Genomic DNA, 103,245 nt, shown 5'->3' on the forward strand with positions numbered 1-103,245 from the left:
CCCGTCGCCCCGCCGGGGCCGCCCGCCCCGCCCGCGCCGCCGGCCGCCGCCCCGGTGGACCCGCGGATCGCGGCCTCGGCGCCGCCGGCCCAGGCCCCCGTCTCCACGGGCAAGATCAACCTCGACAAGGGCCGGGTCAGCCTCCAGAAGAACCAGACGGTGTCCCTGGTCAAGGGCGGCCGGCCGCTGCTCTCCCAGGTCAAGATGGGCCTCGGCTGGGAGCCCGCCTACCGGGGCAAGGACATCGACCTGGACGCCTCGGTCATCGCGTACGGCCCCCAGCGCAACCACCTGGACAGCTGCTACTTCGGCAAGCTGACCATCCTGGGCGGCTCGGTCCAGCACTCCGGCGACAACCTCACCGGCGAGGGCGCCGGCGACGACGAGGTGATCACGGTCGACCTCGGCCGTCTCCCCGCCGACGCCACCGGCCTGGTCTTCACGGTCAACTCCTTCTCCGGCCAGAAGTTCACCGAGGTCGCCAAGGCCTACTGCCGGCTGATCGACGGCGCGACCGGCGAGGAGCTGGTCCGCTTCGACCTGACCTCCGCCGAGCCGCAGACCGGCGTGATGATGGCCAAGCTGATCAAGCAGTTCTCCGGCGAGTGGGAGATGACGGCCATGGGCGAGTTCGTGAAGTCGCGGACCGTCCGGGGCATGGTGAAGCCGGCCGCCCAGGCGCTGTAGTCCTCAGAACAGCGCGCTGTACGCGTTGAGGGCGGGCTGGCCGCCGAGGTGGGCGTAGAGCACGGTCGAGTCCCGGCCGATCTCTCCCCGGCCCACCAGGTCGACCAGACCCGCCATCGACTTCCCCTCGTAGACGGGGTCGGTGACCATGCCCTCGGTGCGGGCGGCGAGCCGCATCGCGTCGAGGGTGGTCTCGTCCGGGATGCCGTACACCCCGGCGTGGTAGCGCTCGTCCAGCTCGACGTCGGCCGCCGTCACCTCGCGCTCCACGCCGATGAGGGCGGCGGTGTCCCGGGCGATCCGGGTGATCTGCTCGTGCGTCGGTACGGGCTTCGCCGAGGCGTCGATCCCGATGATCCGGCGGGCCGGACCGCCCTCCTCGGCGAGCGCGGCGAAGCCGGCGACCATGCCGGCCTGGGTGGAGCCGGTCACCGAGCAGACGACGACGGTGTCGAAGAAGACGCCGAGCTCCCGCTCCTGCTCGGCCACCTCGTACGCCCAGTTCGCGAAGCCGAGACCGCCGAGCCGGTGGTCGGAGGCGCCCGCCGGGATCGCGTACGGCTTCCCGCCGCCCTCCTCGACCTCCCGCAGGGCCTGCTCCCAGCTCTCCTTGAAGCCGATGCCGAACCCGGCCTTCACCAGGCGCACATCGGCGCCCGCGAGGCGGCTGACGAGGATGTTGCCGACCTTGTCGTAGACGGAGTCGGGCCAGTCGACCCAGCTCTCCTGGACGAGGACGCAACCAAGGCCGGCGCGGGCGGCGACGGCGGCGACCTGACGGGTGTGGTTGGACTGCACGCCGCCGATCGAGACGAGGGTGTCGCAGCCCTGGGCGAGGGCGTCGGCGACCAGGTACTCCAGCTTGCGGGTCTTGTTCCCGCCGTACGCGACACCGGAGTTGCAGTCCTCGCGCTTGGCCCAGAGGGCGGCGCCGCCGAGGTGATGGGTGAGCCGTTCGAGCGGGTGGACCGGGGAGGGCCCGAAGAGGAGCGGGTAGCGGTCGAAGTCGTTGATCGGCAAAGCGGCTCCCGGTGGGTGACGGCGACGGTCGACTGTCCTGAACGTCCTACGGCCTAGGGCCTGTCTGACAATTCGCGCCGGATCAGGCCGGGTCGTCCGGTGCGTGCGATCGGCGTGCGGCCGGGACGCCCTCGTAGCGGAGCTACTTGGGCGTTTCGGCCGTGCGGCGAGCGTGCGTGCCGGGCGGGCCGGACCCGGCGGGAATTGTCAGACAGGCCCTAAGGAGCCGGGGGCTCCGCGGCCTCCCGGCCCGGCGTCGCCGGGATGCCGGTGACCTCGGCCACCTCGATCGCGTCGTCCGCGAGTTGCTCCAGGGCGGCCCAGATCTCCGTGGTGACCCGGACCGCCTCCTCCGCGTCCCCCGCCGCGCACGCGTCGATGAGCCGGGCGTGCAGTTCGGCCGATCCGCAGCTCCCGGCGTCGCCGAAGAGACGCCGCTCGACACGGCGGATCAAGGGGGTGTAGCGGGCGATCGTGGCGGCGGCGGCGTGGTTGCCGCTGGCGACGACGAGGACCTCGTGGAGCTCGTCGTCGGCGCGGAGCGCGGCCTCGACGTCGGAGGCGCGGACGGCCGCGGCGAAGCGCTCGTTGGCCTCGCGCATCGTCCGGATGCCCTCGGGGCCGAGCAGCGGGACACCGGTCCTGGCGGCGAGCTCGTGCATCACCCGCACCACGGAGGCGGCGTCCCGGACGACCCGGCTGACGGGCCGGGTGACCCGGGTGTAGCTCTGGGGCTTGGACTCGACGAGCCCCTCGTCGCCGAGCCGGGCCAGGGCCTCGCGCACGGGTGCGCGCGAGAGCCCGAGACGGTCGGCGAGATCGGCGTCCTTCAGCGACGCGCCGGGCGCGAGGTCGCCGCGCACGATGGCCTCGCGCAGCGCCTCGTACGCCCGGTCACGCAGCAGGGTCCGGCCCACGGGCCGCAGTGCGTCCATGGACTGACATGTTAGATGTCAGTCCATGGAGCTGACCAGGGATCAGTTTCGGCCTCGACGACGTCGACCGCCCCGAAGGCCCGGCCGCCTCAGCGGCGGGGCTGGCGGCGCCAGGGGCCGGTGATCGCGACCATGATGCCCGGGTCCTGGATGTTGGCGAACAGCGTGTCGCCGTCGGGCGAGAAGACGACGCCGGTGAACTCGCTGTCGTTGAGGTCGTTGCGGGCGATCGGGTAGGTGCGGCCCGAGTCGGTCGCGCCGAAGAGGTGCTGGACGCCCTCGCCGTCCTCGGCGATGACGAGCCCGCCGTACGGGGAGACGGTGATGTTGTCGGGGCCGTCGAAGGCGCCGTCCTGGTCCGGGGCGGTGTTCACCCCGAGGAGCACCTTGAGGGTGAGGGTGCGGCGCTTCGGGTCGTAGAACCAGACCTGGCCGTCGTGCGCGGCGCCGGGGCTCTCCTCGCGCGCGTAGGAGGAGACGACGTAGGCGCCGCCGTCGGCCCACCACATGCCCTCCAGCTTGCGGGCGCGGGTGACCTGGCCGTCCGTGAACTGCTTGCGGACGGGGGTGGTGCGGGCGTCGCGGTCGGGGACGTCGACCCAGTCGACGCCGTAGACGGTGCCGATCCGGGTGGCGCGGGACAGGTCGTCGACGAAGCGGCCCGAGGAGTCGATGCACTTGAAGGCCTGGAGCTCGCCGGCGTCGTCGGCGAGGGTGCGGAGCTTGCCGCGGCCGTGCTCGAAGTCCTGCGGCGGAACCCAGCGGAAGAGCAGCCCGTTGGGGCCGGACGCGTCCTCGGTGAGGTAGGCGTGGCCGCGCTTGGGGTCGATCACGACGGCCTCGTGGGCGTACCGGCCGAAGGCCTTGACCGGCTTCGGGTCGAGGTTGGCGCGGACGTCGCGCGGGTCGACCTCGAAGATGTAGCCGTGGTCCTTGGTCATGCCGTTCTTGCCGGCCAGGTCCTCGGTCTCCTCGCCGGTCAGCCAGGTGCCCCAGGCGGTGCGGCCGCCGGCGCAGTTGGTGGAGGTGCCGGCGATGCCGACCCACTCGGCGACGGTGCCGTCGCGGTGCACCTCGACGACGGTGCAGCCGCCGGCCGCGGCCGGGTCGTAGACGAGGCCCTCGGTGAGCGGCACGGGGTGGGCCCACTTGCTGCGGGGGCCCTTGAGCTCGTGGTTGTTGACGAGGTACGTGGCGCCGCGCGGGCCGGCGAAGGCGGCGGTGCCGTCGTGCTTCTCCGGGGTGAACTCGCCGGACTCCAGGCGGGTCACACCGCTGTGGGTGACGATGCGGTACGAGAACCCCTCGGGCAGGGCGAGCACGCCGTCGGGGTCGGCGACGAGCGGCCCGTACCCGAGCTCGTGGCCGTGCCCGTGGCCGGCCCCGACCGCCTCCGGCTCGTCGGAGGCGAGCGCCTCGGGGGCGGTGGCGAGAGCTCCGACGACACCGGTGAGGGCGAGGCCCGCACCGGCGGCGGCGGACTGCTTGGTGAACTCTCTGCGGTTGAGCGGCATGGTGGTGGGGTCTCCCTGTGATGGCCGATTCTCGCGGGCCACCCTCCCGCGCCCCCGAGAACACCGCCTGAACACCACGGGAACACCACCGGGCATCCGGCGGGGGCGCCCCGCCGGATGCGCCGCTGTGCCGGTGCGTCGGGTCAGGCCCCCGAAGTCCCCGACCGGGAGCGCGCCTTGAAGGCCGCCTTGCGGGCCTCCTTCGCCGAGGTCTTGTCGCGGTGCAGGCGGCCCATCGCCTCCAGGACCTCGGCCGTCGCCGGGTGGTCCACCCGCCAGGCCGCCTCGAAGAAGCCGCTGTGGCGGCCGGTCAGGCCCTCGATGAGTTCCTGGAGCTCCTGCAGGTCGCCGTCCGAGTCGAGCTGGGCCGCGATCGTGTCGATGGCCAGCCAGAAGATCATCGACTCCGGCGGCGCGGGCACGTCCGCCGCGCCGTGCTCGGCGAGCCAGACCCGGGCGAGGCCGCCGAGTTCCGCGTCGTCGAGGACCTCCCGGACGGCGGGCTCCGCCTCGGCGCCCACCAGGGAGAGCGTCTGCTGGCAGTGGAGGCGGCGGAGCGGGGAGCCCGCGTCGGCGCCCCGGGCGGCGTGCAGCAGTTCGCGGGCCGCGTCGAGCGCGTCGCGGCCGGCCAGCCACGCGGCGGTCTCCTCGCGGGCGGCGGCGGCCGGGTAGCCGGCGATCCCGTCGAGGAGGACGTCGGCGCCCTTGTCCGTCAGGTCGCCGACGGCGGGCGCGTCCACCCCGGCCTCCAGCATGCGGGCCCGGACGCCGTAGAGCCCGAGCGGGGTGAGCCGGACCATGCCGTAGCGGCTGACGTCCTCGTCGTCGACGGGCGGCGCGGGCTCCTCGCCCTCCTCGGCCATCAGGGCCTCGTCGACGGGCTGGTACGCGACGAGCCCGATCGGTTCGAGCAGCCGGAACTGCTCGTCGAGCCGCATCATCGCGTCCGAGACCTGCTCCAGGACGTCGTCGGTGGGCTCGCCCATGTCGTCGGGGACGACCATCGACGCGGCGAGCGCGGGCAGCGGTACGGGGCCTTCGCCGGCGCCGCCCTCGCTGACGGTCAGCAGGTAGAGGTTGCCGAGGACGCCCTCCAGGAACTCGGCCTCCGCCTCGGGGTCCCAGTCGAGCGCCTCGATGTCGATCTCGCCGTCCTCGCCGAGGAGCGCGTCCAGGTCGTCGAGGACGGGCGCGACGGCGTCGGCGAAGACGGCGTCGAAGCCGTCGAGCCAGAGCCCGAGGACGTCCTGCGGCGAACCGCCCGTGACCAGCGCGAGGTTCTCGCCGGGCCCGGCCCGCCCGGGCAGGCCCTCGGCCTCCCCGTCCTCGACGGCGACGAGGCCGGTGTCGACGGCGAGCCGCCAGGCGTCGCCGGCCCAGGTCTCGCCGTCCTCGTCGTCGGCGAGGCCCAGGACCTCGGCTGCCTCGGGGAGCTGCTCGTCGACGAGTTCGCCGCCCGCGTCGACCCGGGTCTCGGGCCCGGCCCAGCGGGCGAGCCGTACGGCCTGGACGAGGAGGGGGGCGGCCAGGGCGTCCCGCGCCAGCTCCGCGTCCGCACGCAGCCGAACGGGGGGAAGGGTGGGGTGCTCTGACATCTGGGGGGTCTCCTCGACACGTGCGGGGGTGGGGTGGGCGTGGGCGAAGGGGCTCGGAGAGCGGTCCTCAGCGTAGACGCATCCGGGGCCCCTTCCGGCGGTTCACGGATCCGTCAGCCTTCGTACACCCGTCGACTCTTGACAAGTCCACTCCTCTCACAAGAGATTGACGCGCGTAGATTCATCTGCCGTTCCTCCAAGCACCCTCGGAGCCTCTTGATGTCTTCCTCCATACCGAGATCCGCCGCGGTCTCCGCCGTCGTCGCCGCCGCCCTCGCCTCCGGTCTGCTCGCGGGTTCGGCGAACGCCGCCGCGGAGGACGCCGCCGCCGGCGTCCGCATCCACGACATCCAGGGCACGACGCGCGTCTCCCCCCTCGTCGGCAAGCAGGTCACCGGTGTCACGGGCATCGTCACCGGCGTCCGCACCTACGGCTCGCGCGGATTCTGGATCCAGGACCCGGACGCCGACGACAACGCGGCGACCAGCGAGGGCATCTTCGTCTTCACGAGCTCCGTCCCGACCGTCGCCGTCGGTGACGCGGTCAGCCTGAACGGCACGGTCACCGAGTACGTCCCCGGCGGCCTGAACTCCGGCAACCAGTCGCTGACCCAGATCTCCAAGCCCGTGATCACCGTCCTCTCGAAGGGCAACCCGGTCCCGGCCCCGGTGACGATCTCCGGCTGGTCCGTCCCCGACGAGTACGCCCCCGAGGGCGACCCCGCCGCCGGCGGCTCGATCAACGGCCTGACGCTGGACCCCGAGACGTACGCCCTGGACTACTACGAGTCCCTGGAGGGCACCAACGTCCGGATCGACTCCTCGCGCGTGGTCGGCGCCACCGACCCGTACGCGGAGCTCTGGGTGACGGTGAAGCCCTGGGAGAACGACAACGAGCGCGGCGGCACGGTCTACGGCTCGTACGAGTCCCAGAACACCGGCCGGCTCCAGATCCAGTCGCTGACCCCGCTGGTCCAGCAGCCGTTCCCGAAGGCGAACGTGGGCGACCGGCTGACCGGCACCACCGAGGGCCCGCTCGACTTCAACCAGTTCGGCGGCTACACGCTGACCGCCCGCACCCTCGGCACCCTCGTCGACGAGGGCCTGGAGCGCGAGACCACGGACAAGCAGCACAAGAACGAGCTGGCCGTGGCGACGTACAACGTCGAGAACCTCGACCCGACCGACCCGCAGGAGAAGTTCGACGCGCTCGCGAAGGCCGTCGTCGAGAACCTCGCCTCGCCCGACATCGTCGCCCTGGAGGAGATCCAGGACAACAACGGCGCCAAGAACGACGGAACCGTCGCCGCCGACGTGACGGTCAAGAAGTTCACGGACGCGATCCTGGCGGCCGGCGGTCCGGCGTACGAGTGGCGCTCGATCGACCCGGTGAACGGCAAGGACGGCGGCGAGCCCGGCGGCAACATCCGTCAGGTCTTCCTCTTCAACCCCGAGCGGGTCTCCTTCACCGACCGCGCGGGCGGCGACGCGACCACCGCCACCGCCGTGACGGGCACCAAGGGCCGCGCGGCGCTGACCCTCTCCCCCGGCAGGATCGACCCGTCCAACGCCGCCTGGGAGGCCAGCCGCAAGCCGCTCGCGGGCGAGTTCGTCTTCCGCGGCCGCACGGTCTTCGTGATCGCCAACCACTTCGGCTCGAAGGGCGGCGACGAGTCCATCGTCTCCCACCACCAGCCGCCGAACCGTTCCTCCGAGGCCAAGCGACTGCTCCAGGCGCAGGCCGTCAACGCCTTCGTCAAGCAGATCGAGGCCGTCGACAAGCAGGCCGACGTGCTGGTGGTCGGCGACATCAACGACTTCGAGTTCTCGGGGACGACGCAGGGCCTCACGGACGGCGGAGCGCTGTTCCCGGCCATGAAGTCGCTGCCGCTCAGCGAGCGCTACTCGTACGTGTACCAGGGCAACAGCCAGGTCCTCGACCAGATCCTGACCAGCCCGGGCGTCCACCACTTCGAGTACGACTCCGTCCACATCAACGCGGAGTTCGCCGACCAGGACAGCGACCACGACCCCCAGGTCCTGCGCTTCCGCCCGTAGCGAGAAGTATCGAGGGATACGGTCACACGCCCGCGTCAAGACTCAGCGCGGGCGTGTACCTACGTACCCGGCTGCCGACGAGCCCCGGGTACTCGTGCACCGTCCGCCAGGCCTCGCTGAGCGGGGCGTACTCCGCCTGCCACTCGACGTGGGCCTGCTCGCTCTCCCACTCGGCGAGGTTCAGGACGCGGGTGCCGTCGACGGACCGGTGGAAGTGCGCGCCGATCCCGCCGCGCGCCGCCCGCTTCCCCTCGTCGTCGGCCATCGCGGTGAGCACCGCGTCCACCCAGGCCTCCTGGCGCCCGGCGTCCGGTCCGTCGAAGTCGATCTCGACGACCGCGATCGCCCCGGGCACCGCCCCGGCGCTCTCCTCGCTGAGGACGGCGCTGCGGTGCGGCGCGGCGTAGCGGTGCAGCACCACCCGCTCGATGCCGGGGACGGCGGCGTCGATCTCGGCGTTCCGGTCGCCGCGGTACGTGGCGACGAACTGGTCGTAGGCCTCCTGGGCGGTCCACTGCGAGTAGTGGAGGAGGGTGTCCCCGTCCGTCCCGACGAAGACGCTGTACGAGAGCAGCCCCAGGTCGGGCCACTCCCGGCTCTCCCAGGTGCTGCGGATGGCCTCCACGGCCGCCCGCTGCCGCTCGGGGGTGGCGACCCGCCAGGTGCTGGCCAGAACGGCGCCGACGCCGGGGCGGCGGAGGTCGGGGCGGGCGTCGGGGCGGGCTACGGCGTTCATGGTGGGTCTCCTGTTCCTCGGGTGACCCCACCGTTCCCCCTCAACCATGGTTGAGGTCAAGGGGGGTGGGCCGTGGGAGACTTCGCGCCATGATCCTTCGCCCCGCCACCCGCGCCGAACTGCCCGCCGTCCTCGCCCTGCTCGCCGACGAGGACCGGGTCGTGGACCCCGCGTCGGTCCTCGTCACCGAGGCGTACGAGCGGGCCTTCACGGCCATCGAGGACGATCCGCGCAACGAGATGCTGGTCCTGGTGGACGGCGCTCTCGTCCTGGGCTGCCTCCAGGCCACGTACATCCCGGGGCTCGGCAAGGGCGGCGCCGAGCGGGCCCTGATCGAGGCGGTCCGGATCAGGGCCGACCGGCGCGGCGGCGGGCTCGGCCGGGAGCTGATGGAGCGGGCCGTGGCGCGGGCGAAGGAGCGCGGCTGCGCGCTCGTCCAGCTGACCAGCAACAAGCGGCGGACGGAGGCCCACCGCTTCTACGCCTCGCTGGGCTTCGCCCGCAGCCACGACGGCTTCAAACTGGCGCTCTGACCGAGCCCGCCGCGCTCCGAGCAGACCCTGGGGCCTGTCCGGAAAGTCCCGCCTGGGCCGCCGGGCAGACGGCGCTGCTTTCCGAGCAGACCCTAGCCGAGCAGGTGGCCGCCGCCGTCGACGAGGAGCACCTCGCCGGTGATGTACGAGGCGTGGGCGAGGTCGAAGACGGCCCCGGCGATGTCCTCGGGGCGGCCCACCCGGCGCAGCGGGACGACGCCGGCCACGTGCTCCTTGGCGGCGTCGGCGCCGTCCACCCCGTCGAACCAGGGGGTGTCGATGAGGCCGGGGGCGACCGCGTTGACGCGGATGTCGGGGCCGAGGGTCTTGGCGAGGAGCTTCGTCATGTGGTTGACGGCCGCCTTGGAGACGGAGTACGGGATGGAGCTGCCACCCGGCCGGACGCCCGCCTGGGAGGAGATCGTCACGACGTTGCCGCGGGTCTTCCGCAGGTGCGGGACGGCGGCGGTGACGGTCTGCCAGACGCCGATGACGTTGACGTCGTAGAGGTGGCGCCAGACCTCGGGCGAGGCGGCTTCGAGGTCGTCGTGCGGGATGAACCGGGTGGTGCCCGCGCAGTTGACGAGGAGGTCGAGGCGGCCGTACGCCTCCACGGCGGCCGCGACGAGCCCGGCGGCCTGGGCCTCGTCGGAGACGTCGGCCTGGACGTAGACGGCGTCCGGCAGTTCGGCGGCGAGGGCCTGGCCGGCGTCGACCGACCGCCCGGAGTTGACGACGACCCGGTACCCGGCCTCGGCGAGGCGGCGGGCGACGGCCGCGCCGATGCCCGAGGACGAGCCGGTGACGAGTGCGACGCGCTGTTCGGCGGCCGTGCTGTGTGCGCTCATGCTGTGCTGTTCTCCATGTCCCCCTGTCGCGCCCGGCCGATCATGCCAGACGCCCATCGTTCACAGAAACTGAATTCTCGAACCAAGCAGATCTAAGTGGACCTTCACGGTCGCTCGCACACAGACTGCTCGAATGAACACTGAACGCCCCTTCGGCCGCGCCCTCTGCGCGATGGTCACCCCGTTCACGCCCGCCGGCGCGCTCGATCTCGACGCGGCGGGGGAGCTCGCCGCCCGGCTCGTCGGGGAGGGCTGCGACGGCCTGGTCCTCAACGGCACGACGGGCGAGTCCCCGACCACCACCGACGCCGAGAAGGCCGCGCTCGTCCGCGCCGTCCGCGAGGCGGTCGGCGCCGGCCCGTCGCTCCTGTCGGGGGTGGGCACCGCCGACACCCGGCACACCGTGGAGCTGGCCCGGCAGGCCGAGAAGGCGGGGGCGGACGGGCTGCTCGTCGTCACCCCGTACTACAGCCGTCCCCCGCAGGCGGCCGTCGAGGCGCACTTCCTGAAGGTCGCGGACGCCACCGGTCTTCCGGTGATGGTCTACGACATCCCGGGCCGCACCGGCACCCGCGTCGAGCCCGCGACCATGCGGCGGCTCGCCCGGCACCCGCGGATCGTGGCGGTGAAGGACTGCTCGTACGACCTGTTGGCCTCGGCCCGGCTGATCGCGGAGACGGGGCTCGCGTACTACTCGGGCTGCGAGGAGCTGAACCTGCCGCTGTACGCGGTGGGCGGCGCCGGCTACGTCAGCACGGTGGCCAACGTCGTACCGCGCCGGCTGCGGGCGGTCCTGGACGCCTTCGACGCGGGCGACACCGCGGGCGCGGCCCGGCTCAACGCCCTGACCCTGCCGCTCGCCGAGCTGATGATGGCCTCGGGCCTGCCGGGCACGGTGACCGCGAAGGCGCTGCTCGGCGGCCCGCTGCGCGAACCGCTGCAGCCCGCCGACCGGGAGACGGCCGACGGGCTGCGGGCTGCGTACGAGGCGCTGGTGAACGCCTGATCAGTTGTGGCTGTGCAGGATCTCGTTGAGGCCGCCCCAGACCGCGTTGTTCGGGCGGGCCTCGACGGCGCCGGTGACCGAGTTGCGGCGGAAGAGGATGTTCGAGGCGCCGGAGAGCTCGCGGGCCTTGACGATCTGGCCGTCGGGCAGGGTGACCCGGGTGCCGGCGGTGACGTACAGACCGGCCTCGACGACGACCTCGTCGCCGAGCGCGATGCCGACGCCCGCCTCGGCGCCGATCAGGCAGCGCTCGCCGATGGAGATGACGACGTTGCCGCCGCCGGAGAGGGTGCCCATGGTGGAGGCACCGCCGCCGATGTCGGAGCCGTTGCCGACGACGACACCGGCGGAGATGCGGCCCTCGACCATCGAGGTGCCGAGGGTGCCGGCGTTGAAGTTGACGAAGCCCTCGTGCATGACGGTGGTGCCGGCCGCGAGGTGGGCGCCGAGGCGGACGCGGTCGGCGTCGGCGATGCGGACGCCGGCGGGCACGACGTAGTCGGTCATGCGCGGGAACTTGTCGATCGAGGTCACCTGGAGGTGCAGGCCCTCGGCGCGGGCGTTGAGCCGCACCTTCTCGATGTCGTCGACGGCGACCGGGCCCAGCGAGGTCCAGGCGACGTTGGCGAGCAGGCCGAAGACGCCGTCCAGGCTCTGGCCGTGCGGCTTGACCAGCCGGTGGCTCAGCAGGTGGAGGCGGAGGTAGGCGTCGTGGGCGTCGATCGGCTTCTCGTCGAGCGAGGCGATGACGGTGCGGACGGCGACCACCTCGACGCCACGGCGGGCGTCCACGCCGAGGGCCTTGGCGGCGCCCTCGCCGAGGGCGTTGACGGCCTCGTCGGGGCTGAGGCGCTCGGTGCCGGCCGGGCCGGCCGCTTCGGTCAGCTCGGGGGCGGGGAACCAGGTGTCGAGAACGGTGCCGTCGCCGGCGATGGTGGCGAGGCCGGCGGCGACGGCGCCGGTGGTGCGAGGAGCAGTGGTCATGACGGAAAACCTAACCGGCGGGCCCCCGCCCGGGCCAACCGGTCTCAGGTGTCGGTCGGGTCCGTCGGCGGTTCCGACGAGGCCGTGAGCGGCTCGTTCGGTCCTTCGTTCAGGACCCGCGCGAGGATCACGCGCGCGTACTGCTCGTCGTAGCTGCCGTCGGTGAGCAGGACCTGGAGGCAGATGCCGTCCATGACCGCGACCAGGGCCCGGGCGCCGGCCGGGTCGGTGCGGTGGGCCAGGGCGGCGACGACGGACTCGGTCCACTCGGCGGCGACCGGACGCAGGGCGGGGCGGCGCAGGGCGGCCAGGTAGAGCTCGTACTCCAGCTCCACGCGCGCGCGTTCGCCGCCCAGCCACTCCCCCAGGAGCCGGGCGAGCGCGGTGGCGAGGCCGGTGTCCGGGTCGGTGAGGGCGGGGTGCTCGCGGAGCAGCCGTCCGAAGCCCTCGTTGGCCTTGCGGAGCGCCGCGACGAGGAGTTCGTCGAGGGAGGCGAAGTGGTAGGTGGTGGAGCCGAGCGGCACGTCGGCCTCGGCGGCCACCGTGCGATGGCTGAGGCCGCCGATGCCGGAGCGCCCGACGACGGTGAGGGCGGCGTCGACGATCCGCTCGCGCCGGTCGGGGTCGTAGCGCCGGGCCCGGGCCATCAGTGCGCGCCGCCGAGGTTGAGGACGGCGACGCCGGCGATGATGAGGAGGATTCCGGCGATCTTGGCGGGGCCCAGGCTCTCGCCGAGGAAGAGGAAGCCGATGACGGCGACGGCGGCGGTGCCGACCCCGGACCAGATGGCGTAGGCGGTGCCGACCTGGAGGGTCTTGAGCGCCTGGGCGAGGAGGACGAAGGCGATGAGATAGCCCGTACCGGTGACGAGGGAGGGCCAGAGCCGGGTGAAGCCCTCGCTGTACTTCATCGAGGTGGTGGCGAGTATCTCCGCCGCGATGGCGCCCGCAAGGAGTCCGTAACCCATGCGTACGAGCGTACACAAGCATGCGTACGGGCGTACGCATCGCTGCCCTATACGGTGTCCCGCATGACGTATCCCCCCGGTCCGCCAGGACCGCCCTACGGCTACGGCTACCCGCCGCCGCCCCCACCGCCGAAGCCCGGTGTCATACCCCTCGCGCCGCTCGGCTTCAGCACGATCCTGACGGGCGCCTTCGCGACCTTCGGCCGCTACTGGAAGCAGCTGCTCGGGGTGGCGGGAGCCGTCTACGGGGCGGCGCTGCTGATCGTCGGCGCGGCCCTCGGCATCGCGTACGCGGCCGTCGGCGACCTGGCCGTCTTCGACCTGCCGTCGGGCCAGGACCCCCGGTGGGAGGACATCCGGCCGCTGCTCGTCGCCTTCGGCTGCGTCTGGCTGGTCGCCATGATCGCGATCATCTGCGCCAACACCGTGGTGGCGGCCGCCTGCCCGGCCGTGCTGCAGGACGCGGTCCTCGGCCGGCCCACCACCTTCGGCGCGGTCTGGCGCCGGGCCTGGTCCCGGACCCCGGCCGTCCTCGGCACCATGGTGCTGACCACGCTGACGCTGCTGCTCCCTGCGGTGCTCTTCCTGGGCGCCTTCGTCCTCCTGACCGTGGCGCTGCTCGCGGCCCGGACCGGCCCGCTGATCGCGCCGTTCCTGGCCTTCGCCGGCGCGACGGTCACGCTGCCGGTCGCGCTCTGGATCTGGGTGAAGTTCAGCCTGGCCCCGGCGGCGGCCGTGATCGAGGGGCAGGGCGCCTTCGCCTCGATGCGCCGGTCCTCGTCCCTGGTCCGGGGCTCCTGGTGGCGCATCTTCGGCGGCCTGCTCGCCGCCGGCGTGATGGCCGCCGTGGTGAGCTGGCTGATCCAGCAGGTGTTCTCGCTGCTGATCTCGGCCCCGCTGGCGGCGATGGACTTCTCCAGCGACAACGCCGCCACCCTGATCGCCTCCTTCGCGGTCCTCCTCGGCTTCCTCGCCGTCGGCCAGCTGTTCAGCCAGGCGCTCGTCTCCGTCTTCCCGCCCCTGGTCACCGGCCTGCTCTACGTCGACCAGCGGATCCGCAAGGAGAACCTGGCCCCGGAGCTGGCCCGCGCGGCCGGACTGCTCTAGACACCGCTCCGGACCCTGCTCCGGACACCGCTCCGGACTCTGCTCCGGACATGCGGAACGGCCGCGCCCCGAGGGGCGCGGCCGTTCTCACGTACACCTGCGATCAGACGTTGAAGCCGAGCGCGCGCAGCTGCTCGCGGCCGTCGTCCGTGATCTTGTCCGGACCCCACGGGGGCATCCAGACCCAGTTGATCTTCAGCTCGCTGACGATGCCGTCCGTCGCCGACTTCGCCTGGTCCTCGATCACGTCGGTCAGCGGACAGGCCGCCGACGTCAGCGTCATGTCCAGCGTCGCGACGTTCGAGTCGTCGATGTGGATGCCGTAGATCAGGCCCAGGTTGACGACGTCGATGCCCAGCTCGGGGTCGACGACGTCGTACAGCGCCTCACGGACTTCTTCCTCGGAGGCCGGCTTCATCGTGGCCTCGGCGTTCTCGGTCATGCCGACTTCCTCTCCGCGTCACCCAGCGCCTGGGCGGTCGCGTCCTTCCACGCCATCCAGCTGAGCAGCGCGCACTTCACACGGGCCGGGTACTTGGAGACCCCGGCGAACGCGACCGCGTCCTCCAGGACCTCCTCCATCGCCTCGTCCGGCTCGATCTGGCCCTTGGACTGCATCAGCTCCAGGAAGGTGCCCTGGATCTTCTGCGCCTCGGCCAGCTCCTTGCCGACGAGCAGCTCGTTGAGGACGGAGGCCGAGGCCTGGCTGATGGAGCAGCCCTGGCCCTCGTACGACACGTCCTCGATGCGCGAGCCGTCGTACTTCACGCGGAGCGTGATCTCGTCGCCGCACGTCGGGTTGACGTGGTGCACCTCGGCGTCGCCGTCCCGAAGACCGCGCCCGTGCGGGTGCTTGTAGTGGTCCAGGATGACGTCCTGGTACATCGAATCCAGCTTCACGAGCCGTTCCCCTAGCCGAAGAAGTTACGGACGTGCTCCAGCCCCTCGACCAGGGCGTCGACCTCGGCCGGAGTGGAGTACAGATAGAACGACGCTCGCGTGGTCGCGGGAATTCCGTACCGCAGGCAGACCGGCCGCGCGCAGTGGTGGCCGACCCGGACCGCGATGCCCTGCTCGTCGAGGACCTGGCCCACGTCGTGCGGGTGGATGTCGCCCAGCGTGAAGGAGATCGCCGCGCCGCGGTCCTCGGCCGTGGTGGGGCCGATGATCCGCAGGTCCGGGACCTCCTGGAGGCGCCGGACGGCGTACTCGGTGATCGCGTGCTCGTGGCGCGCGATGTTCTCCATGCCGATCGCCGACAGGTAGTCCACGGCCGCGCCGAGGCCGACGGCCTGGGCGATCGGGGGCGTACCCGCCTCGAACTTGTGCGGGGCCGGCGCGTACGTCGAGGAGTGCATCGAAACGGTCTCGATCATCTCGCCGCCGCCGAGGAAGGGCGGGAGGTCCTCCAGGAGCTCCTGCCGTCCCCACAGCACGCCGATGCCGGTCGGGCCGCACATCTTGTGGCCGGTGAAGGCCACGAAGTCGGCCTGGAGCGCCTGCACGTCCAGGACCATGTGCGGGGCCGCCTGGGAGGCGTCGATGCAGACGAGCGCACCGACCTCCTGGGCACGGCGGATGATCGTCTCCACCGGGTTGACCGTGCCGAGCAGGTTCGAGACCAGCGTGAACGAGACGATCTTGGTCTTCTCGGTGATGACCTCCTCGATGTTCGAGAGGTCGAGGCGCCCGTCGTCGGTGAGGCCGAACCACTTCAGCTTCGCGCCCGTGCGCTGCGAGAGCAGCTGCCACGGCACGATGTTGGAGTGGTGCTCCATCTCCGTGATGGCGATCTCGGTCTCGTGGTCCACGCGGTAGGGCTCGTCGGCCCAGCCCAGCATGTTGGCCACGAGGTTGAGCGACTCCGAGGCGTTCTTGGTGAAGATCACCTCGTCGCGGCTCGGCGCGTTGATGAAGGCCGCGACCTTGTCACGGGCGCCCTCGTACAGCGCCGTCGCCTCCTCGGCGACCGTGTAGACGCCTCGGTGGACGTTGGCGTTGTGACGCTCGTAGTACTGGTTGAGCGCGTCGAGGACCTGCCGCGGCTTCTGGGAGGTCGCCGCGGAGTCGAGGTACACGATCTTCTTGCCGTCGTGGACCACGCGATCCAGGAGCGGGAAGTCCTTGCGGATCGCCTCGGTGTCGAGGAGGCCGGAGAGCCCCAGATGGGCAGAAGTCACGCGGATGCGCCACCCTTCACGTACTTGTCGTAGCCCTCGTTCTCCAGCTGGTCGGCGAGCTCGGCGCCGCCGGACTCGACGATGCGGCCGTTCGCGAACACGTGCACGAAGTCGGGCTTGATGTAGCGCAGGATGCGCGTGTAATGGGTGATCAGCAGGGTGCCGACCTCACCGGTCTCGCGGACGCGGTTGACGCCCTCGGAGACGATGCGCAGGGCGTCGACGTCGAGGCCGGAGTCGGTCTCGTCGAGGATCGCGATCTTCGGCTTGAGGAGCTCCAGCTGCAGGATCTCGTGGCGCTTCTTCTCACCGCCGGAGAAGCCCTCGTTGACGTTGCGCTCGGCGAAGGCCGGGTCCATCTGGAGCTGCTCCATCGCGGACTTGACCTCCTTCACCCAGGTGCGCAGCTTGGGCGCCTCGCCGCGGACGGCGGTGGCGGAGGTGCGCAGGAAGTTGGAGACCGAGACACCGGGGACCTCGACCGGGTACTGCATGGCGAGGAAGACGCCGGCGCGGGCGCGCTCGTCGACCGACATCTCCAGGACGTCCTCGCCGTCGAGGGTGACGGTGCCGCCGGTGACCGTGTACTTCGGGTGACCGGCGAGGGAGTACGCCAGGGTCGACTTGCCGGAGCCGTTGGGGCCCATGACGGCGTGGGTCTCGCCCTGCTTGATGGTCAGGTCGACGCCCTTGAGGATCTCGCGGGGGCCGTTCTCCGCCTCGACGGAGACGTGCAGGTCGTGGATTTCAAGCGTAGCCATGGGTGACTCAGGACTCCTGGGTGACGGAGACGAGCACATCGTCCCCTTCGATCTTTACGGGGTATACGGGGACGGGGCGCGTCGCGGGAAGGCCCGAGGGCTTGCCGGTGCGCAGGTCGAAGCTGGAGCCGTGCAGCCAGCACTCGATCGCGCAGTCCTCGACCTCGCCCTCCGAGAGGGAGACGTTCGCGTGCGAGCAGATGTCGTTGATCGCGAACACCTCGCCCTCGGTGTGCACGACCGACACCGGCGTGCCGTCGACCTCGACCCGCTTCGGGGTGTCGGCCTCCAGCTCGCTCAGCGCGCAGACTCGGACGAAGGCCATCAGACGGAGGCCTCCAGCTCGGCCTCGATCTTGGCGAGGAGTCGCTCCTGGACGTCCGGCAGACCGATCTGCTGGACGAGCTCCGCGAAGAAGCCGCGGACGACGAGGCGGCGGGCCTCGGCCTCCGGGATGCCGCGGGCCATCAGGTAGAAGAGCTGCTCGTCGTCGAAGCGGCCGGTGGCCGAGGCGTGACCGGCGCCGGCGATCTCGCCGGTCTCGATCTCCAGGTTCGGCACGGAGTCGACCCGGGCGCCGTCCGTGAGGACCAGGTTCCGGTTGAGCTCGTACGTGTCGGTGCCCTCGGCGGCGGCCTCGATGAGCACGTCGCCGATCCAGACGGCGTGCGCGTCCTGGCCCTGCAGCGCGCCCTTGTAGGCCACGTTGGACTTGCAGTGCGGGACGTTGTGCGTGACCAGGAGGCGGTGCTCCTGGTGCTGGCCGGCGTCCGTGAAGTACAGGCCGAAGAGCTCGGCCTCGCCGCCGGGGCCCGCGTAGGCGACGCGCGGGTGGAGGCGGACGACGTCGCCGCCGAAGGTGACGACGACCGACTTGAAGGAGGCGTCGCGGCCGATCAGGGCGTTGTGCTGGCCGACGTGGACGGCCTTCTCGTCCCAGTCCTGGACGGAGACGACGGTCAGCTTCGCGCCGTCGCCGAGGACGAAGTCCACGTTGGCGGCGAGCACCGCGTCACCGGTGTGGTCGATGACCACGACGGCCTCGGCGAAGGCGCCGAGCTCGATGACCTGGTGGCCGTAGGCGACACCGCCGACGCCGTGCACGGAGATGCGGATCGGCTCGGTGAGCACCGCCTCCTTGGCGACGGTGACGACCGAGGCCTTCTCGAAGGAGGAGTACGCCTGGGCGGCGACGCGGTCGACGGGCGTGCCGGCCTTGCCGAGGCGCTCGTCGTCGCGGCCGACGGTCTCCACGGTGACGCCCTCGGGGGCCTCGACCTCGACGCGGACGCCCTCGCCGTTCGCGACGGCGGTGCCGTCGTGGAGGCCGCGCAGGCGCGCCAGCGGCGTGAACCGCCACTCCTCCTCGCGGCCGTGCGGGACGGGGAAGTCCGCGACGTCGAAGGACGGGGGCGCGCTCATGCGCGTGGCGACGGTGGACTCGGCGGCCACCGCGATCGAGCCGGCGGTGGTGGAGCCCGCCGGGATGTTCTGAGCCTCAGCCATGGCTGTCGTCTTGCTCTCTTCCTGCCTCGTCTTACGGGCCCGCCCCGTGCGGTGGGCCGGTCCGGCCGGGCGCCTTGCGGCGCCGGCCGGGAACCTGCCGTCGTGCGGCGGACTCGCGGGGCTCAGCGACTGAGCCCGGGTCGTTTGCCTGGTCTGCGGGGCGCTCTAGCCCACCGCGCCTTCCATCTGCAGCTCGATCAGCCGGTTGAGCTCCAGGGCGTACTCCATGGGGAGCTCCTTGGCGATGGGCTCGACGAAGCCGCGGACGATCATCGCCATGGCCTCGAACTCGGTGAGGCCGCGGCTCATCAGGTAGAAGAGCTGGTCCTCGGAGACCTTGGAGACGGTGGCCTCGTGGCCCATGGAGACGTCGTCCTCGCGCACGTCCACGTAGGGGTACGTGTCGGAGCGGGAGATCGTGTCGACGAGCAGCGCGTCGCAGAGCACGTTGGACTTGGCGCCCGGGGCACCCTCGCCGATCTCGATGAGACCGCGGTAGGAGGTGCGGCCGCCGCCTCGCGCCACCGACTTGGAGACGATGTTGGAGGAGGTGTTCGGGGCCATGTGGACCATCTTGGCGCCGGCGTCCTGGTGCTGGCCCTCGCCCGCGAAGGCGATGGACAGGGTCTCGCCCTTGGCGTGCTCGCCCATGAGGTAGACGGCCGGGTACTTCATGGTGACCTTGGAGCCGATGTTGCCGTCGACCCACTCCATGGTGGCGCCCTCGTAGGCGACGGCGCGCTTGGTCACCAGGTTGTAGACGTTGTTCGACCAGTTCTGGATGGTCGTGTAGCGGCAGCGGCCGCCCTTCTTCACGATGATCTCGACGACCGCGGAGTGCAGCGAGTCGGAGGAGTAGATCGGGGCGGTGCAGCCCTCGACGTAGTGGACGTAGGCGTCCTCGTCGACGATGATCAGCGTCCGCTCGAACTGGCCCATGTTCTCCGTGTTGATGCGGAAGTAGGCCTGCAGCGGGATCTCGACGTGCACGCCCTTCGGCACGTAGATGAACGAGCCGCCGGACCAGACGGCCGTGTTCAGGGAGGCGAACTTGTTGTCGCCGACCGGGATGACGGTGCCGAAGTACTCCTTGAAGAGCTCCTCGTGCTCCTTCAGCGCGGTGTCGGTGTCGACGAAGACGACGCCCTGCTCCTCCAGGTCCTCACGGATCTGGTGGTAGACGACCTCGGACTCGTACTGGGCGGCGACACCGGCGACGAGGCGCTGCTTCTCCGCCTCCGGGATGCCGAGCTTGTCGTACGTGTTCTTGATGTCCTCCGGCAGGTCCTCCCAGGACTCGGCCTGCTTCTCGGTGGACCGCACGAAGTACTTGATGTTGTCGAAGTCGATGCCGGAGAGGTCGGAGCCCCAGGTCGGCATGGGCTTCTTGTCGAAGAGACGCAGACCCTTGAGACGCAGCTTGAGCATCCACTCGGGCTCGTTCTTCTTCGCGGAGATGTCGCGGACGACGTCCTCGTTCAGTCCGCGCTTGGCCGCGGCGCCAGCCGCGTCGGAGTCGGCCCAGCCGTACTCGTACCGACCCAGGCCCTCGAGCTCGGGGTGGCTGATCTCGGTGGTCATGCGGGGTTCCTCCCGGCCGTGCTTGCGGATGCTGATTCGGTGGTCTGTGGGGCGCCGTGCGGGATGAACGTGGTGCAGACGCCGTCACCATGCGCGATGGTGGCCAGACGCTGGACGTGCGTTCCCAAGAGGCGGGAGAAGAACTCCGTCTCCGCCTCGCACAGCTGGGGGTACTGCTCGGCGACGTGGGCTACCGGGCAGTGGTGCTGGCAGAGCTGCTCGCCGACCGGCGCGTTCCGCGCAGTGGCAGCGTACCCGTCCGCCGTGAGGGCCTTGGCCAGTGCCTCGGTCCGCTGGGCGGGCTCGGCCGATTCGACGGCCTCGCGGTACGCCCCGGCCTGGGCCTCGATCCGGTCGCGGGCGAAGGCGGCGACGGCCGCCTCTCCGCCGGCGTTGCGCTCGATCCAGCGGAGCGCCTCGACGGCGAGGGAGTCGTACGACTGGTCGAAGGCGTCCCGGCCGCAGTCGGTGAGCGCGAAGACCTTCGCGGGGCGACCACGGGCCCGGGTCCCGTAGACGCGCTTCTCGCGGGCTTCGACGACGTTCTCGGCGACCAGCGAGTCGAGGTGGCGGCGGACGGCGGCCTGGGTGAGGCGGAGCCGTTCGGCCAGATCGGCGACGGTCGAGGGACCGTGGTCCAGGATCGACCGCGCGACCCGGTTGCGCGTGGAACGCTCTCGGGTCGCGAGTTCCTCCACCGGAGCCGCGCCAACGTTTTTCACAACGCCATTGTTGCGTAATTAATCGCGAGGTGACAAGCGACGCCGGGACCGGCCACGGTGCTGTGCATCACTCAGGTAAGGCTTACCTGACCTGCGGAAACGATCATTGGTGGGATGAATCCGAAGCCCCGCGCACCGGGGTCCCCGGCGGGCTCTCTAGACTTCCGGGCATGTCAATCGAGTCCGTCGACAGCGCCGTCCAGGTCCGCGGCCTGGTCAAGCGGTACGGAAACAAGACCGCCGTCGACGGCCTCGACCTCGACGTCCGCGCCGGCACCGTCACCGCAGTCCTCGGCCCCAACGGGGCCGGCAAGACCACCACCATCGAGACCTGCGAGGGCTACCGCAGGCCCGACGGCGGCACCGTCCGCGTCCTCGGCCTCGACCCGGTCGCCGACGCCGCCGCCCTGCGGCCCAGGATCGGCGTGATGCTCCAGTCGGGCGGCGTCTACTCCGGTGCCCGCGCCGACGAGATGCTCCGCCACATGGCGAAGCTGCACGCCCACCCCCTCGACGTGGACGCCCTCGTCGAGCGCCTCGGCCTCGGCTCCTGCGGCCGCACCACCTACCGGCGCCTCTCCGGCGGCCAGCAGCAGCGCCTCGCGCTCGCCATGGCCGTCGTCGGCCGCCCCGAGCTCGTCTTCCTCGACGAGCCCACCGCCGGACTCGACCCGCAGGCCCGCCGCGCCACCTGGGACCTCGTCCGCGAGCTGCGCGCCGACGGCGTGACCGTGGTCCTCACCACCCACTTCATGCAGGAGGCCGAGGAGCTCGCCGACGACGTCGCCATCGTCGACGCCGGCCGGGTCGCCGCCCAGGGCAGCCCCGAGGAGCTCTGCCGCGGCGGCGCCGAGAACACCCTGCGCTTCACCGGCCGCCCCGGCCTCGACCTCGGCTCCCTGCTCAAGGCGCTGCCGGACGGCTCGGCCGCCGCGGAGACGCTCCCCGGCACGTACCGGATCACCGGCACCGTCGACCCGCAGCTGCTCGCCACGGTCACCACCTGGTGCGCCCAGCACGGCGTCATGCCCGACGGCATCTCCGTCGAACGCCACACCCTCGAAGACGTCTTTCTGGAACTGACCGGCAAGGAGCTGCGCGGATGAGCACCGGTACGTACGCGCCGAAGCCGGGGGCCGCCCCCGTCGGGCGGATGATCGCCGCACAGACCGCCCTGGAGACCAGGATGCTGCTGCGCAACGGCGAGCAGCTGCTCCTGACGGTGATCATCCCCTCGCTGCTCCTGGTGCTGTTCTCCACCGTCGACATCGTCACTGTGCCTGTTTCAAAGACGGGGGGCGCCGACAAGGCCGTCGACTTCCTCGCCCCCGGCGTCCTCGCCCTGGCCGTGATGTCCACCGCCTTCACCGGCCAGGCCATCGCGACCGGTTTCGAGCGGCGGTACGGGGTGCTCAAGCGCCTGGGCGCCTCACCGCTCCCCCGCTGGGCGCTCATGACCGCCAAGACGCTCTCCGTCCTCGTCACCGAGGTCCTCCAGGTCGTGCTCCTGACGGCGATCGCCCTGGCCCTCGGCTGGTCCCCGCACGGAAACCCCGCGTCCGTCCTGCTGCTCCTGCTCCTCGGCACCGCGGCCTTCTCCGGGCTCGGTCTGCTGATGGCCGGCACGCTCAAGGCCGAGGCCACCCTCGCCGCCGCGAACCTGGTCTTCCTGCTGCTCCTGGTGGGCGGCGGGGTCATGGTCCCGCTGGAGAAGTTCGGCGCCGCGGGCGACGTGCTCGCGCTGCTGCCGATCTCGGCGCTCTCGGACGGCCTGCGCGACGTCCTCAGGGACGGGGCCTCGATGCCGTGGGCCGACGCGGGGATCCTGGCCGTCTGGGCCGTCCTGGGGCTCGGGGCGGCGGGCAGGTTCTTCCGCTGGGAGTAACCGTAAGGTTCCGTTCCGCCATATACGCCCCCCTCGTGAAAGCGCGCACAAGCGCCGTCCTACGATAGGGCCCGTGCAGACCCCCCTCGCCCTCATCGCCCAGCGCTGGACCCCGTCCCCCCGGACGCTCCGGCGCGCCGCGCTCGCCGCCGTCGTGATGAGCGTGCTCATCATCGTCACGGGCGGCGCGGTCCGGCTGACCGGTTCCGGTCTCGGCTGCGACACCTGGCCGAAGTGCACCGACGACAGCCTCATCGTCACGCCCGAGCAGGGCTACCGGGGCGCGATCGAGTTCGGCAACCGGATGCTGACGTACGTGCTGTCGGCGGCGGTCGGCTGGGCGATCATCGCCGCCCGCTCCACCAAGCCCTGGCGGCGCGGGCTCACCCGCCTCGGCTGGGCCCAGTTCTGGATCGTGATGAGCAACGCCGTCATCGGCGGCATCACGGTGTGGATGGGCCTCAACCCGTGGACCGTCGCCGGCCACTTCCTCGCCGCGAACTCCCTGCTCACGGTCGCCGTCATCACCTGGCACCGCACCGGCGAGGGCGACACCGCCCCCCGGCCGCGCGTCCCCCGCCCGGTCCGCAAGCTGTCCTGGGCGATCACGCTCGTCTCCGCCCTGCTGATCGTCCTCGGCACGACGGTCACCGGCGCCGGCAAGCACGCCGGTGACAGCAGCGACGTCCCGCGCATGCCGTGGGACTGGACGAACGCCGCCCACGTCCACGCCATCGCCGCCTGGGTCGTCTGCGCCCTCGCGCTCGCCATGTGGCTGGTCCTGCGCGTGGTGGACGCCCCGGACGACACCCGCGCCCGCGCCCGCGACCTGCTGATCGTGCTGCTCGCGCAGGGCGGCATCGGTTACGTCCAGTACTTCACCGGAGTCCCCGAGCTCCTGGTCGCCGCGCACATGCTCGGCTCCTCGCTGATGTGGATCGCGGTCCTGCGCCTGGCCCTGAGCCTCCGCGAGCGCCCGCTCCCCACGCCGGAGATCCCGGCCCAGACCGACCCCGAGCTCGCGACCGCCTGAGCCACCAGGGCCGGGTCCGCGGCCGTCCGGAGCCTCCGGGGCCCCCGCACCGCGCGGGGCCCCGGAGGTTCCGTCTATACGGACACCGGCCCGCGCAGCGGCGCCTCGGGCAGATAGCCGGAGCGGACCCCCGGCTCCCAGCCGTGCGCCAGGTGCGCGAGCGCGGCCAGCGCGACGGCGCCCGTGGGCAGCAGGGTCCTCGGCTGCGGATCGGCACCGACACCCGCGCGGTGCTCCTCCAGCCGCTCCGCGAGCGCCTGCTCGAAGGCCTCGCGGTCGTCGTCGAGCAGCACGCGCAGCAGCCGCTGGTCCGGGCCGAGGGGACCGGCCCCGTCGAGGGCCCGCGCCGCGGCCGCGCGCTCCTCCGCGTCGGGCCGCCGCACCGGGACGGGCCCGGACACGGCACCGGGGTACGGCCCGCTCTGGACGGTCAGGTAGGCGCAGAGCGCGTCCATCTCGGCGAGGTCCGCCGGCTCCGAGACCGAGTCCAAGCGCGAGTACGGGACCCCGGAGCGGATCGCGGGCGCGTAGTCCTCCCGGAGCAGCGGACCGATCACCCGCCGCCGCTCCCAGGCCAGCCCGCTGATCAGGCACAGGGCGAAGGTGTCGACCCAGGTCCGGGCGGTGGGCACCCGGTGGTCCCGGTCCCAGCTCTCCTCGAAGAGCTGGTCGTCGCTGGAGAGCGTCCGCTCGGCGAGGGGCAGCGGGACCTCCCAGTCGCCGCCGGGGAAGCACCCGATGCCCAGCACGCCGAGGGCGCACTCGGCGGCGGTGAGCAGCGCCGTCCGCGAGGCGTCCGCGGCGAGCGCGGGGTCCTCCAGGGTGCGGGCCCCGACGTGGTCGAGGAGCTGGTCGCGCAGCTCCCCGAGCCCCGACAGCGACATGCCGCCGTAGCGGAGGTCGTGCCAGCGGTCGAAGGCCAGCATCCAGGCGTCCTCCAGCGCCTTCCCGATCCTCGTCCCGTCGACCTCGTGCCGTGCCACTTCCCGCATGCCGCGCTCCCCGTGATCCGTTCGATCGTGCCCGGGAACGCTACCAACGGGCACTGACGGTCCGGGTCCGCCGGGTCACGCGAGGCGGTAGACCCGTCGCGCGTTCCCCGCCGCGATCATCTCGGCGACCCTCTGCGCGTCCGTACGGGACCAGGCGCCGTCCATGACCCATTCGCCGAGCACCCGGGTGAGCGCCGAGCGGAACGCGCCGGCCGCGACCACGTGGAGTTCGGGAAGGCCCTGGGCGCCGCTGGAGAACAGCAGCTTGCCGAAGGGGGCGCGCTCCAGGACCTCGGCGAGGACGGCCGCCGCCCGGGCACCCGTGTGGGCGAGGACCGGGCCGAGGTCGGCGTACACGTGCGGGTGACGTGCGGTGAGGTGGGCCGCCGCCCGGTGGTGCGGATAGGTGTGGAGCAGGACGAGGTCGGCGCCGAGGCCCGCGGTGGCGGCGGCGAAGCCGTTCAGGGCGGCCGGATCCTCCGTGTGCAGCTGGAGGGGGCGCCCCGCCGTCACCGCGATCCAGAGCAGATGGCGCAGCAGGACGGGGTCGGTGAGCCGGCCGCCGGCCGGGCGGGTGGCGAGCCAGCGGCCCGCGGCCCCGCGTACCTCTCCGGGGCCCGGCGGTTCGGGCAGGGCCGCGAGCCCGTCCCGTACCCCCGGGGCCGAACCGAACGCGACCGCGCCGGCGGCGGCCCCGTGGACGGCCTCGGTGAGGTTGGCGAGGAAGGCCTCGACGGTGCCCGAGGTGTCGGCGACCTGTTCGGCGAGGGGTTCGAGGCGGACGATCTCGTGGGCCTCGGCGGCCCCCGCCGCGCCGAGCTCGGCGGGGCGGGTGAGGTCGCCGGGCAGCCCGGTGTCGACCAGGTAGGTGGAGATCCCGGAGGAGCGGAGCAGCCGGCGGCCGGCCTCGGCGGCGCCGAGTTCCCGGCGACGGGCGAGGTAGCGGGCGGGCGGGCAGTGCGGTTCGAGGCCGAGGAGCGGCGGGCACCAGCGGCGCACGGCGAAGCCGGTCTGGGTGTCGAAGAAGGTGGTGCCCGCGGCGGGCAGCACGCCGCCCCCGCCCAGGTGCGCACCCAGCTGGGCCTCGAAGGTGCCGAGGCCGAGCTCCGTACGGAGCACCCCGTGGCAGTACTGGTCCACCAGGTGCGGCGTGTCGATCATCTCGGGGGGCTCCCTGTGTGGACGTGTCTCCACACGTCCTAACGGGTGAGCCCCGCGCGAGGTTGTTGCCTCAGCCGTTGTCAGCTGTTGGAGGGGCCGCCGATCTGGATACCGGCCATCCGGGTCCACTCGTACGGTCCGGTGGAGACCTTGGCGGCGAACTCGCCGTCGAACTCCTCGTGGAGGGTCAGACCGGCCTTCTCGGCGGCCTTGGTCGCGACCTCGTACGTCGGCGCGACGAGGTCGCCCCAGCCGCCGTCCGTGCCGACCAGGACGATCCGGGTGCCCGCCTGGCCGATGTGCGCGAGGTGCCCCTCGGAGCCGCCGTGGGCCTTGGAGAAGGCCTGGATCTCCTTGGCGAGCCGGGCCGCCTTGCGCTCTGCCTGCTTCGTTTCTGCCATGACACGGATGCTACCGAGGGGTAGATCGAACGGCGACGGCCGGGCCATGTGGGCTGTCCCACGTGACCCGGCCGTCGGCCGGACGCGATCAGATGAGCGCTGTCTCAGCGGAGGAAGGGGTCCACCGCGACCGCCACGAAGAGCAGCGAGACATAGGTGATGGACCAGTGGAAGAGGCGCATCTCCTTGAGCTTGGCGCCCGTCACCTCGGCCTTGGCGCGGTTGAGGAGCGCGTGCGCCTCCCAGAGCCACCAGCCGCCGGTCAGCAGCGCCACGGCGGTGTAGAACCAGCCGGTGTAGCCGAGCGGGGTGAGGAGCAGGGAGACGGCGACCATGACCCAGCTGTAGATCACGATCTGCTTGGCGACGACCTTGTTGGAGGCGAGCACCGGCAGCATGGGCACGCCCGCGCGTGCGTAGTCGTCCTTCACCTTCATCGACAGCGGCCAGTAGTGCGGCGGCGTCCAGAAGAAGATGACGAGGAAGAGGATGACCGCGGCCCACGACATCGAGTTCGTGACGGCCGACCAGCCGATGAGCACCGGCAGACAGCCGGCGATGCCGCCCCAGACGATGTTCTGGGCGGTGCGCCGCTTGAGGATCATCGTGTAGATCACGACGTAGAAGAGGAGCGCGCCGAGCGAGAGGGCGGCGGACAGCCAGTTGACGAGCAGGCCGAACCAGAGCGTCGAGACCACGGCGAGGGTGAGTCCGAAGACCAGGCCCTCGCGCGGGGTGAGCACGCCGGTGACGAGCGGGCGCTGGGAGGTGCGGTCCATCAGCGCGTCGATGTCGCGGTCGATGTACATGTTCAGCGCGTTGGCGCCGCCCGCGGAGAGGTAGCCGCCGAAGCAGGTGGCGAGCACCAGCCACAGGTCGGGCACGCCCTGCTCGGCGAGGAACATCACCGGAACGGTCGTGATGAGCAGAAGCTCGATGATCCGCGGCTTGGTCAGCGCCACGAATGCCTTGACGCGGGCCCCGAACGGCCGATGGCCCCCCGGGCTGGGAGTCAAGACGACCCCTGCGGGTCGGGACTCGACGGCCGTCACGCACACCCCTGACAGAGAAATTCCCAGCAAGCTCCCCGGGTGAAGACGGGGTAAAGCTTGCGCGTACCACGCCACTGTAGACGTTGCCCAGACGCCGATCTTCGCGGGGGTGGGGTCGTGTTGGTGCGGTACGTCCCAAGGGGTGGACACGGTTCCGGGGCGGCTCCGGGCGTGGCTCGGGAGGCGAACTCCCACGACCACCGGCACTCTTGCTGTGTCCTTCTATTTCTCCGCTCATTTGAGGGGCATGGACACGAAAAGAGGGGCGTTCTGCGGGGGTAGGCTCGACAACGCCGGTACACCCTCAGTCACCGGCTTCAGACATGTGGAGAGGAGCCCTGACCCAGGGTGAGCACTAAGCCGACCACCACAGACCTCGAGTGGACCGAGTTGGACCAGCGGGCCGTCGACACCGCCCGCATCCTGGCCGCGGACGCCGTACAGAAGGTCGGCAACGGCCATCCCGGTACGGCGATGAGCCTTGCGCCCGCCGCGTACACCCTCTTCCAGAAGGTGATGCGGCACGACCCGGCCGACCCCGAGTGGGTCGGGCGCGACCGGTTCGTCCTCTCCGCGGGACACTCGTCCCTGACCCTCTACACCCAGCTGTACCTGGGTGGGTTCGGTCTCGAGCTGGACGACCTGAAGGCCTTCCGCACCTGGGGCTCGAAGACCCCCGGCCACCCGGAGTACGGTCACACCGCCGCCGTCGAGACGACCACGGGCCCGCTGGGCCAGGGTGTCGCCAACGCCGTGGGCATGGCGATGGCCGCCCGCTTCGAGCGCGGCCTGTTCGACCCGGAGGCCGCCACCGGCACCTCCCCGTTCGACCACCGCGTCTACGTGATCGCCGGCGACGGCTGCCTGCAGGAGGGCATCTCCGCGGAGGCGTCCTCGCTCGCCGGCCACCAGAAGCTCGGCAACCTGATCCTGCTGTGGGACGACAACCACATCTCGATCGAGGGCGACACCGAGACGGCCGTGTCCGAGGACACGATGAAGCGGTACGAGGCGTACGGCTGGCACGTCCAGCGCGTGGAGCCGCAGTCCAACGGCGACCTGGACCCGGCCGCGCTGTACGCGGCGATCAAGGCCGCCGAGGCCGAGACCGAGCGTCCGTCGTTCATCGCGATGCGCTCGATCATCGCCTGGCCCGCCCCGAACGCGCAGAACACCGAGGCCGCGCACGGCTCGGCGCTCGGCGACGCGGAGATCGCGGCCACCAAGCGCGTCCTGGGCTTCGACCCGGAGCAGACCTTCGAGGTCGGCGACGAGGTCATCGCCCACACCCGCGCGCTCGGCGACCGCGGCCGTGAGGCCCGCGCCGCGTGGGAGAAGCAGCTCGCCGAGTGGCGTACGGCCAACCCGGAGCGCGCCGCCGAGTTCGACCGCATCCAGGCGAACGAGCTGCCGGCCGGCTGGGCCGAGAAGCTCCCGGTCTTCGAGCCGGGCAAGGGTGTCGCGACGCGTGCCGCGTCCGGTCAGGTCCTGCAGGCGCTCGGCGCGGTGATCCCGGAGCTGTGGGGCGGCTCGGCCGACCTCGCCGGCTCCAACAACACCACGATCGACAAGACGTCCTCCTTCCTCCCGGAGGGCAACCCGCTGCCGGAGGCCGACAAGTACGGCCGCACGATCCACTTCGGCATCCGCGAGCACTCCATGGCCGCGGAGATGAACGGCATCGCGCTGCACGGCAACACGCGGATCTACGGCGGCACCTTCCTGGTGTTCTCCGACTACATGCGCAACGCGGTGCGGCTCTCCGCGCTGATGCACCTGCCCGTGACGTACGTCTGGACCCACGACTCGATCGGTCTGGGCGAGGACGGCCCGACGCACCAGCCGGTCGAGCACCTGGCCTCGCTGCGCGCGATCCCGGGTCTGAACGTGGTCCGTCCGGCCGACGCCAACGAGACGGCCCTGGCCTGGCGCGAGATCATGCAGCGCCACACCAAGGTCTTCGGCAAGGGCGCCCCGCACGGTCTGGCGCTCACCCGCCAGGGCGTGCCGACGTACGCGCCGAACGAGGACACCGTCAAGGGCGGCTACGTGCTGTTCGAGGCCGAGGGCGGCACGCCCGAGGTCGTGCTGATCGGTACGGGCTCCGAGGTGCACCTGGCCGTCGAGGCCCGTGAGCAGCTCCAGGCCGCCGGCGTCCCGACCCGTGTGGTCTCGATGCCGTCCGTGGAGTGGTTCGAGGAGCAGGACCAGGCGTACAAGGACTCGGTCCTGCCGCCGTCGGTGAAGGCCCGGGTCGCGGTCGAGGCCGGTATCGGTCTCACCTGGCACAAGTACGTCGGTGACGCCGGCCGGATCGTCTCGCTCGAGCACTTCGGTGCCTCGGCGGACGCGAAGGTCCTCTTCCGCGAGTTCGGTTTCACGCCGGAGGCGATCGTCGCCGCCGCGCGGGAATCCGTGGCCGCCGCCGCGCGCTGACGTCCGTACGTACGACTTAATTGGAGATGCAACTCTCATGACAGACGCTCTCAAGCGCCTCTCCGACGAAGGCGTCGCGATCTGGCTGGACGACCTCTCGCGCCAGCGGATCACGTCCGGCAACCTGGCCGAGCTGATCGACCAGAGCCACGTGGTCGGTGTCACCACGAACCCGTCCATCTTCCAGAAGGCCATCTCGGAGGGGCACGGCTACGACCAGCAGCTGGCCGACCTCGCCGCCCGCAAGGTGACCGTCGACGAGGCCATCCGCATGATCACGACGGCGGACGTCCGTGACGCCGCCGACATCCTCCGGCCGGTCTTCGACGCGACGGACGGCCAGGACGGCCGGGTCTCCATCGAGGTCGACCCCCGTCTCGCCCACGAGACGGCCGCCACCATCGCCGAGGCCAAGCAGCTGGCCTGGCTGGTGGACCGCCCCAACACCCTGATCAAGATCCCGGCCACCAAGGCGGGTCTGCCGGCGATCACCGAGGTCATCGGCCTCGGCATCAGCGTCAACGTCACGCTGATCTTCTCGCTGGAGCGCTACCGCGCGGTCATGGACGCCTACCTGGCGGGTCTGGAGAAGGCCCGCGAGCGCGGCCTGGACCTGTCGAAGATCCACTCGGTGGCGTCCTTCTTCGTGTCCCGCGTGGACACGGAGATCGACAAGCGCCTGGTGGCCCTCGGCACCGACGAGGCCAAGGCGCTCAAGGGCAAGGCCGCCCTGGCCAACGCCCGTCTGGCCTACGAGGCGTTCGAGGAGGTCTTCTCCTCGGACCGCTGGGCCGCCCTCGACAAGGCGCAGGCCAACAAGCAGCGTCCGCTGTGGGCCTCGACCGGCGTCAAGGACCCGGCGTACAAGGACACCCTGTACGTCGTGGACCTGGTCGCCCCCGGCACGGTGAACACCATGCCGGAGGCCACCCTGGAGGCCACCGCCGACCACGGCGAGGTCACCGGTGACACCATCCGCGGCACCTACGCGCAGGCGCGCGCCGAGCTGGAGGCCGTCGAGAAGCTGGGCATCAGCTACGACGACGTCGTCCAGCTCCTGGAGGACGAGGGCGTCGACAAGTTCGAGGCGTCCTGGAACGACCTGCTCAAGTCCACCGAGGCGGAGCTTCAGCGCCTCGCACCTTCGGAGGCGTAAGCACTTTGAGCGCAGTCCACGGAGCCAACCCGCTCCGTGACGCCGCAGACCGACGGCTCCCGCGCATCGCGGGGCCGTCGGGTCTGGTGATCTTCGGCGTCACGGGCGATTTGTCCCGTAAGAAGCTGATGCCTGCCGTCTACGACCTGGCCAACCGCGGCCTGCTGCCGCCGGGCTTCTCGCTCGTCGGCTTCGCCCGCCGCGAGTGGGCGGACGAGGACTTCGCGCAGGAGGTCTACGAGGCCGTCAAGCAGCACGCGCGCACCCCCTTCCGGGAGGAGGTGTGGCAGCAGCTCATCCAGGGCATGCGGTTCGTCCAGGGCGACTTCGACGACGACACGGCCTTCGAGCAGCTCAAGTCGACGATCGAGGAGCTCGACAAGGCACAGGGCACGGGCGGCAACTTCGCCTTCTACCTGTCCGTGCCGCCGAAGTTCTTCCCGCTGGTCGTCCAGCAGCTCAAGAAGCACGGCCTCGCCGACCAGAAGGACGGTTCCTGGCGCCGCGCGGTCATCGAGAAGCCCTTCGGGCACGACCTGGTCTCCGCCAAGGAGCTCAACGAGGTCGTCCACGAGGTCTTCCCGCCGGACGCGGTCTTCCGGATCGACCACTACCTCGGCAAGGAGACCGTCCAGAACATCCTGGCGCTCCGCTTCGCCAACACCCTCTTCGAGCCGATCTGGAACCGGTCGTACGTCGACCACGTGCAGATCACCATGGCCGAGGACATCGGCATCGGCGGCCGCGCCGGCTACTACGACGGCATCGGCGCCGCCCGTGACGTCATCCAGAACCACCTGCTCCAGCTGCTCGCGCTGACCGCGATGGAGGAGCCCGCCTCCTTCGACGCCGACGCGCTGGCCGCCGAGAAGACCAAGGTCCTCGGCGCGGTGAAGCTGCCCAAGGACCTGGGCAAGTCCACGGTCCGCGGCCAGTACGCGGCCGGGTGGCAGGGCGGCGCCAAGGCCGTCGGCTACCTCCAGGAAGACGGCATCGACCCCCAGTCGAAGACCGACACCTACGCGGCCATCAAGCTGGAGATCGACAACCGCCGCTGGGCGGGCGTCCCCTTCTACCTGCGGACCGGAAAGCGCCTGGGCCGCCGCGTCACCGAGATCGCGGTCGTCTTCCAGCGCGCCCCGCACTCCCCCTTCGACCACACCGCGACCGAGGAGCTCGGCCGCAACGCCATCGTCATCCGGGTCCAGCCGGACGAGGGCGTCACGGTGCGGTTCGGCTCCAAGGTGCCCGGCACCCAGATGGAGATCCGGGACGTGTCCATGGACTTCGCGTACGGCGAGTCCTTCACGGAGTCCAGCCCCGAGGCGTACGAGCGGCTCATCCTCGACGTCCTGCTCGGCGACTCCAACCTCTTCCCGCGCGTCGAGGAGGTCGAGCTGTCCTGGAAGATCCTCGACCCGATCGAGCAGTTCTGGGACAAGCACGGCAAGCCCGCGCAGTACCAGTCCGGGACCTGGGGTCCGGTCGAGGCGGACGAGATGCTCGCACGAGACGGCAGGAGCTGGCGCCGGCCATGAAGACCGACCTGACGGACACCACGTCCTCCAAGATCAACAAGGCGCTGGTGCTCGGGCGGCGGGCGATCGGCACGCCGGCCGTCGGCATGGTGCTCACCCTCGTGATCGTCACCGACGAGGAGAACGCCTACGACGCGCTGAAGGCGGCCAACGAGGCGTCCCGCGAGCACCCCTCGCGGACCCTCGTCGTCATCAAGAGGGTCTCGCGCTCCCCGCGGGACCGTGCCAAGGCACGGCTCGACGCCGAGGTCCGCCTCGGCGCCGACGCCAGCACCGGCGAGACGGTGGTGCTCCGGCTGTACGGCGAGGTCGTCGACCACGCCCAGTCGGTGGTGCTGCCGCTGCTCCTCCCGGACGCCCCCGTCGTCGTCTGGTGGCCGGTGAACGCGCCGTCCGACCCGGCGAACGACCCGCTGGGCGCGCTCGCCCAGCGCCGCGTCACCGACACGTACGCCGCCGAGCAGCCCATCCAGGAGCTGACCGCGCGCGCGGACGCGTACACCCCGGGCGACACGGACCTCTCGTGGACCCGGATCACCCCGTGGCGTTCGATGCTGGCCGCCGCGCTCGACCAGGTCGTGTGCGAGGTCACCTCGGCCGAGGTCGAGGGCGAGGAGTTCAACCCGAGCGTCGAGCTGCTCGCGATGTGGCTGGCCGACCGGCTGAAGGTGCCCGTGCGGCGCGCGACGTCGGCGGGCCCCGGTCTCACCTCCGTACGGATGGAGACCAACGCCGGCCCGATCGTCCTCGACCGGCCGGACGGCTCGCTCGCGACGCTCTCCATAGAGGGCCAGCCGAACCGTGCCGTGGCGCTCAAGCGCCGCGAGACGGCCGAGCTGATCGCGGAGGAGCTGCGCCGCCTCGACCCGGACGACACCTACGCGGCGGCGCTCAAGTTCGGTCTGGAGCGGCTGGACGAGGAGGCGGCGACGACCGCCCCCGAGCCCGTCGTGGAGACGGTCGTGGAGACGGTGACGGAGGCGGAGGCGGTCGTGGAGACGGCCCCCGCCGCCAAGCCCGCCGCGAAGAAGACCCCGGCCAAGAAGGCGGCGGCCAAGTGAGCACCCCCCAGCTGGTCGTGCACCGCGACAAGGAGCTGATGGCCGAGGCCGCCGCGGCCCGGCTCATCACCCGGATCGTGGACGCCCAGGCCGCCCGCGGCTCCGCCTCGGTCGTGCTGACCGGCGGCCGCAACGGCAACGGGCTGCTCGCGGCGCTCGGTGCGGCGCCCGCGCGGGACGCGGTCGACTGGTCGCGGCTCGACCTGTGGTGGGGCGACGAGCGGTACCTGCCCGAGGGCGATCCCGAGCGGAACGTCACCCAGGCCCGTGCCGCGCTGCTCGACCGGGTGCCGCTGGACCCGGCGCGGGTGCACGCCATGCCCGCCTCGGACGGTCCGTACGGCAGCGACGTCGACGCGGCCGCGGCCGCGTACGCGGAGGAGCTGGCCGCCGCCGCGGGTCCCGGTGACCATGGCGGGGTGCCGACCTTCGACGTGCTGATGCTGGGCGTCGGCCCGGACACCCATGTGGCCTCGCTCTTCCCGGAGCTGCCGGCGGTCCGCGAGACCGAGCGGACGGTGGTCGGGGTGCGCGGCGCGCCGAAGCCGCCGCCGGTCCGCGTCTCGCTGACGCTTCCGGCGATCCGGGCGGCCAAGGAGGTCTGGCTGCTCGCGGCCGGTGAGGACAAGGCGAAGGCCGCGGCGATCGCGCTGTCGGGCGCGGGCGAGGTGCAGGCCCCCGCGGCCGGTGCCTACGGCCGCTCGCGGACGCTGTGGCTGCTCGACGCGGCCGCCGCGTCGGAGCTGCCGCGGAGCCTGTACCCGCCGGCCTCGGCCTGACGCACCTGTACGGAGGCCCGGTTCACCTCTCGGTGGGCCGGGCCTCCGGCGTGTGTACGGGAGGCTCCGCGGGCTCCAGGAAGGGCGCGAGGAGCTCCGGTACGGCTCCGGCGGCGAAGGTCAGGCCCTGGCTCTCGCCCGCGTCGGGGATATCGTACGCCCCCTCGCCCGCGGCCGTCGTGGCAGTGAGGGTCAGGAGGCCGGCACGGCGCTGGAAGTACGACTGCTTGACGGTCCAGCCGATGACGCCGGAGCGCTGGAGGGCGACCGTCGTCCGCCGCAGAGCGCCCGAACGGGTCACCAGATAGGCGCCGCTGACGCCGTGTCCGAGGGCGCGGTACGCGTCGAGCGCGAGCAGCACCGCGAGCGGGGTGAGGACGAGGGCGCAGCCGGCCGCCACGTACAGCAGCGCCGGGGTGAGCAGCAGGCCGAGGACGGCCAGGACCGCGGCGGGTCCGAGGACGCTCCACAGGGCCCGGCGCAGCCGCCGGGCGCGGGCGGCCCGGGGATGGCCGGCGAGGGGTGCCCCGGTGGGCGGCTCCGGCTCGCGCAGGACCTGGGCGGCGACCCGCTGGGCATGCTCCCGGGGGACGGCGGGCAGCAGGTTCTTCAGATCGGCGTGCTGGTCGTCGTCGTCCTGGGCGAGGCCGGTGGCGACGGCGTCGACGCGGGCGGCCCCGAACAGCCGCACCCCGAGCGGCTCGACGAGCTCGACGCCGCGCAGCCGGCGCTCCTCCAGGCTCACCGAGCGGGCGGTGAACAGGCCGCGGCGGACGCGGAGGGTGCCGCCGGGCTCGCGCTCCAGGCGGTAGTTCCACCACATCTCGATCCAGAGCCCGAGGGCGCCGACGGCCCCGACGGCGGTGGCGAGCAGCACCAGGTCGACGACGATCCAGGTCAGGGCGGTGCTCTGGAAGCGGTCCCCTATCCAGTCGATGACCTTGCCCTGGGCGCCGAACCACTCGCTGACCTGCATGACGGCGCCGGCCGCGGCGCCGCCGAGGGCGGGGGCGAGGAAGGAGACCGGGGCGTAGCGGATCCAGCGCGGGTCGAGGGTGGCGAGGGCGCTGTCGTCGCCGGGCTCCTCGGGGGCGGCGGTGCGGGCGAGGAGCTCGTGGCGGAGCCGCTCGCCCTCGGCCCGGGTGACCAGGTCGAGTTCGAGGGTGGACTCCCCGCCGGTGTGCTCGCCGGTGCCGATGCGGACCTTGACGAGGCCGAGGACGCGCTGGAGGGGGTTGGCGGTGAGGTCGACGCTGCGGATCCGCTCACGGGCCAGGGAGCGGCGCTTGAGGAGCAGCAGACCGGTGTGCAGGTCGACCCGCTCGGAGCCGACGCGGTAGCGGGTGCGGCGCAGCCGGATCCAGTCGGCGGCGGTGCCCGCGAGGACGAGCAGGGCGGCACCGGCGAGGACCCAGGCGACGGCCTGCCAGAGGGGCCGGCCGCCCGAGAGTCCGGCCACGACCGGGAGGGCCGCGCCGCCGGCCACCCCGCAGAGGACGGCGGCGCCGGCGAGCAGGGTGCGCGGGTCGAGCCGCCGCCACCGCTCCTCCTCGCTCATGTGGCGTCCCCGGGGGTCGCCCGGGTCAGGAGGGTGAGCCGCTCGGCGAGTTCGGCGGCGAGCTCGTGGTCGAGTCCCTCGATGCGGATCGCCCCTTTGGAGGAGGCGGTGGTGACGGTGACGGTGGCGAGCCGGAGCGCCTGCTCCAGCGGGCCCCGTACGGTGTCGACCGTCTGGATCCGGGACATCGGGGCGATCCGCCACTCCTGCCGGAGGGCGCCGGTGCGCACGTAGACGGCCTCGTCGGTGACCTCCCAGCGGTGCACCCGGAACCACCAGGCGGGGAAGAACGCGGTGCAGGCGAGGCCCAGGGCCGCCACGGCCCCGGCCGCGAGCAGCAGCCAGGACCGGGCGGGCCCGATCAGCGCGCCGAGCACGGCCAGGACCACCACCGGGACGGCGGTGGTCACGAGCAGTCGGACCCGCCACCAGGTGACGGCCCGTGTGTCGACGGCGTTCCTGGGCGGCCGCAGCCGCACCGCGTTCTCCCCCGTCATCCGGTTACCGTCCGCGCAGCGAGCGGTAGACCGAGACGAGCCCGGCGGTGGAGCTGTCGAGCTGCTCGGCCCCCTCGCCCTCCGTCAGGACCGGCTCGATCTTCTTGGCGAGGACCTTGCCGAGTTCGACGCCCCACTGGTCGAAGGAGTCGATGTTCCAGATCGCGCCCTGGACGAAGACCTTGTGCTCGTAGAGCGCGATCAGCTGGCCGAGGACGGACGGGGTGAGCGCCTCGGCGAGGATCGTGGTGGTCGGGTGGTTGCCCTGGAAGGTCTTGTGCGGGACGAGCTCCTCGGCGACGCCCTCGGCCCGTACCTCCTCGGGCGTCTTGCCGAAGGCGAGCGCCTGGGTCTGGGCGAAGAAGTTGGCCATGAGCAGGTCGTGCTGGGCGACGAGCCCGGGCAGCAGGTCGTCGACGGGCCGGGCGAAGCCGATGAAGTCGGCCGGGATGACCTTGGTGCCCTGGTGGATCAACTGGTAGTAGGCGTGCTGCCCGTTGGTGCCGGGGGTGCCCCAGACGACGGGGCCGGTCTGCCAGTCGACGCGCCTGCCCTCGCGGTCCACCGACTTGCCGTTGGACTCCATGTCGAGCTGCTGGAGGTAGGCGGTGAACTTGGACAGGTAGTGGGAGTACGGCAGGACGGCGTGCGACTGGGCGTCGAAGAAGGCGCCGTACCAGACGCCGAGGAGGCCGAGGAGCAGCGGCGCGTTCTCCTCGGGCGGGGCGGTGCGGAAGTGCTCGTCGACGAGGTGGAAGCCGTCGAGCATCTCGCGGAAGCGCTCCGGGCCGATGGCGATCATCAGGGAGAGGCCGATGGCGGAGTCGTAGGAGTAGCGGCCGCCGACCCAGTCCCAGAACTCGAACATGTGGGTGGTGTCGATGCCGAACTCCTCGACCTTCTCGGCGTTGGTCGAGAGGGCCACGAAGTGCTTGGCGACGGCTTCCTGGCCGGCCTTCAGCCCGGTGAGGAGCCAGGTGCGGGCGGAGGTGGCGTTGGTGATCGTCTCGATGGTGGTGAAGGTCTTCGAGGCGACGATGAACAGGGTCTCGGCGGGGTCGAGGTCGCGGACGGCCTCGTGGAGGTCGGCGCCGTCGACGTTGGAGACGAAACGGAACGTCAGGTCCCGCTGGGTGTAGGAGCGCAGGACCTCGTAGGCCATGGCGGGGCCGAGGTCGGAGCCGCCGATGCCGATGTTCACGATGTTCTTGATCGGCTTGCCGGTGTGGCCGGTCCACTCGCCCGCGCGGACCCGGTCCGCGAAGGCGCCCATCTTGTCGAGGACGGCGTGGACGCCGGGGACGACGTTCTCCCCGTCGACCTCGATGACGGCCCCGCGGGGCGCGCGCAGCGCGGTGTGGAGGACGGCGCGGTCCTCGGTGGTGTTGATCTTCTCGCCGCGGAACATGGCGTCGCGGAGCTCGGCGACGCCGGTGACGGCGGCGAGTTCGCGCAGCAGGGTCAGCGTCTCGTCGGTGACGAGGTGCTTGGAGTAGTCCAGGTGGAGGTCGCCGACGCGCAGGGTGTTGCGGGTGCCCCGCTCCGGGTCGGCGGCGAACAGTTCGCGCAGATGGGTCTCGCCCAGCTGCTCACGGTGCTTGCCGAGGGCCGCCCACTCGGGCAGCCGGTTGAGCCTGGTACGGCCCGCCCGTCGCCCACCACCACCCTTCTGCGGAGCGCCCTGCGCACTGCTTTCATTGCTGGTCATCTCGGACATCGCCCACTTCTTCTCAATACTGCTTGTCTGCCCCGCTGCACCCCCAACCTAATTGATCAGGGGGCCCAACGACGCGACGGCGAGCGCGAACAGCGCCGCCGCGAGAAGGGCCGGTGTGTGCGGTCCCAGACCGGCGGCCGCGGCGCCGCCGAGCAGGGCACCGAGCGGTGCGCCCGCGACGGCGAGGGTGCGGAAGGCCGCGGCGATGCGGCCGAGCATCCCTTCGGGGGCGCGCTCCTGCATGAGGGTGGTCTGCTGGACGTTCCACACCGTCCCCATGAAGCCGAACACCGCCATCGCACCGATCGATACCGCGAGGACCGGCACCGCCCCGATGAGGACGAGGCAGCCGGTCTGGACGGTCCCGGCGAGCAACACGGCCCGTATCCGGCCGGTCCGTTCGGCGATGCGCCGGGCGAGGAAGCCGCCGGCGACGGCACCCAGCGCGTAGGCGGTGATGGTGGCGGCGTATCCGGCGTCCCCCGCGTGGAGGCCGTCGGTGACGAGGACGACGAGGGTGGCGATGAGGGCGCCCATGCCGATGTTGCACAGGGTGGTGGCCGTGCACAGCCACCACAGGTGCCGGTCCGCGCGCAGCACCGCGAGTCCTGCGGCCATCTCGGCGCGGAGGGTGGACCCGGCCGGGCGGGGCGGCCGTTCGGGTGCGCCGGTGCGCAGGGAGGCGATGAGGAGGGCGGCCAGGACGTACGTGACGGCGTCGGCCGCGTACGGGACGGCGGGCCCGGCGAGGAGCAGGACGGGCACGGCGGGTCCGGCGAGGAGGCCGCCGGCGAGCTGCTGACCGGTCATCAGACGGGCGTTGGCCGCGGCCAGGGTCTCGGCGGGGACGAGCGCGGGCAGCAGGGCGGTGGCCGCGTTGTCGAAGAGGGTCTGCAGGGTGGTCAGGGCGAAGGCGAGGACGAGCAGCAGGGCGATCGTGGCGTGCCCGAGGGCCACGGCCGCGGCGAAGGCGGCGACGAGTCCGCCGCGGACGAGGTCGACGGCCCACATGGCCCGGCGCTGGTCGACGCGGTCGGCGACGGCCCCGCCGAGGAGCCCGAAGAGCAGCCAGGGCAGGAAGCCGCAGGCGGTGACGGAGGCGATGAGGAAGGGGTCGTCGGTGAGCGAGGCGGCGAGCAGGGGCAGCGCGGCGGTGCGCAGCGAGTCGCCGAACCGGGAGACGACCGCGGCCGTCCACAGGCGTCCGAAGCCGCCCCGCCAGGCGGGCGCCGCCCTGGTGCCGCCCACTGTCTCCGTCGCCGCCACGGCGCCCCCTCGGTCCGGTGGTCCCCTGTGCGACCGACCGTAGAGGACGCCACTGACAGTGCCCGTTTCCGCCCGGTCTCAGTGGCCGCCGCGGTGCAGCCGGCCCTCGTAGCGGGCTTCGAGGAGGAGGTTGCGCTCGTGGCCGCCGGGGGTGTTGGCGGAGACGTACACGGGCGGTTCGTGTCCCTCGGCGAGGAGGAGCGCGAGGGTGTCCGCGACGGTCATCTGGACGAGGAGCGCGGAGGTGAGGGTGGAGATCCCGCAGGCGGCGCCGCCGCCGGGGAGCGGGAGGACGGCGTCGCCGGTGGGGGCGCAGTTGTCGAGGACCACGTCGGCGAGGTCGGCGAGCCGCCCGCCGCCGGCGTGGAGGGCGGGGACGGCGCGGGTGTGCGCGAGGGAGGTGAGGGCGACGAGCCGGTGTCCGGCGCCGGTCACCTTCACCGCCAGGTCGACGACCGCGTTGTTGACGCCGGAGCTGGAGATGATCACGAACAGGTCCTGCGGGCGGGGGTCGGCGAGGGCGTAGAGCCGTTCGGCGAGGCCCGGGGCCCGTTCCAGGAGCGGGTCGGCGAGGACGGCGGGGTCCTCCCCGCCGCGCAGCACGAGGTCGGCGAGCGAGAGGCGGTTCGTGGGGACCAGGCCGCCGGCGCGGCCGGCGATCTCCAGGGCGGCGGCCTGGGAGTGGCCGGTCCCGAAGGCGTGGATGACGCCGTCGGCGGCGACGCAGTCGGCGAGGAGCCGGGCCGCGCGCGGGACGGCGTCCGCGTTGGCGGCGACGGCGCGCTCGACGGCGTCCCGGGCCCGGTCGGCGAACGGCGCGGCGCCGAGCTCGGGCCGGGGCAGGGCGGCGGACATGGCGGAGGCCTCCACTGGTTCGGTCACTGACGCACGAACGGGCCTTGCCCGCGAACCGAGTTCGCGGGCAAGGCCCGTTCGTCACACCGTCACACCACGCTTCAGATCTCGCCGCGCAGTTTGGCGAGCGCCTCGGCGAGGATCGCCTCGCCGTCCGCGTCGCTGCGCCGCTCACGCACATAGGCGAGGTGGGTCTTGTACGGCTCCGTGCGCGGCGGGTCCGGCGGGTTGTCCCGGTCCTGGCCCGCCGGGAAGCCGCAGCGCGGGCAGTCCCAGGTATCCGGGACCGCCGCGTCGCTGGCGAAGCTCGGCTGCGTCTCGTGCCCGTTCGAGCACCAGAAGGAGATGCGGAGGCGCGGTGCCGACTCGCCCCGCTCGGCCTCCCCCATCGGCCCCGCTCCGACCCGGCTTCCCCGGATCGCGTTGCCACTTGCCACGGTCGTAACTCCCTGCGTGATGGTGCTCGAAGATGCCCCAGTCTACGTAAGGCCCAACGCGCGTCCAGTGATTGGAGTTACCCGTCCAACTTCATCAGCAGACCAAGTACCACAATGCAGGAGAACCAGAGCAGACCGACCACGACCGTGATCCGGTCCAGGTTCCGCTCGGCGACCGAGGAGCCGCCGACGGAGGACTGCATGCCGCCTCCGAACATGTCGGAGAGGCCGCCGCCCTTTCCCTTGTGCATCAGCACGAGCAGCATCAGCAGCGCGCTGAAGACGATCAGGGCGATCGAGAACCCCATAACCACGGCTGGACCAACTTCCTCGGACTTATACGGACGGGGGCCGGGCACCTGCCCGACCCCCGCAAGGGTACGACGTAACTCCGCTACCGCATACTCACTGGTCGCGGAAGCGCACGATCTTGACGAACTCGTCGGCGTCCAGCGCCGCGCCGCCCACCAGGGCGCCGTCGACGTCCGGCTGCGCCATGATCGCGGCCACGTTGCCGGCCTTGACCGAGCCGCCGTACTGGATGCGGACCTTGTCGGCCAGCTCCTGCGAGTACAGCTCGGCGAGGCGGCCGCGGATCGCCCCGCAGACCTCCTGGGCGTCCTCGGGGGTGGCGACCTCGCCGGTGCCGATGGCCCACACCGGCTCGTACGCGATCACGATCGTCTCGGCCTGCTCGGCCGGGACGTCCTTCAGACCGCCGTCGACCTGCGCGAGGGTGTGTGCGACCTGGTTGCCGGCCTTGCGGACGTCCAGGCCCTCGCCGACGCAGAGGATCGGGGTCACGCCGTGCTTGAAGGCGGCCTTCACCTTGGCGTTGCAGACCTCGTCGTTCTCGGCGTGGTACTGGCGGCGCTCGGAGTGGCCGACGGCGACGTAGGCGGCCTTCAGCTTGGACAGCATCAGGCCCGAGATCTCGCCGGTGTAGGCACCGGAGTCGTGCGCCGAGATGTCCTGGGCGCCGTACTTGATCTTGAGCTTGTCGCCGTCGACCAGGGTCTGGACGGACCGCAGGTCGGTGAAGGGGACCAGGACCGCGACCTCACAGGCGTCGTAGTCCTTGTCGGTCAGGGCGAAGGCGAGCTTCTGGACGTGGGCGATGGCCTCGAGGTGGTTGAGGTTCATCTTCCAGTTGCCCGCCATCAGCGGGGTGCGGCCAGAAGAAAGGGATGCAGACATAAAGGGGTCAGTCCTCCAGTGCGACGAGGCCGGGGAGCTTCTTGCCCTCGAGGTATTCGAGGGAGGCGCCGCCGCCGGTCGAGATGTGGCCGAAGGCATTCTCGTCGAAGCCCAGGGTGCGGACGGCCGCGGCGGAGTCGCCACCGCCGACCACCGTGAAGGCCGGGGAGTCGACGAGCGCCTGGGCGACGGCCTTGGTGCCCTCGGCGTAGTCCGGGTGCTCGAAGACGCCCATCGGACCGTTCCAGAAGACGGTGCCGGCGTCGGCGAGCTTCGCGGCGTAGAGCTTACGGGTCTCCGGACCGATGTCCAGGCCCTCCTGGTCGGCCGGGATGGCGTCCGCGGCGACCGTGGTGGGGTTGGCCGGAGCCTTGGTCTTCAGGTCCGGGAAGTCGGCCGAGACCAGCACGTCGACGGGGAGCACGAACTCCACGCCGCGCTTCTCCGCCTCCGCCAGGTACCCCAGGCACGCGGGGATCTGGTCCTTCTGGAGCAGCGAGATGCCGACCTCGTGGCCCTTGGCGGCCAGGAAGGTGTACGCCATGCCGCCGCCGATGAGGATGCGGTCGGCCTTCTTCAGCAGGTTGTCGATGACAGCCAGCTTGTCGGAGACCTTGGCACCGCCGAGCGCGACCACGTAGGGCCGCTGGACCTCGTCCGTGAGCTTCTTCAGGACGCCGACCTCGGTGGCGATGAGGTAGCCGGCGGCGTGCGGGAGGCGCGCCGGGAGGTCGAAGACCGAGGCGTGCTTGCGGTGCACGGCGCCGAAGCCGTCGCCGACGTACAGGTCGGCGAGGGCCGCGAGCTCGTCCGCGAAGGCGCCGCGCTCGGCGTCGTCCTTCGAGGTCTCGCCGACGTTGAAACGCAGGTTCTCGATGACGGCCACCTGGCCGTCGGCGAGGCCGGCGACGGTGGCCTTGGCCGAGTCGCCGACGGTGTCGGTCGCGAACGCGACCTCGGTGCCCAGCAGTTCACCGAGGCGCGTGGCGGCCGGGGCGAGCGAGAAGGCCGGGTCCGGGGCGCCCTTGGGGCGGCCCAGGTGCGAGGCGACCACGACACGGGCGCCCGCGTCGGCGAGCGCCTTCACCGTGGGGACGACGGCGCGGATGCGGCCGTCGTCGGTGATCTTGGTGCCTTCGAGCGGCACGTTGAGGTCGGCACGCACGAACACGCGCTTGCCTGCGACGCCGGCTTCGAGAAGCTCGTCGATCGTCTTCATCTGTTAACAGACTCCTTGGTACGCGGTGGAGCACACAAACAGGGCTCGCACAGCGCGACGTTGCGCTGCCCGAGCCCTGCTCCCATCGAAAACCCGCCCTGAAGCTTAGAGCTGGCCGCCGACGAAGACGGTGAGGTCGACGAGACGGTTGGAGTAGCCCCACTCGTTGTCGTACCAGCCGAGGATCTTGACCGTGTTGCCCTCCTGGACCATCGTCAGGGAGGCGTCGAAGGTGCAGGACGCCGGGTCGCTGACGATGTCCGAGGAGACGATCGGGTCCTCGGTGTAGAACAGGATGCCCTTGAGGTCGCCGTCCTCGGCGGCCTTCTTGAACGCGGCGTTGACCTCGTCCTTGGTGACCTCGCGGTCGAGGGTGACGACCAGGTCGGTGGCGGAACCGGTCGGGACCGGGACGCGCATGGCGATGCCGTCGAGCTTGCCCTTGAGCTGCGGGAGGACCAGGGCGGTGGCCTTGGCGGCACCGGTCGTGGTCGGGATGATGTTCTCCGCGGCGGCGCGGGCGCGGCGCAGGTCCTTGTGCGGGAAGTCCAGGATGCGCTGGTCGTTGGTGTACGCGTGGACCGTCGTCATGAGGCCCTTGACGATGCCGAAGTTCTCGTCGAGGACCTTGGCCATCGGCGCGACACAGTTGGTGGTGCAGGACGCGTTGGAGATGACGTCGTGCTGCGCGGCGTCGTACTTGTCCTGGTTGACGCCCATGACGATGGTGATGTCCTCGTCGGTGGCCGGAGCCGAGATGAGGACCTTCTTGGCGCCGCCGGCGAGGTGCTTCGCGGCGTCGGCCTTCTTGGTGAAGATGCCGGTCGACTCGATGACGATGTCGACGCCCAGGTCGCCCCAGGGGATGTCGGCCGGGTCGCGCTCGGACAGCACCTTGATGGTGTGACCGTCGACGGTGATGGTGTCGGCGGTGTGGGTCACCTCGGCCTTGAGGCGGCCCAGGATGGTGTCGTACTTCAGCAGGTGTGCGGTGGTCGCGGTGTCACCCAGGTCGTTGACAGCCACGACCTCGATGTCGGCACCCTGCTCAAGGAGCGCGCGGAAATAGTTCCGGCCGATGCGGCCAAAGCCGTTGATGCCTACGCGGATCGTCACGAACCGATCTCCTCGTTAGGAACGCCGGTGTATCGACGCCGGCGAGATTTTTGTTTTTTGGGATGTCCCCGACCGCTTACGACCCTACCTCCCCAGCTGCCCGCCGGTGACATCCCGCGCAGCCGTACGAGCCCGGAAAGTGAGGGAAAACGGCCGACGGCCCGTGCCTACCAACGGGTACGGGCCGCCTTGGGACCTTTGTCCCGACTACTCTCCGTCAGCGCCGGAGAGCTCCGAGGGCCCGCCCGAGGAGCCGTGCGCGCTCCGCCGTGCCGGGCACGTGCTCCAGGCCGAAGCCGAGGAGGACGGTGTCACGGGTGGTGACCGCGGCCTGCGAGTGGAAGAGCGCCGCGGAGCGCGTCCAGTCGGAGGCGTTGCCGGGGCTGCCGGCCGGGGCGCCCGGCGCGGACCAGGCGCCGAGGGAGGTCTCGAAGCCCTCCGTCTCGGTGGTGGCCCCGGTGATGAGCCGGGTGTCGTCGACGAAGGCGCCCATCTCTCCCGTACCGGGGTCGGAGATGTACGAGACCGCGAGCTCGACCTTCTTGCCCGCCCAGGCGCTCAGGTCGACGGAGGCCTGCCGCCAGCCGTTGGAGGGGCCGGTGAAGGCGTTCCAGGAGCCGGTGGTGCCGGTGGGCGCGCAGCCGTCCTCGCCGACGGTGAGGTAGTGGGCGAGGAAGGGGTGGCCGCGGACGTAGTAGCCCTCGCCGCAGTCGGCCGGGGGCTGCGGCGATGTGCCGCCGTTGACGTCGGGCAGGGTCGTCCAGTCGTCCTGGCCGAGGGTGTGGGCCTCGACGACGAGGTTGTCGTAGCCGGGCTCGGTGTCGTAACTGACCTGGAAGTCCAGGCGCGGCTTCGATCCGGCGGCGACGCCGGTGAGGTCGACGGTCCTGGCGAGCCGCGCCCAGGTGTCGTCGGCGTGCTTGACGGCCGCGAACGTCGAGCCCTCGGCGGGCTCGAAGGGGGTGCGGATGCCGGGGTAGTCGCCGGCGGAGGCGCTGCTCGCGAACTGCGGGAACCGCTCCGGCTTCAGCGTGTCCGAGGTGACCGTGTACGCGCCCGCGTTGTCCAGCGGGTTGCCGGCGGAGGCGCCGAGCGTCGCGCCGGTGCCGGCGAAGGCGCCCGTGCCGGCGAAGGCGGGCGGGTTCTTGAGGCCGGCGCGGTGGTAGGCGCCGAGGTAGTACTGGGCGAAGTCGTTGGACTCGGCCCGGCCGATCTCGGTGAGCCCGCCGGACTTCTCGCCGGCGTTGATCAGCTTGCCGCCCTCGTTGAGGTAGGCGCGGACGGCGAGCTGGGCGGCGCCGGAGGGGCGCTCGGCGCCGGTGTACCAGACGACGGTACGGAAGTGGGAGAGGACGCCGAGGGCGTCCGGGGCGCCCTGGGTGGCGACGTCCCAGACGGCGGCCGCGCGCTTGTTGTCGGCGAGCGCCTTCACGTAGTCGGCGGTGTGCCGCGCGGCGGTGGTGCCGCCCTCGTCGGCGAGGACGAGCACGTCGCCGCGGGGGCGCTCGGCCACCTTGTACGTGAAGGGGGCGGAGGCGGTGGCCCTGCCCTCACGGGTGCGGGCGGTGAACCAGACCTCGACGGAGTCGCCGGGGCGGGCTCCCTCGACCTCGGCGCGGTACTCGTCGAAGTACAGGTTGTCGTCGCCGCCGAAGGTCTCGCCGCCCTTCCAGGCCTCGACCTCCTCGCTGTGGGTGCGGCCGCCGTTGATCCGGTACATGAGGGTCTTGGCGCGCAGCGACTTGCGGGCGGTGACGGCGACCTCCTGCTCCGCACCGCGGGCGTAGGAGGTCGCGAAGGTCTTCGGGGTGAGGTCGGGGGCGTCGATGCCGACCGGGGAGACGGGCCGGTCCGGGTGGGCGGCGGTCTCCGCGACGGCGAGCGCGAAGGGGATGTTCTTGGCGAACTCGGCCTGGATCAGCTTCTCGTCGTCCGGGAAGGTGAAGACGGAGGCGCAGTCGCCCGGGTTCCACGCGTCGTTCGGGTCGACGCGGGAGGCGGTGGCACAGGTCGACATCTCCGGGGTGAACATCTGCATCCCGTTGACGTTGGCGGCGTGTCCGTCCGCCTCGCCGTTGGTGATGTACAGCTCCGAGGAGACCTGCGGCCGGTAGCCGGGCACGGCGGACTTCTGCGGGGTGCCGGCGAGGGCCTTGAGGGCCACGTCGTCGGGGGTGTCGGTGGCGACCTGCCAGCCGACGCCGTACAGCAGGAGCTGGGCCGCCGAGTGGTAGTTGATGCCGTACGCGAAGCCGATGCGCTTCTGGAAGGCGTCGAGGGCCCGCGTCTCGGGCTCCGACATGGGGCCCTTGCCGCGGAAGGTCTCGTCGGCCGGGTCGGGGGACGAACCCTCGTCGTCGTAGCCCCACTTGTAGGCGAAGTTGCGGTTGAGGTCGACGCCGTCGCCGGGGGCGATCCTCCCGTCGCCGTCGTTGTCGCGGAGGTTCTTGCGCCACTGCCGGTTGGCGGGGTCGGCGTGCGTGAAGTCGTAGCCGTCCGGGTTGGCGGAGAGCACGAACCACAGCTCGGTGGAGTCGACGATGCGGGTGATCCGCTCGTCCTTGCCGTAGTTGTCGAGGTAGTGGTGCATCAGCCGCCGGGTCATCTCGGGGGTGATCCACTCGCGCGCGTGCTGGTTGGACATGTACAGCGTGGCGGGCTTCGAGCCGTCCTTGGCGCGAGGGGCGCCCTTGGTCAGCTTGAGGGCGAGGATGTCCTGCCCCTTGAGGGTCTTGCCGAGGGAGACGACCTTGGTGAGCCCGGGGTTGGCCCGCGCGGTGTCCAGGATCTCCTGCTTGAGGCCGCCCTGGCCTCCGTACGGGCGGAAGACGCCGTCCCCGGCCGCGGCGACCCGCTTCTCGGTCTGGGCGGTGAGGTGGTGCTCGGCGATCTCGACGCCCTGGCCGCGCAGCTGCCCGGCCTGCCGTCCGGTGAGGAAGAGCTCGACCGTCGCGGAGCCCTTCGCCGGGACCTGCTCTGTGAGTTCATGGGCGTCGGCGCCGGCGTCGAGGAGCAGCGGGACCTGCTCCTGGGTGACCTCGGCGCGCCAGACGGAGAGGGCGTCGCCGCCGTCCCGGTCGTTCGGCTGCGCTCCGGCGACGGGTGCCGCCGCCACTCCGGCGATCAGCAGTGAAGCCGCGGCGAGGATCGATCTCGCTCTGCGTCTCATGTGCCCCCCTTGCTGTTGTCTGTCACGAAGGTGAACAGACGCCAGGCTCTTGGGCGCTCATGGGACTGTCAAGGGTGCCTCGCGGGCGGACGAGAAAGCTGCCGGTGCCTCAGAAAGGCACCGGCAGCGCGGAGTTCACCGTTCCGTACGCAGACTCCGTACGGGTCTCCCGTACGGGCTCAGCCGACGAGGCTGTCGTCCAGCTCCTCCGTCAGGTTGGACTCGGTCCCGGGGATGCCCAGGTCCTGCGCCCGCTTGTCGGCCATCGCGAGCAGCCGGCGGATCCGGCCGGCCACCGCGTCCTTGGTCAGCGGCGGGTCGGCGAGCGCGCCCAGCTCCTCCAGGGAGGCCTGCTTGTGCTCCATGCGGAGCCGGCCGGCGGCGGCGAGGTGCTCGGGCACCTCCTCGCCGAGGATCTCCAGGGCGCGCTGCACCCGGGCGCCCGCGGCGACCGCGGCACGGGCCGAGCGGCGCAGGTTGGCGTCGTCGAAGTTGGCCAGGCGGTTGGCGGTGGCGCGGACCTCGCGCCGCATCCGCCGCTCCTCCCAGGCGAGCACCGACTCGTGCGCGCCGAGCCGGGTGAGCAGCGCGCCGATCGCGTCGCCGTCGCGGACGACGACCCGGTCCACGCCCCGCACCTCCCGGGCCTTCGCCGCGATGGAGAGGCGGCGGGCCGCGCCGACCAGGGCGAGGGCGGCCTCAGGACCCGGGCAGGTCACCTCCAGGGAGGAGGAGCGGCCGGGCTCGGTCAGCGAGCCGTGCGCGAGGAACGCGCCGCGCCAGGCCGCCTCGGCGTCACAGGTCGCACCGGAGACCACCTGCGGGGGCAGGCCCCGGATGGGGCGGCCGCGGCCGTCCACGAGACCCGTCTGCCGGGCGAGCTGGTCGCCGCCGGCCACCACCCGCACCACGAAGCGCGAGCCGCGCCGCAGCCCGCCGGGGGCCATCACGATCAGCTCGGAGCTGTGCCCGAAGATCTCCAGGATGTCCCGCTTGAGGCGGCGGGCCGCCATCGCGGTGTCCAGCTCCGCCTCGATCACGATGCGGCCGCTCACCAGGTGCAGCCCGCCCGCGAACCGCAGGATCGACGAGACCTCTGCCTTCCTGCAGCAGGTCCGGGTGACGGGAAGCCGGGAGATCTCGTCCTTCACCGCTGCCGTCATCGCCATGGGCCGATCCTTCCATGCATCCGAAAAATACGGTCGTACGCGGCGGCCAACAGCTCCGGGTCATGCTTCGCGGAGCCGTCGGGCCCGGCCACCGGCGCCAGCTCGACCGCGGCACCGAGCCGCTTGGCGGCATCGGCGAGGGACTCGCGGTCGGGCACGGCGGCCTCGTCGGCCAGCACCACGTCCAGGGCGAGTTTAGGGGCGTGTCGTCCCAAAACCTCCAAATGACGCTGCGGGGAGAAGCCCTCGGTTTCTCCGGGCTGCGGCGCGAGGTTCAGCGAGAGCACCTTCCGGGCCTTCGTCTCGGCCAGGGCGTCGAGGAGCTCGGGGACCAGGAGGTGCGGAATCACCGAGGAGAACCAGGAGCCGGGACCGAGCACCACCCAGTCCGCGTCCAGGACGGCCGCGACCGCCTCCGGCACGGCCGGCGGGTCGTGCGGCACGAGGTGCACGGACTGCACGTCGCCGGGGGTGAGCGCCACGGTGGCCTGGCCGCGCACGGTGTCCACGTCGTCCGGCCGCTCCGGGTCGTGGCCCCTGACCAGGGCCTGGAGCTCCAGGGGCACCGCGGACATGGGCAGCACCCGGCCCTGGGCGCCGAGCAGCCGGCCGACCAGGTCGAGGGCCTGGACGGGGTCGCCGAGCTGCTCCCAGAGGGCGACGATCAGCAGATTGCCGACGGCGTGGCCGCCCATCTCGCCCTTGGACTGGAAGCGGTGCTGGATGACCCGGGCCCAGGTCTGGCCCCAGTCGTCGTCGCCGCAGAGCGCGGCGAGCGCCTTGCGCAGATCGCCCGGGGGCAGCACGCCGAGCTCCTCCCGGAGCCGGCCGCTGGAGCCCCCGTCGTCGGCGACCGTGACGACGGCGGTGAGGTCGCCGGTGATCCGGCGGAGGGCGGCGAGGGAGGCCGACAGGCCCATGCCGCCGCCCAGCGCGACCACCTTCGGCTGGGCGCCGCGCCTGCGGAGCGTACGCCGCACCGCGAGGGTGGAGGTACGCCGACGGTACGGCTTCACTCGCGCCCCATGTCCCGGTGGACGACGACGGTCTCGACCCCTTCGGAGGCGAGGCGGGCGGCGAGGCGCTCGGCGGTGGCGACGGAGCGGTGCTTGCCGCCCGTGCAGCCCACGGCGATGGTCACGTACCGCTTGCCCTCGCGGCGGTAGCCCGCGGCGATCAGCTGGAGCAGCTCGGTGTAGCGGTCGAGGAACTCCTTGGCGCCCGGCTGGTTGTAGACGTAGTTCGACACCTCCTCGTTGAGGCCGGTGAAGGGGCGCAGCTCGGGGACCCAGTGCGGGTTCGGCAGGAAGCGCATGTCGACGACGAGGTCGGCGTCGACCGGCAGTCCGTACTTGAAGCCGAAGGACATCACGGTGGCCCGGAGCTCGGGCTCCTCGTCGCCGGCGAACTGGGCGTCCATCTTGGCGCGCAGCTCGTGGACGTTGAGGCTGGAGGTGTCGATCACCAGGTCGGCGTCGCCGCGCAGCTCGCGCAGCAGGTCGCGCTCGGCGGCGATGCCGTCGGTGATGCGGCCGTCGCCCTGGAGCGGGTGCGGCCTGCGGACCGACTCGAAGCGCCGGACCAGGGCCTCGTCGGAGGACTCGAGGAAGACGATCCGGCGGGTGACCTGCTTGGCGTCCAGGTCGGCGAGGGACTCCCTGAGGTTGTCGAAGAACTGCCGGCCGCGGACGTCCACGACGACGGCGATCCGGGCGACATTGCCCTGGGAGCGGGCGCCGAGCTCCACCATGGTGGGGATCAGCGCGGGCGGCAGATTGTCCACGACGAACCAGCCGAGGTCCTCCAGGCACTTCGCCGCGGTGGACCGGCCGGCTCCGGACATGCCAGAGATGATCACCAGCTCGGGAATGGCCGCCTCGGCGCCGTTGTCGCCGGCGGTCTCCTTCGTGCCCGTACTCACGTGTCCTGCTCCGTCTTCTCGGTCGTGCTCGTCGTGCGTGTGGCGCTCGCTCATGCGCTGGTGCCCCCGTCGTCTTCCATGATCTCTCCTGTGGCCGTGTTCACGGCGGGTGCGGCGGGGGCCGCCTGGGCCAGGGCCACGGCGACCGCCTCCGCGGTCTTCCGGCCGAAGCCGGGGACCTCACAGATCTGCTCGATTGTCGCCTGCTTCAGCCGCTTCACCGAGCCGAAATGCTTGATCAAGGCCTGTTTGCGCGAGTCTCCGAGGCCGGGGACGGCGTCGAGCGGGCTGGTCCGGAGGCGTTTGGTCCGCTTGGACCGCTGGTAGCGGATGGCGAAGTCGTGAGCCGTGTCACGCACCCGCTGGAGCAGATAGAGCCCCTCGCTGGAGCGGGGCAGGACGACCGGGTCGTCCTCGCCGGGCAGCCAGACCTCCTCCAGGCGCTTGGCGAGGCCGCAGACCGCGACGTCGTCGATGCCGAGCTCGTCGAGGGCGCGGCGGGCCGCGGCGACCTGCGGCTGCCCGCCGTCGACGACGACGAGCTGCGGCGGGTACGCGAAGCGCTTGGGCCGCCCGTCGTCCTGGGGGTCATCGGCCGGGACCTCGCCGCCGGCCTCCCCCTCCGCGAGGGCGCCCCACTCCCCCGTGCGGTCCTTCTCGGCGAGGTACCGCTTGAAGCGGCGGCTGATCACCTCGTGCATGGACCGGACGTCGTCCTGGCCCTCGAAGCCCTTGATCTGGAAGCGGCGGTACTCGCCCTTGCGGGGCAGCCCGTCCTCGAAGACGACCATCGAGGCGACGACGTCCTCGCCCTGGAGGTGGGAGATGTCGAAGCACTCGATCCGCAGCGGCGCCGAGTCCAGGTCCAGGGCCTCGGCGATCTCCTCCAGGGCCCGGGAGCGGGTGGTCAGGTCGCTGGCGCGCCTGGTCTTGTGCAGCACGAGCGCCTGCTGGGCGTTGCGCGCGACGGTCTCCATCAGGTCCTTCTTGTCGCCGCGCTGCGGGACGCGCAGCGAGACGAGGGAGCCGCGGCGGCCGGAGAGCCACGCGGAGACGGACTCCGTGTCCTCGGGCAGCGCCGGGACCAGGACCTCCTTGGGGACGGCGTCGCCGCTCTCCTCGCCGTACAGCTGCTGGAGCGCGTGCTCCACGAGCCCCGCCGTGTCGACGGCCTCGACCTTGTCCGTGACCCAGCCGCGCTGGCCGCGGACGCGTCCGCCGCGCACGTGGAAGATCTGGACGGCGGCCTCCAGCTCGTCCTCGGCGAGGGCGATCAGGTCGGCGTCGGTGGCGTCGGCGAGGACGACCGCGTTCTTCTCCATGGCCTTGCGGAGGGCCTCTATGTCGTCACGGAGGCGGGCGGCCTTCTCGTACTCCATGTCCTCGGCCGCGATCATCATCTGCTTCTCGAGCCGGCGGATGTACGTGCCGGTGCGGCCGGCCATGAAGTCGCTGAAGTCCTCGGCCAGTTCGCGGTGCTCCTCGGGCGTGACCCGGCCGACGCAGGGCGCCGAGCACTTGCCGATGTAGCCGAGGAGGCAGGGCCGGCCGGCCGAGGCGGCGTTGCGGAACACCCCTGCCGAGCACGTCCGGACGGGGAACACCCGCAGCATCAGGTCGACGGTCTCGCGGATCGCCCACGCGTGCGCGTACGGCCCGAAGTAGCGCACGCCCTTCTTCTTGTGCCCGCGCATCACCTGGACCCGCGGGAACTCCTCGTTCATCGTCACCGCGAGATACGGATAACTCTTGTCGTCCCGGTACTTCACATTGAACCGGGGGTCGAACTCCTTGATCCAGGAGTACTCCAGCTGCAGCGCCTCGACCTCGGTGGACACCACGGTCCACTCCACGGAGGCGGCCGTCGTCACCATGGTGGCCGTGCGCGGGTGAAGGCTCGTCAGCGGCTGGAAGTAGTTCGCCAGCCGCTGGCGCAGGGACTTCGCCTTCCCGACGTAGATCACCCGGCGGTGCTCGTCGCGGAACTTGTAGACCCCCGGGGAGTCGGGGATCTGACCCGGCTTGGGGCGGTAGCTGGAGGGGTCTGCCATGCTCCCCACCCTACTGGCGGGGACCGACACTCAGGGCGGCCGCGCTCGTTGGCCGGACATGGCTCAGGAGACTTCAGGACGGCTGCAGGACCGGGTGTGCGTGATCACGGGCGCGGCGAGCGGGATCGGCCGGGCGACGGCGGAACGCTTCGTACGGGAGGGCGCGCGGGTGGTGGCCGCGGACGTCGACGCGGACCGCCTCGCGGAGGTGCCCGGAGTGACCCCGGTGGTCGGGGACGTCTCCCGCGAGGAGGACGCGCGGCGGATGATCGACACGGCGGTCGACCGCTTCGGACGGCTGGACGTGCTGGTGGCGAACGCCGGCGTGATCCCGCTGCTCTCCGTCACCGAGGCGGAGGGCGCGGACTTCGACCGGGTGATGGCCGTCGACGGCCGGGGCATGTTCCTGACCTGCAAGTACGCGATCGAGGCCATGCTCGTCACGGGCGGCGGGGCCATCGTGTGCACCTCGTCGATCTCCGGCGTGGCCGGGCAGGCCCGGCAGGCGGTCTACGGCCCGGCGAAGTTCGTCGCGACCGGCCTGACGAAGCACCTCGCGGTCGAGTGGGCCTCGCACGGCATCCGCGTCAACGCGGTCGCCCCCGGCACCATCGAGACCGAACGCGTGGCCGCCGCGCGCGTGGAGCCGGGCGGCCCCGAGTACCTCGCGGAGATCGTCGGGGCCCACCCGATGGGCCGCTTCGGAACGCCGGAGGAGGTGGCGGCGGCGATCCTGTTCCTGTCGTCGGAGGAGGCGTCCTTCATCACGGGGGCGGTGCTGCCGGTGGACGGCGGGTACTTGGCCCGCTGACCCGCGCCTCACCGAGCGGCGCCCCCGCGCCCGTGTGAGCCCGCGCCTCGGCTGGGCGGCGCCCCGGCCCACCGCCCGTGCGGGCCCGCACCGGGTCGGGCGGCGCCCCGGCGCCCGTGTGGGCCCGCACCCGGGCGGGCGGTGCCCCGGGGCCACCCCCGTGTGGGCAATCGTCCCGCTGGGGCGGGACGGGTGGGCACACGGGACGGCGCCCTTTCGCGGCGCCTCCGCGTTCCGTGCCTGTGCCCGCACCCACCGTGGCGGCGTGCATCCGGTGCGGGTTCAGGCGCGGGAGCCTAGGCCCGGCAAGGGGCGCCGTTCCGTTGTGCCCACCCGTTCCGCCCCAGCGGAACGATTGCCCACAACGGCGGGGCGCCAGCCCAGAACGGGGTGGGCACCGCGCCGGCGGAACGATTGCCCACAACGGCGGGGCGTCAGGCCGGGCGGCGGCGGGCCAGGGCCGTGCCCGCGAGGCCCAGGGCCACCACACCCGCCCCCGCCATCACCGCGCCGTCCCGCGCCGCGTCAGGCGCCGACGCCTCGTAACCCCCCGCCGCCCCCTTCCGCGCGTACGCGGACCCCGGCAGCTTGTCGCCGTACGCCCGCGCGACCCGCTCCCGGTAGGCCGCGAGGCTCGTCCCCTCGCGCCCGACGGCCCGTACCGCGTCCTCGTCCAGCGGCAGCACCTTCGCCCCCTTCTGGACGTACCACGCGTCGATCTGCGGCTCGCGGAAGACGAGGCCGCCGCGGCCCAGCTCCGCGTACCGGATCTCGTCGTCGCCGGTGGCGATGTTCACCACCTGCCAGCCGCCGGGCTGCTTGACCGTCCACAGCGAGGCCTTCTGCCCGTCCGAGGCGACGGCCCTGCTGGCACGGAACTCGACGCGGGCGACCGGTGCCCCGGGCTTCCCGGCGACGAAGTCCGGGGAGAGGAGCCGCACCGGGACGGACGCGCCGTCGACGCGCGGCGCGGCCGCCGCGGGGGCGAGGGCCCCGTCGCGGGCGAAGAACCGGGACAGGGTGTCGAGGGTCCCCGGCGCGGAGGCGGCCTGTTCGGGGGTCGGCGCGGGCGGCAGGCCTTCGGCGGCGGCCGAGGGCAGCGCCCCGAGGGCGACGAGCGCGGCGGCGAGGAGGCCGATGGTCGTGGCGCGTGCGTTCATGGCGGTCACGCCCCGATCCGGTAGAGCGAGTGGGTCCAGGAGAAGGAGTTGTTGTTGACGTACCAGGCGTGCGAGGCCCAGTTGTAGCGGTCGCTGGAGGGCCAGGGGTCGCCCCAGTAGACCCAGCTGTTCGCGTCGTCGTAGCCGTAGATCACGTGCATGTGGCCGCCGCCGCTGGACCACTGGATGCGGGTCTCGACGGGCCGGTCGGCGTTGATCTCGGTCTGGACGGTCGAGTACCGCAGCCAGCCGTCGACGTACGAGCCGGGGCTGATGCCGGCCCAGCTCAGTCCGGTCTGGACGTTGCCGAGCGTGGCCTGCCAGTTGGGGCAGTCGTAGCCCTGCTGCCGGTTGAAGGCGGCGTTGCAGAACTGGTTCTGGCTGTAGTTCCGGCCGTACCAGGTGGCGATGGTGTTGCCGCTCGCCGCCCAGCACCAGTTGGTCTTCTGCTGGGCCTGCATGGTGATGTTCAGCCGCTTGGAGGCGAGGGCGGAGACCCCCTCCTCCGACGGCGCGACGGGCGCGGCTGGCGCGGCGGAGGCCGTGGTCGTGGGGACGAGGAAGAGGGCGGCCGCGGCGAGTGCCGCGAGGTCGATCAGTCTTCTGCGCATCGCGTTCCTCCCAGGGTGGGGGGTGGGGATGTGGGGAGTCGGAGGAGCGCGTCCGGACGCTGGTCAGGAGCATCGACCGTTGTCCGGACCGGGTCAACACGCTTCAATGCGGGGTGACATCGGACTGTGAACGGTGTGACCCGGGTGTGAACGGACACCCGTGGCCCACCTGCCCGCCCACCCCTCGCGGCGCGATGGTCCGTGCCCCCGTCGTGAACGTTCACCGAGGAGTCCTCGTGAGCCACACCGAGGCCGATCTGGTGCAGCTGCTGCACACCGGCCCCTTCCATCTGGCGCTGCGCACCGCGCTCGCCGTGCGCGGGCTGCCGCTCCAGCGGGTGCAGCACCATCTCGCGCACCGGGGCGTGAAGGTCGGGGTGACGAGTCTGAGCTACTGGCAGCAGGGCGCCCGCCGGCCGCAGCGGCCGGAGTCCCTGAAGGCCGTCCGGGCCCTGGAGGAGGTGCTCCAGCTGCCCGTGAACTCGCTGCTGCGGCTCCTGACGGAGGACGCGGCGGCCCGCGCCGAGGTGGAGCGCCCGGCGGCCCGCTCGTACCGCTCACTGGTGGAGGCCTCGGGCTCGGTCGAGGAGCTGCTCGCGGAGCTCGAGTCCCCGACGGACGGCGGGCTGCACACGGTGGGGCACCACGAGCGGGTGCGGATCGGGGACGGGCGGGAGCTGGTGGGGCGCGAGTCGCATCACGTGGTGCGGGCGCACCGGGACGGTGTGGACCGCTATCTCGCCATCCACCACGGCGACCCGGGCTGCGACCCGTCCCGGGTGGTGGTGCGGGCGGTGGAGAACTGCCGGACGGGGCGGGTGCGGTGGCACGCCGGGACGGGCGTGCTGGTCGCGGAGCTGCTCTTCGACGTGCGGCTGCGGGCCGGGGACACGTACCTGTTCTCGTACGGATTCGAGGACGGTACGGCGGGGCCGAGCGGGGAGTACGTGCGCGGGTTCAGCTTCGCGGGCGGGCAGTACGTGCTGCAGGTCCGCTTCGACGAGGCGGCGCTGCCGGTGCGGTGCCGGAGGTTCGCGCAGGCCTCGGCGGGGGCGCCGCGCGGCGGCCGTGCGGAGCTGACCCTGAGCGGCCGGCACCGCACGGTGCACCTCGTGGAGCAGGGGGTGCGCCCGGGGATCCTGGGGATCGACTGGGACTGGGCGTGAGCCTCAGGCCTGGGGGCCTGCGACCAGCTTGCCGTCCTCGACGCGGATCGGGACCTCGGGGAGCGGGACGGTGGCGGGGCCCTGGATCGCCTTGCCGGTCGTCACGTCGAAGCGGCTGCCGTGGCAGGGGCAGTTGCCCTCGTTCTCCTCGACCTTGTCGAGGACGCAGCCGGCGTGGGTGCACTGGGCGCTGAAGGCCTTGTACTGGCCCTTGGCGGGGCAGCTCACGACGAGCCGCTGCTCGCGGTAGAGCTTGGAACCGCCGACCGGGATCTCGTCCGGGGCGCCGAGCGGGACCGGGGCGGTCGGGGTCGGGACCTGGGCGTGGCCGAGCTTGGAATCGGTGGAGCAGGCGGCGACTCCCAGCCCGGCGGCTCCGGCGAGCGCCGCGCCTTTCAGTACGGTGCGGCGGCTGGACTGGCCGGACATGAGCGCTCCACGGTGAGGTGAGATCGGGGACAAGACCCCCCAGGGGTGACCGAACCGACGATACCGGCGCCCCCTCGCACCCCATCGACCGACCCTGACCCGGGAGGCCCGACCCGAGGCCCGGGAGGGGGCGCGGGCAGGACCCCCGGTCGGGGGTCCTGCCCGGGCCTCAGGCCTTGCGGGTGCGGGTCGTCGCCTTCTTGGCGGCGGCCTTGGTGGCCGTGGCCGCCTTCTTCGCGGGGGCCACCGCCTTGGTCGCGGTCTTCTTGGCGGGGGCCTTCGCCGCCACCGTCTTCGCCGCCGGCTTCTTGGCCGCCGCCTTCTTCGTCCCCCGAGCCGCCGGGATCGTCCCCGCGGCGTCGCTGATCCGCTCGGCGCCGAGGATCTCGCGGAGGAACTTGCCGGTGTGGCTCGCCGGGACCGAGGCGACGTCCTCCGGCGTGCCCTCGGCGACGACCAGACCGCCGCCGCTGCCGCCCTCCGGGCCCATGTCGATGACCCAGTCCGCGGTCTTGATGACATCGAGGTTGTGCTCGATGACGATCACCGAGTTCCCCTTGTCGACCAGGTTGGACAGGACCTTGATCAGCTTCGAGATGTCCTCGAAGTGCAGACCGGTGGTCGGCTCGTCGAGGACGTACACCGTGCGGCCCGTCGAGCGCTTCTGGAGCTCGGAGGCGAGCTTCACGCGCTGCGCCTCGCCGCCGGAGAGCGTCGGCGCGGACTGCCCGAGGCGGACGTAGCCGAGGCCGACCTCGTTGAGCGTCCGCAGGTGCCGGGCGATCGTGGGGACGGCCTCGAAGAAGTCGAGGGCCTCCTCGATCGGCATGTTCAGGACCTCGGCGATGGACTTGCCCTTGTAGTGGACCTCCAGGGTCTCCCGGTTGTACCGGTCGCCGTGGCAGACCTCGCACGGGACGTAGACGTCCGGGAGGAAGTTCATCTCGATCTTGATCGTGCCGTCGCCGGAGCAGTTCTCGCAGCGGCCGCCCTTGACGTTGAAGGAGAAGCGGCCGGGCAGGTAGCCCCGGACCTTGGCCTCCATCGTCTCGGCGAAGAGCTTGCGGACGTGGTCGAAGACGCCGGTGTACGTCGCCGGGTTCGACCGCGGGGTGCGGCCGATCGGGGACTGGTCGACGTGCACGACCTTGTCGACGAGGTCGTCGCCGGCCACGCGGGTGTGCCGTCCGGGCACCGACTTGGCGCCGTTCAGCTCGCGCGCCAGGTGGGTGTAGAGGATGTCGTTGACCAGGGTCGACTTGCCGGAGCCGGAGACGCCGGTGACGGCGGTGAGGACGCCCAGCGGGAAGGAGACGTCGATGTCCCGCAGGTTGTTCTCGCGGGCGCCGTGCACGGTGAGCGCCCGTCCGGGGTCCGCCGGGCGGCGGATGTCCGGGGTGGCGATCGCCTTGCGGCCGGACAGGTACTGCCCGGTCATCGACTCCTCGTTGGCGAGGAGCTCCTTCAGGGAGCCGGAGTGGACGACCTTGCCGCCGTGCTCGCCGGCGCCGGGGCCGATGTCGACGACCCAGTCGGCGACCTTGATGGTGTCCTCGTCGTGCTCGACGACGATGAGCGTGTTGCCCATGTCCCGGAGCCGGACCAGGGTCTCGATGAGCCGGTGGTTGTCGCGCTGGTGGAGACCGATGGACGGCTCGTCCAGCACGTACAGCACGCCGACCAGGCCGGAGCCGATCTGGGTGGCGAGCCGGATGCGCTGGGCCTCGCCGCCGGAGAGCGTGCCGGCCGCCCGGTTGAGCGAGAGGTAGTCGAGGCCGACGTCGACGAGGAAGCGCAGCCGCTCGTTGACCTCCTTGAGGACCCGCTCGGCGATCTTCTTGTCACGGGCGTTGAGCGTGAGGCGGGAGAGGAACTCGGCGCAGTCGCTGATCGACATCGCGGAGACCTCGGCGATGGACCGGTCCATGACCGTGACCGCGAGGACGATCGGCTTGAGGCGGGAGCCCTCGCAGGTGGGGCAGGGCACCTCGCGCATGTAGCCCTCGAAGCGCTCGCGGCTGGAGTCGCTCTCGGCCTCGGTGTGGCGCCGCTTGACGAAGGAGACGGCGCCCTCGAAGGCCGGGGTGGTGTACGCCCGCTCGCGGCCGTACCGGTTCCGGTAGCGCACCTCGACCTGGGTCTTGTGGCCGTGCATCAGGGCCTTCTTGGCGCGCTGCGGCAGCCCGGCGTACGGGATGTCCGTGCGGAAGCCGAGGGCCTGGGAGAGTCCGCCGATGAGCCGGCCGAAGTACTCCTTGGTGTGGCCGTGCGACCAGGGGTGGATGGCGCCCTCGTCGAGGGACTTCTCCTCGTCGGGGACGATCAGCTCCGGGTCGACCTCCATGCGGGTGCCGATGCCGGTGCAGTCGGGGCAGGCGCCGAAGGGCGAGTTGAAGGAGAAGGAGCGCGGCTCCAGCTCCTCGAAGGACAGGTCGTCGTACGGGCAGTAGAGGTGCTCCGAGTACATCCGCTCGCGCTCGGGGTCGTCCTCGGCGAGGTCGACGAAGTCGAGCACGACCATGCCGCCGGAGAGTCCGAGCGCGGTCTCGACGGAGTCGGTGAGCCGGCGCTTGGCGCTGTCCTTCACGGTGAGGCGGTCGACGACCACCTCGATCGTGTGCTTCTCCTGCTTCTTCAGCGTCGGCGGTTCGCTCAGCTGGATGGTCACGCCGTCCACGCGGGCGCGGCTGTAGCCCTTGGTCTGCAGGTCGGCGAAGAGGTCGACGAACTCGCCCTTCCGCTCGCGCACGAGCGGGGAGAGCACCTGGAAGCGGCTGCCCTCGGGCAGCTCCAGGACCTTGTCGACGATGGCCTGCGGCGACTGGCGGGAGATCGGGCGGCGGCACTCGGGACAGTGCGGCTTGCCGATGCGGGCGAAGAGCAGGCGGAGGTAGTCGTAGACCTCCGTGATGGTGCCGACCGTCGAGCGCGGGTTGCGCGAGGTCGACTTCTGGTCGATGGAGACGGCGGGCGACAGACCTTCGATGAAGTCGACGTCCGGCTTGTCCATCTGGCCGAGGAACTGCCGGGCGTACGAGGAGAGCGACTCGACGTACCGGCGCTGCCCCTCGGCGAAGATCGTGTCGAACGCGAGGGAGGACTTGCCCGACCCCGAGAGCCCGGTGAAGACGATGAGGGAGTCACGCGGGAGGTCGAGCGAGACGTTCTTGAGGTTGTGCTCGCGAGCGCCACGGACGATGAGACGGTCGGCCACGCCGGTCCGCACCTTTCTTGAGAGAGCGGATGTGCCTGACACACCCAACAACCAAGGATGCCGGATGCTTCCGTCGAGCGTATAGCACGCACATTCGATTTCCGTCCGCGCCGAGACCGCTTCACCCGAATGAGTGGCGGCGCTAGGGTCGGCGCCATGATCGACCACGAACTCGACCTTGCCTCCGTACGCGAGGCGACCGAGCGGCTGCTGACCGCGGCCGCCTCATGGGACAACGCGGCGACGGCCGAGCCGTCACGGCTTCCCGGCTGGACCCGCGGCCACGTGCTCGCCCACGTCGCCCGTAACGCCGACGCTCTGGTCAACGTCCTCCAGGGCCGTCCCATGTACGCCGACGCCGCCACCCGCGACGCCGACATCGAGCGGGACGCCGGCCGCCCGCTCGACGTCCACCTCGCCGACCTGCGCGAGTCCGCCGACCGCTTCCAGGCCGTGGCCGCCGAGCCCGCCGACTGGAGCCGCACCGTCGAGCTCCGCAACGGGGTCACCGACAGCGCCTCCCGGATCCCCTTCCGCCGCTGGGTGGAGGTCGCCCTGCACCACGTCGACCTGGGCGTCGCCTACGAGCTGGAGGACCTGCCCGAGGAGTTCGTCCGGCGCGAGATCGACTTCCTGACGGAGCGGTTCACCGGCAACGCGGCCGTGCCGCCGACCCGGGTCCTGACCGAGGACGGCGCGGACAGCTGGACCACCGGCTCCGCGGAGGGCTCCGAGGTGACCGTGAGCGGTCCCGCCCCCGAGCTCCTCGGCTGGCTCGCCGGCCGTCGCGACGGCTCCGCCCTGAAGGTCGTGGGCGGCTCCCTGCCGGAGCTTCCCCCGCTGTAGCCGCCACTGTCACTCCCCGGGGCTAGTCTGAGGCCATGACGTACAGCGGAGTGGTGAAGGTCGGCGGCGCGGCGGACGTGCACGAGCTCACGGACCTGATGATCTCGAAGGTCGCGGTCGGTCCGATGGACAACAACGCGTATCTGCTGCGCTGCCGGGCGACCGGCGAGCAGCTGCTGATCGACGCGGCCAACGACGCGGCCACCCTCCTCACGCTGATCGGTGACGACGGCATCACCGCCGTCGTCACCACCCACCGGCACGGCGACCACTGGCAGGCCCTGGAGGAGGTCGTCGCCGCGACCGGCGCCAGGACCTACGCGGGCGCGTACGACACGGAGGGCATCCCGGTCCCGACCGACGTGCCCGTCCAGGACGGCGACACGATCCGGGTCGGCCGGGTCGAGCTGACCGCGCGCCGCCTGGTCGGGCACACGCCGGGCTCGATCGCCCTGGTCTACGACGACCCGCACGGCCACCCCCACGTCTTCACCGGCGACTGCCTCTTCCCCGGCGGCGTAGGCAACACCTGGAAGGACCCGGAGGCCTTCGCGAGCCTGATCCACGACGTGGAGACCAAGCTCTTCGCGGTCCTGCCGGACGAGTCCTGGATCTACCCCGGCCACGGCAAGGACACCACGCTCGGTGACGAGCGCCCTCACCTCGCGGAGTGGCGCGAGCGCGGCTGGTGACGCCCGGCGCGCGGCCCCCGAGCTGCGAGCCTCCGCACGCCCCCGTAACCCGGACGGCGGCGGGGTAGTTGGCGCGACATGCGCCAAAGTCACCCTCCGTCGCCGTCCCCGACGCCCCCGGCCCCTTCGATGGGGCGGCTCGCCGCCGCCTCGCTCGTCGGGACCGCCATCGAGTTCTTCGACTTCTTCGTCTACGGGACGGCCGCCGCCCTCGTCCTGGGGCCGCTCTTCTTCCCGACCTTCTCGCCGCTGGCCGGGACCCTGGCCGCCTTCGGCACCTTCGCCGCCGGATTCCTCGCCCGTCCCCTCGGCTCGGTCCTCTTCGGGCACGTCGGCGACCGGTACGGCCGACGGCCGGTCCTCTTCGCCTCGCTGCTCCTGACCGGCTGCGCCACGGTCGCGGTCGGCTGCGTCCCGACGTACGCGACGCTCGGCATCGCCGCCCCGGCGCTGCTCCTCACCCTCCGCTTCCTGCAGGGTCTCGGCCTGGGCGGCGAGTGGGGCGGGGCGGTCCTGCTCACCGCCGAGCACGCCCCCGAGCGCCGGCGCGCGCTGTGGGCGAGCTTCCCGCAGATCGGCCCCCCGGTCGGCTTCCTCCTGGCGAACGGGGTGATGCTGGCGCTCACCGCCGGGCTGAGCGACGCCGAGTTCCGCGCCTGGGGCTGGCGGGTGCCGTTCTGGGCGGCCGGGCTGCTCGCCCTCGTCGGGCTGCTGCTGCGCTCCTCGCTGGCGGAGACCCCGCAGTTCGAGGAGCTGTCCGCGTCCGGGCGGCGCACGGGCACTCCGCTGGCCGAGGTCGTCCGCGACCACTGGCGGCTCGTCCTGCTCACGGCCGGGGCGCTCGCGGTCGGGTACGCCGTCTTCTACTCGGTCTCCACCTGGGCGCTGGCCTACGGCACCGAGCGGCTCGGGGTGAGCAGCACGGTGATGCTGAGCTGCGTCATGGCGGCGGTGGCGGTGCAGGGCGCGGTCACCCCGTTCGTGGCGCTCCTCGGCGACCGCTGGGGCCGCCGGCCGCTCTGTCTGGCGGGCTGCGCGGCCTCCGCGCTCTGGATGTTCCCGATGGTGGCCCTGCTGCACACCGCGCGGCCGCTGCTGATGTTCCTCGGCTTCCTGGGCTCGATGCTGGCCTTCATCACCATGTTCGCGGTGGTCGCCGCGTACCTCCCGGAGCTGTACGAGCCCCACGTCCGCTGCACCGGCGCCGCCGTCGGCTACAACCTCGCGGGAGTCCTGGGGGGCGCTCTGACGCCCATGGTCGCCACGACCCTCTCCGACGGCGGCTCGGGCCCGCCCTGGGGCGTCGCGGCCTATCTCACGCTGGTCGCCCTGGTGAGCCTCGGCTGCTTCGCCCTGCTCCCGGAGACCCTCCCGGGCCGCTCCGAACAGCCCGCGCCGGAGCCGGCCACGGCCTGAACGGCTCCAGGGGTACGAAACGGCGGCGGCCGACCGGAGTGGTTCCGGTCGGCCGTCGGTCTGTCCGAGGGGGGCGTCAGGCCTCGACGCCGGCCTTCGGGGCGGTCTCCGCGGCGGCCTCGGCCGCCTCGCGCTGCGCCTGCTTCTTGGAGGCGATCAGGCTGGTGATGGTCGTGATGGCCAGGACACCGCCGATGACGGCGAGCGAGAACGGGATGGTGATCTCCGGGACGTGCACCCCGGACTCGTGCAGGGCGTGCAGCACGAGCTTCACGCCGATGAAGCCGAGGATCACCGACAGGCCGTAGCTGAGGTGGACCAGCTTCTTGAGCAGGCCGCCGATCAGGAAGTACAGCTGCCGCAGACCCATGAGGGCGAAGGCGTTGGCGGTGAAGACGATGTACGGGTCCTGGGTGAGGCCGAAGATCGCCGGGATGGAGTCGAGGGCGAAGAGGATGTCGGTGGTGCCGATGGCGAGCATGACGACCATCAGCGGGGTCAGCACCCGCTTGCCGTTGTTGCGGATGAAGAGCTTGGTGCCGTGGTACCGGTCGGCGACGCCGAACCTCTTCTCGACGGTCTTGAGGAGACGGTTCTCCTCCCACTCGTCCTCCTCCTCGTCGGAGCGCGCCTCCTGGATGAGCTTCCAGGCGGTGTAGATCAGGAACGCGCCGAAGAGGTAGAAGACCCAGGAGAAGCTCGCGATGATCGCGGCGCCGGCGGCGATGAAGATCGCGCGGAGCACCAGGGCGATCAGCACGCCCACGAGCAGCACCCGCTGCTGGAGGTGGGAGGGGACCGAGAACTTCGCCATGATCAGGACGAAGACGAAGAGGTTGTCGACGCTGAGCGACTTCTCGGTGACGTAGCCCGCGAAGAACTCGCCGGACGCCTGGCTGTTGCCGAAGATCAGCAGGCCGAGGCCGAAGAGCGCGGCGAGGACGATCCAGACGATCGTCCAGATTCCGGCTTCCTTGACCGACACGTCATGGGGCTTGCGCCCGATGAAGAAGTCGGCCCCGATCAGGGCACACAGACCGAGAATGGTCAGGACCCACAGGGTCATTGAAACGTCCACTGCGCCTCCGGCGTCGTACGGCTACTTGATCAGCGTCGTCGCTGCCGGAGGTCTCTTCCACCCGGGCGGCGGACGCGCCGCCGGGCCGACGCCCCGGGATCGGATCGCTGAGGATCCGTCCGTATTGACGGGTACGCCGCGCTTGGGGAGTACTCCCCTCCGCACCAAAAAGACTACCCGAAAGACCAAGAGAAGGTAAAGGGCAGGGTAAAGGGCCACCAAAAGGCCAGGTCAGAACCGCTTTCCATGGCGAGCGGACGCCACCTGGGTGAGGACCTGGCGGAGGACCGCGCTGCCCGGCGGAAGGAGCGGCGGCTCGTACGACCAGGCATGGCCGACCCAGGGGTCCGCGAGATGGTCGTCGGGCACCGGGGTGAGCCGCAGCAGCGAGCGCCACAGGGGGTCGAGCAGCGGCCCGTACGCGGCCGCGTCCTCCCGCGCGGCGACCATCAGCAGATGGACGCCGACCGAGGGCCCCTCGTCCGCGAGGTACCGCAGCCGGGTGACCGCCCGGTCGTCGAAGCCGTGCGGGAAGTCGTGCACGATCAGCAGCTGCCGGGCCGTGTCCAGACCGGGCGGCAGCGCGTCGGCCGCACCGCCCCGCTGGGCCATCTGCAGCAGGTCGACCCGCTCCGTGAGCTGTTCGAGGACCGCCGAGACACCGGCCGCGCCCCGGGCGGGCGGGGCGGCCGCACCCGTGTCCACGAGCGGCGCGAGGGCCGCGGCGCCCGCGCCCGCCGGATCGACGAGATGGACGGTGAGACCACCGGCCGGGTACGCCGCGAGCAGTCGCGCCGCGTGCGCGACGGCGGAGTCCAAGGCGAGCCGCCGGAGCTCGACCTCGTCGAGGAGCGCGGCCGCCTCGGAGTGGCCGCGGCCGGAGTCCACCCAGAGCCCGCGCTCCAGCGGCAGCCGGACGAGCATGGGGATCCGCAGATCGGCGCGCTCGGGGAGGTGGAGGTCGCCGAGGCGCACGGCCATCGGCTCCTCGTCGGGGACGCGGTAGGCGTGCCAGACGGGGTTGTCCCAGCGGGCGTAGGCGACGGGCAGCGCCGGCTCGACGACCTCGGACTCGGCCGCGAGCTGGGCGAGGTCCCGGTCCAGGACCTCCCGGGCGCGGTCCACGAGCTCGTCGTGCCGGGCGCGGGCGGCGGCCCGGGCCGCGTCGTTCGCGCCCCCGGCCCTGGCCCGGTAGTCGGTGAGCGTCTCGTCGAGCTCGCGGTCGAGCCGGGACTCGGCGAAGTCGCAGGCGCTGCGATAGGCGGCGGCGGTACGGGCCAGGTCCTCGAACATGCCCCACACCTGGTTGTAGAGCCGCTCGTCCATGGACCAGCCCGAGGCGTCCCCGGCGACCGGGACGGGAGGGGCCTGCCGGGGCTCGGCGGCCGGGGCCGGATCGGGGGCGGCGGACCGGCGCCGGGGGTGGGAGTAGTCGATGGGCCCGCCGGTGGCGACGCCGGCCACGGGGGTCGGGTGCGGGGTCGCCGGTGCCGGGTCCGGAGCGGCGGGCGTCGCCACGTGACGTACGGGCTCCGGCTCGGGGACGGTCGGCGGCGCGGCGGGCGCCGGAGCGGGAGTGGAGGCGGCGTCAGGGGCGGTGGTCGCGGGGGCGGGCGCGGGCGCGGCATCCGGGGCGGCGGGCGCGGGGGTGGGCGCGGCAGCGGCTTCCGGGGCGGCGGTCGCCAGGATCGTCGCGACGAGTTCCTCGGGACGCTCCAGGCCCTGGTCGCCGAGCAGGGCGGCGAGCCCGCCCTCGTACCCCTGGCCCATGGCGCGGACCTTCCAGGCCCCCTGGCGGCGGTACAGCTCCAGGGCGACCACGGCGGACTCCCGGTCGAGGCCGGTGATCGTGTAGCTGGCGATCTCGGCGCCGTCGGCGCCGCTGACGGCGACGAAGGGGGCGGCGAGGTCCCCGAAGCGGGCCGCTCCCCCGGTCAGCGCGAGGAGGACCGAGACCCGGTGGACCTCGCCCGGGACCGCGGCCAGGTCGACGGCGAGCCGGTGGTCGGCGGCGACCTGTCCGGGCGCGTCGACACCGGGGAGGGCGGGTGCGCCGGGGTGGGCGATCCACTCCGCGCCCGCCACCCGGCCCCGTTCGTCGCCGAGGGTGGCTCCGGCGAGGACGGGGGAACCGGCCGACACCCGGATCTCCAGTCGGGTCTCGGGCAGGGGGTGGTTCTGCCCCCGGACCAGCTCGGCCGTCATCGTCTCTGTCCCCTCAGCGTTTCCTGTGCGAGTTCATGCGGACAGCTCCCGGTGGCCTGGTGCCTCCGGGAGCTGTGGGTGTGCCGTGCCGGGCCTTCTAGAGGTGCGGCAGGATCGCCGGCATCAGGTCCTGGAAGGTGCGGCCGTTGGCCGGGTTGCCCAGGGCCGTCATCTGCCAGCCGGAGCCGACCCGGTGCACCTTCGCCATGATCTGCGCGGTGTAGTTGCCGCCGCCGTCGAGGGTGTAGCGCGCGAGCTCCTGTCCGTTCGTCTCGTCGACGATCCGGCAGAAGGCGTTCTGCACCTCCTGGAACGTCTGGCCGGTGAAGGAGTTCACCGTGAAGACGATCTGGTCGATGTGGACCGGCACGCGCTCCAGGTCCACGAGGATCGCCTCGTCGTCGCCGCCCTGGCCGGCGCCGCCCACCAGGTTGTCGCCGGTGTGCTTGACCGAGCCGTCGTCGCTGACGAGGTGACGGAAGAAGACCACGTCGACCGGCTGCTTCTCGGCGAAGAGGACGGCCGAGGCGTCCAGGTCGATCTCCCGGGTGCGCGAGCCGAAGAGACCGCGGCGCGGCGCCGCCTGCCAGCCGAGCCCCATCCGCACCTGGGTGAGGCTCCCCCCGCCCCGCTTCTCCAGGCTGATGGCCTGACCCTTGGTCATGTTGACCGACACGCGTTGCCCCTCTCGTCAAACGTTCCCCGCGCCCGCTGTCCGGTGCGTGCGGTTGTCGAGCACCCTACGCAGCGGCACCGACACCGCGGGGACACGGTCCGGTTTTGTGTCGGTCTTGCAACACACCGGACCGTCCGTCCGCGCCCCTCCGGTCAGGCGAGTCCCGCCTCCTTCATCTGGCGCAACTCCTTCTTCAGCTCCCCCACTTCGTCGCGGAGCCGGGCCGCCACCTCGAACTGCAGCTCGGCGGCCGCGGCGCGCATCCGGTCGGTCATCTCCTCGATGATCGCGGCCAGTTCGGTGGCCGGCCGGTCGCCCAGCTCGACGGTGGACCCCGCCTTGCCGCCCTTGCCCCTGGCCGCGGGGCCGTGCGCGGCGAGCGAGGGGACGGGGGCCTTGGCGCCCTTGCCCTCCTTGCCCTGCCGGTAGCCGGTGCCGAGCAGTTCCTCGGTGTCGATCTCCTCGCGCGCGATGGTCGCGACGATGTCGTTGATCTTCTTGCGGAGCGGCTGTGGGTCGATGCCGTGCTCCGTGTTGTACGCGATCTGCTTCTCGCGGCGCCGGTTGGTCTCCTCGATGGCCTGCTCCATCGCCGGGGTGATCCGGTCCGCGTACATGTGGACCTGGCCCGACACGTTGCGCGCGGCGCGGCCGATCGTCTGGATGAGGGAGGTCCCGGAGCGCAGGAAGCCCTGCTTGTCGGCGTCGAGGATGGCGACAAGGGACACCTCGGGCAGGTCGAGGCCCTCCCGGAGGAGGTTGATGCCGACGAGGACGTCGTACTCGCCGGCGCGCAGTTCGCGGAGGAGCTCGATGCGGCGCAGGGTGTCGACGTCGCTGTGCAGATAGCGCACCTGGATGCCGAGCTCCAGGAAGTAGTCGGTGAGGTCCTCGGCCATCTTCTTGGTGAGGGTGGTGACGAGGACCCGCTCGTCGCGCTCGGCGCGCAGCCGGATCTCGTGGACCAGGTCGTCGATCTGGCCCTCGGTGGGCTTGACGACGACCTCGGGGTCGACGAGCCCGGTGGGGCGGATGATCTGCTCGACGAAGCCGTCGCCGCGCGAGAGTTCGTACGTGCCGGGGGTGGCGGAGAGGTAGACGGTCTGGCCGATCCGCTCCTGGAACTCCTCCCACTTCAGCGGGCGGTTGTCGAGGGCGGACGGGAGCCGGAAGCCGTGGTCGACCAGGGTCCGCTTCCGGGAGGCGTCGCCCTCGTACATGGCGCCGATCTGGGGCACGGTGACGTGCGACTCGTCGATGACGAGGAGGAAGTCCTCGGGGAAGTAGTCGAGGAGGGTGTTGGGCGCGGAGCCGGGCTCGCGGCCGTCGAAGTGCATCGAGTAGTTCTCGATGCCGGAGCAGGAGCCGATCTGCCGCATCATCTCGATGTCGTACGTGGTGCGCATCCGCAGCCGCTGGGACTCCAGGTGCTTGCCCTGCTTGTCGAGCTCGGCGAGGCGGACCTCCAGCTCGCGCTCGATGTCGTTGATCGCCCGCTCCATGCGCTCGGGGCCCGCGACGTAGTGGCTGGCGGGGAACACGTACAGCTCGCGGTCCTCGCTGATGACCTCGCCGGTCAGCGGGTGCAGCGTGGAGAGGGCCTCGATCTCGTCGCCGAACATCTCGATGCGGACGGCGAGCTCCTCGTACACCGGGAAGATCTCGATGGTGTCGCCGCGCACCCGGAAGGTGCCGCGGGTGAACGCCAGGTCGTTCCGGGTGTACTGGATGTCGACGAAGCGGCGGAGCAGCTGGTCGCGGTCGATCTCCTCGCCGACCTTGAGCGGGACCATCCGGTCCACGTACTCCTGGGGGGTGCCGAGGCCGTAGATGCAGGAGACGGAGGCGACCACGACGACGTCCCGGCGGGTGAGCAGGGAGTTGGTCGCGGAGTGGCGGAGCCGCTCCACCTCCTCGTTGATGGAGGAGTCCTTCTCGATGTAGGTGTCCGACTGCGGGACGTACGCCTCGGGCTGGTAGTAGTCGTAGTACGAGACGAAGTACTCGACGGCGTTGTTCGGCAGGAGCTCGCGGAACTCGTTCGCCAGCTGGGCGGCCAGCGTCTTGTTCGGCGCCATCACCAGGGTGGGGCGCTGGAGCTTCTCGATCATCCACGCGGTGGTCGCCGACTTGCCGGTGCCGGTGGCGCCGAGGAGCACGACGTCCTTCTCGCCCGCGCGGATGCGCCGCTCGAGGTCGGCGATGGCGGTCGGCTGGTCGCCGCTGGGCTTGTACTCGCTGACGACCTCGAAGGGCGCCACCGAACGTTCGATCTTGGAAACGGGCCGCATGCAACCACCGTACGACCCGGCACTGACACTCGGGCGGTGATCGGCTCACCGCCCGGTCGCCGGGGCTCCCGTCACCAGTCCTGGGAGCGGTGTCCGCCGCGCGCGACGCTGCGGCGGGCGCCCCGTCCGGCGGCCCGGCCGGGCGGGCGTGCGGTCCAGTTGGCGGGCTCGCCGTAGGACGGGACGTGGCGCGGGGCGGGCACGCCGGGGCGGTGCGGGGTCCGGGCGGCGGGGCGCTGCCAGTCCGGGTCGCCCATCACGAGCAGCGGGTCGAACATGACGACGACCGCGGCCAGGATCAGGAAGACCGCGGGGCCGATCAGCATGGGCAGGAGGAGTGACGTGGCGGTGGGGCCGCCTCCCGCGCGGGCCTCGGCGCCGTGCAGGTGGACGCTGACGGCGGCCATGGCGGTGTAGTGCATACCACTGACGGCGCCGCCCATCACCAGGCTGGCGCCGAGACTGGCCAGAAATCCATGCACGGAGACGGCCGCCCAGAGGGCCGCGGTGGCGGCCACGACGGCGATGACCACGGAGAGGGCGACGGTGAGCGTGTCGTACTCGATCCGCCCCTGCAGGCGCATCCCGGCCATGCCGAGGTAGTGCATGGTGGCGACGCCGAGGCCGGTGATGGTGCCGCCGGTGACCAGGGTGAGGGCGGTCGCCCCGCGGTAGCCGACGATGAAGATGCCGATGCCGACCATGAGGACGGCGACGCCCAGGCTGGCGAAGGTGATGGGGCGGTCGTAGTCGATGGGCGCCTGCTGGACGGAGAAGCCCATCATCGCGATGAAGTGCATCGTCCAGATGCCGGTGCCGATCGACGTGGCGCCGAGGGCGAGCCAGCCGGCCTTGAAGGTGTCGTGGTGGCGGAGCGATCTGGTGGTGCACCTCAGGCCGAGGGCGCCGCCGAGGCAGGCCATGAGAAAGGCGGCCACCGGCGTGACGAGCCCGTAGCTGAATCCGTCGACCGTGCCCTGCATGAGCGTGTGTCCTCCACCCCTGGTGCCACGTCGTCCGAAAACAGTCGGTACCGCTGGGTAGTACTACCGGGGCGAGATTATGGCGCGCCCGGGGCGCGGCGACCACGTGACCGGGGATTTTCCGTTCGCGAGACCGGAGCGAGACCGGCCCGTGATCTCGGTGCCGGTGGGGGCCGGGTGGGCGGCCGTCTCGGGCCGGGTTGTCGGTGGCGGGTCGTACCGTGGGCGGCATGGACATCGACACGGGGGCGGACGCGGGGCAGGCCGGCGCGGAGCGGGCCGGCACGGTGGAGTGGACGGTCGTGGAGAGCGCCATCGGGCCGCTCTTCCTCGCCGCGACCGGTCGGGGGCTCGTGCGGGTCGAGTTCCACGCCGACGCGGCCCGGCGGGAGCGGATGCTCGACCGGCTGGCGGGACAGCTGGGCGCGGAGGTGGTGGAGTGCGCCTCGGGGCGGCTCGCGGAGGCGATACGCCGGCTCGACCGGTACTTCGCGGGCGAGCGCGACGAGCTCGACCTGCCGCTCGACTGGAGCCTGACGACCGGCTTCAACCGCCAGGTGCTGCGCGAGCTGGCGGCGGGCGTTCCGTACGGGACGGTCGTCGGGTACGGGGAGCTGGCGCGGCGCGTGGGGCAGCCGGGGGCGGCGCAGGCGGTGGGTGCGGCGATGGGCGCCAATCCGCTGCCGGTGGTGGTGCCGTGCCACCGGGTGGTGGAGAGCGACGGCGGACTCGGCGGTTTCGGGGGCGGTCTGGAGACGAAGCGGCAGCTGCTCGCCCTGGAGGGCGTGCTGCCCGCGCCGCTCTTCTGAGCGCGGGCGGTGGTGGGGGAAGGAGGCGGCGTTCCCATCGGATGGGACGGCTGGCACACTCACGTAAGTGACACATACCCCCAGCGCCCCTGACGCCACCGTGCCCGGCCGGATATCCGCCTCCGTCACCGCCGCCGAGCTGCCCGCGCTCCGTCGGCGCGTCCAGGCCGGGCTGATCGCCACCCAGGTCCTGGGAGGCCTCGGCATCGCCATCGGCTTCGCCCTCGCCGCCGTCCTGGCGAGGGACGTGAGCGGCACCGAGGCGCTGTCCGGCCTCGCGTCGACGGCTTCGGTGGCGGGCTCCGCGCTGCTCGCGATGCCGCTGGCCACGCTGATGACCCGGCGGGGGCGCCGGGTGGGCCTCATGCTGGCGTATCTGCTCGCGGCGGTGGGCGCGGGTGTGGTGGTGCTCGGGGCGGTCCTCGGGAACTTCCCCCTGCTGCTCGTCGGCCTCGTGGGCTTCGGTGCCGGGTCCTCGGCGAACCTGGCGGCCCGCTTCGCGGCCGCCGACCTCGCCGAGCCGGACCGCAGGGCGCGGGCCATCTCGACGGTGGTGTGGGCGACGACCATCGGCGCGGTGCTCGGTCCGAACGTCGCCGCGCCCGCCGGACGGAGCGTCTCGGGCCTGGGGATCCCCGCCGCCGCGGGCCCGTTCGTGTGGGCCGCCGGTGTCTTCGTGCTCGCCGCGGCCGTGGTGGCCGTGCTGCTGCGCCCGGACCCGCTGCTCACCGCCCGCGCGCTCGCGGACGGCGGGCCGGGCGAGGCGGCGGAGGGCCGCTCGCTGCGGGCCGGCATGGACGCGGTGCGGAAGTCCCCGCGGGCCCGGATCGCCCTGGTCACCATCGCCGGCTCGCACACCGCCATGGTGTCGATCATGTCGATGACCCCGGTGGCGCTCACCCACCACGGCGCGGACATCCAGCTGATCGGGCTCGTGATCAGTGGCCACATCACGGGGATGTACGCCTTCTCGCCGCTGATGGGCTGGCTGTCCGACCGGCTCGGCCGGCTCTCGGTGATCGGGCTCGCGGTCGGCCTGATCGGTACGGCGGCGCTGGTCGCGGGCACGGCGGGGGCGTCCCACGGCCGGATCGCCCTGGGCCTCTTCGTCCTCGGCCTGGGCTGGTCGGCCGGGCTCGTGTCCGGTTCGGCGCTGCTCACCGACTCGGTGCCGCAGGCCGCGCGGGCCGCCGTCCAGGGGCTCTCCGACTTCGTCATGAACACCGCCGCCGGGGTCGGCGGCCTCGCGGCCGGTCTGATCGTCTCGCAGGCCGGTTACGGTCCGCTGAACGCGATCGCCGCGTGCCTGCTGCTCCCGATGGCGGCCCTGGCGCTGCGCGGCTCCCTCCGCAAGGCCTGAGCCCCCGGACGCCCCGCCCCGGAGCCCTCACCGCGGCGCCGCGGGCGACGACGCCCCGGCGGCCAGTCGCCGTGGGGCTCCCGTGCCGTCGGCGGGCACCGACCAGACCGCTCCCCCGTATCCGTACGCGAGGGTCTTCGTGTCCGTCCACAGCGCCTGGTCGTCGAAGCCGCGCCGCTCGGCGACGGGGTGCTCGCGTCCGGTGCTCAGGTCGAGGACGTACAGCCGCCACGGCTCGCGCGGGCCGTCGGACACCCGTTTCTTGAAGGCGATCCGGGTCCCGTCCGGGGAGAGCGAGGGGCATTCGACGTTCTCCCGCAGGGTCCGGGCGGACCAGTTCCGCATGTCTCCCTCGACGAGGTGGGTGCGGCCGCCCGTCGAGACGGTGGCGTAGAAGCGGTTGTCGTCGGCGGCGAAGGTGACGCCCCAGTAGTTGACGTCGGGGGCGTGGTGGCGGCGGCCGTCGAGGGTGAGCGGGATCTGCTCGATGTTCTTCACCAGGTAGCCGGTGCGCAGGTCGAGGATCGAGGTGCGGGTGGAGAAGGCCGAGTGCGCGTACGAGTCGCCGGTGGCGAACATCGTCCAGGACAGCATCCGTCCCGAGGCGGAGACCCTCGCCCGGCTGGGGATGCCCGGCAGGCCGATGCGGCGGACCTCACGGAGCCGCCCGTCGAGCACGAGGGCGTACGAGCGGGCCGGTACGCCCGGCCGCCGCTGGAGGCAGAGGGCGGTGGAGCCGGCCGCGTGGAAGCGGTCGCAGGAGGGGCCTCCGGTCACCCGGCCGCCGGGCGCTGCCGGGTCCACGCGCGCGATGCGGCCGCCGGCGGTGTCCCGGACGTAGAGCGCCCCGGTGCCGCCGTCCAGGGTGAAGCCGGGGGCGGCGGTTCCCGTGGCGGCGGCCCGCCCGGAGGCGGCGCGCAGGGTGTAGGCGGTGGCTCCGCCGCCGAGCAGCAGGAGGGCGAGGACGAGGATCCCCACACGCGTGCGCGTGGAGGCGGCGATGTTCATGGCCTGGTCCCTTCGGGGGTGGGCCCGGACGGCAGCAGCCGGGCGGCGCAGCACAGGGCCGCGGCGAGGGCCAGGAGCGCCGCGACGAGCGCCGTCTCCGGTCCGCTCGCCGTCCACAGGGCGCCGAAGGCGACGGCGGCGGCGAGCCGGGCCAGCGCCTGCGCGGTCTGGACGACCGCGAGGCCGCCGGCCTGCCGTCCCTCGGCGAGGAACGGTCCGGCGAGGGCCATCAGGACTCCGTCGGTGGCGGCGTAGAAGACCCCGAGCAGCAGGAGGACGCCGACGAGGGCCGCCGTACCGGGCAGGGGGGCGAGGAGCAGTCCGTAGGCCAGGAGCAGGGCCCCGTGCCCGTACAGGAGGGGTCGGCGGCGCCCGAAGCGGTCGGCGAGGCGCCCGGCGGGGACGGCGAGCAGGAGGTACACGCAGGCCGCGCCGAGCGGCAGGAACGGGAACCAGGTGGGGTCGAGGTCGAGGCGCCGCTGGAGCAGCAGGTAGAGGAAGGAGTCGCCGACGGTGGCGGCGCCGAGGAGGGCGGCGCAGAGCACGATGCGGCGGTACGCGGGCGAGCCGCGCAGGGCCGCGAGGAGTGCGCCACGCGCGCGGGGCGCCGCCGTCCGCCTCGGCGGCATGCCCTGTGCGCGCCCGGGGACGAAGAGCAGCCAGAGCAGCACGCCGAAGGCGCCGACGCAGAAGCTGACGGCGAAGACCGCCTCGTACGTCTCGGCCGTCGCCCGCAGCAGCGCGAAGGCGGCGAGGGGTCCGAGGAGGGCGCCGGTGGTGTCCATGGCGCGGTGGGTGCCGAAGGCGCGGCCCAGGTCCTCGGGCGGGCTGTGCAGGGTGATGAGCGCGTCGCGCGGGGCGGTGCGCACGCCCTTGCCGAGCCGGTCGGCGGCGAGGGCCCCGGCGATCCAGCCGGTCGCCCCGCCCGCGAGGAGCAGGCCGAGCCGGGAGCAGGCGGAGAGGGCGTAGCCGAGTCCTGCGACCTGTTTGTGGCGGCCGCCGCGGTCGGCGGAGGCGCCGCCGAGGAGCCGTACGAGGGCGGTGGCGCCGGTGGAGAGGCCGTCGAGGAGCCCGAACTGGAGCGGGGAGAGGCCGAGTCCGAGGACCAGGTAGAGCGGCAGGACGGCGGTCACCATCTCCGAGGAGACGTCGGTGACGAGGCTGACCGTGCCGAGGGCGAGGACGGTGCCGGGGACGCGCCGCCGGGTCCCGGTGGGACGGGGCGGCGCGTCGCGGCGACCGGTGGTCGCGAGGTACATCAGTGGCAGGTGTAGGTCGGGCCGGAGTCCTTGACCTGGTCGTCGATGCCGACGTACTGCCAGGTGTAGGTGGTGTCGGTGAGGTTCAGCTTCAGGACGCCGTACGAGCCGCTGATCCGCTTCTGGCTGTTGGGCTGGACGGTCTCGATGTCGTAGGGCTCGGCGCCGCCCATGCCGCCGACGATCTCGACGATGCCGTCGGCGGTGGCCTGCCCGTTCGGGTCCTGCGGGGCGAAGCGCTCGTAGTGGTGGTCGTGTCCGTTGAGGACGAGGTCGGCCTTGGCCGCGTAGAGGATCTGCCAGACGGGCTTGGAGACGGGGTCGTTGCCGTGGCCGCCGGAGGAGTACAGCGGGTGGTGGAAGTAGGCGGCGACGCAGCCCTTGGTGTTGCGCGCGAGGTCGTCCTTGAGCCACTGGATCTGCGCGGCGTCGTCGAAGGTGTTGGAGTCGAGGGCGACGAAGTGCCAGTTGCCCTGGTCGTAGCTGTAGTAGGGCTTGCCGAGCGGGTAGGCGATGGCGCCGAAGTACGACTTGTAGCCGGAGAACGCGCCGGCCGGGTCGTAGGACTCGTGGTTGCCGGGCACGGGGTGGGTCTGCGCCTTGAAGACGCCCCAGCTCTTGTCGTAGTAGTTCTTGAAGTCCGAGAGACGGGCGTCGTCGTACTGGTTGTCACCCATCGTCAGGTAGAAGGACGGCGCGATGCGCTGGGCCAGGGCTGCCGTCTTCGGGTGGGCGCAGGAGCTGCTGGAGGCCGTGCACTGGGCGGCGATGTCGCCGGCCGCGACGACGGTGAAGGCGCCGGTGGGCGGGGGCGTGGTGGAGGTGGTGCCGTAGACCTCCACCGTCCAGAGCGAGTAGCCGTACGAGGTGCCGCGGGCGGTCCCGTAGACGCGGAGGTAGCGGCCGGTGCCGGTGAGTCCGGTCCAGTCGTCCGTGGCGCCGTTGCCCGCGGTCTCGGTGGCGAGCCGGGTCCAGGTGGTGCCGTCGGCGGAGATCTCGACGCGGTAGGCCTTGGCGTAGGCGACCTCCCAGACGAGTTTCACGCGGGAGACGGTGGCCGAGGGGCCGAGGTCGACCTTGATCCACTGGGGGTCGACGCCTTCGGTGCTGGCCCAGCGGGTGGTGGAGTTGCCGTCGAAGGCCTTCTCGGGGCCGAAGGTGCTGTCCTCGACGGAGGAGGAGGTGGCCGGCCTGCCCTGGGAGATCAGGGTGTCGGCGGCGGCTCCGGCCCGGTCCGGGAGGGCGAGCAGGAGTCCGCCGACGAGCAGCAGCACGGCGGCGAGGACGAGGGGCAGACGGTCGGTGGTGCGGCGAGGTGGGGCGGAGGCGAACGGGCGCATACCTGGGCTCCCTGGCCTGAGGGGTCGGCGAGAGCTGGACACCGGTGCGGGCACCACGGCTTCGCCGGGCGGCACGGCCGGGGCGCCCGTGCCGCGTGGTGCGGGCACGGGCGACCGACCGGGTGGCGATTCGGGGCGCCACACGGCGGGTGGTGCTCGGCGGCCGGGTCAGAGCTCTCGCTGAGCGCGTCACGCCCCTGATCGGGCGCCGCGCCAAGCCACCGCCCGGGATGCTAGCGGATAGGAAGGTTTCCTACCAGACTCTCAACTCGGCGGCTGCCCCCGGGGATTCAGAGGCTGATGTGGTACGCCTTGCGGAGCGTCTCGTGCACCGTCCAGGTCGTCCGGTCGCCCTCGCGCAGCACGCACGCGTCGCCGGGGCCGATCTCCAGGGTCTCGCCGCCCTCGACGGCGACGGTCGCGCGCCCGGAGACCACCACGAACAGCTCGTTGGCCTCGGTGTCGGTGACGACGCCGGGCGTGATCTGCCAGATGCCGCGCAGCTGCTTGCCGTCGGCCGACTCCCACAGCACCTTGCCCGTCACCTCGGGCGTGCCGGAGACGATCTGGGCGGGGTCGAGGGGCTCGGCCTCGAGCTCCGCCTCGGGGATGTGCACGGCGAAAGAGGGCGCGTCATGAGTGGTCATGGGCGGTGACTGTAGCGGGGGTCCGAGGGCGTTCCCAGGGCGGGACCGGGTGGAGGAACAGCCTCCGTTTCGGCTCCCACCAGGTGCGATGCCGAGAACCTTCGGCGGCGACGAAATCCGTACCGGCGCTCCGGCGCGGCGCCCCAAGGGGGTCGCGGCCGGACCCGACGCCTCGGGCGGGGGGCCGGTCACGGATTCCGCAGGCGCCCTCCGGCGTGTGGCAGGAGGTCGCCGACGAGGTTTGCGGGGCCGGTGATCGCGCCAAGGAATGGGACATGTCCACACAGGTGTCCGAAGAGGTACGGGAAGCGCTCCACGAGGGCCGGCCCGTCGTCGCGCTGGAATCGACGATCATCGCCCACGGCCTGCCGCGCCCGCGCAACCTCGCCGTGGCGACGGAGCTGGAGGAGTCGGTACGGGCCGGGGGCGCCGTCCCCGCCACCATCGCGGTCGTCGACGGCACGGCCAGAATCGGCCTCGACCCGGCGGCCCTGACCAGGATCGCCGAGGACCCGTCGGTGCGGAAGCTGGGCCACCGCGACCTGGCCCCGGCCCTGGCGACCGGGGCGACGGGGGCGACGACGGTCTCGGCGACGGCCTGGCTGGCGGACGCGGCCGGCATACGGGTCTTCGCGACGGGCGGGCTCGGCGGCGTCCACCGCGAATGGAGCGAGACCCAGGACGAGTCCGCCGACCTGCGGCTGCTCGCCCGGGTCGGGATCACCGTGGTCTGCGCCGGGGTCAAGTCGATCCTCGACGTGCCCGCGACGCTCCAGCGCCTGGAGACCCTGGGGGTGACGGTCGTCGGCTACGGCACGGAGCACTTCCCCGGCTTCTACCTCGCCTCCTCGGGCGAACCCGTCGACTGGACCCTGCGCACCCCGGCGGAGGTGGCCGGGGTGATACGGGCGCAGGACGCGCTGGACGGCCCCCGGGCCGCGCTCGTCGTGGCCAACCCGGTGCCGGTGGCCGAGCAGTTGGATCCGGCGCTGCACGACCGGGTGCTCGCGCGCGGCCTCGCCGCGGCGAAGGAGAAGGGGATCACCGGGCAGGCGGTGACGCCGTTCCTCCTCGAATACCTGACGGTGCACACGGAAGGGGCGTCCCTGGAGGCCAACCTCGCGGCGGTACGGGGCAATGTGCGGCTCGCGGCGAGCATCGCGACGGCGTACGCGTCGGGGGCGGCGCACGACACCGGGGCCGGTGGCGCGGCGGGGCACGGCTCGGAGGCCGGCTCGGCGGCGCCCGGCGTCGGCGGCCGGTGACCCGGGCAGGGGGCGCGCTCCTCGTCGTCGGGGACGTGGTCACGGACGTCGTCGCCCGACACCGGACCCCGCTCGCCCCGGCGACGGACACCGCGGCGGAGATACGGACCCTGCCGGGCGGCGCCGGGGCCAACGCGGCCTGTTGGGCGGCGCGTTCGGGCGGCGGGGAGGTGCGGCTGCTCGGCCGGGTGGGGACGGACGCGGCCGGCTGGCACGAGCGGGCACTGCGGAGGGCCGGTGTGCGCCCCCTGCTCGTCCCGGACGCGGACGCGGCGACGGCCACCGTGATCGCGCTCGTGGACGGCTCGGCGGAGCGCACCTTCCTGACGGACAGCGGCGCCGCACTGCGCCTCTCCCCCGCCGACTGGTCGCCGGGGCTCCTGGACGGCGTGGCCCGGCTGCACCTGTCGGGGTACCTGTTCTTCGCCGCACCGAGCCGCGAGACGGCCTGCCGGGCGCTGCGGGACGCGCGGGCGGCGGGGGTCCCGGTGAGTGTGGACCCGGCGTCGGCGGGGTTCCTCGCGGAGCTGGGCGCGGACCGGTTCCTGGCGGCCGCGGAGGGAGCCGAGACGCTGCTGCCGAACGCCGACGAGGCCCGGTCGCTCACCGGGTGCGGCGAACCGGATTCGGCGGCCGCGGATTTGAGCCGGCGGTTCCCGCTGGTCGTGGTCACCCTCGGGGCGGCCGGAGCGCTGGTCGCCGAGGGCGGCGCGGTCACCGCGCGGGTGACGGCGCCCCCGGTGCGGCCGGTGGACTCGACGGGCGCGGGCGACGCGTTCACCGGGGCCTTCCTGGCGGCGCGGCTCGCGGGCGCGGACCCGGTGCGGGCCGCCGAGGCGGGCTGCCGCGCGGGCGCGGAGGCGGTCACCACGGTGGGCGGCAGACCCCCGGCAGACCCAGGCGACGGCTGACAGGCCCTAGGTCTTCAGGCCCGTCCAGGCCGGGTGGCGCGGGTCGTCGGCGCGGACGACGGCGTCCGCCACGTCCGTGGGGCCGACCTCCATCTCGTACCGGGCGAAGGCGGGCAGGGTCCAGGGCTCCTCCGTGCGCCGGGCGAGGGCGCCGGGTGTGAGGCGCAGATGCACGGTGAGGTCGAAGGGGAACCAGTGGCCGAGCAGGAAGGGCCCGTGCAGTACGAGGACCCCGCGCGGCGGCAGCGTGACGTACGGGCTGCGGGTGGCGCGGTCCGTGACCGGGTCCCACAGGTCGGGCAGCACGCGCCCGGTGCCGCCGGGGTCGAGCGGCCCGAAGACCTCCCGCCACAGGGCCCCGGTGTCGGTCCACCCGCTGTAGTACGCGTCGGGGTCCTGCTTCCCGTACTCGTACCGGAGGGAGGCCGGCCGCAGGAAGCCGCCGGTGCTCACGACCTGGACCGCTCGGCCGCGGGTGCGCAGCGCCTCGGCGAGGAGCCCGGCGAGCTCGCCCGCGGGCGCGGCGGGCGGGCCGTCGATGCCCACCTTGAGCCAGTCGTCGCCCGCCGCGGCGGGGGACGCTTCGAGGTGGCCGGCGAGCGTCTCCGCCAGCCGGTCCCAGGTGATCGCCTCGTATCGCATGCCGTCCATCCTGCCTGCCCCACCCACCCCTGACGCGTACGCCGACATCCTCGGCCGTACGGTGACCTGGCCGCGCGACCGCACGGCGTCCACGGAGGAGAGGACTGGTTCCCCATGAGCCGGCGTCAGGAAGCCCTGCCCTACGAGACCACGGAGACGACGACTCCCTTCGGCCTGGGGCTGCACCATGTGCAGCTCTCCCTGCCGCCGGGCGAGGAGGAGGCGTGCCGCCGCTTCTACGTGGACGTGCTCGGCATGACCGAGATCCGGAAGCCGCCGGTCCTCGCGGCGCGCGGCGGTCTGTGGGTGCGCTCGGACGCGCTGGAGATCCATCTGGGCGTCGAGGAGGACTTCCGGCCGGCCCGCAAGGGGCACCCGGGCATCCTGGTCGCCGACCTCGACGGCCTGGCCGAGCGGCTGACCGGCCTGGGTGTCGAGGTGACGTGGGACGACAACTTCCCGGGCCACCGCCGCTTCTACGTCGCGGACTGCCACGGGAACCGGCTGGAGTTCCTCCGCCCCGTGCACTGAGCCGGGCTTGACCTTGTCACTGGCGTCAGGGTTCGACCATCGGCTCATGGACACCACCACATCCACCAGGGTCGTCGTCGTCACGGGCGCGGGCACCGGCATCGGCCGGGCCACCGCGCGCTCCTTCGCCGGGCAGGGGGCGACGGTCGTCGCCGTCGGCCGCCGGGCCGAGCCGCTGCGGGAGACCGCCGAGGGGCATCCGGGCATCCGTCCGTTCACCGCCGACATCACGGCGGAGGGCGCGGCCGAGGAGATCGTCCGTGCCACGCTCGCGGCCCACGGCCGGCTCGACGTCCTCGTCAACAACGCGGGGATCTCCGCCGGCGGCCCGCTCGGCACGCTGGACCGTTCCGTGATGGCCCCGCTCCTGGAGACGAACCTCGTCGCCCCGGTCCTGCTCACCCAGGCGGCCCTCCCCGCGCTCCGGGAGTCCCGGGGCGTCGTGGTGAACGTGACGACGACGATCGGTCAGCGCGGCTGGCCCGCCAACTCCTTCTATCCGGCGACGAAGAGCGCCCTGGAGACCCTGACCCGCTGCTGGGCGGTGGAGCTCGCGCCGGCCGGCGTCCGGGTCGTGGCGGTCGCTCCCGGTGCGATCGAGACGCCGATCGCGGACCACATGGGCCTCTCCCCCGAGCAGCGGAAGGCGGTGCGGGCGTGGCAGCTCGCGCACACCCCGCTGGGCCGGGTCGGCAGGCCGGAGGAGGTCGCCTGGGCGATCACCTCGCTCGCCGCAGCGGACGCCGCCTTCCTGACCGGCACCGTGCTGCCCGTCGACGGGGGCGCGCTGGTCTCGTGATACGACTGCGCGAGGAGGTGGCGTCCTTGCGCATCGGTGAACTGGCCCGGCGGACCGGGGTGTCGGCCCGCTCGCTGCGGCACTACGAGCAGGCGGGGCTGATCACGTCGGTCCGCGCGGCGAACGGGTACCGGGTGTACGAGGAGAACGCCGTGGCGCGGGTGTCGAACATCCGGTACCTGCTGGACGCGGGGTTCACCCTGGACGACGTGGCGGCGTTCCGCACGTGTCTGGACGGGGACATCTCGGCGGCTCCGCCGTCCGCCCGCGCCCTGGAGATCGCCCGCGAGCGGCTCGCCGTGATCGACGCGCGCATCGCGGCCCAGACGGCGGCCCGCGACCGCCTGGCGAAGGCCCTGGCCGCGCAGTCCTGAGCTCAGGCCGACGCGAGGGCATACGCGCGGGCACACGCGAGGGCATGCGCGAGGGCATGCGCGAGGGCCGATGCGACGGCCGGGGGCGGCGACCTCGCCTCAGACCGACGCGACCACCGGCGCGGGGCGTTCCAGCACGGCGCGGCCCGCTTCGACCGCCTCGCCGAGCGTCAGCTCGCCCGCCGCGAGGGCCCGGCAGGTCGCCGCGTCGGTCCGCAGCCGGGCGTCGGGGGCCTCCACCGCCCCGTCCCCGTAGCCGACGACGCCGTCCGCCCCGAGCCGTACGTGGAACTCGCCCTCGTCAAGCGTCACCTGGACGACGCCCGCGCCGAGTTCCGTCAGCACGCCGAGGAGCGGGATCGCGTACCAGTGGGCGCGGACCGCGTCCGTGGGCCGGGGTTCGCCGAGGTCGGGAGCGCCCCAGGCGGCGAGGGTGCGCAGGACGGGCAGCAGGTCGCGTCCGCGCGGGGTGAGTTCGTACACGTACGCCGAGACGGGCGGGGGCAGCCGGCGCCGGGTGACGAGCTCGGCGCCCTCCATGTCCTTGAGGCGCCCGGCGAGCATGTCGGTGCTGACGCCGGGCAGATCGGCGTGCAGGTCGGTGTAGCGGCGCGGCCCGGCGAGGAGTTCGCGGACGACGAGCAGGGTCCAGCGGTCGCCGACGAGGTCGAGGGCGCGCGCGGCGGCGCAGTGCTGGTCGTAGCTGCGGCGGCGTGGCTGACGTGGCATGCGACGCAGTCTAGACATGTTGTTGGACTTTCCAAGCTCGAACTTGGTAAAACCAAGCAACACGAAACCGACGGGGACCTTGGGGAGATCCGACATGGAGTTCCGGCAGTCGAGCAAGCTGAACGAGGTCTGCTACGAGATCCGCGGCCCGGTGATCGAGCACGCCAACGCGCTGGAGGAGGCGGGCCACAGCGTCCTGCGCCTCAACACCGGCAACCCGGCGCTCTTCGGCTTCGAGGCCCCCGAGGAGATCGTCCAGGACATGATCCGGATGCTCCCCAAGGCCCACGGCTACACCGACTCGCGCGGCATCCTCTCCGCCCGGCGCGCGGTCGCCCAGCGCTACCAGTCCATGGGCCTGCCGGACGTGGACGTCGACGACATCTTCCTCGGCAACGGCGTCTCCGAGCTGATCTCGATGGCCGTCCAGGCCCTCCTGGAGGACGGCGACGAGGTCCTCGTGCCGGCCCCCGACTACCCGCTGTGGACGGCGGTGGTCACGCTCGCGGGCGGCAGGCCCGTGCACTACCTGTGCGACGAGTCCGCCGACTGGTACCCGGACCTCGACGACATGGCGTCGAAGATCACCGACCGCACCAAGGCCATCGTCGTCATCAACCCCAACAACCCCACGGGCGCCGTCTACCCGAAGGAGGTCCTGGAGGGCATCTTCGAACTCGCCCGGCGCCACGGCCTGATGGTCTTCGCCGACGAGATCTACGACCAGATCGTCTACGACGAGGTCGTCCACCACCCGGCCGCCTCCCTCGCCCCCGACCTGGTCGTCCTCACCTTCGGCGGCCTCTCCAAGACCTACCGGGTCGCGGGCTTCCGCTCCGGCTGGCTGGTCGTCACCGGCCCCAAGCAGCACGCGAAGAACTACCTGGAGGGCCTCACCATGCTGGCCTCCATGCGGCTCTGCCCCAACGCCCCCGCCCAGTACGCCATCCAGGCCGCGCTCGGCGGCCGGCAGTCGATCCACGAGCTCACCGCCCCCGGGGGCAGGCTGCGCGAACAGCGCGACCGGGCCTGGGAGAAGCTCAACGAGATCCCGGGCGTCTCCTGCGTGAAGCCGAAGGGCGCCCTGTACGCCTTCCCGCGCCTCGACCCCGCCGTGCACAAGATCCACGACGACGAGAAGTTCGTCCTCGACCTGCTGCTGCGGGAGAAGATCCAGGTCGTGCAGGGCACCGGCTTCAACTGGCCGCGCCCGGACCACTTCCGCATCCTGACCCTGCCGTACGCCGACGACCTCGACGCCGCCATCAGCCGCATCGGCCGCTTCCTGAGCGGCTACCGGCAGTGACGTCCGACCCCCTCTGCTGTCATGATCTAGAGATCTGAAGGCCGAGGAGAACGGGAGGGCGGCCGGTCATGGATGCGGCGCTGATAGCCGTGGCGGGAACCCTGTTGGGCGTCGTGTTCACGCACTGGTTCCAGGGGCGGGCCACCGAGCGCACGGCCGCGCTCGCCCGCACCGAACAGCTCCGGCAGGAACGGATCGCGACCTACAGCGCGTTCGCGGAGGCGGTCGTCGACTACCGGCACAGCCAGAACGACCGCTGGTTCCGCGCCTTCCAGCAGCCCGGCTCGGAGGAGGCGGAGGAGTCCCGCCACGCCTCCTACCGTCAGCGCACCGCCGCCCGGCAGGCCCTCTTCCGCGTCCAGCTGGTGTGCGAGGACGCGGAGGTCCGGCGCCTCGCCGAGGCGGCCTTCGTGGACTCCCACTGCATGCACGACGCGGTCGACGAGGCGGACCGCGCCCACCGCTCGGAGCAGGCGAAGAAGGCGCTCGCCGTGTTCATCGCCGCCGCCGCGCCCGGCGTCCGCTGATCGGGGACCGGCCGTGGACCTCGTCGCGCCCGTCGTCGTCGAACCGCTCAGGCGCCGCCGCTGCTCGGAGTGCCACCAGGGGCCGCTGCAGCGGATGATCGTCGAGTTCAACGCGCCGGTCTGCCTGGACTGCGCCGATCTCGGACATCTGGTCTTCCTGCGCCGGGGCGACACCGCGCTCACCCGCCGCGCCCGGGAGGCGAGCACGCTCTGGGCCGTGGTCGTACGGCACAACCGGCGCCGTACCCGGTACGAGCGCCAGGGCCTGCTCGTCGAGGAGGCCGCCCTCGCCGAGGCCGAACGGGCCTGCCTGGCCGACGCGGACGCGCGGGCCGCGCGGCGGGCCCGGGACGCGGTGCGGCGCGCCGCGCTCGACGCCGAGATCACCCAGGTCCTGCGGGCGGAGATCCTGCGGCTCTTCCCGTCCTGCCCGGCCGACCGGGCCACCGAAATCGCCGTCCACGCCTCGGCGAAGGGCACCGGGCGGGTGGGGCGCACGGCCGCGGGCCGCTCGCTCGACCGCGGCGCGGTCACCGCCGCGGTACGAGCCTCCGTACGGCATGTGGACACGCCGTACGACTCCCTGCTGATGCAAGGGATCCCCCGGCACCAGGCCCGGACGCGGATCGCGCCCGCCATCGAGGCGGTGCTCCGGACCTGGCGCCAGGACGACGGGACCGCGGGCGGCCGGGGACGCGGCTGACGGCTCGGGCGTCAGCCGGCGTCGGAAGGGCCGCGCGGGGCGGACCCTCAGGCCTGGTCGGCGGCCCGGCGTGCGCGGCGGTACAGCAGGGCGCCGCCGAGGAGCAGCGCGGCGCTCGCGGGAACGGTGTACCCCAGGGCGTCCGAACCCGTGGCGGCCAGCGAGGCGGTGCTGGTCTCACCCTGCGGCGCGGGGGCCGGGGCGGCCGGGGGGACGCTCTCGGAGCGCGGCACCGGCACGTTGCGCACGGGGGTCTGCGGGCGCGGCGTCGGCGTCTCGATCGGCTGCTCGGGCTTGGCCGGGCCGTTCACCGAGGTGTTGCCGAAGACCGGGTTGAGGATGCCGACCACGTTGGCCGAGTTCCCGCTGAGGTTCACGGGGAGGTCGACGGGCAGCTGGAGGCCGTTCCCGGAGAGCACGCCCGGGGATCCCGCGGCGTGGGTCTCGGCGGTGGACCCGCCGCCGTTGGAGGAGCCGCCCCCGTGGGAACCGGTCTGGGAGCCGCTCTGGGAACCGGTCTGGGAGCCGCTCTGGGAGCCGCCGGCCTGCTCGCCGCCGCGCGGGGTGGCGGGCTGGTCCTTGTGGGAACCGCCGCCGTTCTCGTCCCCGTACCCCCCGGCCTCGCGCTCCGTGGAACGGTTGGCACAGCTGTTGCCGAAGGCCGGGTTGAGCAGCCCGACGACGCTGACGGTGTTGCCGCACGCGTTGACCGGGACGTGCACCGGCAGCTGGAGCGTGTTGCCGGAACCGACTCCCGGCGAACCGACCGCGGCGCCCTCGGCGCCGGCGTCGGCGTGCGCGGCGCCCGCCGAGAGGGCGAGCGCGCCGCCCGTGACCAACAGTGTGGCCAGACCACTTCGGCGAATCTGCCTCATGGCTTCCTGCCTTCCGGAGGTGTGCACGGGCCAAGTGCCCGTACCGGAATCAACGCGACAAACGTGTGCACCGGATCCGGCCGTTGACCGGTTTCACCCCATCGAGTGGGACTCCGTTCGGGTGTCGGGTCAATTCCCGTCGACGCGCCTGAGAGCCCCGTCAGGATCCGTCAGCGCCCCAGGAGATCGGTGAGGGCGCCGACCGGGTCCGGGTCGGGGGCGCCGCGCGGCCACCAGTCCTCGCGGCCGGCGTCCGACTCGTACCCGTACCAGAGACCGTCCCGGCCGAGCCGCAGCTGGAGGGACTCCCCGGAGAGCCGGTTGCGCCAGGGCCGGAACGCCGGGAAGTCGGCGGCGAGCAGCGCGGGTCTGGCCCGGTCGAACGGGCCGGCCGGCGGGTCCCAGGGCTCTTCGAGGACGGCGAGGCCCGCCGCCCCGCCCTGCCGCCAGGCGGCGACGGCGCGGGCGAGGTCCGTGGGGGTGCGGTCGAGGGCGTACGCCAGGTCGCGGTAGAGCGCGCGCGACGAGGCGGTGAGTCCGGAGCCGGGGTGCGCGGCGGCCAGCCGGACCGCGTCCTGCCAGGGGGTGAGCGCGGCGACCGGGTCGTGGCCGGTGGCGAGGAAGACGTGCGCACGGGCCGCGGCCTCGGTCGCGAGGAGGTCGAGCGCCAGCGGATCGGGAGCGTCCGGGTCCGGTGGGAAGACGGCCGGGCGGCCGGGCCGGTCCGGGACGGGCAGCTCGGGCGGCAGCGGCGGCAGCCCGGGCCCGGTGGCCGCGTCGAGCGCGATCCGGGCGGCGACCGTGGGCATCGACGGGGCGGCGGCGCCCGCCTCGGCGGCGCCCCGGGCGGCGTTCCGCCGGGTGAGTTCGGCCAGGAGCTCCTGCTCTCCCCGGCCGCGCATCAGGAAGAGGACGAACGGGTCCTCGTCGAGCAGACGGGCGGCCTGGTAGCAGAGGGCGGCGGCGTGCTTGCAGGGGTATCCGTCGTCCGGGCAGGAGCAGTCGGGGACGAGGTCGCCCGGCGCGGGCAGCAGTCCGGTGACCGCCTCCAGGGCGTGCGGCACGTCCTTGTCGAGGAGGGCGGCGATGTGGTCGGGGCGGGCGGCGGCCTCGTCGAGGAACCGCTCCCAGCCGTCGTCGCCGAGGGTCCGCATCCTGATCTCGGTGCGGTACGGGCGGGGCCGGGTGCCGTGCACATAGGCGACGACCCGGCCGGGGGTGACCGTGATCGCGTCGACGTGGCCGCGCCCCGCATAGGCCTTGCCGCGCGCGAGCCGGGCCGGGTCCAGCGCGGTGTTCTCCAGGGCCGTGACCCAGGCGTTCCCCCACCAGGTGGCGGCGAACCGGCCGTCGGGGGCCGAGCGCGGCGGGAGCTGCGGGAAGGTACGGCGGCGGTCGTCGTGGCGGAGGGCGGCACCCCGCGCGCCCCGCGCGCCCCTGGCGTGGTTCACGAGGGCCTCCTCAGGGACACCAGGTCGGCGAGCTCCCGGTCGGTGAGCTCGGTGAGGGCGGCCTCTCCGGAGCCGAGGACGGCGTCGGCCAGGGCCCGCTTGGCGCGGAGCATCTCGGCGATGCGGTCCTCGACGGTCCCCTCGGCGACGAGCCGGTGGACCTGCACCGGCTGGGTCTGCCCGATGCGGTAGGCCCGGTCGGTGGCCTGCTCCTCGACGGCCGGGTTCCACCAGCGGTCGTAGTGCACGACATGGCCGGCCCGGGTGAGGTTGAGGCCGGTGCCCGCGGCCTTCAGGGAGAGCAGGAAGACGGGGACCTCGCCGGCCTGGAAGCGGTCGACCATCCGCTCCCGCTCGGCCACGGGCGTGCCGCCGTGCAGGAGTTGCGCGGGGATGCCGCGGGCGGCCAGGTGGTCGGCGAGGAGCCGCGCCATCGACACGTACTGGGTGAAGACGAGCACGGACCCGTCCTCCGCGAGGATCGTGTCGAGGAGCTCGTCGAGCAGGGCGAGCTTCCCGGAGCGGCCGGCGAGCCGGGCGGTGCCGCTGCCGCGCGGCGCCTGCTCCTTGAGGTACTGCGCGGGGTGGTTGCAGATCTGCTTCAGCGAGGTCAGCAGGCTCATGACGAGGCCGCGGCGGGCGATGCCCTCGGCGCCCTCGATCCGCGTCATGGTCTCGCGGACCACCGCCTCGTAGAGCGAGGCCTGCTCCCGCGTGAGGGCGACGGGGTGGTCGGACTCCGTCTTCGGCGGGAGTTCGGGGACGATGCCGGGGTCGGACTTGCGGCGGCGCAGCAGGAAGGGCCGCACCAGCCGGGCGAGCCGCTCGACGGCCTCCTCGTGCTCGATCTCCTCGTGGTTCTCCACGGCCCGGGCGTGCCGGGAGCGGAAGGCCTTGAGCGGGCCGAGGAGGCCGGGGGTGGTCCAGTCGAGGAGCGCCCAGAGTTCGGAGAGGTTGTTCTCCACGGGGGTGCCGGTGAGGGCGACCCTGGCGGGTGCGGGGATCTCGCGGAGGGCCTTGGCGGTCGCGGAGAACGGGTTCTTGACGTGCTGGGCCTCGTCGGCGACGACCATCCCCCACTCCCGCTCGGCGAGGCGGGCGGCGCTGGTGCGCAGGGTGCCGTAGGTGGTGAGGACGAAGCCGCCCTCGGTGCCGTCGAGGTCCCGGTCCGTGCCGTGGAAGCGCCGGACGGGCACGTCGGGGGCGAACTTCCGCACCTCCCGCTGCCAGTTGCCCAGGAGGGAGGCCGGGCAGACGACGAGGGTGGGGGCGCGGCGGGCGCGGCGCAGGTGGAGGGCGATGAGGGTGACGGTCTTGCCGAGGCCCATGTCGTCGGCGAGGCAGCCGCCGAGGCCGAGCGAGGTCATCAGGTCCAGCCAGGCGAGGCCGCGGAGCTGGTAGTCGCGCAGGGTGGCGGTCAGGCCGGGCGGGGCCTGCACGTCCTCGGGACCGGCCAGGAGCCGGTCGCGGAGCGCGGCGAGGGCCCCGACGGGGACGGCGGGGACGGACTCGCCGTCCACCTCGGCGGTGCCGGTGAGCGCGGCGGCGAGGGCGTCGACCGGTTCGAGCAGGCCGAGCTCCCGCTTGCGTGCCTTGCGGACGAGGGCGGGGTCGACGACGACCCACTGGTCGCGCAGGCGCACGATGGGCCGGTGGGCCTCGGCCAGGAGGTCCATCTCGCGCTCGGTGAGCGGATCGCCGTCGAGCGCCAGCTGCCAGTTGAACCGCAGCAGCTCCTCGCTGTCGAAGAAGGAGGTGCCGTCGGTGGCGGAGCCGGGCGCGGCCTGGGCGGGGCGGACGACGGCGGAGGCGCTGAGCGAGCGGGCGAGCTCGCGCGGCCAGTGGAGGGCGACCCCGGCGTCGGCGAGCCGGGCGGCGGCCGGGCCGAGCAGTTCGTACAGCTCGTCCTCGGTGACGGCGAGGACGTCGGGCACGTCCCGCTCCAGGAGCCGGGAGAGCGGGGGCCAGACGCGGGCGGCCCGGCGCAGGGCGAGGACGGCGTCGATCCGGGCCCGGGGCCCGAAGTGCTCGCCGTCCCCCGCCCACAGGTCCGTGGCGTCGATGACGAGGGTCGGGTCGGCGAGGCTGTGGATCTGGAGGAGCGCGGCGGCGGCGTGCCGGTCCCCGTCGGCGATGCCGGCCGTGCCGGCGGCATCGGCGGTGTCGAAGAGTTCGTACGGCGAGAGGTCGAGGCGGAGCGAGACCCGCACCCCCGCGTCCATCCCGGCCGCCGCCTCGGCGGCCCAGGCACGCGCGCGGGGCAGGTGCTGCGGGGCGCGCGCCGCGAACGGCGCGCCGACCGCGTGGGCGGCCGCGGGCGTGCGGGGCAGCACGTCGGCGACCGCGTCGAGGAAGGCCCGCACGAGGGCCTCGGGCTCGGGCAGCCGCAGCGGACCGCGCCCCGGGACCGGGACCGCGTACCCCTCGTAGGGCAGGGCGGCGGCGACGGCCCGCAGATGGGCGATGTCCTCGGCGTCCAGGGGTCCGGCCCGCCAGGCGTCCAGGTCGTCCGCGGTCAGCCCCGGCAGCAGCCGTCCGCGCGAGGCGAGGTGCAGGGCGTGCAGGGCGGCGGCGCCCCAGGCGGCCGTGGCGGGGTGCGCGGCCGGATGGTGGCGGGCCGCGACGAGATGCGGCAGCGCGGCCTCGACGGGCAGGGTCACGGCGGGCACCGAGCGGCCCCGGGCGCCGCTGCCGTGCCGCCGGGCCACGGTCAGCTCGGCCCGCTCCGCCCCGCTCTCCGCCGGGTCCGGCAGCGGGCGGCCGTCGGGGGCCCAGAACGCGACCCGGCCGTCACGGGGCAGGGCGGCCGGCAGGAAGACGGCGGCGCTGGTCGTCCAGGTGTGTGTCACGGCTCCGCTCCCCTCCCGTGGTGTGTCGCTTCCTTCTGGACCTCCGACCTTACGGGTGGGGTCTGACAACGGCCGTCGGACGGGTTCCCCCGGGCGGCCCAACAGCGGATGACAGCGGCCCGCGCGGGCGGCATGGTGGCCTGAAACGACTCGACAGAAGAGGATCCGCCATGTCCGTTCGCCGGCGTCTCACGACCGCCACCGGGGCCGTGCTGCTCACTCTCGCCGTCGCCGGCTGCTCGGGCCTCGGCCGCAGCACCGTGGGCACGATCGAGTACGAGACGCAGCGTGAGCTCCTGGTCAGCGTGACGAGCCCCTCCGTGAACGGCTGCCACCGCCTGGCCCCCTCAGGAGTGACCAAGGTCCGGAACAACTCCCTGACCGACATCGTGATGTACCGGACCCGCGACTGCACGGGCGGGAACTCGATCTACGTGGCCAGCAACACCGCGAACTGGACCGCCCCCGACACCCTGCCCTGGCGCAGCTACAGCGTCGTCCACTGAGCGGCCGCTCGGGCCTCCCCTCGGGCGTTCCGTTTCCCCCACCCCGGGTACATGCTGGAAGTACCTCGGGGTTCCGAGGGGAGATGCGACCGTCATGCGGAGCGGGAACGAGCCGGCCAACGCCCGCAGCGCGCTGCGCCTGCGGTTCTGGCTGAGCATGTGGGGGCTGCTCTGGGCGGCCTTCGGCACGACCGTGTTCTCCCTGGTGGAGCGCCCCGGCTGGGCGGCGGCCTGCGGGGTGCTGTTCCTGGTGGCCGCGGTCGACCTCATGGTGGTGCTGCACCACATCCACCAGGGCCCGCACTGGCAGCCGGGCCGGAGCATCCCGCCGTACGAACCCGATCACGGCGGCAGGCGACGCTGACGCCGCGCCCGCTCAGTTCCTGGTGTCGAAGCCCGCCGCCTGGAGGTACTCCGGCTTCGGGTCGAGCGCGGCGGCGAGGCGGAAGTGCCGCATGGCCTGGGCGGTCTGCCCGGAGCGCTCGAAGGTGCGGGCCAGCGCGAAGTGGGCGAAGGCGTTGTCCGGCTCGCGCTCCAGCACCAGCTCGAACTCCAGCTGCGCCGGGCGCAGCTGTGCGGCGGCGAAGAACGCCCGGGCGCGCAGCAGGCGCGCCGCCGTGTTCTCGGGGTGGGCGGCGATCACCGAGTCCAACAGCTTCACGGCCCCGCGAGGGTCCCGCGCGGCCAGCAGGTGCTCGGCGGCGCGGAAGTCGATGACGTGCGTTTCCGGGTTGCTGTCGGCCACGATGGCATCCTTCCCCTCGACCGGTGGTTGAACACCGGACCCGGCGGCCGCATTCCACGGCCGCCGCGCCTAGGCGTTTTCGCCGGGGAGGGCGGCGCGGCGCTCCAGTTCCTCCCAGACCTTCCGCACCTGGGGCTCCAGCGCGTCGAGCGGTCCGTCGTTGTCGATCACGAGGTCGGCGACGGCCAGCCGCTGCGCGCGCGTTGCCTGGGCTGCCATCCGGGCCTCGGCCTCGGCCGCGGCCATGCCCCGGAGCCGTACGAGCCGGTCGAGCTGGGTCTCCGGGGACGCGTCCACGACCACGACCAGGTCGTACAGCGGCGCGAGCCCGTTCTCGGTGAGCAGGGGTACGTCGTGGATGACGACGTCGTCGGCGCCCGCGCGGCTCTCCAGCTCCGCCGACCGGGCCCCGACCAGGGGGTGGACGATGGCGTTGAGGGCGGCCAGCCGGTCGGCGTCGGCGAAGACGATGGAGCCGAGCTTCGGCCGGTCGAGCGTCCCCTCCGCGGTGAGGACGCCGTCCCCGAAGGCCGCCACGACGGCCGCGAGCCCCGGGGTCCCGGGCTCGACGACCTCGCGCGCGATCCGGTCCGCGTCGATCAGTACGGCTCCGTACGAGACGAGCAGCCGTGACACTTCGCTCTTGCCGGCGCCGATCCCGCCGGTCAGGCCCACCTTCAGCATGAGCGGCAGCTTAGGGCCTGCCCCGGAGGGGCTAGGCGTCGCCCTCCCGCTCCGCGAGGAAGCGCTCGAACTCCCGGCCCAGCTCGTCGGCCGACGGCAGGTCGACCGGCTCGGCGACCAGGCTGCCGCGCGTCTCGGCGCCGGCCGCCGCGTCGTACTGGTGCTCAAGGCCCTGCACGAGCGCGACCAGCTCCTCGTCGCCCTCGCCGATCTGGCGGTCGATCTCGGTCTGGGTGCGGCGGGCCTCGGTCCGCAGGGAGTGGGCGACGCCCGGGAGGACGAGGCCGGTGGCGGCGGTGACGGCCTCCAGGGCGGTCAGGGCCGCGTCCGGGTACGGGGACCGGGCCACGTAGTGCGGCACGTGGGCGGCGACGCCGAGGGTGTCGTGGCCGGCTTCGGTGAGCCGGTACTCGATGAGGGACTCGGCGCTGCCCGGGACCTGCGCCTCGTCGAAGGGGCTGCGGTGGCCGGGCATGAGGTCGGTGCGGCTGCCGTGCGGGGTGAGGCCGACGGGGCGGGTGTGCGGCACGCCCATGGGGATGCCGTGGAAGTTGACGGAGAGGCGCACGCCGAGGCGCTCGACGATCTGCCGGACGGCGACCGCGAACCGCTCCCACTCGACGTCCGGCTCGGGGCCGGAGAGGAGGAGGAAGGGCGCGCCGGTGGCGTCCTGCACGAGGCGGACCTCGATGGACGGCGTCTCGTACGCGGTCCAGCGGTCGCGCCGGAAGGTGAGCAGCGGGCGGCGGGCGCGGTAGTCCACGAGCCGGTCGTGGTCGAAGCGGGCCACCAGCTGGTGCGGGAGGGTGTCGAGCAGCCGGTCGACGATCTGCTCGCCGGTCTCGCCCGCGTCGATGTAGCCGTCGAAGTGGTACAGCATGACCAGCCCGGCCGACTCCTGCGCCAGGGCCAGGTCGACGACGGCCACGCCCTTCGGGTCCCATTCGTACAAATCCTGGGGATCAAGCACGATTACCGCTCCTCCTCGTGTTCTCTCTGGAAACGCCGTGCGGGGCACGGCCATTCCCGGCTCGCGCGATCTTCCGGCGAGGAGGTGTGCGGAGTGCGGAAACGACCGAGGCCCGCTCCCCCGAAGGGGAACGGGCCTCGGTTCGCTAGCGGCTAGCGCTCAGCGGAGAGCCTGTTCAGCTCTGGCCGCCGGCGAGCTTCTCGCGGAGGGCGGCGAGCGCCTCGTCCGACGCCAGGGCGCCGGAGGTGTCGTCCGACTCCGAGGAGTACGAACCACCCGAGATGCCCGCACCGGCGTTGCCGGCGGCCGGGGCGGCAGCGCCCTCGGCAGCGGCGGCCTCGTCGGCCTCGCGGGACTTGATGACCTGAGCCTGGTGCTGCTCGAAGCGAGCCTGCGCCTCGGCGTACTGGGTCTCCCAGGCCTCGCGCTGAGCCTCGTAGCCCTCGAGCCAGTCGTTGGTCTCGGGGTCGAAGCCCTCGGGGTAGATGTAGTTGCCCTGGTCGTCGTAGGACGCGGCCATGCCGTACAGGGTCGGGTCGAACTCGACCGAGGCCGGGTCGGCACCGAAGGACTCGTTGGCCTGCTTCAGCGAGAGGCTGATGCGACGACGCTCGAGGTCGATGTCGATGACCTTGACGAAGATCTCGTCGTTGACCTGGACGACCTGCTCCGGGATCTCCACGTGGCGCTCGGCCAGCTCGGAGATGTGGACCAGACCCTCGATGCCCTCGTCCACGCGGACGAACGCACCGAACGGAACCAGCTTCGTGACCTTACCCGGGACGACCTGGCCGATCTGGTGGGTACGGGCGAACTGCTGCCACGGGTCCTCCTGCGTCGCCTTCAGCGACAGGGAGACACGCTCGCGGTCCATGTCGACGTCGAGAACCTCGACGGTGACCTCCTGGCCGACCTCGACAACCTCGGACGGGTGGTCGATGTGCTTCCAGGACAGCTCGGAGACGTGGACGAGACCGTCGACGCCACCCAGGTCCACGAAGGCACCGAAGTTGACGATCGAGGAGACGACGCCGGAGCGGACCTGACCCTTCTGGAGGGTCGTGAGGAAGGTCTGGCGAACCTCGGACTGGGTCTGCTCCAGCCAGGCGCGGCGGGACAGGACCACGTTGTTGCGGTTCTTGTCCAGCTCGATGATCTTCGCCTCGAGCTCCTTGCCCACGTAGGGCTGGAGGTCGCGGACGCGACGCATCTCGACCAGGGAGGCGGGGAGGAAGCCGCGGAGGCCGATGTCGAGGATGAGACCACCCTTGACGACCTCGATGACGGTACCGGTGACGATGCCGTCCTCTTCCTTGATCTTCTCGATGGTGCCCCAGGCACGCTCGTACTGGGCGCGCTTCTTCGAGAGGATCAGGCGGCCTTCCTTGTCCTCCTTCTGGAGAACAAGGGCCTCGATCTCGTCGCCGACCTTGACGACCTCGTTCGGGTCGACGTCGTGCTTGATCGAGAGCTCGCGGCTCGGGATGACACCTTCGGTCTTGTAACCGATGTCGAGCAGGACCTCGTCCCGGTCGACCTTCACGATGACGCCGTCGACGATGTCGCCGTCGTTGAAGTACTTGATCGTCTCGTCGATCGCGGCGAGGAAGGCTTCCTCGTTACCGATGTCGTTGACCGCAACCTGCGGGGTGGTGCTGGTGGCGGTGGTCTCGGTGCTGCTCGTCATGTGGGAAAGGGCTCCGGTTACGGACAGAAAGTCGTAGGTACTGCTACGCCGAGAGCCCGTATCGCACCAAGAAGCCGGACAGCCAATGAAGCGCCCTTCCGCGAACGGGAGGGAACCTCGAGAACCGAGGGGACATACAACAGGTACGAGCGCGGCCTGCTCCGTCTGAGGCGCGCAGGCCCGCAGCGCAACCTTTAGCATACGGGGGCAGCCGGACAGGGTCAATGCGCGAAGCGCGCACCCGGGGCAGATCCCCTCAATTCCGGCAGCACTCACGGCCCTTGCGTCATCACGGCGGGGGTCCGCCGCACGGCGGCACTGAGCGCAAACTACATCGGCGGGCGAGATGAACCAAGAGTACGGACACGAAGACGCGGTCGACGGGGACGCCGAGGAGGCCGAGGCGACCCGGCGTGACGCGGGGGACGCGGAGAGCAGCCGCGCGAGCCGGGGCTGGTGGGACCGGAACGCCGACGAGTACCAGAGCGAGCACGGCTCCTTCCTGGGCGACGACCGCTTCGTCTGGGGCCCCGAGGGGCTCGACGAGGCCGAGGCCGGGCTGCTCGGTCCCGCCGGCTCACTGAAGGGCCTCGACGTCCTGGAGATCGGCGCGGGGGCGGCGCAGTGCTCGCGGTGGCTGGCCGCCCGGGGCGCGCGGCCGGTGGCCCTCGACCTCTCGCACCGGCAGCTGCAGCACGCGCTCCGGATCGGCGGGGAGGTGCCGCTGGTGGAGGCGGACGCGGGGGCGCTGCCCTTCCGGGACGGCTCCTTCGACCTGGCGTGCTCGGCGTACGGCGCGGTGCCGTTCGTCGCGGACCCGGTGCGGGTCTTCCGCGAGGTGCGGCGGGTGCTGCGGCCGGGCGGCCGCTGGGTCTTCTCGGTGACGCACCCGATCCGCTGGGCGTTCCCGGACGAGCCGGGTCCCGAGGGCCTCTCGGTCGCCGCCTCGTACTTCGACCGCACGCCGTACGTCGAGCAGGACGAGCAGGGGCGGGCGGTGTACGTGGAGCACCACCGGACCGTCGGGGACCGGGTGCGGGACGTGGTGGCCGGCGGCTTCCGGCTGGTGGACCTGGTCGAGCCGGAGTGGCCGGCCTGGAACAGCCAGGAGTGGGGCGGCTGGTCCCCGCTGCGGGGGAATCTGATCCCGGGGACGGCGATCTTCGTCTGCGAGCGGGACGACTAGCACCGCTCGTTTGTCCTACTTATGGAGGGCCCTGTGGACAACGGGGCCCTCCTTCTTCTTTGCGCGTACGAGACTGAGTGCGTGATCCGAAACGACGCACTCGACCGTCTCCCCGTCCGCCATGCCGTCCCCGAGCTGCTCGCCGCGCTCGCGGAGCGCGGCGCGGCGGTGCTGTCCGCTCCTCCCGGCACCGGCAAGACGACGCTGGTGCCGCTGGCCATCGCGGGCCTCATAGGGGACGGACCGGAGCGCCGGGTGCTGGTCGCCGAGCCGCGGCGGATGGCGGTGCGGGCGGCCGCCCGGCGGATGGCCTGGCTGCTCGGCGAGGAGGTCGGCGGCGCGGTCGGCTTCTCGGTGCGCGGCGAGCGGCGGAGCGGCCCCGCGACCCGGGTCGAGGTGGTGACGACGGGCGTCCTGCTGCAGCGGCTCCAGCGCGATCCGGAGCTGGCGGGCGTGGACGTGGTGCTGCTCGACGAGTGCCACGAGCGGCATCTCGACGCCGATACGGCCATGGCCTTCCTGGTGGACGTGCGGGCGACGCTGCGGCCGGAGCTGAAGCTGATCGCGGCCTCCGCCACGAGCGACGCCGAGGCCTGGGCGGAGCTGCTGACGGTCCTGGACGGCGGCGGGCCCGCGCCGGTGGTGTGGAGCAAGGGCGAGGGCCACGGGTACGCGGTGCGGTTCGCCGCGCCGCCGGCCGGGATCAGGCCCGCGCACGGCACCTGGGTGGATCCGGCCCTGCTGCGCCATGTGGCGGCGACGGTCCGGCTCGCGCTGGAGCGGCACGAGGGCGACGTGCTGTGTTTCCTGCCGGGCACGGGCGAGATCGCGCGGACGGCCGGGCTGCTGGACGGGGTCGACGCGGAGGTGCTCCAGCTGCACGGGCGGGCTCCGGCCGCCGTGCAGGACGCGGTGCTGCGGGGCGCCGGGCCGGACGGGCGGCGGCGGGTGGTGCTCTCGACGTCGGTGGCGGAGTCGAGCCTGACGGTTCCGGGGGTGCGGATCGTGGTGGACTCGGGGCTCGCACGGGAACCCCGGACGGACCACGCCCGGGGTCTGGGGTCCCTCGCGACGGTGCCGGTGTCGACGGCCGCGGCGACCCAGCGGGCGGGGCGCTCGGGCCGTGAGGAGTCCGGGGTCGTCTACCGCTGCTGGGCGGAGGCGGAGGACGGCAGCCGGGCGCGGTTCCCCTCGCCGGAGATCAGGATCGCCGACCTGGCGGACTTCGCGCTGCGGGCCGCCTGCTGGGGCGACCCGACGGCGGAGGGGCTCGCGCTGCTCGACGCGCCGCCGGCCGGGGCGATGGCGGCGGCCCGCGAGGTCCTCGGGTCGATCGGGGCCGTGGACGCGGACGGCCGGGCCACGGAGCGGGGTGTACGGATGTCCCGGCTCGGGCTGCACCCCCGGCTGGGGCGCGCGCTGCTCGACGGCGCGCCCGAGGTCGGGGTCCGGCGGGCCGCGGAGGTGGTGGCGCTGATCGGCGAGGAGCCGCCGCGCGAGTACGGGGACGACCTGGTGGCGGCCTGGCACACGGCCCGCCGGGGCACCGACGGGTACGGCGCGCGGTGGCGGACGGAGGTGCGCCGCCTGGAGCGGTCGGCGGGTGAGGCGCTGGGCGGGGGTGGGGCGGCCGCGGGGCAGGAGGGTGACGACCTGGTGGCCGGGCTCGTGACGGCGCTGGCGTTCCCGGAGCGGGTGGCCAGGGCGCGGGAGCAGGGTGGCTATCTGATGGTGTCCGGGAGCGGGGCGCGACTGGCCGAGGGGTCCCGGTTGCGGTCCAGCCCGTGGCTGGCCGTGGCGGTCGCGGACCGTACCGCCAGGGATGCCACGGCGCGGGTGCGGCTCGCGGCGGTCGTGGACGAGGCCACGGCGTGCCGGGCGGCCGGGCATCTGCGGAGCACCGGCGAAGAGGTCCACTGGGAGGACGGGGACGTGGTCGCCCGGTCCGTGGACCGTCTTGGCGCGGTCGAGCTGACGGTCCGGCCGCTGGGTTCCGGGGCGGAGCCCGCGCTCGTACGGGAGGCGCTGCTCGACGGTCTGCGGCGGGAGGGGCTCGGGCTGCTGCGGTGGCGCCGGGAGGCCGGGGAACTGCGCGAGCGGCTCGCCTTCCTCCACCGGGAGCTGGGCGAGCCCTGGCCGGACGTGTCGGAGGGGGCGCTGGTCGACCGGGCCGGGGAGTGGCTGGAGCCGGAGCTGTCCCGGGCGTCGCGCCGGGCCGATCTGGGGCGGATCGACGCCGGGGAGGCGCTGCGGCGGCTGTTGCCGTGGGCCTCGGGCGAGGCGGTCCGGCTCGACGAGCTGGCGCCGGAGCGGATCGAGGTGCCGAGCGGTTCGCGGATACGGGTCGAGTACGGGGGCGAGCGGCCGGTGCTCGCGGTGAAGCTCCAGGAGATGTTCGGTCTGGCCGAGACGCCTCGGGTGGCCGGGGTCCCGGTGCTCGTGCACCTTCTCTCCCCCGCGGGCCGGCCGGCGGCGGTCACGGCCGACCTGGCGTCGTTCTGGCGGGACGGCTACCGCGCGGTGCGGGCGGAGCTGCGGGGGCGCTATCCGAAGCACCCGTGGCCCGAGGATCCGTCCGCGGCGGTGCCGACCCGGCACACCAGCGCCCGGCTCAGAGGGGAGCGCTGACCGGGGCCGGGACGGGGGCGGTGGGCGGCTCCGGGTCGGGGCGGCGCGAGCGGGCCTCCAGCCAGAGGGCGAGGGCGAGCAGGGCGAGGGCCAGGACGGTGAGGCTCCACGGGATGTAGGAGACGAGCATGAGGACCATGAGGCGGTTGGAGGAGACCAGTTCGCCGACGCTCTCCAGGTAGTCCTCGCGCATCTTCACGTGGCCGGCGAAGACGGTGAGGGTGTCCTGTCCCATCAGCTTCCTGGCGTTGCGGAGCTCCTCCTTGTGGATCTCCTCGCCGTTGACGGGGGCTCCGGTGACCGGCTCGATCCAGAACATGCGCTTGGTCGTGTACCAGCGGGTGAGGCCCGAGTCGGCGAGGAGCTTCGGGGTGATGCCCTTGACCGGCATGGCCTTGGGCATGGGGACCTTGGTCCAGGGGATGGTCTGCTCGAAGTAGTAGACCTCCATGCCGCGGAAGGTGCGGGTGCCCTTGTAGTGGATGGGGGCCGCGGTGCGGGTCTGGGCGTCGAAGTACTGGTAGTCGCGCTTCTCGGTGAGGAAGGGGAACTTGAACTCGATGCCCTCGCGGCGGACCGGGTCGCCGTCGACGGATTCGCCGGTGGCGTGGACGGGGTCCTGGGTGTGGGCGTCGAAGATGTACCGCTCGGGGACCTGGGAGACCATCTTGCCGTCGGGCCCGGTGACATAGGCGAGGGCGTCCCAGACGACGACGTCGCGCCCGGCGTCGCGTTCGATGCGCCGCGACTCCTCCACGTTGCCCTTGAGGGTCTGGATGATCGTGATCTTGTCGACCTTCTCGGCCTTGAGGGTGGAGTAGTTGAGGAGGGTCGCGGGCCGCGCCTCCAGAACGGTGTCCTGGTACTGGTTCGCCGGGATCTTCGCCAGGCGGGGGAAGGCGTACCAGCGCAGGGTCGGGGCCATCGCGGCGCAGAAGACGGCGAGGGCGAGCAGGACGAGGCTGGCTCGGCGGCGCACGGTCCTCCCCCTACTTCTCGGCGCCGGGATCGGCGGTCAGCAGGGGCTTGGGCGAGGTGGGGCCGTCGGGCGGCAGATCGACCACGGAGAGGAGCAGGACGAAGAGGAGGACTGGGGCGAGTCCGATGGCGGCGGCGACGAGGGCGCGCATGGTCGGCCTCCCGGGATGCGATCTGATAGGTCGTCAGGGCGGGGGCACCGTAGCAACGCGGCCGTGAGATGAGAACACGTTGCACCCGGGTAACGCGAAGCGCCGTCCCCCGGTCCGGTGCGGACGGGGGACGGCGCGGAGCACGGCGGCTCGGTGGAACGCGCTCGGTGGCGCTTCCGGTCAGGCCGAAGGGGAGGAGCTGGGCGAGGGGGTGGGTTCGGGCGAGCCGCTGTCGGAGGGCGAGGGCTCCGGGGTCGGCGTCGCGGGCGGCGCGACGGTCAGGTCGACGAAGGTCGTGCCGCCGCCGGGTGCGGTGAGCTGGACGTAGAACGTGCCGGCCTTGTCGCCCGCGAGGATGTCGCCCGGTGCGAAGGTGAGCAGTCCGTCCGTACCGGTCCTCAGGGTGACGGTACGGACCGTCGTGCCGTCCGCGGACTTGAAGGACGGGCCCTCGGTGCTCTCCTTGGGGTCCGTCTTCGAGGTGACGATCACCGCGGTGACGAGCACGCCGGGCGCGAGGGCGCCGTTGTCGGTGGCCTTCACCTGGACCTGCTGGGTGAAGGAGGCGCCGGTCGTGGCGGACAGGGCGTCGCCGGGGAGCCGGGTGAGGGTGTCCGCCTGACGCTCCGTGACGGTCGCGGCGAAGTCGGCCGCGCCCAGGGTCCGGCCGACGACGGTGGCGCGCACCGTGAAGGAGCCCGTCTTCTCGCCGGCCCGGAGGGCGGGCGAGGTGGCGAGGCCGGTCGACCCGGTGGTGACGGTGGCGGTGGTTCCGCCGCCGACGAAGCGGGTGTCGGTGGTGCCGACGATCTCGAAGCGGATGCTCACGCCGGCGACCGGCTTGCCCGCGCTGTCGAGCGCGGCGACCCGGGGGGCGCCCGTGAAGGCGCTGCCGGTGGTCGTGGTCAGCTTCGCGTTGGCCACGACCGCGAGCTGCGCGACCTTGGCGGCCGGCGGGACGGTGGGCGGCTTCACCGGCTCGGTCACCGGGGGCTTGGTGGGGACGGTCGGCGGCTTGACCGGACCGGGAGTGTTCACCGGCGGCTTGGGCTGCTGGGTGCCCGGGGTCGGCGCCGGAGTCGTCGGCACGGACGGGAGCGGCGTGGTCCGGTGGTTGCCCCTGATGCCGTCGTCGCTGCGGCCGACCGGCAGCTCGCCCGTGCCGTCCGGGACCTGGTGGGTGCCGCGCTCGTAGAAGGCCTTCCAGGACAGGACCGTGTTCAGGTACTCCCTGGAGCGGTTGTAGCTGAGGATCGCCTGGTCGAGGTCGGCCTGGACCGCGAGGTTGCGGTCGTTGGCGCAGAGGTACATGCCGGCGGCCTGCGCCGCGTCGTAGATGTTGTTGGGGTCCTTCTTCCCGTCGCTGTTGGCGTCCTGGCCCCAGGTGGCCCAGGTGGACGGGATGAACTGCATCGGGCCGACGGCCCGGTCGTGGACCTTGTCGCCGTCGAAGGCACCGCCGTCGGTGTCGGTGATCTTGGCGAAGCCGTTGCCGTTGAGGGCGGGACCGAGGATCCGCGGCGATGCCGTGCCGTTGGCGTCGACCCGGCCGCCGTTCGCCTGACCCGACTCGACCTTGCCTATGCCGGCGAGCAGCTGCCACGGCAGGTTGCAGCCGGGGTCGGTCGAACGTATCGACAGCTCGGCGCGCTTGTAGGCCGAGTAGACGGACGCGGGTATGCCGGCCTCGGCGGGGCCGGCGATCACGGGCAGATTGGTGCTCGCGCCGGGCTTGTTCGGCGTGTTCAGCGGCGGCAGCTTCGTGTAGTACGGGGAATCGCCCGTCGCGGAGCCGTCTCCGGAGGGCGGCGCCGTGTCACCGGCACCGATGGCGGTGTCTCCGCCGGCGTTGTCCGCGGCCGGCGGGATCGCCTCCGGCGCCTGCGAGGCGGCGAGCGCGGCGACCGCCGCGGCCATCACCACACCACTGGTGGCTCCCTTGCGCAGCCGGTGGCCGATGTGCGCTGCCATGTCCGTCGTCCCTCCCCATCGACGCGGTCCCGCGCTCCCCGCGCGAAACCTCTGGCGACCCTATGCCAACTCCGGACCGGCGCGTACCGGCAGCTGACCGTGTTTCACGGTTTCGTCACCTCTTGGCCGCCTGCCGACCAGGTGAGTCCGGGAACCGACCGGAGCGTCCCGCCCCTCTTGCACTCCGGCCGGCCGTGCAGACTGCTCATTCACCGACACCGGCCGCCGTCGCCACCGGACCCTGGGGGAACTCCCGTTGCCGTTCACGCTGAGCCATGCCGCCGCCGTGCTGCCCGCCCTGCGCCGGGACGGGACCGCGCGCGGGCCGCTCGTCGCGTCCGCGCTCGTCGCCGGGTCCTTCTCGCCGGACATGACCTATTTCGCCGCGACCGCGTTCCCCGGGGCGATGGTCCTCGGGGACGTCACCCACTCCGCCCTCGGGATCGTCACGGCCGACGTCGTGATCACCGCCGTACTCGTGGCCCTCTGGCTGACCGTGCGCGAGCCGCTCGTCGCGCTGCTGCCCGCCCGGTGGCGCGGCCGGGTGTACGGGCTCGTCCGGGGCCGTCCCTGGCGTGAGCGGCACCCGGCCGCGCTCGCCGGGTGGTTCTGCCTCTCGGCGATCCTCGGCGCCACGACCCATGTGGTGTGGGACTCCTTCACCCACCTGGACCGCTGGGGCACCCGCGCGATCCCCTTCCTCGGCGACATCGTCGCCGGGTTCCCGGTCTATCTCTACGCGCAGTACGGGGGTTCGGCGCTGGCCCTCGCGCTCCTCGGCTGGTGCACGGCGCGGGCGCTGCGCTCCGCCGTCCCGGGGGTGGAGCTGCCGGCCGGGTTCCCGGTCCCGGGCCGGCGCGGGCGGTTCCTCGCGGCCGGGCTGATCGGCGGCTGCGTCCTGGCCGGGATCGCCCACCGGGTGCTGCGCTGGGCCGCGTACTGGGGCTGGTCCCGGATCGAGACGCCCCTCGACGTCATTCCGACGGCCTGCTTCGGCGCCGGCGCGGGGCTCGCGGTCGGGCTCGTGCTGTACGGGACGGGAGCGCGGGTCCTCGGGCCACGGCGGGCCCCTCTGGGCCTCCCGGACCTGGGCTCGGGTCCGGACCCGGGCCGTCGGCCGGAGCGCTCCCGTCAGGGATCTCGCTGATCTTCTCCGGCGGGGTGAAGCCGCGGGCCGCCGCGCTGCCGGAGAGTCTGCGGTGGACGGCGAGGGAGATGCCCTCCAGGGTGCGGACGCCGTAGCGCATGGTGGGGTTGTCGTGGCTCAGGAGGACGATGCGGTAGTCGACGGCGGGGCTTTCGGTGGCGGTGTCCGTGTCGGTGTCGCTCGTGCCCGTGCCGGTGCCGGTGCCGGTGCCGGTGCCCGTGTCCGTGTCCGTCGTCGCCGGGCGCACGATGCCGACGCTGTGGACGCGCCAGGCGTGGGTCGCGCGGGGCAGCCAGCCGTTCTTGAGGTGGACCTTCACCGTGCGGGGCGCGCCCGCCGTGACGCCCCAGGCCTGTGCGCGGACGACCCGCCCCATCAGGGACAGGGCCTCGGTACGGCGCGACACCGCGGCGAGGAGGGCGAGTTGGTCGCGTGCGGTCGTGCGGGTGAGGCCCCAGTAGCGGCCCCGGCCGAGGACGGTGTCCTGGGCGCCGGCCTCCCGCAGCACCCTGTTCAGCCGGGCGCGGGACAGTCCGTCCCACAGTGCCGTGGCGGCCTTGTTGTCGGAGCGGGTGATCATCGCCTTCAGCCGCCGCGCCTCCAGCGGGGTCGGGGCGCGGCCGAGCTCCTCCGCGCGGCCGAGGACGGCCTGCATGATCAGCACCTTGGCGATGCTGGCGGAGTCGTACGCGAGGGTGTCGTCGAGCCGGCAGCGCAGTCCGCGCGCGGGGTCGTGGACCGCGAGGGAGACCGTGCTCTCACGGCCCTTGAGCGCCGCGGCGATGTCCCGGGACAGACGGGCGGCGAGGGCCGGCTCGCGGGAGGAAGTGCAGAGCGGGGGCGCGGGGTGTGCCTCGGCGGGGTGGGGGGAGGCGGTGCCCGACGCGCTCAGGAGGGCGCCGAGGAGGACCCAGGCGCGGAGGCGGGAGCGGTGGATCATGCCCCAAGTCTTGGGAGCCGTGCGGTGGGGCCGCGCCTTTACTTGGTCCACCTGGCGCACACGCCCCGCCCGTGTGGGCAGGCGTCCCGCGGGGGCGATGGGGGTCCCCCTGCTCGAGCGAAGCCGAGAGCTTGGGGGAGGGTGGGCACACGGGACGGCGCCCTTCAGCGGCGCCCCCGCGTTCCGCGCCTGGACCCGCACCGGCCGTGGCGGCGTGCACGTGGTGCGGGTTCAGGCGCGGGAGCCTCTGGCGCCGGCCAGGGCTGTCTCTTATAAACAAAT

Annotated in this window: 94 protein-coding genes and 1 pseudogene; 33 read left to right on the plus strand and 62 right to left on the minus strand. The window is 72.6% G+C overall.

Annotated elements, in window-relative coordinates; translation table 11 throughout:
- Nucleotides 1-687: TerD family protein (locus tag ACWGN5_RS18220; protein ID WP_453516190.1), on the plus strand; the 687-nt coding region annotated here is incomplete at its 5' end.
- 3 nt (nt 688-690) lie between these two features.
- Here ACWGN5_RS18220 and ACWGN5_RS18225 read toward each other — a convergent pair.
- The 4 genes from ACWGN5_RS18225 to ACWGN5_RS18240 form a co-directional block, all read right to left on the minus strand.
- On the minus strand, nt 691-1,707 hold the full coding sequence (locus ACWGN5_RS18225) for a 1-aminocyclopropane-1-carboxylate deaminase (RefSeq protein ID WP_453516191.1): 1,017 nt from the start codon (nt 1,705-1,707) through the stop codon (nt 691-693).
- 218 nt (nt 1,708-1,925) lie between these two features.
- Nucleotides 1,926-2,642, minus strand: coding sequence for a GntR family transcriptional regulator (locus ACWGN5_RS18230; protein ID WP_453516193.1), 717 nt, complete (start codon nt 2,640-2,642; stop codon nt 1,926-1,928).
- Between the two features lie 89 nt (nt 2,643-2,731).
- Nucleotides 2,732-4,156, minus strand: coding sequence for an alkaline phosphatase PhoX (locus ACWGN5_RS18235; protein WP_453516196.1), 1,425 nt, complete (start codon nt 4,154-4,156; stop codon nt 2,732-2,734).
- Nucleotides 4,157-4,299: 143 nt separating this feature from the next.
- Nucleotides 4,300-5,751, minus strand: a complete 1,452-nt coding sequence (locus tag ACWGN5_RS18240; RefSeq protein WP_453516198.1) for a hypothetical protein — start codon at nt 5,749-5,751, stop codon at nt 4,300-4,302.
- 219 nt (nt 5,752-5,970) lie between these two features.
- Here ACWGN5_RS18240 and ACWGN5_RS18245 point away from each other — a divergent pair, with 219 nt between their 5' ends.
- A complete protein-coding gene (locus ACWGN5_RS18245) occupies nt 5,971-7,809 on the plus strand; it encodes an endonuclease/exonuclease/phosphatase family protein (protein ID WP_453516201.1) in 1,839 nt (612 codons plus the stop codon).
- A gap of 22 nt (nt 7,810-7,831) precedes the next feature.
- Here ACWGN5_RS18245 and ACWGN5_RS18250 read toward each other — a convergent pair whose 3' ends face one another.
- Nucleotides 7,832-8,545, minus strand: coding sequence for an antibiotic biosynthesis monooxygenase (locus ACWGN5_RS18250; RefSeq protein WP_453516203.1), 714 nt, complete (start codon nt 8,543-8,545; stop codon nt 7,832-7,834).
- Between the two features lie 89 nt (nt 8,546-8,634).
- Here ACWGN5_RS18250 and ACWGN5_RS18255 point away from each other — a divergent pair, with 89 nt between their 5' ends.
- Nucleotides 8,635-9,078: an N-acetyltransferase family protein gene (locus ACWGN5_RS18255; protein WP_453516205.1), complete on the plus strand. Its 444-nt coding sequence runs from the start codon at nt 8,635-8,637 to the stop codon at nt 9,076-9,078.
- 92 nt (nt 9,079-9,170) lie between these two features.
- Here ACWGN5_RS18255 and ACWGN5_RS18260 read toward each other — a convergent pair whose 3' ends face one another.
- Nucleotides 9,171-9,926: an SDR family NAD(P)-dependent oxidoreductase gene (locus ACWGN5_RS18260; RefSeq protein ID WP_453516207.1), complete on the minus strand. Its 756-nt coding sequence runs from the start codon at nt 9,924-9,926 to the stop codon at nt 9,171-9,173.
- A 133-nt stretch (nt 9,927-10,059) separates the two neighbouring features.
- Here ACWGN5_RS18260 and dapA point away from each other — a divergent pair, with 133 nt between their 5' ends.
- Nucleotides 10,060-10,932, plus strand: a complete 873-nt coding sequence (gene dapA, locus ACWGN5_RS18265) for a 4-hydroxy-tetrahydrodipicolinate synthase (protein WP_453516210.1) — start codon at nt 10,060-10,062, stop codon at nt 10,930-10,932.
- On the opposite strand, the gene dapD is transcribed toward dapA, so the two are convergent.
- The 3 genes from dapD to ACWGN5_RS18280 are packed head-to-tail and all read right to left on the minus strand — an operon-like array spanning nt 10,933 to nt 12,883.
- Entirely contained in the window at nt 10,933-11,916 is a 984-nt protein-coding gene (gene dapD, locus ACWGN5_RS18270) for a 2,3,4,5-tetrahydropyridine-2,6-dicarboxylate N-succinyltransferase (RefSeq protein WP_369143585.1), read from the minus strand.
- Nucleotides 11,917-11,960: 44 nt separating this feature from the next.
- Nucleotides 11,961-12,563, minus strand: coding sequence for a TetR/AcrR family transcriptional regulator (locus tag ACWGN5_RS18275; protein WP_453516212.1), 603 nt, complete (start codon nt 12,561-12,563; stop codon nt 11,961-11,963).
- Nucleotides 12,563-12,883, minus strand: a complete 321-nt coding sequence (locus ACWGN5_RS18280) for a DMT family transporter (RefSeq protein WP_453516215.1) — start codon at nt 12,881-12,883, stop codon at nt 12,563-12,565. The genes ACWGN5_RS18275 and ACWGN5_RS18280 overlap by 1 nt, the downstream gene beginning before the upstream one ends.
- Nucleotides 12,884-12,946: 63 nt before the next feature.
- Here ACWGN5_RS18280 and ACWGN5_RS18285 point away from each other — a divergent pair, with 63 nt between their 5' ends.
- Entirely contained in the window at nt 12,947-13,990 is a 1,044-nt protein-coding gene (locus tag ACWGN5_RS18285) for an oxidoreductase (RefSeq protein ID WP_453516217.1), read from the plus strand.
- A 103-nt stretch (nt 13,991-14,093) separates the two neighbouring features.
- Here the strand turns inward: ACWGN5_RS18285 and ACWGN5_RS18290 are convergent, their stop codons facing one another.
- The 8 genes from ACWGN5_RS18290 to ACWGN5_RS18325 form a co-directional block, all read right to left on the minus strand.
- Nucleotides 14,094-14,432: a metal-sulfur cluster assembly factor gene (locus ACWGN5_RS18290; protein WP_030205917.1), complete on the minus strand. Its 339-nt coding sequence runs from the start codon at nt 14,430-14,432 to the stop codon at nt 14,094-14,096.
- Nucleotides 14,429-14,890, minus strand: a complete 462-nt coding sequence (gene sufU / locus ACWGN5_RS18295) for a Fe-S cluster assembly sulfur transfer protein SufU (protein WP_116161626.1) — start codon at nt 14,888-14,890, stop codon at nt 14,429-14,431. Before sufU ends, ACWGN5_RS18290 begins: the two co-directional genes overlap by 4 nt.
- Before the next feature lie 11 nt (nt 14,891-14,901).
- Nucleotides 14,902-16,170, minus strand: a complete 1,269-nt coding sequence (locus tag ACWGN5_RS18300) for a cysteine desulfurase (protein WP_453516219.1) — start codon at nt 16,168-16,170, stop codon at nt 14,902-14,904.
- The gene (gene sufC / locus ACWGN5_RS18305; RefSeq protein ID WP_041128637.1) at nt 16,167-16,931 is read right to left on the minus strand and encodes a Fe-S cluster assembly ATPase SufC; all 765 of its coding nucleotides are present in this window, start codon (nt 16,929-16,931) and stop codon (nt 16,167-16,169) included. Before sufC ends, ACWGN5_RS18300 begins: the two co-directional genes overlap by 4 nt.
- 7 nt (nt 16,932-16,938) lie before the next feature.
- Nucleotides 16,939-17,256: a bifunctional 3-phenylpropionate/cinnamic acid dioxygenase ferredoxin subunit gene (locus ACWGN5_RS18310; RefSeq protein ID WP_030322524.1), complete on the minus strand. Its 318-nt coding sequence runs from the start codon at nt 17,254-17,256 to the stop codon at nt 16,939-16,941.
- Nucleotides 17,256-18,437 carry a Fe-S cluster assembly protein SufD gene (sufD, locus tag ACWGN5_RS18315; protein WP_453516222.1) on the minus strand — a complete coding sequence of 394 codons (1,182 nt, stop codon included), beginning with the start codon at nt 18,435-18,437 and terminating at the stop codon, nt 17,256-17,258. The genes ACWGN5_RS18310 and sufD overlap by 1 nt, the downstream gene beginning before the upstream one ends.
- A gap of 165 nt (nt 18,438-18,602) precedes the next feature.
- Complete coding sequence (gene sufB / locus ACWGN5_RS18320; RefSeq protein WP_389306045.1) at nt 18,603-20,018, minus strand: Fe-S cluster assembly protein SufB; 1,416 nt, start codon at nt 20,016-20,018, stop codon at nt 18,603-18,605.
- Complete coding sequence (locus ACWGN5_RS18325; RefSeq protein ID WP_352019152.1) at nt 20,015-20,740, minus strand: helix-turn-helix transcriptional regulator; 726 nt, start codon at nt 20,738-20,740, stop codon at nt 20,015-20,017. Before ACWGN5_RS18325 ends, sufB begins: the two co-directional genes overlap by 4 nt.
- Before the next feature lie 170 nt (nt 20,741-20,910).
- Between ACWGN5_RS18325 and ACWGN5_RS18330 the strand changes: the two genes are divergently transcribed.
- The 3 genes from ACWGN5_RS18330 to ACWGN5_RS18340 all read left to right on the plus strand — a co-directional run bounded on the left by ACWGN5_RS18330 (nt 20,911) and on the right by ACWGN5_RS18340 (nt 23,658).
- Nucleotides 20,911-21,846: an ABC transporter ATP-binding protein gene (locus ACWGN5_RS18330; protein WP_453516224.1), complete on the plus strand. Its 936-nt coding sequence runs from the start codon at nt 20,911-20,913 to the stop codon at nt 21,844-21,846.
- Nucleotides 21,843-22,625, plus strand: coding sequence for an ABC transporter permease (locus ACWGN5_RS18335; RefSeq protein ID WP_453516226.1), 783 nt, complete (start codon nt 21,843-21,845; stop codon nt 22,623-22,625). The genes ACWGN5_RS18330 and ACWGN5_RS18335 overlap by 4 nt, the downstream gene beginning before the upstream one ends.
- Before the next feature lie 73 nt (nt 22,626-22,698).
- The gene (locus ACWGN5_RS18340) at nt 22,699-23,658 is read left to right on the plus strand and encodes a COX15/CtaA family protein (RefSeq protein WP_453516229.1); all 960 of its coding nucleotides are present in this window, start codon (nt 22,699-22,701) and stop codon (nt 23,656-23,658) included.
- 74 nt (nt 23,659-23,732) lie between these two features.
- On the opposite strand, the gene ACWGN5_RS18345 is transcribed toward ACWGN5_RS18340, so the two are convergent.
- From ACWGN5_RS18345 to ACWGN5_RS18360, 4 genes are all read right to left on the minus strand, one after another.
- A complete protein-coding gene (locus tag ACWGN5_RS18345; RefSeq protein ID WP_453516231.1) occupies nt 23,733-24,650 on the minus strand; it encodes an immunity 49 family protein in 918 nt (305 codons plus the stop codon).
- 75 nt (nt 24,651-24,725) lie between these two features.
- Nucleotides 24,726-25,811, minus strand: coding sequence for an amidohydrolase family protein (locus ACWGN5_RS18350; protein WP_453516232.1), 1,086 nt, complete (start codon nt 25,809-25,811; stop codon nt 24,726-24,728).
- Nucleotides 25,812-25,891: 80 nt separating this feature from the next.
- Nucleotides 25,892-26,212 (minus strand): hypothetical protein, encoded by a 321-nt coding sequence (locus tag ACWGN5_RS18355; protein ID WP_351186804.1) that lies wholly within the window; start codon nt 26,210-26,212, stop codon nt 25,892-25,894.
- Between the two features lie 104 nt (nt 26,213-26,316).
- Nucleotides 26,317-27,264: a heme o synthase gene (locus tag ACWGN5_RS18360; RefSeq protein ID WP_453516234.1), complete on the minus strand. Its 948-nt coding sequence runs from the start codon at nt 27,262-27,264 to the stop codon at nt 26,317-26,319.
- Between the two features lie 348 nt (nt 27,265-27,612).
- Here ACWGN5_RS18360 and tkt point away from each other — a divergent pair, with 348 nt between their 5' ends.
- From tkt to pgl, 5 genes are read left to right on the plus strand one after another with little or no spacing between them, the layout of a single operon-like run.
- On the plus strand, nt 27,613-29,700 hold the full coding sequence (tkt, locus tag ACWGN5_RS18365) for a transketolase (RefSeq protein ID WP_453516237.1): 2,088 nt from the start codon (nt 27,613-27,615) through the stop codon (nt 29,698-29,700).
- 37 nt (nt 29,701-29,737) lie between these two features.
- Entirely contained in the window at nt 29,738-30,856 is a 1,119-nt protein-coding gene (gene tal / locus ACWGN5_RS18370) for a transaldolase (protein WP_453516238.1), read from the plus strand.
- A 5-nt stretch (nt 30,857-30,861) separates the two neighbouring features.
- A complete protein-coding gene (gene zwf / locus ACWGN5_RS18375) occupies nt 30,862-32,394 on the plus strand; it encodes a glucose-6-phosphate dehydrogenase (protein ID WP_453516240.1) in 1,533 nt (510 codons plus the stop codon).
- Nucleotides 32,391-33,455 carry a glucose-6-phosphate dehydrogenase assembly protein OpcA gene (gene opcA, locus ACWGN5_RS18380; RefSeq protein ID WP_453516243.1) on the plus strand — a complete coding sequence of 355 codons (1,065 nt, stop codon included), beginning with the start codon at nt 32,391-32,393 and terminating at the stop codon, nt 33,453-33,455. The genes zwf and opcA overlap by 4 nt, the downstream gene beginning before the upstream one ends.
- The gene (gene pgl, locus ACWGN5_RS18385) at nt 33,452-34,234 is read left to right on the plus strand and encodes a 6-phosphogluconolactonase (RefSeq protein WP_453516244.1); all 783 of its coding nucleotides are present in this window, start codon (nt 33,452-33,454) and stop codon (nt 34,232-34,234) included. The genes opcA and pgl overlap by 4 nt, the downstream gene beginning before the upstream one ends.
- Before the next feature lie 22 nt (nt 34,235-34,256).
- On the opposite strand, the gene ACWGN5_RS18390 is transcribed toward pgl, so the two are convergent.
- The 15 genes from ACWGN5_RS18390 to uvrC form a co-directional block, all read right to left on the minus strand.
- On the minus strand, nt 34,257-35,792 hold the full coding sequence (locus ACWGN5_RS18390; RefSeq protein ID WP_453516246.1) for a PH domain-containing protein: 1,536 nt from the start codon (nt 35,790-35,792) through the stop codon (nt 34,257-34,259).
- Nucleotides 35,789-36,289, minus strand: coding sequence for a PH domain-containing protein (locus ACWGN5_RS18395; protein ID WP_453516247.1), 501 nt, complete (start codon nt 36,287-36,289; stop codon nt 35,789-35,791). Before ACWGN5_RS18395 ends, ACWGN5_RS18390 begins: the two co-directional genes overlap by 4 nt.
- A 4-nt stretch (nt 36,290-36,293) precedes the next feature.
- Nucleotides 36,294-37,997, minus strand: coding sequence for a glucose-6-phosphate isomerase (pgi, locus tag ACWGN5_RS18400; RefSeq protein WP_453516340.1), 1,704 nt, complete (start codon nt 37,995-37,997; stop codon nt 36,294-36,296).
- A gap of 57 nt (nt 37,998-38,054) precedes the next feature.
- A complete protein-coding gene (locus tag ACWGN5_RS18405) occupies nt 38,055-39,272 on the minus strand; it encodes an MFS transporter (protein WP_453516249.1) in 1,218 nt (405 codons plus the stop codon).
- A gap of 78 nt (nt 39,273-39,350) precedes the next feature.
- Complete coding sequence (locus ACWGN5_RS18410; RefSeq protein WP_453516342.1) at nt 39,351-40,127, minus strand: sugar isomerase domain-containing protein; 777 nt, start codon at nt 40,125-40,127, stop codon at nt 39,351-39,353.
- A gap of 101 nt (nt 40,128-40,228) precedes the next feature.
- Nucleotides 40,229-40,564, minus strand: a complete 336-nt coding sequence (locus ACWGN5_RS18415; RefSeq protein WP_078908267.1) for an RNA polymerase-binding protein RbpA — start codon at nt 40,562-40,564, stop codon at nt 40,229-40,231.
- A 77-nt stretch (nt 40,565-40,641) separates the two neighbouring features.
- Complete coding sequence (gene secG, locus ACWGN5_RS18420) at nt 40,642-40,872, minus strand: preprotein translocase subunit SecG (RefSeq protein WP_453516344.1); 231 nt, start codon at nt 40,870-40,872, stop codon at nt 40,642-40,644.
- Nucleotides 40,873-40,969: 97 nt separating this feature from the next.
- Entirely contained in the window at nt 40,970-41,761 is a 792-nt protein-coding gene (tpiA, locus tag ACWGN5_RS18425) for a triose-phosphate isomerase (protein ID WP_453516252.1), read from the minus strand.
- Between the two features lie 7 nt (nt 41,762-41,768).
- The gene (locus ACWGN5_RS18430; protein WP_453516254.1) at nt 41,769-42,980 is read right to left on the minus strand and encodes a phosphoglycerate kinase; all 1,212 of its coding nucleotides are present in this window, start codon (nt 42,978-42,980) and stop codon (nt 41,769-41,771) included.
- Nucleotides 42,981-43,085: 105 nt separating this feature from the next.
- Nucleotides 43,086-44,096 carry a type I glyceraldehyde-3-phosphate dehydrogenase gene (gene gap, locus ACWGN5_RS18435; protein ID WP_453516256.1) on the minus strand — a complete coding sequence of 337 codons (1,011 nt, stop codon included), beginning with the start codon at nt 44,094-44,096 and terminating at the stop codon, nt 43,086-43,088.
- Nucleotides 44,097-44,313: 217 nt separating this feature from the next.
- The gene (locus tag ACWGN5_RS18440; protein WP_453516258.1) at nt 44,314-47,265 is read right to left on the minus strand and encodes a M14 family zinc carboxypeptidase; all 2,952 of its coding nucleotides are present in this window, start codon (nt 47,263-47,265) and stop codon (nt 44,314-44,316) included.
- A gap of 179 nt (nt 47,266-47,444) precedes the next feature.
- Entirely contained in the window at nt 47,445-48,434 is a 990-nt protein-coding gene (gene whiA, locus ACWGN5_RS18445; protein WP_030205188.1) for a DNA-binding protein WhiA, read from the minus strand.
- A complete protein-coding gene (locus tag ACWGN5_RS18450) occupies nt 48,425-49,450 on the minus strand; it encodes a gluconeogenesis factor YvcK family protein (RefSeq protein WP_453516261.1) in 1,026 nt (341 codons plus the stop codon). The genes whiA and ACWGN5_RS18450 overlap by 10 nt, the downstream gene beginning before the upstream one ends.
- A complete protein-coding gene (gene rapZ, locus ACWGN5_RS18455; protein WP_369143613.1) occupies nt 49,447-50,409 on the minus strand; it encodes an RNase adapter RapZ in 963 nt (320 codons plus the stop codon). Before rapZ ends, ACWGN5_RS18450 begins: the two co-directional genes overlap by 4 nt.
- Complete coding sequence (gene uvrC, locus ACWGN5_RS18460; protein ID WP_453516264.1) at nt 50,406-52,406, minus strand: excinuclease ABC subunit UvrC; 2,001 nt, start codon at nt 52,404-52,406, stop codon at nt 50,406-50,408. The genes rapZ and uvrC overlap by 4 nt, the downstream gene beginning before the upstream one ends.
- Nucleotides 52,407-52,464: 58 nt before the next feature.
- Here uvrC and ACWGN5_RS18465 point away from each other — a divergent pair, with 58 nt between their 5' ends.
- Entirely contained in the window at nt 52,465-53,217 is a 753-nt protein-coding gene (locus ACWGN5_RS18465) for an SDR family NAD(P)-dependent oxidoreductase (RefSeq protein WP_453516267.1), read from the plus strand.
- A gap of 434 nt (nt 53,218-53,651) precedes the next feature.
- Here the strand turns inward: ACWGN5_RS18465 and ACWGN5_RS18470 are convergent, their stop codons facing one another.
- Nucleotides 53,652-54,377 carry a hypothetical protein gene (locus ACWGN5_RS18470; protein ID WP_453516346.1) on the minus strand — a complete coding sequence of 242 codons (726 nt, stop codon included), beginning with the start codon at nt 54,375-54,377 and terminating at the stop codon, nt 53,652-53,654.
- A gap of 5 nt (nt 54,378-54,382) precedes the next feature.
- On the minus strand, nt 54,383-54,988 hold the full coding sequence (locus ACWGN5_RS18475) for a papain-like cysteine protease family protein (protein WP_453516269.1): 606 nt from the start codon (nt 54,986-54,988) through the stop codon (nt 54,383-54,385).
- Between the two features lie 236 nt (nt 54,989-55,224).
- Here ACWGN5_RS18475 and ACWGN5_RS18480 point away from each other — a divergent pair, with 236 nt between their 5' ends.
- Complete coding sequence (locus ACWGN5_RS18480) at nt 55,225-56,154, plus strand: hypothetical protein (protein WP_453516271.1); 930 nt, start codon at nt 55,225-55,227, stop codon at nt 56,152-56,154.
- 3 nt (nt 56,155-56,157) lie between these two features.
- On the opposite strand, the gene ACWGN5_RS18485 is transcribed toward ACWGN5_RS18480, so the two are convergent.
- Both ACWGN5_RS18485 and uvrA read right to left on the minus strand, forming a co-directional pair.
- Nucleotides 56,158-56,583 (minus strand): Rieske (2Fe-2S) protein, encoded by a 426-nt coding sequence (locus tag ACWGN5_RS18485; protein WP_453516274.1) that lies wholly within the window; start codon nt 56,581-56,583, stop codon nt 56,158-56,160.
- A gap of 169 nt (nt 56,584-56,752) precedes the next feature.
- Nucleotides 56,753-59,797 carry an excinuclease ABC subunit UvrA gene (gene uvrA / locus ACWGN5_RS18490; RefSeq protein ID WP_453516277.1) on the minus strand — a complete coding sequence of 1,015 codons (3,045 nt, stop codon included), beginning with the start codon at nt 59,795-59,797 and terminating at the stop codon, nt 56,753-56,755.
- A 156-nt stretch (nt 59,798-59,953) separates the two neighbouring features.
- Here uvrA and ACWGN5_RS18495 point away from each other — a divergent pair, with 156 nt between their 5' ends.
- The 3 genes from ACWGN5_RS18495 to ACWGN5_RS18505 all read left to right on the plus strand — a co-directional run bounded on the left by ACWGN5_RS18495 (nt 59,954) and on the right by ACWGN5_RS18505 (nt 62,751).
- Nucleotides 59,954-60,643, plus strand: coding sequence for a maleylpyruvate isomerase family mycothiol-dependent enzyme (locus ACWGN5_RS18495; protein WP_453516280.1), 690 nt, complete (start codon nt 59,954-59,956; stop codon nt 60,641-60,643).
- 35 nt (nt 60,644-60,678) lie between these two features.
- Nucleotides 60,679-61,335: an MBL fold metallo-hydrolase gene (locus tag ACWGN5_RS18500; protein ID WP_453516281.1), complete on the plus strand. Its 657-nt coding sequence runs from the start codon at nt 60,679-60,681 to the stop codon at nt 61,333-61,335.
- 129 nt (nt 61,336-61,464) lie between these two features.
- On the plus strand, nt 61,465-62,751 hold the full coding sequence (locus ACWGN5_RS18505; protein WP_453516282.1) for an MFS transporter: 1,287 nt from the start codon (nt 61,465-61,467) through the stop codon (nt 62,749-62,751).
- Nucleotides 62,752-62,827: 76 nt separating this feature from the next.
- Here the strand turns inward: ACWGN5_RS18505 and ACWGN5_RS18510 are convergent, their stop codons facing one another.
- From ACWGN5_RS18510 to ACWGN5_RS18530, 5 genes are all read right to left on the minus strand, one after another.
- Nucleotides 62,828-63,829, minus strand: a complete 1,002-nt coding sequence (locus tag ACWGN5_RS18510; protein ID WP_453516284.1) for a TerC/Alx family metal homeostasis membrane protein — start codon at nt 63,827-63,829, stop codon at nt 62,828-62,830.
- A 231-nt stretch (nt 63,830-64,060) separates the two neighbouring features.
- Complete coding sequence (locus tag ACWGN5_RS18515; protein ID WP_453516287.1) at nt 64,061-66,034, minus strand: TerD family protein; 1,974 nt, start codon at nt 66,032-66,034, stop codon at nt 64,061-64,063.
- A 97-nt stretch (nt 66,035-66,131) separates the two neighbouring features.
- Complete coding sequence (locus ACWGN5_RS18520) at nt 66,132-66,710, minus strand: TerD family protein (RefSeq protein ID WP_030692674.1); 579 nt, start codon at nt 66,708-66,710, stop codon at nt 66,132-66,134.
- 152 nt (nt 66,711-66,862) lie between these two features.
- Complete coding sequence (gene uvrB, locus ACWGN5_RS18525) at nt 66,863-69,001, minus strand: excinuclease ABC subunit UvrB (RefSeq protein WP_453516289.1); 2,139 nt, start codon at nt 68,999-69,001, stop codon at nt 66,863-66,865.
- 71 nt (nt 69,002-69,072) lie between these two features.
- Nucleotides 69,073-69,984 carry an MHYT domain-containing protein gene (locus ACWGN5_RS18530; protein ID WP_453516290.1) on the minus strand — a complete coding sequence of 304 codons (912 nt, stop codon included), beginning with the start codon at nt 69,982-69,984 and terminating at the stop codon, nt 69,073-69,075.
- Between the two features lie 230 nt (nt 69,985-70,214).
- Here ACWGN5_RS18530 and ACWGN5_RS18535 point away from each other — a divergent pair, with 230 nt between their 5' ends.
- The gene (locus ACWGN5_RS18535) at nt 70,215-70,793 is read left to right on the plus strand and encodes a methylated-DNA--[protein]-cysteine S-methyltransferase (RefSeq protein WP_453516292.1); all 579 of its coding nucleotides are present in this window, start codon (nt 70,215-70,217) and stop codon (nt 70,791-70,793) included.
- A 67-nt stretch (nt 70,794-70,860) separates the two neighbouring features.
- Nucleotides 70,861-72,153, plus strand: a complete 1,293-nt coding sequence (locus ACWGN5_RS18540; protein WP_453516294.1) for an MFS transporter — start codon at nt 70,861-70,863, stop codon at nt 72,151-72,153.
- Nucleotides 72,154-72,180: 27 nt separating this feature from the next.
- Here ACWGN5_RS18540 and ACWGN5_RS18545 read toward each other — a convergent pair whose 3' ends face one another.
- The 4 genes from ACWGN5_RS18545 to ACWGN5_RS18560 form a co-directional block, all read right to left on the minus strand.
- Nucleotides 72,181-73,161: a hypothetical protein gene (locus ACWGN5_RS18545; protein ID WP_453516296.1), complete on the minus strand. Its 981-nt coding sequence runs from the start codon at nt 73,159-73,161 to the stop codon at nt 72,181-72,183.
- The gene (locus tag ACWGN5_RS18550) at nt 73,158-74,420 is read right to left on the minus strand and encodes an MFS transporter (protein WP_453516298.1); all 1,263 of its coding nucleotides are present in this window, start codon (nt 74,418-74,420) and stop codon (nt 73,158-73,160) included. The genes ACWGN5_RS18545 and ACWGN5_RS18550 overlap by 4 nt, the downstream gene beginning before the upstream one ends.
- Nucleotides 74,420-75,760: a discoidin domain-containing protein gene (locus ACWGN5_RS18555; RefSeq protein WP_453516300.1), complete on the minus strand. Its 1,341-nt coding sequence runs from the start codon at nt 75,758-75,760 to the stop codon at nt 74,420-74,422. Before ACWGN5_RS18555 ends, ACWGN5_RS18550 begins: the two co-directional genes overlap by 1 nt.
- 290 nt (nt 75,761-76,050) lie before the next feature.
- Nucleotides 76,051-76,407, minus strand: a complete 357-nt coding sequence (locus tag ACWGN5_RS18560) for a cupin domain-containing protein (protein WP_453516301.1) — start codon at nt 76,405-76,407, stop codon at nt 76,051-76,053.
- Nucleotides 76,408-76,682: 275 nt separating this feature from the next.
- Between ACWGN5_RS18560 and ACWGN5_RS18565 the strand changes: the two genes are divergently transcribed.
- The gene (locus ACWGN5_RS18565; protein WP_453516303.1) at nt 76,683-77,672 is read left to right on the plus strand and encodes a pseudouridine-5'-phosphate glycosidase; all 990 of its coding nucleotides are present in this window, start codon (nt 76,683-76,685) and stop codon (nt 77,670-77,672) included.
- Nucleotides 77,669-78,583 carry a carbohydrate kinase family protein gene (locus ACWGN5_RS18570; protein ID WP_453516304.1) on the plus strand — a complete coding sequence of 305 codons (915 nt, stop codon included), beginning with the start codon at nt 77,669-77,671 and terminating at the stop codon, nt 78,581-78,583. Before ACWGN5_RS18565 ends, ACWGN5_RS18570 begins: the two co-directional genes overlap by 4 nt.
- Before the next feature lie 6 nt (nt 78,584-78,589).
- On the opposite strand, the gene ACWGN5_RS18575 is transcribed toward ACWGN5_RS18570, so the two are convergent.
- Nucleotides 78,590-79,225 carry a uridine kinase gene (locus ACWGN5_RS18575; protein WP_453516306.1) on the minus strand — a complete coding sequence of 212 codons (636 nt, stop codon included), beginning with the start codon at nt 79,223-79,225 and terminating at the stop codon, nt 78,590-78,592.
- Nucleotides 79,226-79,339: 114 nt separating this feature from the next.
- Here ACWGN5_RS18575 and ACWGN5_RS18580 point away from each other — a divergent pair, with 114 nt between their 5' ends.
- From ACWGN5_RS18580 to ACWGN5_RS18590, 3 genes are read left to right on the plus strand one after another with little or no spacing between them, the layout of a single operon-like run.
- Nucleotides 79,340-79,756, plus strand: a complete 417-nt coding sequence (locus tag ACWGN5_RS18580) for a VOC family protein (protein ID WP_453516307.1) — start codon at nt 79,340-79,342, stop codon at nt 79,754-79,756.
- Nucleotides 79,757-79,802: 46 nt separating this feature from the next.
- On the plus strand, nt 79,803-80,555 hold the full coding sequence (locus tag ACWGN5_RS18585; RefSeq protein ID WP_453516309.1) for an SDR family NAD(P)-dependent oxidoreductase: 753 nt from the start codon (nt 79,803-79,805) through the stop codon (nt 80,553-80,555).
- A 26-nt stretch (nt 80,556-80,581) separates the two neighbouring features.
- Nucleotides 80,582-80,929, plus strand: a complete 348-nt coding sequence (locus ACWGN5_RS18590; protein ID WP_453516311.1) for a MerR family transcriptional regulator — start codon at nt 80,582-80,584, stop codon at nt 80,927-80,929.
- A gap of 99 nt (nt 80,930-81,028) precedes the next feature.
- On the opposite strand, the gene ACWGN5_RS18595 is transcribed toward ACWGN5_RS18590, so the two are convergent.
- The gene (locus tag ACWGN5_RS18595; RefSeq protein ID WP_453516312.1) at nt 81,029-81,658 is read right to left on the minus strand and encodes a winged helix-turn-helix transcriptional regulator; all 630 of its coding nucleotides are present in this window, start codon (nt 81,656-81,658) and stop codon (nt 81,029-81,031) included.
- Nucleotides 81,659-81,752: 94 nt separating this feature from the next.
- Between ACWGN5_RS18595 and ACWGN5_RS18600 the strand changes: the two genes are divergently transcribed.
- The 3 genes from ACWGN5_RS18600 (at nt 81,753) to ACWGN5_RS18610 (ending at nt 84,194) form a co-directional block, all read left to right on the plus strand.
- A complete protein-coding gene (locus tag ACWGN5_RS18600) occupies nt 81,753-82,964 on the plus strand; it encodes a pyridoxal phosphate-dependent aminotransferase (protein WP_041128684.1) in 1,212 nt (403 codons plus the stop codon).
- A gap of 68 nt (nt 82,965-83,032) precedes the next feature.
- Complete coding sequence (locus ACWGN5_RS18605) at nt 83,033-83,491, plus strand: hypothetical protein (RefSeq protein WP_453516314.1); 459 nt, start codon at nt 83,033-83,035, stop codon at nt 83,489-83,491.
- A gap of 13 nt (nt 83,492-83,504) precedes the next feature.
- The gene (locus ACWGN5_RS18610) at nt 83,505-84,194 is read left to right on the plus strand and encodes a DUF2293 domain-containing protein (RefSeq protein WP_453516316.1); all 690 of its coding nucleotides are present in this window, start codon (nt 83,505-83,507) and stop codon (nt 84,192-84,194) included.
- Between the two features lie 47 nt (nt 84,195-84,241).
- Here ACWGN5_RS18610 and ACWGN5_RS18615 read toward each other — a convergent pair whose 3' ends face one another.
- The 3 genes from ACWGN5_RS18615 to ACWGN5_RS18625 form a co-directional block, all read right to left on the minus strand.
- On the minus strand, nt 84,242-85,069 hold the full coding sequence (locus ACWGN5_RS18615; RefSeq protein ID WP_453516318.1) for a chaplin: 828 nt from the start codon (nt 85,067-85,069) through the stop codon (nt 84,242-84,244).
- A gap of 170 nt (nt 85,070-85,239) precedes the next feature.
- Complete coding sequence (locus ACWGN5_RS18620; protein WP_453516320.1) at nt 85,240-86,520, minus strand: SWIM zinc finger family protein; 1,281 nt, start codon at nt 86,518-86,520, stop codon at nt 85,240-85,242.
- The gene (locus ACWGN5_RS18625; RefSeq protein ID WP_453516321.1) at nt 86,517-89,369 is read right to left on the minus strand and encodes a DEAD/DEAH box helicase; all 2,853 of its coding nucleotides are present in this window, start codon (nt 89,367-89,369) and stop codon (nt 86,517-86,519) included. The genes ACWGN5_RS18620 and ACWGN5_RS18625 overlap by 4 nt, the downstream gene beginning before the upstream one ends.
- A gap of 170 nt (nt 89,370-89,539) precedes the next feature.
- Between ACWGN5_RS18625 and ACWGN5_RS18630 the strand changes: the two genes are divergently transcribed.
- Both ACWGN5_RS18630 and ACWGN5_RS18635 read left to right on the plus strand, forming a co-directional pair.
- Nucleotides 89,540-89,875 carry a hypothetical protein gene (locus ACWGN5_RS18630; protein WP_453516323.1) on the plus strand — a complete coding sequence of 112 codons (336 nt, stop codon included), beginning with the start codon at nt 89,540-89,542 and terminating at the stop codon, nt 89,873-89,875.
- A gap of 94 nt (nt 89,876-89,969) precedes the next feature.
- The gene (locus tag ACWGN5_RS18635) at nt 89,970-90,239 is read left to right on the plus strand and encodes a DUF6343 family protein (RefSeq protein WP_453516325.1); all 270 of its coding nucleotides are present in this window, start codon (nt 89,970-89,972) and stop codon (nt 90,237-90,239) included.
- Between the two features lie 12 nt (nt 90,240-90,251).
- Here the strand turns inward: ACWGN5_RS18635 and ACWGN5_RS18640 are convergent, their stop codons facing one another.
- The 4 genes from ACWGN5_RS18640 to rpsA all read right to left on the minus strand — a co-directional run bounded on the left by ACWGN5_RS18640 (nt 90,252) and on the right by rpsA (nt 93,961).
- Entirely contained in the window at nt 90,252-90,620 is a 369-nt protein-coding gene (locus ACWGN5_RS18640) for a tetratricopeptide repeat protein (protein ID WP_453516326.1), read from the minus strand.
- A 69-nt stretch (nt 90,621-90,689) separates the two neighbouring features.
- A complete protein-coding gene (gene coaE, locus ACWGN5_RS18645; RefSeq protein ID WP_453516328.1) occupies nt 90,690-91,304 on the minus strand; it encodes a dephospho-CoA kinase in 615 nt (204 codons plus the stop codon).
- Nucleotides 91,305-91,335: 31 nt separating this feature from the next.
- Complete coding sequence (locus tag ACWGN5_RS18650; protein WP_351180953.1) at nt 91,336-92,274, minus strand: PAC2 family protein; 939 nt, start codon at nt 92,272-92,274, stop codon at nt 91,336-91,338.
- 175 nt (nt 92,275-92,449) lie between these two features.
- Complete coding sequence (rpsA, locus tag ACWGN5_RS18655) at nt 92,450-93,961, minus strand: 30S ribosomal protein S1 (protein ID WP_453516330.1); 1,512 nt, start codon at nt 93,959-93,961, stop codon at nt 92,450-92,452.
- 346 nt (nt 93,962-94,307) lie between these two features.
- Here rpsA and ACWGN5_RS18660 point away from each other — a divergent pair, with 346 nt between their 5' ends.
- Both ACWGN5_RS18660 and hrpB read left to right on the plus strand, forming a co-directional pair.
- Nucleotides 94,308-95,147: a class I SAM-dependent methyltransferase gene (locus ACWGN5_RS18660; protein ID WP_453516332.1), complete on the plus strand. Its 840-nt coding sequence runs from the start codon at nt 94,308-94,310 to the stop codon at nt 95,145-95,147.
- A gap of 81 nt (nt 95,148-95,228) precedes the next feature.
- A complete protein-coding gene (hrpB, locus tag ACWGN5_RS18665; RefSeq protein WP_453516334.1) occupies nt 95,229-97,775 on the plus strand; it encodes an ATP-dependent helicase HrpB in 2,547 nt (848 codons plus the stop codon).
- On the opposite strand, the gene ACWGN5_RS18670 is transcribed toward hrpB, so the two are convergent.
- The 3 genes from ACWGN5_RS18670 to ACWGN5_RS18680 all read right to left on the minus strand — a co-directional run bounded on the left by ACWGN5_RS18670 (nt 97,759) and on the right by ACWGN5_RS18680 (nt 100,876).
- Complete coding sequence (locus ACWGN5_RS18670) at nt 97,759-98,754, minus strand: DUF3068 domain-containing protein (RefSeq protein WP_453516336.1); 996 nt, start codon at nt 98,752-98,754, stop codon at nt 97,759-97,761. The genes hrpB and ACWGN5_RS18670 overlap by 17 nt on opposite strands.
- Nucleotides 98,755-98,764: 10 nt before the next feature.
- Complete coding sequence (locus tag ACWGN5_RS18675; RefSeq protein WP_366037187.1) at nt 98,765-98,905, minus strand: SPW_0924 family protein; 141 nt, start codon at nt 98,903-98,905, stop codon at nt 98,765-98,767.
- A gap of 180 nt (nt 98,906-99,085) precedes the next feature.
- Nucleotides 99,086-100,876, minus strand: a complete 1,791-nt coding sequence (locus ACWGN5_RS18680; protein WP_453516337.1) for a lytic transglycosylase domain-containing protein — start codon at nt 100,874-100,876, stop codon at nt 99,086-99,088.
- A 256-nt stretch (nt 100,877-101,132) separates the two neighbouring features.
- Between ACWGN5_RS18680 and ACWGN5_RS18685 the strand changes: the two genes are divergently transcribed.
- Nucleotides 101,133-102,023, plus strand: coding sequence for a DUF4184 family protein (locus ACWGN5_RS18685; protein ID WP_453516339.1), 891 nt, complete (start codon nt 101,133-101,135; stop codon nt 102,021-102,023).
- 250 nt (nt 102,024-102,273) lie between these two features.
- Here the strand turns inward: ACWGN5_RS18685 and ACWGN5_RS18690 are convergent.
- A pseudogene (locus ACWGN5_RS18690) lies at nt 102,274-102,963 on the minus strand (serine hydrolase); the annotation flags it as partial.
- Nucleotides 102,964-103,245 lie beyond the last annotated feature (282 nt).

This window comes from Streptomyces sp. NPDC055815, assembly GCF_053616475.1.

Coding starts and splice junctions, on each gene's coding strand:
- coaE (WP_453516328.1), bottom strand. CDS start 91,304: ATGCTGAAGGTGGGCCTGACCGGCGGGATCGGCGCCGGCAAGAGCGAA.
- ACWGN5_RS18600 (WP_041128684.1), top strand. CDS start 81,753: ATGGAGTTCCGGCAGTCGAGCAAGCTGAACGAGGTCTGCTACGAGATC.
- sufC (WP_041128637.1), bottom strand. CDS start 16,931: ATGGCTACGCTTGAAATCCACGACCTGCACGTCTCCGTCGAGGCGGAG.
- ACWGN5_RS18230 (WP_453516193.1), bottom strand. CDS start 2,642: ATGGACGCACTGCGGCCCGTGGGCCGGACCCTGCTGCGTGACCGGGCG.
- ACWGN5_RS18505 (WP_453516282.1), top strand. CDS start 61,465: ATGGGGCGGCTCGCCGCCGCCTCGCTCGTCGGGACCGCCATCGAGTTC.
- tpiA (WP_453516252.1), bottom strand. CDS start 41,761: ATGTCTGCATCCCTTTCTTCTGGCCGCACCCCGCTGATGGCGGGCAAC.
- ACWGN5_RS18605 (WP_453516314.1), top strand. CDS start 83,033: ATGGATGCGGCGCTGATAGCCGTGGCGGGAACCCTGTTGGGCGTCGTG.
- ACWGN5_RS18545 (WP_453516296.1), bottom strand. CDS start 73,161: ATGAACATCGCCGCCTCCACGCGCACGCGTGTGGGGATCCTCGTCCTC.
- ACWGN5_RS18500 (WP_453516281.1), top strand. CDS start 60,679: ATGACGTACAGCGGAGTGGTGAAGGTCGGCGGCGCGGCGGACGTGCAC.
- ACWGN5_RS18615 (WP_453516318.1), bottom strand. CDS start 85,069: ATGAGGCAGATTCGCCGAAGTGGTCTGGCCACACTGTTGGTCACGGGC.
- pgi (WP_453516340.1), bottom strand. CDS start 37,997: ATGACCAGCAATGAAAGCAGTGCGCAGGGCGCTCCGCAGAAGGGTGGT.
- ACWGN5_RS18440 (WP_453516258.1), bottom strand. CDS start 47,265: ATGAGACGCAGAGCGAGATCGATCCTCGCCGCGGCTTCACTGCTGATC.
- ACWGN5_RS18485 (WP_453516274.1), bottom strand. CDS start 56,583: ATGTCCGGCCAGTCCAGCCGCCGCACCGTACTGAAAGGCGCGGCGCTC.
- ACWGN5_RS18680 (WP_453516337.1), bottom strand. CDS start 100,876: ATGGCAGCGCACATCGGCCACCGGCTGCGCAAGGGAGCCACCAGTGGT.
- uvrC (WP_453516264.1), bottom strand. CDS start 52,406: ATGGCAGACCCCTCCAGCTACCGCCCCAAGCCGGGTCAGATCCCCGAC.
- ACWGN5_RS18330 (WP_453516224.1), top strand. CDS start 20,911: ATGTCAATCGAGTCCGTCGACAGCGCCGTCCAGGTCCGCGGCCTGGTC.
- ACWGN5_RS18660 (WP_453516332.1), top strand. CDS start 94,308: ATGAACCAAGAGTACGGACACGAAGACGCGGTCGACGGGGACGCCGAG.
- ACWGN5_RS18255 (WP_453516205.1), top strand. CDS start 8,635: ATGATCCTTCGCCCCGCCACCCGCGCCGAACTGCCCGCCGTCCTCGCC.
- rpsA (WP_453516330.1), bottom strand. CDS start 93,961: ATGACGAGCAGCACCGAGACCACCGCCACCAGCACCACCCCGCAGGTT.
- whiA (WP_030205188.1), bottom strand. CDS start 48,434: ATGGCGATGACGGCAGCGGTGAAGGACGAGATCTCCCGGCTTCCCGTC.
- ACWGN5_RS18535 (WP_453516292.1), top strand. CDS start 70,215: ATGGACATCGACACGGGGGCGGACGCGGGGCAGGCCGGCGCGGAGCGG.
- ACWGN5_RS18350 (WP_453516232.1), bottom strand. CDS start 25,811: ATGATCGACACGCCGCACCTGGTGGACCAGTACTGCCACGGGGTGCTC.
- ACWGN5_RS18595 (WP_453516312.1), bottom strand. CDS start 81,658: ATGCCACGTCAGCCACGCCGCCGCAGCTACGACCAGCACTGCGCCGCC.
- ACWGN5_RS18260 (WP_453516207.1), bottom strand. CDS start 9,926: ATGAGCGCACACAGCACGGCCGCCGAACAGCGCGTCGCACTCGTCACC.
- ACWGN5_RS18630 (WP_453516323.1), top strand. CDS start 89,540: ATGTCCGTTCGCCGGCGTCTCACGACCGCCACCGGGGCCGTGCTGCTC.
- dapA (WP_453516210.1), top strand. CDS start 10,060: ATGAACACTGAACGCCCCTTCGGCCGCGCCCTCTGCGCGATGGTCACC.
- ACWGN5_RS18470 (WP_453516346.1), bottom strand. CDS start 54,377: ATGAACGCACGCGCCACGACCATCGGCCTCCTCGCCGCCGCGCTCGTC.
- ACWGN5_RS18585 (WP_453516309.1), top strand. CDS start 79,803: ATGGACACCACCACATCCACCAGGGTCGTCGTCGTCACGGGCGCGGGC.
- opcA (WP_453516243.1), top strand. CDS start 32,391: ATGAAGACCGACCTGACGGACACCACGTCCTCCAAGATCAACAAGGCG.
- ACWGN5_RS18410 (WP_453516342.1), bottom strand. CDS start 40,127: ATGTCCGCCGCCCTGCCCCGGCCCGAGCTCGGCGCCGCGCCGTTCGCC.
- ACWGN5_RS18550 (WP_453516298.1), bottom strand. CDS start 74,420: ATGTACCTCGCGACCACCGGTCGCCGCGACGCGCCGCCCCGTCCCACC.
- ACWGN5_RS18475 (WP_453516269.1), bottom strand. CDS start 54,988: ATGCGCAGAAGACTGATCGACCTCGCGGCACTCGCCGCGGCCGCCCTC.
- ACWGN5_RS18465 (WP_453516267.1), top strand. CDS start 52,465: ATGGCTCAGGAGACTTCAGGACGGCTGCAGGACCGGGTGTGCGTGATC.
- ACWGN5_RS18580 (WP_453516307.1), top strand. CDS start 79,340: ATGAGCCGGCGTCAGGAAGCCCTGCCCTACGAGACCACGGAGACGACG.
- ACWGN5_RS18240 (WP_453516198.1), bottom strand. CDS start 5,751: ATGTCAGAGCACCCCACCCTTCCCCCCGTTCGGCTGCGTGCGGACGCG.
- ACWGN5_RS18235 (WP_453516196.1), bottom strand. CDS start 4,156: ATGCCGCTCAACCGCAGAGAGTTCACCAAGCAGTCCGCCGCCGCCGGT.
- ACWGN5_RS18395 (WP_453516247.1), bottom strand. CDS start 36,289: ATGACGGGGGAGAACGCGGTGCGGCTGCGGCCGCCCAGGAACGCCGTC.
- ACWGN5_RS18335 (WP_453516226.1), top strand. CDS start 21,843: ATGAGCACCGGTACGTACGCGCCGAAGCCGGGGGCCGCCCCCGTCGGG.
- ACWGN5_RS18635 (WP_453516325.1), top strand. CDS start 89,970: ATGCGGAGCGGGAACGAGCCGGCCAACGCCCGCAGCGCGCTGCGCCTG.
- ACWGN5_RS18345 (WP_453516231.1), bottom strand. CDS start 24,650: ATGCGGGAAGTGGCACGGCACGAGGTCGACGGGACGAGGATCGGGAAG.
- ACWGN5_RS18355 (WP_351186804.1), bottom strand. CDS start 26,212: ATGGCAGAAACGAAGCAGGCAGAGCGCAAGGCGGCCCGGCTCGCCAAG.
- ACWGN5_RS18575 (WP_453516306.1), bottom strand. CDS start 79,225: ATGCGATACGAGGCGATCACCTGGGACCGGCTGGCGGAGACGCTCGCC.
- tal (WP_453516238.1), top strand. CDS start 29,738: ATGACAGACGCTCTCAAGCGCCTCTCCGACGAAGGCGTCGCGATCTGG.
- ACWGN5_RS18275 (WP_453516212.1), bottom strand. CDS start 12,563: ATGGCCCGGGCCCGGCGCTACGACCCCGACCGGCGCGAGCGGATCGTC.
- ACWGN5_RS18530 (WP_453516290.1), bottom strand. CDS start 69,984: ATGCAGGGCACGGTCGACGGATTCAGCTACGGGCTCGTCACGCCGGTG.
- sufB (WP_389306045.1), bottom strand. CDS start 20,018: ATGACCACCGAGATCAGCCACCCCGAGCTCGAGGGCCTGGGTCGGTAC.
- rapZ (WP_369143613.1), bottom strand. CDS start 50,409: ATGAGCGAGCGCCACACGCACGACGAGCACGACCGAGAAGACGGAGCA.
- ACWGN5_RS18390 (WP_453516246.1), bottom strand. CDS start 35,792: ATGAGCGAGGAGGAGCGGTGGCGGCGGCTCGACCCGCGCACCCTGCTC.
- ACWGN5_RS18560 (WP_453516301.1), bottom strand. CDS start 76,407: ATGACCACTCATGACGCGCCCTCTTTCGCCGTGCACATCCCCGAGGCG.
- sufD (WP_453516222.1), bottom strand. CDS start 18,437: ATGGCTGAGGCTCAGAACATCCCGGCGGGCTCCACCACCGCCGGCTCG.
- ACWGN5_RS18565 (WP_453516303.1), top strand. CDS start 76,683: ATGTCCACACAGGTGTCCGAAGAGGTACGGGAAGCGCTCCACGAGGGC.
- ACWGN5_RS18245 (WP_453516201.1), top strand. CDS start 5,971: ATGTCTTCCTCCATACCGAGATCCGCCGCGGTCTCCGCCGTCGTCGCC.
- ACWGN5_RS18555 (WP_453516300.1), bottom strand. CDS start 75,760: ATGCGCCCGTTCGCCTCCGCCCCACCTCGCCGCACCACCGACCGTCTG.
- ACWGN5_RS18285 (WP_453516217.1), top strand. CDS start 12,947: ATGACGTATCCCCCCGGTCCGCCAGGACCGCCCTACGGCTACGGCTAC.
- ACWGN5_RS18280 (WP_453516215.1), bottom strand. CDS start 12,883: ATGGGTTACGGACTCCTTGCGGGCGCCATCGCGGCGGAGATACTCGCC.
- ACWGN5_RS18310 (WP_030322524.1), bottom strand. CDS start 17,256: ATGGCCTTCGTCCGAGTCTGCGCGCTGAGCGAGCTGGAGGCCGACACC.
- ACWGN5_RS18495 (WP_453516280.1), top strand. CDS start 59,954: ATGATCGACCACGAACTCGACCTTGCCTCCGTACGCGAGGCGACCGAG.
- dapD (WP_369143585.1), bottom strand. CDS start 11,916: ATGACCACTGCTCCTCGCACCACCGGCGCCGTCGCCGCCGGCCTCGCC.
- ACWGN5_RS18515 (WP_453516287.1), bottom strand. CDS start 66,034: ATGACGGCCGAGCTGGTCCGGGGGCAGAACCACCCCCTGCCCGAGACC.
- uvrB (WP_453516289.1), bottom strand. CDS start 69,001: ATGCGGCCCGTTTCCAAGATCGAACGTTCGGTGGCGCCCTTCGAGGTC.
- ACWGN5_RS18430 (WP_453516254.1), bottom strand. CDS start 42,980: ATGAAGACGATCGACGAGCTTCTCGAAGCCGGCGTCGCAGGCAAGCGC.
- ACWGN5_RS18675 (WP_366037187.1), bottom strand. CDS start 98,905: ATGCGCGCCCTCGTCGCCGCCGCCATCGGACTCGCCCCAGTCCTCCTC.
- secG (WP_453516344.1), bottom strand. CDS start 40,872: ATGGGGTTCTCGATCGCCCTGATCGTCTTCAGCGCGCTGCTGATGCTG.
- ACWGN5_RS18250 (WP_453516203.1), bottom strand. CDS start 8,545: ATGAACGCCGTAGCCCGCCCCGACGCCCGCCCCGACCTCCGCCGCCCC.
- ACWGN5_RS18290 (WP_030205917.1), bottom strand. CDS start 14,432: ATGACCGAGAACGCCGAGGCCACGATGAAGCCGGCCTCCGAGGAAGAA.